Origin of the sequence: Streptomyces sp. NPDC093071 (assembly GCF_044754545.1) — a bacterium.
Classification (GTDB): domain Bacteria; phylum Actinomycetota; class Actinomycetes; order Streptomycetales; family Streptomycetaceae; genus Streptomyces.
Genome location: NZ_JBIVPH010000010.1, coordinates 1 through 111,956 on the forward strand (window position 1 = coordinate 1; position 111,956 = coordinate 111,956).

At 73.9% G+C, this 111,956-nt stretch carries 104 protein-coding genes and 1 pseudogene (1 of these 105 running past the window's edge); 37 read left to right on the forward strand and 68 right to left on the reverse strand.

All coding sequences use genetic code 11. From position 1 onward, the window contains the following. Positions 1-317: 317 nt before the first annotated feature. Entirely contained in the window at positions 318-1,322 is a 1,005-nt protein-coding gene (locus tag ACIQD7_RS28100; RefSeq protein ID WP_402445203.1) for a GlxA family transcriptional regulator, read from the reverse strand. A gap of 75 nt (positions 1,323-1,397) precedes the next feature. Between ACIQD7_RS28100 and ACIQD7_RS28105 the strand changes: the two genes are divergently transcribed. Then, a complete protein-coding gene (locus ACIQD7_RS28105; protein WP_402445205.1) occupies positions 1,398-1,994 on the forward strand; it encodes a cysteine hydrolase family protein in 597 nt (198 codons plus the stop codon). A gap of 19 nt (positions 1,995-2,013) precedes the next feature. Here the strand turns inward: ACIQD7_RS28105 and proC are convergent, their stop codons facing one another. From proC to ACIQD7_RS28130, 5 genes are all read right to left on the reverse strand, one after another. Then, positions 2,014-2,823 carry a pyrroline-5-carboxylate reductase gene (proC, locus tag ACIQD7_RS28110; protein WP_017240004.1) on the reverse strand — a complete coding sequence of 270 codons (810 nt, stop codon included), beginning with the start codon at positions 2,821-2,823 and terminating at the stop codon, positions 2,014-2,016. 88 nt (positions 2,824-2,911) lie between these two features. Next, on the reverse strand, positions 2,912-3,649 hold the full coding sequence (locus tag ACIQD7_RS28115) for an ABC transporter permease (RefSeq protein WP_402445208.1): 738 nt from the start codon (positions 3,647-3,649) through the stop codon (positions 2,912-2,914). Further along, positions 3,646-4,620, reverse strand: a complete 975-nt coding sequence (locus ACIQD7_RS28120) for an ABC transporter ATP-binding protein (protein ID WP_402445210.1) — start codon at positions 4,618-4,620, stop codon at positions 3,646-3,648. The genes ACIQD7_RS28115 and ACIQD7_RS28120 overlap by 4 nt, the downstream gene beginning before the upstream one ends. A gap of 73 nt (positions 4,621-4,693) precedes the next feature. Continuing rightward, positions 4,694-5,242 (reverse strand): hypothetical protein, encoded by a 549-nt coding sequence (locus ACIQD7_RS28125; RefSeq protein ID WP_402445212.1) that lies wholly within the window; start codon positions 5,240-5,242, stop codon positions 4,694-4,696. A 34-nt stretch (positions 5,243-5,276) separates the two neighbouring features. Beyond that, positions 5,277-5,594, reverse strand: a complete 318-nt coding sequence (locus ACIQD7_RS28130) for an SH3 domain-containing protein (protein ID WP_402445214.1) — start codon at positions 5,592-5,594, stop codon at positions 5,277-5,279. Positions 5,595-5,750: 156 nt separating this feature from the next. Between ACIQD7_RS28130 and ACIQD7_RS28135 the strand changes: the two genes are divergently transcribed. Next, positions 5,751-7,976 carry a protein kinase gene (locus ACIQD7_RS28135; RefSeq protein WP_402445216.1) on the forward strand — a complete coding sequence of 742 codons (2,226 nt, stop codon included), beginning with the start codon at positions 5,751-5,753 and terminating at the stop codon, positions 7,974-7,976. A gap of 74 nt (positions 7,977-8,050) precedes the next feature. Here ACIQD7_RS28135 and ilvD read toward each other — a convergent pair whose 3' ends face one another. The 4 genes from ilvD to ACIQD7_RS28155 all read right to left on the reverse strand — a co-directional run bounded on the left by ilvD (position 8,051) and on the right by ACIQD7_RS28155 (position 12,610). Next, entirely contained in the window at positions 8,051-9,904 is a 1,854-nt protein-coding gene (gene ilvD / locus ACIQD7_RS28140) for a dihydroxy-acid dehydratase (RefSeq protein WP_402445218.1), read from the reverse strand. 93 nt (positions 9,905-9,997) lie between these two features. Then, positions 9,998-10,729 carry a TetR family transcriptional regulator gene (locus tag ACIQD7_RS28145; RefSeq protein ID WP_402445220.1) on the reverse strand — a complete coding sequence of 244 codons (732 nt, stop codon included), beginning with the start codon at positions 10,727-10,729 and terminating at the stop codon, positions 9,998-10,000. Between the two features lie 16 nt (positions 10,730-10,745). After that, the gene (locus ACIQD7_RS28150) at positions 10,746-11,582 is read right to left on the reverse strand and encodes a sugar phosphate isomerase/epimerase (RefSeq protein WP_205613970.1); all 837 of its coding nucleotides are present in this window, start codon (positions 11,580-11,582) and stop codon (positions 10,746-10,748) included. Between the two features lie 95 nt (positions 11,583-11,677). After that, positions 11,678-12,610 carry a Ppx/GppA phosphatase family protein gene (locus ACIQD7_RS28155; RefSeq protein WP_062754453.1) on the reverse strand — a complete coding sequence of 311 codons (933 nt, stop codon included), beginning with the start codon at positions 12,608-12,610 and terminating at the stop codon, positions 11,678-11,680. A 40-nt stretch (positions 12,611-12,650) separates the two neighbouring features. Here ACIQD7_RS28155 and ACIQD7_RS28160 point away from each other — a divergent pair, with 40 nt between their 5' ends. Then, on the forward strand, positions 12,651-13,511 hold the full coding sequence (locus ACIQD7_RS28160; protein ID WP_402445223.1) for a hypothetical protein: 861 nt from the start codon (positions 12,651-12,653) through the stop codon (positions 13,509-13,511). A gap of 1 nt (position 13,512) precedes the next feature. Here the strand turns inward: ACIQD7_RS28160 and ACIQD7_RS28165 are convergent, their stop codons facing one another. Next, a complete protein-coding gene (locus tag ACIQD7_RS28165) occupies positions 13,513-15,303 on the reverse strand; it encodes a hypothetical protein (RefSeq protein WP_402445224.1) in 1,791 nt (596 codons plus the stop codon). A gap of 185 nt (positions 15,304-15,488) precedes the next feature. Between ACIQD7_RS28165 and radA the strand changes: the two genes are divergently transcribed. Continuing rightward, a complete protein-coding gene (gene radA / locus ACIQD7_RS28170) occupies positions 15,489-16,898 on the forward strand; it encodes a DNA repair protein RadA (RefSeq protein ID WP_402445226.1) in 1,410 nt (469 codons plus the stop codon). 472 nt (positions 16,899-17,370) lie between these two features. Then, on the forward strand, positions 17,371-18,495 hold the full coding sequence (disA, locus tag ACIQD7_RS28175; RefSeq protein WP_121832335.1) for a DNA integrity scanning diadenylate cyclase DisA: 1,125 nt from the start codon (positions 17,371-17,373) through the stop codon (positions 18,493-18,495). A 93-nt stretch (positions 18,496-18,588) separates the two neighbouring features. Here disA and ACIQD7_RS28180 read toward each other — a convergent pair whose 3' ends face one another. Then, positions 18,589-19,464 (reverse strand): hypothetical protein, encoded by an 876-nt coding sequence (locus tag ACIQD7_RS28180; protein ID WP_402445228.1) that lies wholly within the window; start codon positions 19,462-19,464, stop codon positions 18,589-18,591. Positions 19,465-19,687: 223 nt separating this feature from the next. On the opposite strand from ACIQD7_RS28180, the pseudogene ACIQD7_RS28185 reads away from it, so the two are divergent. The 6 genes and pseudogenes from ACIQD7_RS28185 to cseC all read left to right on the forward strand — a co-directional run. Beyond that, positions 19,688-20,320: pseudogene (locus ACIQD7_RS28185) on the forward strand (phosphatase PAP2 family protein); the annotation flags it as partial. 511 nt (positions 20,321-20,831) lie between these two features. Further along, positions 20,832-21,758, forward strand: a complete 927-nt coding sequence (locus ACIQD7_RS28190; RefSeq protein WP_402445230.1) for an A/G-specific adenine glycosylase — start codon at positions 20,832-20,834, stop codon at positions 21,756-21,758. A gap of 177 nt (positions 21,759-21,935) precedes the next feature. Then, entirely contained in the window at positions 21,936-22,508 is a 573-nt protein-coding gene (locus ACIQD7_RS28195) for a SigE family RNA polymerase sigma factor (protein ID WP_030219524.1), read from the forward strand. Further along, positions 22,496-23,332: a hypothetical protein gene (locus ACIQD7_RS28200; RefSeq protein ID WP_402445232.1), complete on the forward strand. Its 837-nt coding sequence runs from the start codon at positions 22,496-22,498 to the stop codon at positions 23,330-23,332. The genes ACIQD7_RS28195 and ACIQD7_RS28200 overlap by 13 nt, the downstream gene beginning before the upstream one ends. Positions 23,333-23,398: 66 nt before the next feature. Continuing rightward, positions 23,399-24,100, forward strand: coding sequence for a two-component system response regulator CseB (cseB, locus tag ACIQD7_RS28205; RefSeq protein ID WP_402445234.1), 702 nt, complete (start codon positions 23,399-23,401; stop codon positions 24,098-24,100). Beyond that, positions 24,097-25,416, forward strand: coding sequence for a two-component system sensor histidine kinase CseC (gene cseC, locus ACIQD7_RS28210; RefSeq protein WP_402445236.1), 1,320 nt, complete (start codon positions 24,097-24,099; stop codon positions 25,414-25,416). The genes cseB and cseC overlap by 4 nt, the downstream gene beginning before the upstream one ends. 71 nt (positions 25,417-25,487) lie before the next feature. Here cseC and ACIQD7_RS28215 read toward each other — a convergent pair whose 3' ends face one another. Then, positions 25,488-27,065: an MDR family MFS transporter gene (locus tag ACIQD7_RS28215; protein ID WP_402445239.1), complete on the reverse strand. Its 1,578-nt coding sequence runs from the start codon at positions 27,063-27,065 to the stop codon at positions 25,488-25,490. A 102-nt stretch (positions 27,066-27,167) separates the two neighbouring features. Between ACIQD7_RS28215 and ACIQD7_RS28220 the strand changes: the two genes are divergently transcribed. Further along, entirely contained in the window at positions 27,168-27,725 is a 558-nt protein-coding gene (locus ACIQD7_RS28220) for a TetR/AcrR family transcriptional regulator (RefSeq protein WP_161372831.1), read from the forward strand. A gap of 22 nt (positions 27,726-27,747) precedes the next feature. Here ACIQD7_RS28220 and ACIQD7_RS28225 read toward each other — a convergent pair whose 3' ends face one another. Next, complete coding sequence (locus ACIQD7_RS28225) at positions 27,748-28,452, reverse strand: M23 family metallopeptidase (protein WP_121832329.1); 705 nt, start codon at positions 28,450-28,452, stop codon at positions 27,748-27,750. 572 nt (positions 28,453-29,024) lie between these two features. Between ACIQD7_RS28225 and ACIQD7_RS28230 the strand changes: the two genes are divergently transcribed. Then, the gene (locus tag ACIQD7_RS28230; protein WP_402445241.1) at positions 29,025-31,739 is read left to right on the forward strand and encodes an NACHT domain-containing protein; all 2,715 of its coding nucleotides are present in this window, start codon (positions 29,025-29,027) and stop codon (positions 31,737-31,739) included. Between the two features lie 68 nt (positions 31,740-31,807). On the opposite strand, the gene ACIQD7_RS28235 is transcribed toward ACIQD7_RS28230, so the two are convergent. Further along, positions 31,808-34,330 (reverse strand): ATP-dependent Clp protease ATP-binding subunit, encoded by a 2,523-nt coding sequence (locus ACIQD7_RS28235; protein WP_121832327.1) that lies wholly within the window; start codon positions 34,328-34,330, stop codon positions 31,808-31,810. A 486-nt stretch (positions 34,331-34,816) separates the two neighbouring features. Here ACIQD7_RS28235 and ACIQD7_RS28240 point away from each other — a divergent pair, with 486 nt between their 5' ends. Further along, on the forward strand, positions 34,817-35,407 hold the full coding sequence (locus ACIQD7_RS28240) for an SCO3374 family protein (protein WP_402445244.1): 591 nt from the start codon (positions 34,817-34,819) through the stop codon (positions 35,405-35,407). Here ACIQD7_RS28240 and ACIQD7_RS28245 read toward each other — a convergent pair. The 10 genes from ACIQD7_RS28245 to ACIQD7_RS28290 form a co-directional block, all read right to left on the reverse strand. Continuing rightward, positions 35,386-35,721, reverse strand: coding sequence for an Lsr2 family protein (locus tag ACIQD7_RS28245; RefSeq protein ID WP_121832325.1), 336 nt, complete (start codon positions 35,719-35,721; stop codon positions 35,386-35,388). The genes ACIQD7_RS28240 and ACIQD7_RS28245 overlap by 22 nt on opposite strands. A 245-nt stretch (positions 35,722-35,966) precedes the next feature. Then, entirely contained in the window at positions 35,967-36,512 is a 546-nt protein-coding gene (locus tag ACIQD7_RS28250) for an amino-acid N-acetyltransferase (protein ID WP_121832324.1), read from the reverse strand. Between the two features lie 9 nt (positions 36,513-36,521). After that, a complete protein-coding gene (locus ACIQD7_RS28255; protein ID WP_402445246.1) occupies positions 36,522-37,001 on the reverse strand; it encodes a BlaI/MecI/CopY family transcriptional regulator in 480 nt (159 codons plus the stop codon). A 138-nt stretch (positions 37,002-37,139) separates the two neighbouring features. Then, a complete protein-coding gene (locus ACIQD7_RS28260) occupies positions 37,140-37,319 on the reverse strand; it encodes a hypothetical protein (RefSeq protein ID WP_121832322.1) in 180 nt (59 codons plus the stop codon). 14 nt (positions 37,320-37,333) lie between these two features. Further along, positions 37,334-37,906 carry a hypothetical protein gene (locus ACIQD7_RS28265; RefSeq protein ID WP_390755817.1) on the reverse strand — a complete coding sequence of 191 codons (573 nt, stop codon included), beginning with the start codon at positions 37,904-37,906 and terminating at the stop codon, positions 37,334-37,336. Between the two features lie 166 nt (positions 37,907-38,072). Further along, on the reverse strand, positions 38,073-38,879 hold the full coding sequence (locus tag ACIQD7_RS28270; RefSeq protein WP_121833915.1) for a type III pantothenate kinase: 807 nt from the start codon (positions 38,877-38,879) through the stop codon (positions 38,073-38,075). After that, positions 38,879-39,898: a carboxylating nicotinate-nucleotide diphosphorylase gene (gene nadC, locus ACIQD7_RS28275; protein WP_402445248.1), complete on the reverse strand. Its 1,020-nt coding sequence runs from the start codon at positions 39,896-39,898 to the stop codon at positions 38,879-38,881. Before nadC ends, ACIQD7_RS28270 begins: the two co-directional genes overlap by 1 nt. Positions 39,899-39,934: 36 nt before the next feature. Then, on the reverse strand, positions 39,935-41,617 hold the full coding sequence (locus ACIQD7_RS28280) for an L-aspartate oxidase (RefSeq protein ID WP_402445250.1): 1,683 nt from the start codon (positions 41,615-41,617) through the stop codon (positions 39,935-39,937). Further along, complete coding sequence (gene panC / locus ACIQD7_RS28285) at positions 41,614-42,918, reverse strand: pantoate--beta-alanine ligase (protein ID WP_402445251.1); 1,305 nt, start codon at positions 42,916-42,918, stop codon at positions 41,614-41,616. The genes ACIQD7_RS28280 and panC overlap by 4 nt, the downstream gene beginning before the upstream one ends. Next, a complete protein-coding gene (locus ACIQD7_RS28290) occupies positions 42,915-43,889 on the reverse strand; it encodes a Rossmann-like and DUF2520 domain-containing protein (RefSeq protein WP_121833498.1) in 975 nt (324 codons plus the stop codon). Before ACIQD7_RS28290 ends, panC begins: the two co-directional genes overlap by 4 nt. Before the next feature lie 124 nt (positions 43,890-44,013). Here ACIQD7_RS28290 and ACIQD7_RS28295 point away from each other — a divergent pair, with 124 nt between their 5' ends. Next, the gene (locus ACIQD7_RS28295; protein ID WP_402445252.1) at positions 44,014-45,279 is read left to right on the forward strand and encodes a threonine aldolase family protein; all 1,266 of its coding nucleotides are present in this window, start codon (positions 44,014-44,016) and stop codon (positions 45,277-45,279) included. A gap of 8 nt (positions 45,280-45,287) precedes the next feature. Here the strand turns inward: ACIQD7_RS28295 and ACIQD7_RS28300 are convergent, their stop codons facing one another. Next, positions 45,288-45,506, reverse strand: a complete 219-nt coding sequence (locus tag ACIQD7_RS28300; protein ID WP_402445254.1) for a hypothetical protein — start codon at positions 45,504-45,506, stop codon at positions 45,288-45,290. Positions 45,507-45,659: 153 nt separating this feature from the next. Between ACIQD7_RS28300 and ACIQD7_RS28305 the strand changes: the two genes are divergently transcribed. After that, positions 45,660-46,742, forward strand: coding sequence for a DUF5937 family protein (locus ACIQD7_RS28305; RefSeq protein WP_402445447.1), 1,083 nt, complete (start codon positions 45,660-45,662; stop codon positions 46,740-46,742). 81 nt (positions 46,743-46,823) lie between these two features. Here ACIQD7_RS28305 and ACIQD7_RS28310 read toward each other — a convergent pair whose 3' ends face one another. Together ACIQD7_RS28310 and ACIQD7_RS28315 are read right to left on the reverse strand one after the other, a co-directional pair. Beyond that, positions 46,824-47,501 (reverse strand): response regulator transcription factor, encoded by a 678-nt coding sequence (locus tag ACIQD7_RS28310; protein ID WP_121833502.1) that lies wholly within the window; start codon positions 47,499-47,501, stop codon positions 46,824-46,826. A gap of 22 nt (positions 47,502-47,523) precedes the next feature. Beyond that, on the reverse strand, positions 47,524-48,726 hold the full coding sequence (locus tag ACIQD7_RS28315; protein WP_402445256.1) for a sensor histidine kinase: 1,203 nt from the start codon (positions 48,724-48,726) through the stop codon (positions 47,524-47,526). Between the two features lie 96 nt (positions 48,727-48,822). Between ACIQD7_RS28315 and ACIQD7_RS28320 the strand changes: the two genes are divergently transcribed. Continuing rightward, positions 48,823-49,839 (forward strand): SAM-dependent methyltransferase, encoded by a 1,017-nt coding sequence (locus ACIQD7_RS28320; protein WP_402445258.1) that lies wholly within the window; start codon positions 48,823-48,825, stop codon positions 49,837-49,839. 31 nt (positions 49,840-49,870) lie between these two features. Continuing rightward, positions 49,871-51,013 carry an NADH-quinone oxidoreductase subunit D gene (locus tag ACIQD7_RS28325; protein WP_161373587.1) on the forward strand — a complete coding sequence of 381 codons (1,143 nt, stop codon included), beginning with the start codon at positions 49,871-49,873 and terminating at the stop codon, positions 51,011-51,013. A gap of 60 nt (positions 51,014-51,073) precedes the next feature. Here the strand turns inward: ACIQD7_RS28325 and ACIQD7_RS28330 are convergent, their stop codons facing one another. The 5 genes from ACIQD7_RS28330 to ACIQD7_RS28350 all read right to left on the reverse strand — a co-directional run bounded on the left by ACIQD7_RS28330 (position 51,074) and on the right by ACIQD7_RS28350 (position 55,131). Next, positions 51,074-51,565, reverse strand: coding sequence for a GNAT family N-acetyltransferase (locus ACIQD7_RS28330; protein WP_402445259.1), 492 nt, complete (start codon positions 51,563-51,565; stop codon positions 51,074-51,076). Further along, positions 51,562-52,611, reverse strand: coding sequence for a hypothetical protein (locus ACIQD7_RS28335; protein ID WP_402445261.1), 1,050 nt, complete (start codon positions 52,609-52,611; stop codon positions 51,562-51,564). The genes ACIQD7_RS28330 and ACIQD7_RS28335 overlap by 4 nt, the downstream gene beginning before the upstream one ends. Positions 52,612-52,741: 130 nt before the next feature. Continuing rightward, positions 52,742-53,740 (reverse strand): ABC transporter substrate-binding protein, encoded by a 999-nt coding sequence (locus ACIQD7_RS28340; RefSeq protein WP_202527562.1) that lies wholly within the window; start codon positions 53,738-53,740, stop codon positions 52,742-52,744. Between the two features lie 13 nt (positions 53,741-53,753). Then, the gene (locus tag ACIQD7_RS28345) at positions 53,754-54,443 is read right to left on the reverse strand and encodes an ABC transporter permease (protein WP_121832399.1); all 690 of its coding nucleotides are present in this window, start codon (positions 54,441-54,443) and stop codon (positions 53,754-53,756) included. A 1-nt stretch (position 54,444) separates the two neighbouring features. After that, a complete protein-coding gene (locus ACIQD7_RS28350; RefSeq protein WP_121832398.1) occupies positions 54,445-55,131 on the reverse strand; it encodes an ABC transporter permease in 687 nt (228 codons plus the stop codon). 143 nt (positions 55,132-55,274) lie between these two features. Between ACIQD7_RS28350 and ACIQD7_RS28355 the strand changes: the two genes are divergently transcribed. Further along, a complete protein-coding gene (locus ACIQD7_RS28355) occupies positions 55,275-56,240 on the forward strand; it encodes an ABC transporter ATP-binding protein (RefSeq protein ID WP_121832397.1) in 966 nt (321 codons plus the stop codon). A gap of 18 nt (positions 56,241-56,258) precedes the next feature. Here the strand turns inward: ACIQD7_RS28355 and ACIQD7_RS28360 are convergent, their stop codons facing one another. Further along, positions 56,259-57,371 (reverse strand): alpha/beta hydrolase, encoded by a 1,113-nt coding sequence (locus ACIQD7_RS28360; protein WP_402445264.1) that lies wholly within the window; start codon positions 57,369-57,371, stop codon positions 56,259-56,261. 165 nt (positions 57,372-57,536) lie between these two features. On the opposite strand from ACIQD7_RS28360, the gene ACIQD7_RS28365 reads away from it, so the two are divergent. The 6 genes from ACIQD7_RS28365 to ACIQD7_RS28390 all read left to right on the forward strand — a co-directional run bounded on the left by ACIQD7_RS28365 (position 57,537) and on the right by ACIQD7_RS28390 (position 62,428). Then, positions 57,537-59,381: a phosphatidylglycerol lysyltransferase domain-containing protein gene (locus ACIQD7_RS28365; protein WP_402445266.1), complete on the forward strand. Its 1,845-nt coding sequence runs from the start codon at positions 57,537-57,539 to the stop codon at positions 59,379-59,381. Between the two features lie 90 nt (positions 59,382-59,471). After that, complete coding sequence (gene folP, locus ACIQD7_RS28370) at positions 59,472-60,332, forward strand: dihydropteroate synthase (protein WP_402445268.1); 861 nt, start codon at positions 59,472-59,474, stop codon at positions 60,330-60,332. A 56-nt stretch (positions 60,333-60,388) separates the two neighbouring features. Continuing rightward, a complete protein-coding gene (locus tag ACIQD7_RS28375; RefSeq protein ID WP_237529018.1) occupies positions 60,389-60,808 on the forward strand; it encodes a nuclear transport factor 2 family protein in 420 nt (139 codons plus the stop codon). A gap of 134 nt (positions 60,809-60,942) precedes the next feature. Next, on the forward strand, positions 60,943-61,302 hold the full coding sequence (gene folB / locus ACIQD7_RS28380; RefSeq protein ID WP_030219416.1) for a dihydroneopterin aldolase: 360 nt from the start codon (positions 60,943-60,945) through the stop codon (positions 61,300-61,302). Then, positions 61,299-61,898 carry a 2-amino-4-hydroxy-6-hydroxymethyldihydropteridine diphosphokinase gene (folK, locus tag ACIQD7_RS28385; protein WP_121832392.1) on the forward strand — a complete coding sequence of 200 codons (600 nt, stop codon included), beginning with the start codon at positions 61,299-61,301 and terminating at the stop codon, positions 61,896-61,898. Before folB ends, folK begins: the two co-directional genes overlap by 4 nt. 47 nt (positions 61,899-61,945) lie before the next feature. Continuing rightward, a complete protein-coding gene (locus tag ACIQD7_RS28390) occupies positions 61,946-62,428 on the forward strand; it encodes a DUF3180 domain-containing protein (RefSeq protein ID WP_402445270.1) in 483 nt (160 codons plus the stop codon). Positions 62,429-62,449: 21 nt separating this feature from the next. On the opposite strand, the gene folE is transcribed toward ACIQD7_RS28390, so the two are convergent. The 6 genes from folE to dacB all read right to left on the reverse strand — a co-directional run bounded on the left by folE (position 62,450) and on the right by dacB (position 69,812). Next, entirely contained in the window at positions 62,450-63,055 is a 606-nt protein-coding gene (folE, locus tag ACIQD7_RS28395; protein ID WP_030219409.1) for a GTP cyclohydrolase I FolE, read from the reverse strand. 98 nt (positions 63,056-63,153) lie between these two features. After that, positions 63,154-65,175 carry an ATP-dependent zinc metalloprotease FtsH gene (ftsH, locus tag ACIQD7_RS28400; RefSeq protein WP_121832388.1) on the reverse strand — a complete coding sequence of 674 codons (2,022 nt, stop codon included), beginning with the start codon at positions 65,173-65,175 and terminating at the stop codon, positions 63,154-63,156. 183 nt (positions 65,176-65,358) lie between these two features. Then, the gene (gene hpt / locus ACIQD7_RS28405) at positions 65,359-65,898 is read right to left on the reverse strand and encodes a hypoxanthine phosphoribosyltransferase (protein ID WP_121832400.1); all 540 of its coding nucleotides are present in this window, start codon (positions 65,896-65,898) and stop codon (positions 65,359-65,361) included. Between the two features lie 41 nt (positions 65,899-65,939). Beyond that, positions 65,940-66,983, reverse strand: coding sequence for a tRNA lysidine(34) synthetase TilS (gene tilS / locus ACIQD7_RS28410; protein WP_121832387.1), 1,044 nt, complete (start codon positions 66,981-66,983; stop codon positions 65,940-65,942). Positions 66,984-67,190: 207 nt separating this feature from the next. Continuing rightward, positions 67,191-68,330 (reverse strand): zinc-dependent metalloprotease, encoded by a 1,140-nt coding sequence (locus tag ACIQD7_RS28415; RefSeq protein ID WP_121832386.1) that lies wholly within the window; start codon positions 68,328-68,330, stop codon positions 67,191-67,193. 54 nt (positions 68,331-68,384) lie between these two features. Beyond that, the gene (dacB, locus tag ACIQD7_RS28420; protein WP_402445272.1) at positions 68,385-69,812 is read right to left on the reverse strand and encodes a D-alanyl-D-alanine carboxypeptidase/D-alanyl-D-alanine-endopeptidase; all 1,428 of its coding nucleotides are present in this window, start codon (positions 69,810-69,812) and stop codon (positions 68,385-68,387) included. 102 nt (positions 69,813-69,914) lie between these two features. On the opposite strand from dacB, the gene ACIQD7_RS28425 reads away from it, so the two are divergent. Together ACIQD7_RS28425 and ACIQD7_RS28430 are read left to right on the forward strand one after the other, a co-directional pair. Further along, complete coding sequence (locus ACIQD7_RS28425) at positions 69,915-70,406, forward strand: inorganic diphosphatase (protein ID WP_024758444.1); 492 nt, start codon at positions 69,915-69,917, stop codon at positions 70,404-70,406. 169 nt (positions 70,407-70,575) lie between these two features. Further along, entirely contained in the window at positions 70,576-72,279 is a 1,704-nt protein-coding gene (locus ACIQD7_RS28430) for a threonine/serine exporter ThrE family protein (RefSeq protein ID WP_402445274.1), read from the forward strand. 26 nt (positions 72,280-72,305) lie between these two features. On the opposite strand, the gene ACIQD7_RS28435 is transcribed toward ACIQD7_RS28430, so the two are convergent. Then, the gene (locus ACIQD7_RS28435; protein WP_121832929.1) at positions 72,306-73,019 is read right to left on the reverse strand and encodes a DedA family protein; all 714 of its coding nucleotides are present in this window, start codon (positions 73,017-73,019) and stop codon (positions 72,306-72,308) included. 151 nt (positions 73,020-73,170) lie between these two features. Here ACIQD7_RS28435 and ACIQD7_RS28440 point away from each other — a divergent pair, with 151 nt between their 5' ends. Next, positions 73,171-73,539 (forward strand): YbjQ family protein, encoded by a 369-nt coding sequence (locus ACIQD7_RS28440; RefSeq protein WP_121832928.1) that lies wholly within the window; start codon positions 73,171-73,173, stop codon positions 73,537-73,539. Positions 73,540-74,048: 509 nt separating this feature from the next. Continuing rightward, positions 74,049-75,338: an ion channel protein gene (locus ACIQD7_RS28445; protein WP_402445277.1), complete on the forward strand. Its 1,290-nt coding sequence runs from the start codon at positions 74,049-74,051 to the stop codon at positions 75,336-75,338. An 11-nt stretch (positions 75,339-75,349) separates the two neighbouring features. Here the strand turns inward: ACIQD7_RS28445 and ACIQD7_RS28450 are convergent, their stop codons facing one another. The 6 genes from ACIQD7_RS28450 to ACIQD7_RS28475 form a co-directional block, all read right to left on the reverse strand. Next, a complete protein-coding gene (locus ACIQD7_RS28450) occupies positions 75,350-76,114 on the reverse strand; it encodes an ABC transporter permease (RefSeq protein WP_399756427.1) in 765 nt (254 codons plus the stop codon). Continuing rightward, a complete protein-coding gene (locus ACIQD7_RS28455) occupies positions 76,111-77,073 on the reverse strand; it encodes an ATP-binding cassette domain-containing protein (RefSeq protein ID WP_402445279.1) in 963 nt (320 codons plus the stop codon). The genes ACIQD7_RS28450 and ACIQD7_RS28455 overlap by 4 nt, the downstream gene beginning before the upstream one ends. A gap of 154 nt (positions 77,074-77,227) precedes the next feature. Further along, entirely contained in the window at positions 77,228-77,842 is a 615-nt protein-coding gene (locus tag ACIQD7_RS28460; protein WP_402445280.1) for a PadR family transcriptional regulator, read from the reverse strand. Between the two features lie 44 nt (positions 77,843-77,886). Further along, the gene (locus ACIQD7_RS28465) at positions 77,887-78,435 is read right to left on the reverse strand and encodes a DinB family protein (protein ID WP_402445282.1); all 549 of its coding nucleotides are present in this window, start codon (positions 78,433-78,435) and stop codon (positions 77,887-77,889) included. A gap of 121 nt (positions 78,436-78,556) precedes the next feature. Next, positions 78,557-80,014, reverse strand: a complete 1,458-nt coding sequence (locus tag ACIQD7_RS28470) for an aldehyde dehydrogenase family protein (protein ID WP_402445283.1) — start codon at positions 80,012-80,014, stop codon at positions 78,557-78,559. Between the two features lie 86 nt (positions 80,015-80,100). After that, on the reverse strand, positions 80,101-80,973 hold the full coding sequence (locus ACIQD7_RS28475; protein ID WP_121832923.1) for a helix-turn-helix transcriptional regulator: 873 nt from the start codon (positions 80,971-80,973) through the stop codon (positions 80,101-80,103). Between the two features lie 351 nt (positions 80,974-81,324). On the opposite strand from ACIQD7_RS28475, the gene ACIQD7_RS28480 reads away from it, so the two are divergent. Continuing rightward, the gene (locus tag ACIQD7_RS28480; RefSeq protein WP_121832922.1) at positions 81,325-81,822 is read left to right on the forward strand and encodes an ATP-binding protein; all 498 of its coding nucleotides are present in this window, start codon (positions 81,325-81,327) and stop codon (positions 81,820-81,822) included. 64 nt (positions 81,823-81,886) lie between these two features. Here ACIQD7_RS28480 and ACIQD7_RS28485 read toward each other — a convergent pair whose 3' ends face one another. The 4 genes from ACIQD7_RS28485 to ACIQD7_RS28500 form a co-directional block, all read right to left on the reverse strand. After that, complete coding sequence (locus ACIQD7_RS28485) at positions 81,887-82,099, reverse strand: DUF397 domain-containing protein (protein ID WP_383417423.1); 213 nt, start codon at positions 82,097-82,099, stop codon at positions 81,887-81,889. A gap of 486 nt (positions 82,100-82,585) precedes the next feature. Beyond that, positions 82,586-82,765, reverse strand: coding sequence for a hypothetical protein (locus tag ACIQD7_RS28490; protein ID WP_402445286.1), 180 nt, complete (start codon positions 82,763-82,765; stop codon positions 82,586-82,588). Positions 82,766-82,858: 93 nt separating this feature from the next. Then, positions 82,859-84,922: an FUSC family protein gene (locus ACIQD7_RS28495; RefSeq protein WP_402445288.1), complete on the reverse strand. Its 2,064-nt coding sequence runs from the start codon at positions 84,920-84,922 to the stop codon at positions 82,859-82,861. A gap of 359 nt (positions 84,923-85,281) precedes the next feature. After that, the gene (locus tag ACIQD7_RS28500) at positions 85,282-86,406 is read right to left on the reverse strand and encodes a DUF2786 domain-containing protein (protein WP_402445290.1); all 1,125 of its coding nucleotides are present in this window, start codon (positions 86,404-86,406) and stop codon (positions 85,282-85,284) included. Positions 86,407-86,557: 151 nt separating this feature from the next. Here ACIQD7_RS28500 and ACIQD7_RS28505 point away from each other — a divergent pair, with 151 nt between their 5' ends. Together ACIQD7_RS28505 and ACIQD7_RS28510 are read left to right on the forward strand one after the other, a co-directional pair. Beyond that, a complete protein-coding gene (locus ACIQD7_RS28505; protein WP_402445292.1) occupies positions 86,558-87,385 on the forward strand; it encodes an ABC transporter ATP-binding protein in 828 nt (275 codons plus the stop codon). Then, entirely contained in the window at positions 87,379-89,505 is a 2,127-nt protein-coding gene (locus ACIQD7_RS28510) for an ABC transporter permease (RefSeq protein ID WP_402445293.1), read from the forward strand. The genes ACIQD7_RS28505 and ACIQD7_RS28510 overlap by 7 nt, the downstream gene beginning before the upstream one ends. Positions 89,506-89,857: 352 nt before the next feature. Here the strand turns inward: ACIQD7_RS28510 and ACIQD7_RS28515 are convergent, their stop codons facing one another. Next, complete coding sequence (locus ACIQD7_RS28515; RefSeq protein ID WP_402445295.1) at positions 89,858-90,415, reverse strand: GNAT family N-acetyltransferase; 558 nt, start codon at positions 90,413-90,415, stop codon at positions 89,858-89,860. An 88-nt stretch (positions 90,416-90,503) separates the two neighbouring features. Between ACIQD7_RS28515 and ACIQD7_RS28520 the strand changes: the two genes are divergently transcribed. Continuing rightward, positions 90,504-92,198, forward strand: coding sequence for a bifunctional 3'-5' exonuclease/DNA polymerase (locus ACIQD7_RS28520; RefSeq protein ID WP_402445297.1), 1,695 nt, complete (start codon positions 90,504-90,506; stop codon positions 92,196-92,198). 46 nt (positions 92,199-92,244) lie between these two features. On the opposite strand, the gene ACIQD7_RS28525 is transcribed toward ACIQD7_RS28520, so the two are convergent. After that, positions 92,245-93,528 (reverse strand): hypothetical protein, encoded by a 1,284-nt coding sequence (locus ACIQD7_RS28525; protein WP_402445298.1) that lies wholly within the window; start codon positions 93,526-93,528, stop codon positions 92,245-92,247. A 66-nt stretch (positions 93,529-93,594) separates the two neighbouring features. Further along, positions 93,595-94,104 (reverse strand): SigE family RNA polymerase sigma factor, encoded by a 510-nt coding sequence (locus ACIQD7_RS28530; RefSeq protein WP_402445300.1) that lies wholly within the window; start codon positions 94,102-94,104, stop codon positions 93,595-93,597. Positions 94,105-94,256: 152 nt separating this feature from the next. On the opposite strand from ACIQD7_RS28530, the gene ACIQD7_RS28535 reads away from it, so the two are divergent. The 4 genes from ACIQD7_RS28535 to ACIQD7_RS28550 all read left to right on the forward strand — a co-directional run bounded on the left by ACIQD7_RS28535 (position 94,257) and on the right by ACIQD7_RS28550 (position 100,362). After that, positions 94,257-94,640 carry a DUF6479 family protein gene (locus tag ACIQD7_RS28535; protein ID WP_402445302.1) on the forward strand — a complete coding sequence of 128 codons (384 nt, stop codon included), beginning with the start codon at positions 94,257-94,259 and terminating at the stop codon, positions 94,638-94,640. A 500-nt stretch (positions 94,641-95,140) separates the two neighbouring features. Next, positions 95,141-96,055: a serine/threonine protein kinase gene (locus tag ACIQD7_RS28540; protein WP_402445304.1), complete on the forward strand. Its 915-nt coding sequence runs from the start codon at positions 95,141-95,143 to the stop codon at positions 96,053-96,055. A gap of 6 nt (positions 96,056-96,061) precedes the next feature. Continuing rightward, positions 96,062-98,263 (forward strand): PQQ-binding-like beta-propeller repeat protein, encoded by a 2,202-nt coding sequence (locus ACIQD7_RS28545; protein ID WP_402445306.1) that lies wholly within the window; start codon positions 96,062-96,064, stop codon positions 98,261-98,263. Continuing rightward, positions 98,260-100,362, forward strand: a complete 2,103-nt coding sequence (locus ACIQD7_RS28550) for a protein kinase (RefSeq protein ID WP_402445308.1) — start codon at positions 98,260-98,262, stop codon at positions 100,360-100,362. The genes ACIQD7_RS28545 and ACIQD7_RS28550 overlap by 4 nt, the downstream gene beginning before the upstream one ends. Here ACIQD7_RS28550 and ACIQD7_RS28555 read toward each other — a convergent pair. The 14 genes from ACIQD7_RS28555 to ACIQD7_RS28620 form a co-directional block, all read right to left on the reverse strand. After that, the gene (locus tag ACIQD7_RS28555; RefSeq protein WP_402445310.1) at positions 100,340-101,017 is read right to left on the reverse strand and encodes a 4'-phosphopantetheinyl transferase family protein; all 678 of its coding nucleotides are present in this window, start codon (positions 101,015-101,017) and stop codon (positions 100,340-100,342) included. The genes ACIQD7_RS28550 and ACIQD7_RS28555 overlap by 23 nt on opposite strands. Positions 101,018-101,033: 16 nt before the next feature. Continuing rightward, positions 101,034-102,341, reverse strand: a complete 1,308-nt coding sequence (locus ACIQD7_RS28560; protein ID WP_402445311.1) for an MFS transporter — start codon at positions 102,339-102,341, stop codon at positions 101,034-101,036. A gap of 48 nt (positions 102,342-102,389) precedes the next feature. Next, positions 102,390-103,439, reverse strand: a complete 1,050-nt coding sequence (locus ACIQD7_RS28565; RefSeq protein ID WP_401504957.1) for a polysaccharide deacetylase family protein — start codon at positions 103,437-103,439, stop codon at positions 102,390-102,392. 8 nt (positions 103,440-103,447) lie between these two features. Continuing rightward, positions 103,448-104,818, reverse strand: a complete 1,371-nt coding sequence (locus ACIQD7_RS28570) for a condensation domain-containing protein (protein ID WP_402445313.1) — start codon at positions 104,816-104,818, stop codon at positions 103,448-103,450. Between the two features lie 228 nt (positions 104,819-105,046). Further along, complete coding sequence (locus tag ACIQD7_RS28575) at positions 105,047-105,859, reverse strand: hypothetical protein (protein WP_402445315.1); 813 nt, start codon at positions 105,857-105,859, stop codon at positions 105,047-105,049. Continuing rightward, positions 105,856-106,122: an acyl carrier protein gene (locus ACIQD7_RS28580; RefSeq protein WP_121830528.1), complete on the reverse strand. Its 267-nt coding sequence runs from the start codon at positions 106,120-106,122 to the stop codon at positions 105,856-105,858. Before ACIQD7_RS28580 ends, ACIQD7_RS28575 begins: the two co-directional genes overlap by 4 nt. Then, positions 106,119-107,096, reverse strand: a complete 978-nt coding sequence (locus ACIQD7_RS28585; protein ID WP_121830529.1) for a 3-oxoacyl-[acyl-carrier-protein] synthase III C-terminal domain-containing protein — start codon at positions 107,094-107,096, stop codon at positions 106,119-106,121. Before ACIQD7_RS28585 ends, ACIQD7_RS28580 begins: the two co-directional genes overlap by 4 nt. Beyond that, a complete protein-coding gene (locus ACIQD7_RS28590; RefSeq protein ID WP_121830530.1) occupies positions 107,096-107,920 on the reverse strand; it encodes an SAM-dependent methyltransferase in 825 nt (274 codons plus the stop codon). The genes ACIQD7_RS28585 and ACIQD7_RS28590 overlap by 1 nt, the downstream gene beginning before the upstream one ends. Before the next feature lie 21 nt (positions 107,921-107,941). Beyond that, the gene (locus ACIQD7_RS28595) at positions 107,942-108,175 is read right to left on the reverse strand and encodes a phosphopantetheine-binding protein (protein WP_030219305.1); all 234 of its coding nucleotides are present in this window, start codon (positions 108,173-108,175) and stop codon (positions 107,942-107,944) included. A 16-nt stretch (positions 108,176-108,191) separates the two neighbouring features. Beyond that, positions 108,192-108,674, reverse strand: a complete 483-nt coding sequence (locus tag ACIQD7_RS28600; protein WP_402445318.1) for a holo-ACP synthase — start codon at positions 108,672-108,674, stop codon at positions 108,192-108,194. Continuing rightward, on the reverse strand, positions 108,671-109,576 hold the full coding sequence (locus ACIQD7_RS28605; RefSeq protein ID WP_402445320.1) for a hypothetical protein: 906 nt from the start codon (positions 109,574-109,576) through the stop codon (positions 108,671-108,673). Before ACIQD7_RS28605 ends, ACIQD7_RS28600 begins: the two co-directional genes overlap by 4 nt. Continuing rightward, positions 109,573-110,445: a diiron oxygenase gene (locus ACIQD7_RS28610; protein WP_121830532.1), complete on the reverse strand. Its 873-nt coding sequence runs from the start codon at positions 110,443-110,445 to the stop codon at positions 109,573-109,575. Before ACIQD7_RS28610 ends, ACIQD7_RS28605 begins: the two co-directional genes overlap by 4 nt. Positions 110,446-110,602: 157 nt before the next feature. Beyond that, positions 110,603-111,295, reverse strand: coding sequence for a pyridoxamine 5'-phosphate oxidase family protein (locus ACIQD7_RS28615; RefSeq protein WP_402445322.1), 693 nt, complete (start codon positions 111,293-111,295; stop codon positions 110,603-110,605). Further along, positions 111,292-111,956: the 3' portion of a LuxR C-terminal-related transcriptional regulator gene (locus ACIQD7_RS28620; RefSeq protein WP_402445324.1), read on the reverse strand. Its footprint extends 364 nt past the window's final position; the window shows 665 of its 1,029 coding nt (coding positions 365-1,029); its start codon lies beyond the right edge, outside the window — the gene reads right to left on this strand; the stop codon is at positions 111,292-111,294. Before ACIQD7_RS28620 ends, ACIQD7_RS28615 begins: the two co-directional genes overlap by 4 nt.

Sequence of the window (111,956 nt, forward strand, 5' to 3'; positions counted from 1 at the left end):
GGGCCCTTCCGGCGGTTCCGACTCTATCAGATCCTTTCGGCGTCTGATTCCCGGTCAGCGGGAGTTGTCTTTCCGGCTGTTGGGCCGTTCCGACGAGTGAGACTTTAGCGGATTCCCCGCCTCCGACGCTAATCGGGGGCCTGCGTTCAAACCTTCGAACGCGGATTCCTCATTTCGCAAAAACGCGCGGAAAGCACGACGGCACGGCAAAGCGCTGTCGGCTTCTGAGGTTCTTGCGGAATGGCTGTCCGGGGCCGACCGGGGTCGGTGCTCACGTCGGACAACTCGGAGAACACTACGGAGACGGTCATGCCGTGTCAACCCCGGCTCGGGGCCCGGTGGCGGAAGGCGTGCCGGTAGGCGCGGGGGCTGGTGGAGAGGTGGGAGGCGAAGTGCTGGCGCATGGTGACCTCGCTGCCGAAGCCGGCGCGGCGGGCCACCTCGGGGAGGGGGTGGTCGGTGAGCTCCAGGAGCTTCTGGGCGGCGGCCACGCGCTGGGTGATGAGCCAGTGCAGGGGGGTGGTGCCGGTGGTGGCCTGGAAGTGGCGGGCGAAGGAGCGGGGGGACATCCCGGCGACGGCGGCCAGGCTCGCGACCGTGTGCGGTGCGGAGAGGTGGGCCAGGGCGTGGGCGCGTACGGCGGCGAGGGCGTCGGCGTCGCGGTCGGCGCGGGGCGTCGGGTGCTCGATGAACTGGGCCTGGGTCCCCGTACGGAAGGGGGCCGTGACCATGGAGCGGGCCACGGTCGCGGCCGCTTCGGCGCCGTGGGCCGTACGGACCAGGTGGAGGCAGAGGTCGATGCCGGCGGCGGTGCCGGCCGAGGTCCAGATGCCGGAGTCCTCGACGAAGAGGGCGTCGGGTTCGACCCGTACCGCCGGGTGGCGGGTGGCGAGGGTCCGGGCCAGGTGCCAGTGGGTGACCGCTCGGCGGCCGTCGAGGAGTCCGGCGCGGGCCAGGACGAAGGCGCCCGCGCAGAGGGAGGCGACCGGGATGCCGGTGGCGTGGGCGCTGCGGAGGGCGTCGAGGACCGGGGGCGGGACGTCGGCGTCCGGGTCCTCGACGCCCGGGACGATGACGAGGTCCGTGGGGGTGAGGTCGTCGAGCCAGGTCAGCGGGCGGTCGGGAATCAAGGTGAGGCCGCCCCGGAGACGTATCGGGGTGTGCGGGTCCGCGGCCGCCCGATGGAGGGCGAAGGGAGGGACGCCCCTGAGGGTGCGGTCGCTGTCCCAGACCTCGGTGATGACGGAGACGTCGAAGGCGCGGACGCCCGGGAAGACGAGGAGCGCGATGTGCTGGGGACGGGGTTCCGGGGGCGGCGCCATGGGTGGCAGTAAACCATCGGTCGGTGGCATTCGGCCCTCTGGGACCGGAGGGCCACTGGCGGAAGGATCGTCGGTATGGAGATCGCGGAGAACGCAGCGCTGGTGGTCGTCGACGTGCAGAAGGGCTTCGAGGAGGAGGTGTGGGGGAAGCGGAACAATCCGGAGGCGGAGCGGAACATCGCCGTACTGATCGACCTGTGGCAGGAGACCGGGCGGCCGGTCGTCTTCGTGCGGCACGACTCGGTGGAGGGGGCGCGGTCGCCGCTGCGGACGGGGCACGTGGGGAACGACTTCAAGGACTTCGTGGAGGAGCGGCGGGGGAAGGGGTCCGGGCCCGAGCTGCTCGTGGTGAAGTCCGTGAACTCGGCGTTCTACGGGGAGCCGTCCCTGGACGCATGGCTGCGGGGTCGGGAGGTCGGGCAGATCGTGGTCGTCGGGATCCAGACGAACATGTGCAACGAGACGACGGCCCGGATGGGCGGGAACCTCGGGTACGACGTGGTGTTCCCGCTGGACGCGATGCACACCTTCGACCTGGAGGGGCCGTACGGCTGGACGGCGAGCGCGGACGAGCTGACGCGGGCGACGGCCGTCACTCTGCACGGGGGCGGGTTCGCGAAGGTGTCGGCCACGGAGGACGTGGTGCGCGGGGCCTCCGCCGGGGCTCGGTGACCCCGGCGGCGCGCGGCCGTCAGCCGTTGCCGGAGGCCAGTTCGCGGCTGCGGTCGCGGGCGGCTTCGAGGGCGGCGATGAGGGCGGCCCGTACGCCGTGGTTCTCCAGCTCGCGGATGGCGCTGATGGTGGTGCCGGCCGGGGAGGTGACGGCCTCGCGGAGCTTGACCGGGTGCTCGCCGCTGTCGCGGAGCATCACGGCGGCGCCGATGGCGGCCTGGACGATGAGGTCGTGGGCCTGGGCGCGGGGCAGTCCGAGGAGGATGCCGGCGTCGGTCATGGCCTCGACCAGGAAGTAGAAGTACGCGGGGCCGGAGCCGGAGAGGGCGGTGGCGGCGTCCTGCTGGGACTCGGGGACGCGGAGGGTCTTGCCGACACCGCCGAAGATCTCCTCGGTGTGGGCGAGGTGGCCGGGGGTGGCGTGGCTGCCGGCCGAGATGACGGACATGCCCTCGTCCACGAGGACGGGGGTGTTCGGCATGACGCGGACGACGGGGGTTCCGGCGGTGAGGCGTTCCTCGATGAAGGAGGTGGGGATGCCGGCCGCCGCGCTGATGACGAGGCGGTCGGCGGTGATGTGCGGGGCGAGCTCGTCCAGGAGGCGGCCCATGTCCTGGGGCTTGACGGCCAGGATGAGGGTGTCGGCGCGCTTGGCGGCCTCGGCGTTGGTGACGGTCTCGACGCCGTAGCGGGTGCGGAGCTCCTCGGCGCGTTCGGCGCGGCGGGCGGTGACCAGGAGGTTCGCGGGGCGCCAGCCCGCGCGGATCATGCCGCTGAGGAGCGCTTCACCGATCTTGCCGGTGCCGAGGACTGCGACGGTCTGGGTCATGGCTCTGTTCACCTCGCCGGAGGGGGTACGTCGTGCTCGTCATCCTCGCACCGGGGGCGGAGTGGCGCGGCGGGTGTCCGAGGGGCGGTCAGGCCGTGCGGCGGCGGAGGGTGGCGGCGCCGAGGGCGAGGACGAGGAGGGCGCAGCCCGCGACGACGAGGACGTCGCGGACGAAGGCGCCGGTGACGTCGGGGTGGCGGAGGACCTCGTTCATGCCGTCGACGGCGTACGACATGGGCAGGACGTTCGAGACGGCTTCGAGGGCGGGGGCCATGCGGTCGCGCGGGGTGAACAGGCCGCAGAGGAGGAGCTGGGGGAAGATCACGGCCGGCATGAACTGGACGGCCTGGAACTCGGACGCGGCGAAGGCGGAGACGAAGAGGCCGAGGGCGGTGCCGAGGAGGGCGTCGAGGAGGGCCACCAGGAGCAGGAGCCAGGGGGAGCCGACGACGTCGAGGCCGAGGAACCAGAGGGCGAGGCCGGTGGCGAGGGCGGACTGGACGACGGCGAGGAGTCCGAAGGAGAGGGCGTAGCCGGCGATGAGGTCGCCCTTGCCGAGGGGCAGGGCGAGCAGGCGTTCCAGGGTGCCGGAGGTGCGTTCGCGCAGGGTGGCGATGGAGGTCACCAGGAACATCGTGATGAGCGGGAAGACGCCGAGGAGCGAGGCACCGATGGCGTCGAAGGTGCCGGGGCTCCCGTCGAAGACGTACCGGAGCAGGAAGAGCATCACGCACGGCACGAGGAGCATGAGGGCGATCGAGCGCGGGTCGTGGCGCAGCTGGCGCAGGACGCGGGCGGCGGTGGCGAGGGTGCGGGCGCTGCTCATGGCCGGGGCTCCTGGTTCTGGGCCTGGTGCTGGTGCTGGGCCTGGTGCTGGGCCTGGCTCTGGCGCTGGGCTTGGGCCTGGTCTTGGTCCTGGCTACGGCTCCGGGCCTGGTCTTGGTGCTGGCTACGGCTCCGGCTCCGGGTCCGGGCTTGGTTCTCGTGGGTGGTTCCGGAGTCGTGCTTCTCGCGGGTCGCGGCCGCGTCGACCAGGTGGAGGAAGGCCTCTTCGACGGTGGGGGTGTCGTTGCGGCGGCGGAGGGCCTCGGGGGTGTCCTCGGCGAGGATCTCGCCCTCGCGCATGAGGAGGAGCCGGTGGCAGCGCTCGGCCTCGTCCATGACGTGGGAGGAGACGAGGAGCGTGGTGCCGCGCTCGGCGGCGAGGCGGTGGAAGAGGTCCCACAGGTCGCGGCGGAGGACGGGGTCGAGGCCGACGGTGGGTTCGTCGAGGACGAGGAGTTCGGGGGCGCCGAGGAGGGCGACGGCGAGGGAGACCCGGTTGCGCTGGCCGCCGGAGAGCCGTCCGGCGAGGGCGTCGGCGCGGGAGGTGAGGTCGACGTCGGCGACGGCCCGGTCGACGGCGGCGCGGCGCTCGTGGCGGTGGGCGCGGCCGGGGCGGAGGACGGCGGCGAAGTAGTCGAGGTTCTGGCGGACGGTGAGGTCGTCGTAGACGGACGGCGCCTGGGTGACGTAGCCGATGCGGGCGCGGAGGGCCGGGTCGCCGGCGGGGCGGCCGAGGACGGTGAGGGTGCCGCCGACCTTGGCCTGGGTGCCGACGATCGCGCGCATGAGGGTGGTCTTGCCGCAGCCGGAGGGGCCGAGGAGGCCGGTGACGCGGCCGGCCGGGACGGTGAGGTCGAGGCCGCGCAGGACGGTGCGGTCGCCGCGGACGGCGGTGAGGGCGCGGGCGGTGATCGCCGTGGGGGCGGTGGCGCCGCCTTGGTCCTCGTTCTCGCCCGCCGAGTAATTCATCATGTGATGAATAGTGCGCCTGGGGGTGCCGTCGGTCAAGCCTCCGGAAGGTGTCGGGTCGCTTGCCCCGGTGGGGCTACTTGCCGCGCTTGGGCTTCTTGCGGGCGGCCGGGTTGCCCGTGCGCGAGCCCCGGCGCTTCTCGTACCGGACGAGGGCCGCCTCGTACTCGGCGCGGCGCAGCTTCTCGCCCGGGGCCTCGGTCAGGCAGCGGGCGGCGTACGCGAGGAGCGAGCCGATGAAGCCGATCGCCTTGAGGCTGCGCAGGGAGTCCTCGCGGGCCGGGTCGTCCGGGCGGCGCTGGAAGCCCTCCCAGGTCTTGCGGCAGGCGATGGCGCTGCAGACCGCGAACATGACGATCACCAGGCCGTTGACGATGCCGCCGGTGTTCGCGATCCGGAGCCCCTGGAAGGCGAAGCGCAGGACGAAGCAGGCCGCGACGGCGGCGGCGAGCGCGCCGACGGCCAGGCCGGCGCGGCGCAGCGCGTAGTGGCCGGTGTGGTCGACCCAGGTCGTGCCGAAGAAACGGATCTCCTCGGGCCGGGGTCCACCGGTGGCGCCGGTCGCGGCGGCCTTTCCGTCTTCCGTGCCGCCCGCCGTGCGGGGGGTCTGCTCGTCGTCGCTCACGAGGTCGATTATCCCCGGGCGGCGGTGGAGGGGGTCAGGCGCAGCGCGGTGCGACGAAGCCGTCGCTGCCCGTGCGCACGTAGGAGTCGGAGACGTACTCCCCCGGCGCGATGCTGTCCCAGACGCGGGTGGTGCCGTACGGGCCGGTGACCCACTCGCCGTACTTCTGGCAGGAGATCGCCACCGTGGCGCCCAGGGGCAGCGAGCGGACGAGGGGGTACTGGGTGCCCGGTCCCGAGCGCACGTTGAGGCGGTAGCCGGGTGCGACCGGGTAGCGGGTGCCGCTCGCCGCCGTCACCGCCGTGGCCGCCGCCACGGCCGGTCCGTCCGCCGTCGTGCCGTTCGTGTCCATCGCGTCCTCCCCCTTGGCGCAAAAGCGCTCCGCCGAGTTTCACTCTCCGCGACGCGCAGGCTAGCAAGCCCCACCGACATCGGAGGGGCCATCCACTAGGCTCGTCGCGTCGCGCACGCGGGCGCGAGGTGACGGGGAATCACACGGGGGTGGGCGATGCCGCCGTTGCGCGGTACCGGTGCCGACCGGGAAGCGGAGGGGCCCGAGTACGCGGGCGACTACCGTCTCCAGGCATGTCTGGGCGCGGGCGGCATGGGCGTCGTGCACCTCGCCTCCTCGGCCTCCGGGCTGCGGCTCGCGGTCAAGGTCGTGCACGCGCGGTACGCGGAGGACCCCGAGTTCAGGGCGCGTTTCCGCCAGGAGGTCGCGGCCGCCCGCAAGGTCAGCGGGGCCTTCACCGCGCCGGTCGTCGACGCCGACCCCGACGCCGTGCGCCCCTGGATGGCGACCCTCTACGTCCCCGGCCCCACCCTCGCCGACCAGGTGAAGCGGAACGGTCCGCTGTCCCCCGCCGAGCTGCGCCGGCTCACCGCCGGGCTCGCGGAGGCGCTGCGGGACATCCACCGCGCCGGGGTCGTGCACCGGGACCTCAAGCCCAGCAACGTCCTCCTGACCGACACCGGCCCCAGGGTCATCGACTTCGGCATCTCCCGGCCCGTCGACAGCGACCTGCGCACCGAGACGGGCAAGCTGATCGGCTCGCCGCCGTTCATGGCGCCCGAGCAGTTCCAGCGGCCGCGCGAGGTCGGGCCCGCGGCGGACGTCTTCGCGCTCGGCTCGGTCCTGGTGCACGCGGCGACCGGGCACGGCCCGTTCGACTCCGACAGCCCGTACGTCGTGGCGTACCAGGTCGTGCACGACGAGCCCGACCTGACGGGCGTGCCCGGCGAGCTGGCGCCGCTCGTGGCGCGCTGCCTCGCCAAGGAGCCCGCGGAGCGGCCGACCCCGGCCCAGATCATGCGGGAGCTCCAGCCGCCCTCGTACGCGGCGGAGGCGTTCATACCGGCACAGCGGCGGCGGCCCGCGCTGCCGGGCGGTGGCGGGGAGGACGGCGGCGGTGAGCCCGGCCACGCGCCCGCGTGGGACGCGGACACGCCGGTACGGGCTCCCGCCCCGGCCCCGGCCCGCCGGGGGAGGCTCTTCGGCGGGCGGGTCCGGCCGCGCCCGACGCTCGCCGTCGCCGCCGCGCTCGCGCTCGCCGGGGCCGGTCTGTACGCGGCGCTGAGCCCGGCGCACGACGGCGGGCCCGCGCCCGCGCCGCCGCGCCCGGACAAGGTGGCCACCGCCTTCGCGGGCTGGCACACCGGGCTCCAGGAGCAGGGGCCGCCGGCGGCGCCCGCCTGTGCCGGCGGCGGGGACGCGCTGTACTGCGCGGCCCGGGGCGTCGGCCTCGCCCGGCTCGACCCGGTGACGGGGGAGGTCCTGTGGTCGCGGACCGCACCCGTCGAGGAGCAGGCGCCACGCGCGCCCGTGCTCCTCGCCGGAGCCGAGGGGGAGGGGACGGGGACGGACGCGCCGGTCGGTGCCGCCGCGCCGACCGGTCCGCTGCGGGCGTACGCGCGCGGGGACGGCTCCCCCCTCTGGACCGCCCGCTCGGGCCTGCCCGAGGTCTACCGGCCGGCCGGGTCCGCCGTCGTCCTGACGGACGGGACCGGCGGTGTCCGGGCGGTCGACGCGCGGAGCGGGAAGGAGCTGTGGCGGCACGGCCTGGCCGGCTTCGGAGCGCCGGTCACCGGACCGTACGACGCCCGCTCCGGGCTGCTCGCGGTGTCCGAGATCTCGGCCGACGGGACGCACACGCGCGTGGGCGCGGTCGAGCCCCGGACCGGCCGGGTGGTCCGGGGGCGGAACCTGGAGGGCGATCTCGAACCGCTCGGGCACACCGACGGCGGCGCGCTGGTCCTCGCCTCCCGGTACGAGGGCGCCCTGGCGGACTCGCTCGTCCTGCTCGGTCCCGGCGACGGGGCGGCCGGGCCCGTGCGCCGGCTGGCCCTGCCGCACCGGTTCGACCTGCGGGGCGCCGTCGTGCGCGGCGCCGTCGTGTACCTGCTCGACGCGGACGGGCACGTGACCGCCTTCGACACCGCCGCCGGGAAGGGGCGGGTGCTGTGGGACCTGGAGACGGCCGCCGGGAACGTCTCCGTGCCGGTCTCCGGCCCCGGCGACCGGCTCTACTTCTCCGTCCAGGACGGGCGGCTGCTCGCCGTGGACACCGCGCGCGGGGCGCTCGCGGGGCAGACCCGGCCGCGCCTGGCGAACGGGCGGCTCAGCGGGTACGTGTCCCTGGTGCCCGCGCCGGTCGTCGCCGGGGACCGGGTGTTCGGGACGGCGCCGGACGGCTCCGTGTTCGCGGTGGACGCGCGCGACCCGGCGTCCTGGTGAGCCGCCGGTGGGGACGTACGCGAAGGGGCCCGGAACTTGGGAAGTTCCGGGCCCCTCCTCGTACCGCTCCGGGCTCAGCCCAGCTTCGTCACGTCGCGGACCGCGCCCTTGTCGGCGCTCGTCGCCATCGCCGCGTACGCCCGCAGCGCGGCCGAGACCTTGCGCTCGCGGTTCTTCGGCGCGTACACCCCGCCGAGGGCCTCGCGGCGGGCGGCGAGGACGTCCTCGTCGACGAGGAGGTCGATCGAGCGGTTCGGGATGTCGATGCGGACGCGGTCGCCGTCCTCGACCAGGGCGATCGTGCCGCCCGAGGCCGCCTCCGGGGACGCGTGGCCGATGGAGAGGCCCGAGGTGCCGCCGGAGAAGCGCCCGTCGGTGACGAGGGCGCAGGTCTTGCCCAGGCCCCGGCCCTTGAGGAAGGAGGTCGGGTAGAGCATCTCCTGCATCCCGGGGCCGCCCTTGGGGCCCTCGTAGCGGATGACGACCACGTCGCCGTCCGTGACCTGCTTGTTGAGGATCTTCTCGACGGCCTCTTCCTGCGACTCGCAGACGACCGCCGGGCCCTCGAAGGTCCAGATCGACTCGTCCACGCCGGCCGTCTTCACGACGCAGCCGTCGACGGCGAGGTTGCCGCGCAGGACCGCGAGGCCGCCGTCCTTCGAGTACGCGTGCTCCGCGTCGCGGATGCAGCCGTTCGCCGCGTCCGTGTCGAGGGTCTCCCAGCGCTCGGACTGGGAGAAGGCGGTCGCGGAGCGGACGCAGCCGGGGGCCGCGTGCCACAGCTCGACGGCCTCCTCGGACGGGGAGCCGCCGCGCACGTCCCAGGCGTCCAGCCACTCCTTGACGGAGCGGGAGTGGACGGAGTGGACGTCCTCGTTGAGCAGGCCCGCGCGGTAGAGCTCGCCGAGGATGGCGGGGATGCCGCCGGCGCGGTGCACGTCCTCCATGTAGTACGTGCGGTCCTTGGCGACGTTCGGGGCGACCTTGGCCAGGCAGGGGACGCGGCGCGAGACCTCGTCCATGTCGGCCAGGCCGTAGTCGAGCTCGGCCTCCTGGGCGGCGGCGAGCAGGTGCAGGATCGTGTTGGTGGAGCCGCCCATGGCGATGTCGAGGGCCATGGCGTTCTCGAAGGCCGCGCGGGTCGCGATCGAGCGGGGCAGGACGGAGTCGTCGTCCTCGTCGTAGTACCGGCGGGTGATGTCCACGACCGTGCGGGCGGCGTTCTCGTACAGCGCGCGGCGGGCGGTGTGGGTGGCGAGCACCGAGCCGTTGCCGGGGAGGGAGAGGCCGATGGCCTCGGTCAGGCAGTTCATCGAGTTGGCGGTGAACATGCCGGAACACGAGCCGCAGGTCGGGCAGGCGTTCTCCTCGATGCGGAGGATGTCCTCGTCGGAGATCTTGGGGTTCACGGCGTCGGAGATCGCGTCGACCAGGTCGAGCGTGCGGACCGTGCCGTCGACGAGGGTGGCGCGGCCGGACTCCATGGGGCCGCCGGAGACGAAGACCGTCGGGATGTTCAGGCGCAGGGCGGCCATCAGCATCCCGGGGGTGATCTTGTCGCAGTTGGAGATGCAGATCAGGGCGTCGGCGCAGTGCGCCTCGACCATGTACTCCACGCTGTCCGCGATCAGGTCGCGGGAGGGCAGGCTGTAGAGCATCCCGCCGTGGCCCATCGCGATGCCGTCGTCCACGGCGATGGTGTTGAACTCGCGGGGGATGGCCCCGGCGGCCGTGATGGCCTCGGAGACGATCCGGCCGACCGGCTGGAGGTGGGTGTGGCCGGGGACGAACTCCGTGAAGGAGTTGGCGACCGCGATGATCGGCTTCCGGCCGATGTCCGCGCCGGGTACACCGGAGGCGCGCATAAGGGCGCGTGCGCCCGCCATGTTGCGGCCGTGGGTGACAGTGCGGGACCTCAGCTCGGGCATCGTCGCTCGCTCCTCGTGACGGGTGTGCTTGCCTCCGAGCGTACGCCGCCGGACCAAGATCTGGACAGCGTGTCCGCATGTCGGACAGGGTGTTCAGCTTTCGGTCAGGTAGCGCTGGAGGGTCGGGGCCACCCGGGCGACGATCTCCTCCGGGTCGGCGGATGCCAGCGGCTCGACCCGGATCACGTACCGCATGATCGCGATCCCGATCATGTGGGAGGCGGCCAGCTCCGCGCGGAACTTGGGGTCCGGTACGTCGAGCTCGGCGGCGATCCGCTCCAGGAGCCGCCGCAGCACGAAGGTCCGGAGCACCGCGGCCGCCGCCTCGTGGGTCAGCGCGGAGCGCACGATCGCGAGGAGCGGGGCGCGGCTGGCCGGGTTCTCCCAGACGCCGATGAAGAAGCGGGCGAGGCGCTCGCCGATGCCGTCGCGGGGGCCGGAGACGATCGCCGGGACGACGGTCGCGGGCTCGAAGGAGACCTCGACGGCGGCGGCGAAGACCTCGTCCTTCGACCCGAAGTAGTGGTGCACGAGGGCCGGGTCCACCCCGGCCGCACGGGCGATGCCGCGCACGGACGCCTTGTCGTAGCCGCGCTCGGCGAACTGGTCGCGGGCCGCCTCCAGGATGCGGGCGCGGGCGCCCGGCCCGCTCTCCTCGGCGGCACGGGAGGGGCGGCCTCGGCGGCGGGGGGCGGGGGCGTTCTCGGGGTCCTGGTCGGGCGCGGGGCCGGTCGTGGGGTCCGGTTCGGTCGGCGGTTTCTGGGCGGACGCGGGGCCCGGTTCGGTCGTGGTGCCCTGGTCGTCCGTCGGTTCCTGGGTGGTCACCGGAGTTCCGGTCCCGTCACGGGCGCGGGGAGCCGGAGGGGCGGCCGGCGGCGGAGGCGAGGTGGAGCCGGGTGAAGGCGAGGGCCTCCGCGAGGTCGGCCTCGCGCTCGGCGGCCGACATCGCGCGGCGGGTGTTGACCTCGATGACGACGTGCCCGTCGAAGCCGGTCACCGCGAGCCGCTCCAGGAGCTCGGCGCAGGGCTGGGTGCCGCGCCCCGGGACCAGGTGCTCATCCTTGGCGGACCCCCGGCCGTCGGCGAGGTGCACGTGGCCGAGCCGGTCGCCCATGCGGTCGATCATGGCGAGGGCGTCGGTGCGGGCGGTCGCGGTGTGCGAGAGGTCGACGGTGAAGTGCCGGTAGTCGTCCTTGGTGACGTCCCACTCGGGGGCGTACGCGAGCATCTCGCGGTCCTTGTACCGCCACGGGTACATGTTCTCGACGGCGAACCGGACGTCGGTCTCGTCCGCCATCCGCCAGATGCCGCTCACGAAGTCGCGGGCGTACTGGCGCTGCCAGCGGAACGGCGGGTGCACGACGACCGTGGACGCGCCGAGCTTCTCGGCCGCCGCCCGGGCCCGCCGGAGCTTGACCCACGGGTCGGTGGACCAGACGCGCTGGGTGATGAGGAGGCAGGGGGCGTGGACGGCCAGGATCGGCACCCGGTGGTAGTCGGAGAGCCGGCGCAGCGCCTCGACGTCCTGGCTGACGGGGTCGGTCCACACCATGACCTCGACGCCGTCGTAGCCGAGGCGCGCGGCGACCTCGAAGGCCGTCGCCGTCGACTCCGGATAGACCGAGGCCGTCGACAGGGCGACCTTCGCATCCGGGACGCGCACCACTGGTTCTGCCACGCAGACAGGGTACGGGGCGGGCCGGGGGGCCGGAGGGTGGTTCGGATCACGCCGGGCCGCCCCGGGGCCGCGAACGGCCCCCGTACGCCCTCCGCTCACTCCTCCGGCAGGTGGTCCAGGCGGCGCAGGATGACGCCCTCGCGCAGGGCCCAGGGGCAGATCTCCAGCTCCTCCACGCCGAGGAGGTCCATCGCGCCCTCCGCGACGAGGGCGCCCGCGAGGAGCTGGCCGGCGCGGCCCTCCGAGACGCCCGGCAGGGCCGCGCGCTCGACGACGGTCATCCCGGCGAGGCGCGGCACCCACTCCTCCAGGGACCTGCGGGTCAGGATCCGCTGGACGTGCAGGCCCTCGCCCGAGCCGGCCGCCCCCGCGATCCTGGCGAGCTGCTTGAAGGTCTTGGAGGTGGCGACGACGTGGTCGGGCCGGCCGAAGCGGCTGAACTCGCCGACCGTACGGGCGATCTGCGCGCGCACGTGGCGGCGCAGCGCCTTCACGTCGGCGCTGTCGGCCGGGTCGCCCGGCAGCCAGCCGGCGGTCAGCCGGCCCGCGCCGAGCGGCAGGGAGACGGCCGTGTCGGGGTCCTCGTCGATGCCGTACGCCACTTCGAGGGAACCGCCGCCGATGTCCAGGAGGAGCAGCTTGCCGGCGGACCAGCCGAACCAGCGGCGGGCGGCGAGGAAGGTGAGCCGGGCCTCCTCCTCGCCGGTGAGGACCTGGAGGTCGATGCCGGTCTCGTCCTTGACCCGGGCCAGGACGGCGTCGGCGTTGACGGCCTCGCGGACGGCGGAGGTCGCGAACGGCAGCACCTCCTCGCAGCCCTTGTCCTCGGCGGCGTGGAGCGCGTCCCGGACGGTCGCTACCAGCCGCTCGACGCCGTCGGGGGCGATCGCGCCCCGCGCGTCGAGGAGTTCGGCGAGGCGCAGCTCCGCCTTGTGGGAGTGGGCGGGCAGCGGGCGGGCGCCGGGGTGCGCGTCCACCACCAGGAGGTGCACCGTGTTCGAACCGACGTCGAGGACTCCGAGTCTCATGGGCGGAACGCTACTGCGCGCGCCGCATACGCTGGAGAGCGTGCCAAAGACGAAAAAGGCGAAGCAGGACAAAGACAGCGCCCCTGCCGCGGACGCGAGGAACGCCGGGGCGGTCAAGGGCGCCGGGAAGCGGGGCAAGGAGGTGGTGCCGGACGAGAAGGGCCTGGACTTCGCGCGCGCGTGGGTCGAGTTTCCCGATCCGGCCGACGAGGAGCAGGTCTTCCGCTGCGACCTGACCTGGCTGACCTCGCGCTGGACGTGCGTCTTCGGCAGCGGCTGCCAGGGCATCCAGGCGGGCCGGGCCGACGACGGCTGCTGCACGCTGGGCGCGCACTTCTCCGACGAGGACGACGAGAAGCGGGTCGCGGAGCACGTGGCCCGGCTCACGCCGGAGCTGTGGCAGTTCCACGACGTCGGTACGGAGACGGGCTGGACGCAGCTCGACGAGGACGGCGACCGGCAGACCCGCCGCTGGGAGGGCTCCTGCATCTTCCAGAACCGTCCCGGGTTCGCGGGCGGCATGGGCTGCTCGCTGCACATCCTGGCCCTGAAGGAGGGCCGGGAGCCGCTGGAGACCAAGCCGGACGTGTGCTGGCAGCTGCCGGTGCGCCGGACGTACGACTGGATCGACCGGCCCGACGACACCCGGGTGCTCCAGGTGTCGATCGGGGAGTACGACCGCCGGGGCTGGGGCCCGGGCGGCCACGACCTGCACTGGTGGTGCACCTCGGCCACCTCGGCGCACGGCGCGGGCGAGCCGGTCTACGTGACGTACCGGCCCGAGCTCACCGAGATGATGGGCGAGGAGGCGTACGGGGTGCTCGTCGGCCTGTGCGAGGCGCGGCTCGCCTCGCAACTGCCGCTGGTGGCCCCGCACCCGGCGGACCCGCCGGTCCGGTAGCTCAGGAGGACGGGGCGGGTTCCTCCGCCGACGGCGGCGGGGTCGTGCCCGGGTCCGTGGTCGGCGGGGGCTCCTCCGTGGTCGGCGGCGGGGTGGTCGGCTCCTCCGTCGTCGGCGGCGGGGTCGTGGGCGGTTCCTCCGTCGTCGGGGGCGGGGTGGTCGGCGGTTCGGTCGTCGGCGGCGGGGTCGTGGGCGGGGTGGTCGGCTCCGTCGTGACCGGCGGGGGCGGCGGCGTCGGCTTCGGCTCGCCCGGGACGTTCGGGGCCGGGTGGAAGACCTCCCCCGGGCCGGTCCGGCCGGTCCCGGTGATGCGCACCACCGCGCCCGAGGGGTTCACCCCGATCCGGGCGCTCCACGCGCCCGCGGGCTCGCGCGCGTGGTCGACGCGGACCGCGATCGTGACCTGCTCGCCGGGGCGGAGGGTGCCGGAGGCGCGGCTCACGTACAGCCAGGGCGCGTCCGTCCACAGCTCCCAGTCGACGGGCGCGTCCCCGGCGGCGGTGAGCGTCAGGAGGGTCAGGTCGCCGTGGCCGCGCGCGGTGACCGTGACCCAGCCGGGGGCGGTCCCGCCCGGCCCGGACGGCGTCCCGGAGCCGGTGGGGCCGCCGGGGCTGACCACCTCGACGGAGACGTCGGGGGAGCGGCTGCCCCGGGTGAAGCGGGGCTCGGGGGTGGCGCGGGCGTTGCCCGCGTTCTCGTACCGGTCGTACGGGCGGCCGTCCGGGCCCGTCTCGTCGTCCGTCTCGCGCGCGCTGACCCGTCCCCCGTCGTGCGCGGTCGTCTCGGTGGTGCCCCGGTAGGAGGTCCACAGGGCGAGGACGGGGGCGGCGACGACGGCCGCGACGACGGTGGTGGTCACCGCGCGGGCCCGCATCCGGTCGCGGCGGGCCGTGTGGTCCTTCGGGTCCACGGGGAAGCCGGTGGGCGCGAAGCGCGGGGCGCCGGCACGCGCGCGGGGCACGTGCAGCATCGCCATGTACGCGGCGGCCCGGGGCGCCTCGACCAGCGGCAGCCGGTCCGGGGGCAGGGAACCGGCGCCGGGCCAGGGGCCGCCCGCGCCCACCCGCTCGGCGGCCCGGCGGCAGCGGGGGCAGTCGTCCACGTGCCGGACGAGTTCGGCGCGCAGGGTCGCCGAGAGGAGCAGCTGCCGGTCGCCGGTGAGCCGGGCGACGGTGGGGCAGCTGCCGGTCTCGACGACGGCGAGGGCGGCGCGGGTGCGCTCGACCTCGCAGCCGGCGGTGGCCAGGAGCTCGCGGGCGGCGAGCGGGTCGAGGGAGAGGACGGCGGCGACCTGGCGGTGGCTGAGGCCGTGCCGGACGGCGAGCTCCAGGGCCTCGCGCTGCTCGGGCGTGGTGCCGGCCGCCTCGGGCCAGGCGAGGAGGGCGAGTTCGGCGCGGTGCCGCTCGGCGGTCTCGGCGGAGACCCGGGGCGGCTCGGGCGGGGTGACGGCGGGGCGGCCGGTGTGGGCGCCCTGGCGCTTGCGGCGCTGCTCGCCGAGGCTCCGCAGACAGGCCCAGCGGGCGAGGGCGTACAGCCAGGCGGTGCGGCCGTCCTCGTCGGAGGGGCAGCGCCCGTGGTGGCGCTCGGCCACGGCGAGGACGTCGCCGAGGACGGCGGTGGCCGTGTCGTGGTCGCAGAGCACGGAGAGGCAGTACGTGAAGAGGCCGTCGAGGGCGTCCTCGTAGCGGGCGGGGGGCCGGCGGCCGAGCGTGCGCGGTCCCTGGTCCGTGGCGCGGTGCGCCCGGTGTGCGCCGGTGGTGCGTGCGGGGGTTTCCAGCCTGCTGCTCGTCACTGGGCGACCGTAGGCAAGAGCGGAGGCACTCTTCGTACCGGTCGCGCACTTCTCATCCCTACGGGTGAAGCTATCCCTCGAAAGAGGACGGGAACCGGGCGTTCCGTGGACGGGCGTGCGGGGTCCGGGGCCGCCGGGGGCCGGGCCGGGGCCCGTTGTCGGTGGCGGCGGCTACGGTGGGGCGCATGGCTGCCCGTACGAAATCCGCCAAGGAGCGACCGTCCTACCGCTGCACCGAGTGCGGCTGGCAGACGGCCAAGTGGCTCGGCCGCTGTCCCGAGTGCCAGGCCTGGGGGACGGTGGAGGAGTACGGCGCGCCCGCCGTCCGGACGACCGCCGCGGGCCGGGTCTCCACCGCGGCCCTCCCCATCGGGCAGGTCGACGGCCGGCAGGCGACGGCCCGCTCGACCGGGGTCGACGAGCTGGACCGGGTCCTCGGCGGGGGGCTCGTGCCGGGCGCCGTGGTGCTGCTCGCGGGCGAGCCGGGCGTCGGCAAGTCGACGCTGCTGCTCGACGTGGCGGCGAAGGCGGCGAGCGACGAGCACCGGACGCTGTACGTCACGGGCGAGGAGTCCGCAAGCCAGGTCCGGCTGCGGGCCGACCGGATCCACGCGCTCAGCGACCACCTGTACCTGGCGGCCGAGACCGATCTGTCGGCGGTCCTCGGGCACCTCGACGCGGTGAAGCCGTCGCTGCTGATCCTGGACTCGGTGCAGACGATCGCCTCGCCCGAGATCGACGGCGCGCCCGGCGGCATGGCGCAGGTCCGGGAGGTCGCGGGCGCGCTGATCCGAGCCTCCAAGGAGCGCGGGATGTCCACGCTCCTGGTCGGCCACGTCACCAAGGACGGGGCCATCGCGGGGCCCCGGCTCCTGGAGCACCTGGTCGACGTCGTCCTGAGCTTCGAGGGCGACCGGCACGCGCGGCTGCGGCTGGTCCGGGGCGTGAAGAACCGGTACGGGGCGACCGACGAGGTCGGCTGCTTCGAGCTGCACGACGAGGGGATCACGGGTCTCGCCGACCCGTCCGGGCTCTTCCTGACCCGGCGCGACGTGGCCGTGCCGGGCACCTGTCTGACGGTCACCCTGGAGGGCCGCCGGCCGCTGGTCGCGGAGGTGCAGGCGCTGACCGTGGACTCCCAGATCCCGTCGCCGCGCCGGACGACCTCCGGTCTGGAGACCTCCCGGGTGTCGATGATGCTGGCGGTCCTGGAGCAGCGCGGCCGGATCAGCGCGCTGGGCAAGCGGGACATCTACAGCGCGACCGTGGGCGGCGTGAAGCTCTCCGAGCCGGCCGCCGACCTGGCGATCGCGCTCGCCCTCGCCTCGGCCGCGAGCGACACCCCGCTGCCGAAGAACCTGGTGGCGATCGGGGAGGTCGGGCTCGCGGGCGAGGTCCGCCGGGTCACGGGCGTGCAGCGGCGCCTCGCGGAGGCCCACCGGCTCGGCTTCACCCACGCCCTGGTTCCGACGGACCCGGGAAAGGTGCCGCCGGGCATGAAGGTGACGGAGGTCGCGGACATGGGCGACGCGCTGCGGGTCCTGCCCCGCAGCCGGCGCGCGAAGGCGGACGCGTCGGGGGACGCGAAGGGGTGAAGGGACCCGGCCCCGGGGGCGGGGCCACCCCCGACGCCCGGGGCCGGGGGCCTGCGCCTGGCGCCGGAGAACCGGGCCTCACGCCCCGGGGGGTGGGGGCTTCCGCAAGGTGCCGGGAAGGCGCCCGGCAAGGGCCCGCCACCGGCCGGGCAGGCGTCCGGCGAAAGGGTCGACGCGGGCCCGGCGAAAGGGTCGGGGCGGGCCCGGCGCGGGCCCGGCGAGTGGGTCGGGGCGGGGCCGGCGAGTGGGTCGGGGCGGGGCCGGACAAGAGGTCGGCAAGGGGTCGGTAAAGGTTCCGGCAAGGGTCGGGCATGGTGTCCGGGAAGGGTTCCAGCAGGGGAAAGGGTTGGTTTCGGCCCCGGGTGGGGACGCCTTTCGCACCGCCCGCGTGCGGTCGGGGGCGGAGGGCGGCGGGGCGGTGTCGCTAGACTTTGCCCTGGTCTCGCCCATCCGTACGAGCCGGAGGAGTGCAGTGGCAGCCAAGGACGGGGCAGCAGCTCCTGGGAAGTCCGGCGCGGGCTCCGGCAGTGAAGCGCTGATGCGCGCCGCCCTGAGCGCGGTCGCGCCGGGCACCGCCCTGCGCGACGGCCTGGAGCGGATCCTCCGGGGGAACACCGGCGGGCTCATCGTGCTCGGCCTGGACAAAGCGGTCGATTCGATGTGCACCGGCGGCTTCGTGCTGGACGTCGAGTTCACCGCCACCCGCCTGCGCGAGCTGTGCAAGCTCGACGGCGCGCTCGTCCTCGACAAGGACATCACCAAGATCCACCGGGCGGGCGTGCAGCTGGTCCCGGACGCCTCCATCCCCACCGAGGAGACCGGCACCCGCCACCGCACCGCGGACCGGGTCTCCAAGCAGTGCAACTTCCCGGTCGTCTCCGTCTCGCAGTCGATGCGCCTGATCGCGCTGTACGTGCACGGCGAGCGCCGGGTCCTGGAGGAGTCGGCCGCGATCCTGTCCCGCGCCAACCAGGCGCTCGCGACCCTGGAGCGGTACAAGCTCCGGCTCGACGAGGTGGCGGGCACGCTCTCCGCCCTGGAGATCGAGGACCTGGTCACGGTCCGGGACGTCACCGCCGTCGCGCAGCGCCTGGAGATGGTCCGCCGGATCGCCACCGAGATCGCCGAGTACGTGGTCGAGCTCGGCACCGACGGGCGGCTGCTCTCGCTCCAGCTCGACGAGTTGATCGCGGGCGTGGAGCCGGAGCGCGAGCTGGTCATCCGGGACTACGTGCCGGAGCCGACGGCGAAGCGCTCGCGGACGGTCGCGGAGGCGCTCACCGAGCTGGACGCGCTCACCCACACCGAGCTGCTCGAACTCCCGGTCGTGGCCCGGGCGCTCGGCTACAGCGGCTCGCCCGAGACCCTCGACTCGGCCGTCTCGCCGCGCGGCTACCGGCTCCTCGCGAAGGTGCCGCGGCTGCCCGGCGCGATCATCGAGCGGCTCGTGGAGCACTTCGGCGGGCTCCAGAAGCTCCTCGCGGCCAGCGTGGACGACCTCCAGGCCGTCGACGGCGTCGGCGAGGCCCGCGCCCGCAGCGTCCGCGAGGGCCTGTCCCGGCTCGCGGAGTCCTCGATCCTGGAGCGGTACGTCTGAGGACGCGCGAGGGCCGGTTCGGTCCTCGTCTGTTCGGTCCTTGGCGGTTCGGTCCTCGCCGGTTCGGTCCTCGCCGGTTCAGTCCTCGCCGGTTCAGTCCTTGGCGAGCGTGAACGAGGCCGGGAGGATCTTCGCGCCCGGCATCGCGGCCTCCACCAGGTAGGTGCCGGGGCCGGCCTTGCCCGCCGGAGGCGTGGCACACTGCGGGGCGCTGCGCCCGCGGTCCCACTCCACGGCGTGGGTGACGGTCGCCCCCGCGGGGAGGCGCAGCAGGAGCGGGGTGCCGGGGCGCGGGCAGTGCGCGGAGGACCAGACCTCGTCGTCCTTGGCGTCGCTGATCGTCAGGACCGCGTTGCGGGGGCCGAAGTCGGCCTTGCAGGTGGTGGCCGAGGTGTTCTTCGCAACGAGCTGGAAGCGGGGCTTCTCCCCCGTCTCGTACGTGACCTTGACGGACTTCAGCGTCAACTGGAGGGATCCGGCCGGACAGTTGGGGAGCGGCGAGTCGGCCGGGAGCTGCTGCCCCGCGCCGGTGCCCGCGCCGCCGTCGCCCCCGGCGCCGTCACCGTCGCCGTTCTTGTCGGGGTCACCGGCTCCGGCCGGACCCGCGGAGTCCGCGCCCCCGGAGCCCGTACCGGCGTCCACCCCCGCGTCCGTACCGCCGGAGCCCGAACCGCCCGAGCCCGGGCCGCCGTTGGCGCCGGGGGTCTCGTCCTCCTCGCCCGACTCGTCGCGTCCGCCGGGCTGTTGGCTGATCGCGGGGCCCGACCCGGAGGGTCCGGGGGTGATCGAGGGCGGGGTGGGCGACGAGCCGTTGGCCGAGTCGTTCGGCTTCTTCCCGCCCCCGCCGCCGGACGTCACGGCCCACACGGTGAGCAGGGCGAGGAGTGCCACCAGGCACAGCGCCACCGCCCTCCGTCGCCAGTAGATGGTGGAGGGAAGCGGCCCGACCGGATTGCGCAAAGATCCCACGAGCCGAACCTTACGAGAGATCCGGCCCAACTCCCGCCCCACCCGCCGCCCGAGACCTCAAGTTTTGCCGATGATCACATCCGTCTTTCCGGGAACTTTTTCCGGGTCCGCGAGTGAAAACGGGTCCAACCGGAGCGAATCGACTCACGCCGCTTTCGCCGGGGGCCGTTCCGGCCGACGGCCCGGGACGAGGCGCTCCCGATTCCGGTTAGCGTCGTTCCCCATGGACACCCTCCTCGACCTCTCCGACCGTCTGTATCTCGACGTCGCCGACCTCGCCCACGCCACGCCGCACTGGTTCCAGCTGCTCGCCGAGGTCTGGACCGAGGCCGGACTGCTGCTCTTCGGCGTGCTCTTCCTGGCCGGCTGGTGGCGCACCCGCGACGGTTCGAGCCGGGCGATGGCGCTCGCGCTGCTCGCCCCGCTCGCCACCGCCTTCGGCTACGTGGTGAGCGAGTCGCTGAAGTCGCTGATCGACGAGGAACGTCCGTGCCGCGCGGTCGCCGGAGCGCCCGCCTCGCTCGTCACCTGCCCGCCGTACGGGGACTGGTCCTTCCCCAGCAACCACTCGGCCATCGCGGGCGCCGCCGCGCTCGCGCTCGCCCTGTCCTGGCGCGGGATGGGTCGGTTCACGGTGCCGATGGCGGTGCTCATGGCCGCCTCCCGGGTCTTCGTCGGTGTCCACTACCCGCACGACGTGACCGCCGGCCTGCTCCTCGGCGGCCTGGTCGCCTTCCTGGTGATGCGGTTCGCGGAGCGGCCGGTGCGGTCCCTGGTGGAGACGGCCCGGTCCAGCCGGAACCCGCTGGTGCTGTGGTGCGCGGGCGAGGGGCCCGGCACGCCCACCCCCGCCGCCCCCGCTCCCTCCCTGTTCGACCCCGCCTCCCCGCAGGGCGGCTCCCCCTCCCACGGGAACCCGGATCCCTCGTACGGGGCCCCCGCCCCCGCGTACGGGTCGACCCCTTCGTACGGCCCCCCTTCGTACGACCCCGCCGCCCCGTACGGGTCCACGCCTCCGTACGACGCCCCCGCCCCGTACGACCCGTCCGGCCCGTACGGGACCGCCGCCGCGCACGACCCGGCCGCCGCCCCGTACGGGACCGCCGACCCCTACGGCTCCCCCGCCCCGTACGGGTCCTCTTCCCCCTACGGGTCGGCCCCCGTCTACGGGAACCCCGACTCCTCGTACGGGAACCCCGACCCCTCGTACGGGAACCCCGACCCCGCCTACGGGGCCCCCGACCCCTCGTACGGAAACCCCGCCCCCTCCTACGAGAACCCCGCCTCCCCGCCCCCCGGGCCGCGGGGGAGCTCTCCGTACGACGCGCACTGAAACGTCCCGGAGTCGTGTCAGGATCGGAGGTGCCATGACTTCCATCGACACGCCCTCCGCCGCCGGGATCCCCGGGGTCCCCGCCGTCCCCGCCGAGCTGCACCGGCCCGTCCTCGCCTGGTTCGACCAGCACGCCCGCGACCTGCCCTGGCGCCGCCCCGAAGCCGGTGCCTGGGGGGTCATGGTGAGCGAGTTCATGCTCCAGCAGACCCCGGTCGTCCGGGTCCTGCCGGTGTACGAGCAGTGGCTCGCGCGCTGGCCCCGCCCGGCCGACCTGGCCGCCGAGGCCCCCGGCGAGGCGGTCCGCGCCTGGGGCCGGCTCGGCTACCCGCGCCGGGCGCTGCGGCTGCACGCGGCGGCCACGGCCATAACGGAGCGGCACGGCGGGGAGGTGCCCAGCGACCACGGGCAGCTCCTCGCGCTGCCCGGCATCGGGGAGTACACGGCCGCCGCGGTGGCCTCCTTCGCCTACGGGCAGCGGCACGCCGTCCTGGACACCAACGTGCGCCGGGTCTTCGCGCGGGCGGCGACCGGCGTCCAGTACCCGCCGAACGCCACCACGGCCGCCGAGCGGCGGCTCGCCCGCGCCCTGCTGCCGCAGGACGAGGAGACCGCTTCTCGCTGGGCCGCCGCCTCCATGGAGCTGGGCGCGCTGGTGTGCACGGCGAGGAACGAGGACTGCGGGCGCTGCCCGATCTCCGGGCAGTGCGTCTGGCGGCTCGCGGGGAAGCCCGCGCACGACGGCCCGCCGCGGCGCGGCCAGACGTACGCCGGGACCGACCGGCAGGTCCGGGGGCGGCTCCTCGCCGTCCTGCGGGACTCGGCGGACCCGGTGGCGCGCGAGGCGCTGGACGCGGTCTGGGACGAGCCGGTGCAGCGGGCCCGGGCGCTCGACGGCCTGGTCGCGGACGGTCTCGTCGAATCGCTGGACGGCGACCTCTACCGCCTGCCGCTCTCCTGAGACCCGCCCCTCCTCCGCCGGGCCGGCTCCGAAACCCCTTCCTCCCCCGCTGTTACACAACCGATGGGTAGCCGTGCGTCCACCGACGGCTGCCCCGCACAGCCCCGTGACAACCGCTCCGTAGCGTCGTCCACGACACGAGGGAACAAGCAGGTCACGGGGATGGAGGCGGTTCGGATGAGGCACGGTGAGGTGCTCGACTTCGAGGAGTACGTACGCACGCGGCAGGACGCCCTGCTGCGCAGCGCGCGCCGTCTCGTGGCCGACCCCGTCGACGCCCAGGACCTCCTCCAGACGGCCCTGGCCCGTACGTACGGCCGCTGGGACGGCATCGCCGACAAGTCCCTCGCCGACGCCTATCTGCGCCGGGTCATGATCAACACCCGGACCGAGTGGTGGCGCTCCCGCAAGCTCGAGGAGGTGCCGACCGAGCAGCTGCCCGACGCGAGCGTGGCCGACGCGACCGAGCAGCACGCCGACCGGGCCCTCCTGATGGACGTCCTGAAGGTGCTCGCGCCGAAGCAGCGCAGCGTCGTCGTCCTGCGCCACTGGGAACAGATGAGCACGGAGGAGACGGCGGCGGCGCTCGGCATGTCGACCGGTACGGTGAAGTCCACGCTCCACCGCGCGCTCGCCCGGCTCCGGCAGGAGCTGGAGAGCCGCGACCTCGACGCCCGCGCCCTGGGGCGGACCGGGGAGCGGACGACCGTACGAGGCGACGAAGGGGGCCGGGAGCGGTGCGCGGCATAGACGACGGGCCCGACGGCGGAAGACACGACGGACCCTTCGACGGCGGCTCCGGCGACGGCCGGAGCGGCGGCCCGGACGGCACCCCTTTCGGCGGGTCCTTCGGGGACTCCTTCGACGGCTTCGGCGACCACCCCTCCGGCGGTGGCGACCGGCTCGCGGCCGGGCGTCGCCGCCCCCGGCGCACCGTCCGGGCGGCGGGCGCCACGGCGACGGCCGGGCTCGTCGCCGTCGGCCTCTCCCTGGCCGCCTGCTCCACCGGCGGCACGGGCTCGCGCGACGAGGGCGCGGCCCGTACCGACGGGATCGCCGCGGCCGCGCCCACCCCCTCCCCCTCGGCCGCCACCGGCCCCCAGTCGGCGGAGCGGGTGGACCCGATCGAGCTGCTCAAGGGCGATCCGAAGCTCGGCGAGCGGTTCAAGGCCGACCTGAAGCCGTGCGCCGCGGACTCGTACCCGGTGGACGCCTCCTACGGCAACCTCACCGACGCGGCCGCCCCCGACGTCGTCGTCAACGTGATGACCTGCGGCGACGGCATCGGCATCGGCACGTACGTGTACCGCGACCGGAGCGGCGGCTACGAGAACGTCTTCACGGCCGAGGACGCGGCGGTGTACGCCACGATCGACCGGGGCGACCTGATCGTCACCAAGCAGGTGTACGCGAAGGGCGACCCGGTCGCGTACCCCTCGGGCGAGGACGTGATCACCTACCGCTGGACGGGCAACCGGTTCACCCAGCACGACTGGGTCCACAACGACTACAGCCGGTCGGTCGGCGAGGGCGAGGGCCTGGAGCCCGCGCCGAGCGAGCCCCCGACGGGCTGAGCCGCCCCCGAAGAGGCTCCGCACCCGAAGAGACCCGGAAAGCGCACGACCCGGAGGAATCCCCCGATGGCCGAAACCCATGTCCTGTTCGTCGAGGACGACGACGTCATCCGTGAGGCCACCCAGCTCGCCCTGGAACGGGACGGCTTCCGGGTCACGGCCATGCCCGACGGCCTCTCCGGCCTGGACTCCTTCCGGGCGCGGCGGCCGGACATCGCCCTGCTCGACGTGATGCTGCCGGGCATGGACGGCGTCAGCCTCTGCCGCCGCATCCGCGACGAGTCGACGGTCCCGGTGATCATGCTGTCGGCGCGCGCCGACTCCATCGACGTCGTCCTCGGCCTGGAGGCCGGGGCGGACGACTACGTCACCAAGCCCTTCGACGGCTCGGTCCTGATGGCCCGCATCCGGGCCGTGCTGCGCCGCTTCGGGCACGCCGCCGGCGGCGAGGGCGGGGACGAGCCGGGGGACGGCGGGCTGCTCGTCTTCGGCGACCTGGAGGTCGACACCGAGGGCATGGAGGTCAGGAGGGGCGGGGCGCCGGTGGCGCTGACCCCGACCGAGATGCGGCTGCTCCTGGAGTTCTCGTCGGCGCCCGGCACCGTGCTGTCCCGGGACAAGCTCCTGGAGCGGGTCTGGGATTACGGCTGGGGCGGCGACACCCGGGTCGTGGACGTCCACGTGCAGCGGCTGCGGGCCAAGATCGGCCAGGACAGGATCGAGACCGTCCGCGGCTTCGGCTACAAGCTCAGGGGCCAGGGCGGGTGAGACCCTTTCCCCTGCGCACCGGGATCCGCTGGAAGATCGCCGTCGCCATCGCGGCGGTCGGCGCCCTCATCGCGGTCGTCCTGAGCGTGGTCGTGCACAACGCCGCCCGCATCTCGATGCTGGACAACGCGCGCGAGGTGCAGATGGAGCGGCTGCTCTTCGCGCAGCGGCTGTACGAGACGTCGAAGCCGAAGGAGCCCCGCTTCGGCACCAAGATCAACGATCCGGCACTGCCGCACCAGCTCGACCGGCTGATGCGGGACAACCGGCGCGGCACGTACGTGCAGGAGCACCGGAACGGCGGCCCGCCCGACGTGTGGGCGGCCGTGCCGCTCGCCAACGGCGACGTGCTCTCGCTGCACATCCCCTTCGCCGACCGCAGCGCGAAGATCATGGGCGATCTGGACCGGGCGCTCGTCATCGGCTCGGTCTCGGTGGTCTTCGGCGGGTGCGCGCTCGGCGTGTTCATCGGCGGCCGGCTCTCGCGGCGGCTGCGGAAGGCGGCCGTGGCGGCCGGCCGGGTCGCCCAGGGCAACACCGACGTGCGGGTGCGGGAGGCCGTCGGCGGGGTCGTACGGGACGAGACCGACGACCTGGCGTGGGCGGTGGACGCCCTGACCGACGCCCTGAACGAGCGGATCGAGGCCGAGCGGCGGGTCACCGCGGACATCGCGCACGAGCTGCGGACCCCCGTCACGGGGCTGCTCACGGCGGCCGAGCTGCTGCCGCCGGGGCGGCCGACGGAGCTGGTGCGGGACCGGGCGCAGGCGATGCGGACGCTGGTCGAGGACGTCCTGGAGGTGGCCCGGCTGGACAGCGCGTCGGAGCGGGCCGAGCTCCAGGAGGTCGCGCTCGGGGAGTTCGTGGAGCGGCGGGTGCGGGCCCTGGACCCCGAGGTGGTCGTCAGGGTCGTCCACGACTCCTGGGTGAACACCGATCCGCGCCGGCTCGAACGGGTCCTGGGCAATCTGCTCGCCAACGCGGCCAAGCACGGGAAGCCGCCGGTGGAGGTGACGGTCGAGGGCCGGGTGGTGCGCGTCCGCGACCACGGTCCGGGTTTCCCGGAGACCCTCCTCAGGGAGGGCCCGAGCCGGTTCCGTACGGGGTCGAGCGACCGCGCGGGCCAGGGCCACGGCCTGGGCCTGACGATCGCGTCCGGCCAGGCCCGGGTCCTGGGCGCCCGGCTGACCTTCCGGAACGTGGCGTCCGAGGGGGCGCCGAACGGGGTGGGCGGGGCCATCGCGGTCCTGTGGCTCCCGGACCACGCGCCGACGAACACGGGCAGCTTCCCGATCCTGCGGCTGCCGGAGCAGTAGGGGCATCCGGTACGGCGACGGGGCGGGACCCCTTTTTCCGGGACCCGCCCCCACCGCCGTATTCGGGTGTCTCAGACCTTCTCGGACACCTTCGCCGCGTCACCGTCGGCGGGCTCCTGCGCGGCGGTCGGACCCGCGCCCCGGAGCGTCACCTCCTTGACGAAGAAGGCGAGGACGAAGGCGAGGACGGCGACCCCGGCGGCGAGCAGGAAGGCGCCGTGGGTGCCGGAGGCGACCGCGTGCTGGTAGGCCTCGCGGAGCTGGGCCGGGAGCTTGGCGAGGCTCGCCGCGTCGAGCTGGGCGGTCCGCGCCGTCAGGTCCGACCCGCCCCGGGCGGCCATCTCGTCCTGGACGCGGGAGGTGAAGAGCGCGCCCATGATCGCGACGCCGAAGGAGGAGCCGAGCGTCCGGAAGAGGGTGGTGGAGGAGGAGGCGACGCCCATGTCCTTCATCTCCACGCTGTTCTGGGCGACCAGCATGGTGATCTGCATGAGGAAGCCCATGCCGGCGCCGAGGACGGCCATCCAGACCCCGGAGACCAGGCGGGAGGTGCCGGTGTCCATGGTGGAGAGCAGGAAGAGGCCGGCCGTCATGAGGGCGCCGCCCGCGATGGGGAAGACCTTGTACCTGCCGGTGTTGGTGGTGACCCGGCCCGCGACCAGCGAGACGATCATCATCGAGAGCAGCATCGGCAGGAGGAGCAGTCCGGAGTTGGTCGCGGAGGCGCCCTGGACGGACTGCTGGAAGAGCGGCAGGTAGAGGACCGCGCCGAACATCACGAAGCCGGCGATGAAGCCGATCAGGGACATCAGGGTGAAGTTGCGGCTGCGGAAGATGTGCAGCGGGACGATCGGGTCGCTCGCCCGGGTCTCCACCCACAGGAAGGCGAGGAGCGCGGCGACGCCGCCGACCGCGAGGCCGACGATGGTGGCCGAGCCCCAGGCGTACTCCGTGCCGCCCCAGGTGGTGACCAGGACGATGGCGGTGATGCCGACGGTCAGGAGCGCGGCTCCGGCGAAGTCGATCCGGGTGTCCTTGTTCCGCGGCTTCTTCGGCAGGTGCAGGACGGTGGTGACCATGGCGAGGGCGACGGCGCCGAGCGGCAGGTTGATGTAGAAGGACCAGCGCCAGCCCCAGTGGTCGGTGATGGTGCCGCCGACGAGAGGGCCGCCGATCATGGCGAGGGCCATCACGCCGGCCATCATGCCCTGGTACCGGCCGCGCTCGCGGGGCGGGATGAGGTCGCCGATGATCGCCATCACGCCGACCATGAGGCCGCCGGCGCCGAGGCCCTGGACCGCGCGGAAGCCGATGAGCTGGCCCATGTCCTGGGCCATGCCGCTGAGCGCCGAGCCGATCAGGAAGATCACGATCGAGGTGAGGAAGACGCCCTTGCGGCCGAACATGTCGCCGAGCTTGCCCCAGAGCGGGGTGGAGGCGGCGGTGGCCAGGGTGTAGGCGGTGACGACCCAGGAGAGGTGCTCCAGGCCGCCGAGCTCGCCGACGATGGTCGGCATCGCGGTGCCGATGATCATGTTGTCCAGCATCGCGAGGAGCATCGCGATCATGAGGGCGAGCAGGACGACGCGGACGCTGCGTGCCGGCGGGGCCTCTCCCTCTGGTGTTTGAACGGTCTGTTGCGTCGCCATGTCATTCCCTTACTTGCCGCCCGGCTAGTTACTACACTGGGAACGGTAGAACCGTAACTAGCCGGTCGTCAAGTAAGTTCTTTGGAAAGTGGAGGGCACCCCATGGCCCGAGGCAACACCCGTCAGCGCATCCAGGACGTGGCCCTCGAACTCTTCGCGGAGCAGGGCTACGAGAAGACCTCCCTGCGCGAGATCGCGGAACGCCTCGACGTCACCAAGGCGGCGCTCTACTACCACTTCAAGACCAAGGAAGACATCCTGATCGGGATCTTCCAGGACCTGACCAGGCCGATGGACGAGCTGATCGCCTGGGCCGGGGAGCAGCCCCGCACGATCGAGACCAAGAGGGAGATCGTGCGCCGCTACCAGGTGGCGCTGCTCGCGGCGGCGCCGCTCTTCCGCTTCATGCAGGAGAACCAGGCCGCCGTGCGCGAGCTGAGCGTCGGGCTCACCTTCAAGGAGCGCATGATCGAGCTGACCGGCCTGCTGTACGACGACGACTTCCCCGTCAAGGAGAAGGTCCGCTGCATCAGCGCGGTCTTCACGCTCCACGCGGGCACGTTCTTCATGCAGAACGTCGAGGGCGACCCCGAGGAGAAGCACGAAGCCGTCCTCGAGGTCGCCCTCGATCTCATCGACGAGGCCCACCGGGCCTCCTAGGGGTACTACGGGGTTCGGCCGATCAGATGCCGACGCCGTGGGCGCGCAGGAAGGCGGCCGGGTTGACGGCGGAGCCGTAGTTCGGGGTGGTGCGGATCTCGAAGTGCAGGTGGGGGCCGGAGGAGTTGCCGGTGTTGCCCGAGAGGGCGATCTTCTGGCCGGCGCCGACCTTCTGGCCGATCTTGACCTGGATCTTCGACAGGTGGGCGTACTGCGAGTACTTGCCGTTGGCGTGCTTGACCACGATGGCGTTGCCGTACGCGGGGCCGTCGCCGCCGCCGTACGGGCCGGCCTTCACGACGGTGCCGGCGCCGGCGGCCTTGACCGGGGTGCCGACCGGGACGGCGAAGTCCTGGCCGGAGTGCTTGTGGGCCCACATGGCGCCGCCCTGGTTGAAGCTGGCGCTGAGGGTGTAGGAGGCGACCGGCTTCACCCAGGCCGGAGCCTTCTTGGCGGCGACGGCCTTCTTGGTGGCGGTCGCCTTCACGGCGGTCGCCTTGACGGTGACGTTCTTCGCGGCGGCGGCCTTCACCTGGGCGGCGAGGTGCGCCTGGGTCTCGGCCTGGGCGGCGACGGCGGCGGACGCGGTCGCGGCGGTCGGGACGACGGCCTTGCCCTCGGCGGCGAAGGCGGACCCTGCTCCGGCCACCAGCGACGCTCCCAGGCCGGCAGTGGCGAGAGCGACGGCGGCGGCACGGGTGGCGGGGTTCATAACGCGCTTCGACATACGGGGGAAAACCTCCGGGGAGTACGGGACCCGGCGCGCTTTCGGTGCGGCGTCGGGCTTGCTCATCCTTGGTAACCCGGACCCCCATCCAGGCCAAAACACCCCATCTACGACATAGCGTCGTAGCGATCACCGAGGAAGTTCAGGCCTTGACCACCGGGAACGAGGGCTGCGAAATCGGACATAACCACCCAAGAAAACCGGTTTAACCGCACGTCTCGGCGCCCCGAACCGGCCAGGAGGCCGTTCCGGGCCCGGGCCGGGGCCCCCGGGGACCTTCGACCCGCCACTTCGTACCCGTACGTCCGAAATAAACGCCAATGTTCACCACTATTCCGGTTAGTACCCCTCGAAACCCCTGTGCGCCTTGTCACCAGGAGGGCGTTCCGGATGGGATCTGGGTCACGCGAAAAGCCCTTCCGGATGGGACCTGGGTCACGTGACGGGGGCCACGGAAAGGGGTCCCGGGCCTTTTGAAAAGGCCGGGAAAGCGGCCCGGGTCACACCGCCGCCCCTCCTCCGCCTCCTCCCCCACTACGCTGACCGCTTCGGGGAGACACAGGGGGTCACCAATGGAACCGGCACTCATCGGCACACGCCTCGCCTCGGCCGCGACCGGCCCGCTCCTGAAGAAGCTCCTGGCGGGCGAGGGCCCCGGGGCGGGCCTCGTCCGCAAGGACGCCGAGGTCCGGCTCTCCGGCCTCGTCTCCTTCCGGGGCGAGAAGCGCACCTTCACCGAGAAGGACGTCCGCAAGCTGGCCGCCACCCTGGTGGAACGCTCCTGGCAGGGGGCCGGGGAGCCGCCGTTCCCCGCCGACGAGACCGAGGCCGTCACCGACGCCCTCGCCGCGAACCTGCTGGCCCTGGGCGACCTCGACATGGACGACGTCCAGGCCGTGCGCCTCGGCCACCGCGACCTCGCCCGCCGGCTGCGGGCCGCCGCCCCGGCCCCCGACGGCCTCTCCACCGACTCGGTCCTCTACCTGGAGACCATGACCGAGTGGGCCTGCCTGCACATCCTGGAGTTCTTCACCAAGCGCTCCACCTTCATCGCCCGCAGCCTGGTCGAGCAGACCCGCGCCCAGGCCGAGCTCCTGGCCCGGGTCGACGCCGTCCTCACCCGCGTCCCGGCGCCCGAGAGCGAGGACGCGGCCTTCGAGCGCCGCTATCTGGCCCACCTCGCGAAGAAGCACGGCCGCCTGACGATCTACGGCGTCGACCTGCACCACTCACCGGACGAGTGGCCGCTGGACATGGCGTACCTGTCCCTGGAGGCGACGGGCGGGGAGGGCGCGCACGAGACCTCCGGCCGGCAGCGGGAACAGGCCTCCGTCCGCGCCGACCTCGCCCTCGCCCGCCACGAGAAGATCCTCCTGCGCGGCCTCGCGGGCTCCGGCAAGACCACGCTCGTCCAGTGGCTGACGGTCTCGGCGGCGGCGACCGAGGACCGGCCGGAGGGCATGGCCTACCTCCGGGGCCGCGTCCCCTTCGTCCTGCCCCTGCGGGCCCTCACCCGCCACGGCGAGCGGCTGCCCTCCCCCGACCGCTTCCTGTCCGCCGCCGGCTGCCCGCTCACCCCGCCCGACGGCTGGACCGACCGGGTCCTCGCGGCCGGGCGGGGCCTGGTCCTGGTCGACGGCATCGACGAGATCCCCGAGGCCGAGCGCGGCCGGGCCCGGGACTGGCTGCGGGACCTCCTCGGCGCGTACGAGGGCAACCGCTGGCTCGTCACCTCGCGCCCCACCGCCGTACGGGACGACTGGCTGGCCCCGGACGGCTTCGCCGAGCTGACCCTCGCGCCGATGGCCCGCGCGGAGGTCGCCACCTTCGTACGGCGCTGGCACCAGGCCGCCGGTCGGGACGCGGCGGTCTACGAGCAGCCGCTCCTGGACTCCCTGCGGACCGCCGAGCACGTGGCCCAGCTCGCCACCAACCCCCTGATGTGCGGTCTGATCTGCGCCCTCCACCGCGACCGGCGCGGCTTCCTGCCCCGGGGCCGCAAGGCCCTCTACGAGGCGGCGCTGTCCATGCTCCTGTCCCGGCGCGACCGGGAGCGGGACATGGGCGCCCCGACCGGCCTCGTCCTCGACGAGGCCCCGCAGATCCAGCTGATCCAGCGCCTGGCGTACTGGCTGACGCGCAACGGGCGCACGCAGATGGACCGCGACCGCGCCTCGTCGATCGTCGCCGAGGCCGTCCCGGCGGTCCCGGACGCCTCGGCGTACCCCCCGGACCGGGTCTTCACCCACCTCCTCCACCGCAGCGGCCTCCTGCGCGAGCCCACCGCCGACACCGTCGAGTTCGTCCACCGCACCTTCCAGGACTACCTCGCCGCGAAGGCCCTCGTGGACCACTGGGACATCGGCGTCCTCGTCCACCACGCCGCCGACGACCAGTGGGAGGACGTCATCCGCATGGCGGTGGGCCACGCCCGGCCGCGCGAGTGCGCGGAGATCCTGCGGGAGCTGCTGTCGGCGGCGGACGCGACGGAGGACCGGCGGGTGCGGTTGCGGCTCACCCTCCTGGCGGCGACGGCCCTGGACCACGCGACGGAGCTGTCCCCGGACCTCCGGGAGGAGGTGCTGCGGAGGACGGGGGAGGTGATTCCGCCGCGTACGCCCGAGGAGGCCCGGCAGCTGGCGCAGGTCGGTCCGCTGGTGCTCGAGCTGCTGGGCTCGCCGGAGAACCTGAGCAATGATGAGGCACGTACCTCGGTGATCACCGCGACCCGCGTCACGACCGACGCGGCGCTCCCCTACCTCGCCCGCTTCGCGCGTCACCCGTCGCTCGAGGTCCGCTCGCAGCTCATCTGGGCGTGGTCCCGCTTCGACACGGAGCGGTACGCCGAGGAGGTCGTCTCGCAGCTGGTCCCGGACCAGCTGTTCTACACCGTGACGGACGACAAGCAGGCCGGCGCCCTGGCCGCGCTCGGGCTCCGGCCCGAACGCCTGGACATCCGCTACAACGTCACGGAGCGCGGCGTGGGGCTGTTGCACCCGCTGCTCCCCCACGTCCGGTACCTCGACCTCTGCCAGATCGGGGCACCGGTGCTCGAACACCTCGCCGACCTCGGCCTGCCGGGCGTGATGGACGTGAGGGTACGCGTCGCGTCCGACGGACCGTCCTTCGAAACGCTCGCCCGTGCCTTCCCCCGGCTCGAGACGCTCCATATCTTCGGGGACGAGCTGCTCCCCTCGTACGGCCGCTCCGAGCTGGAGTGCTTCCGGGAGCTGCACAGCGTCAACGTCTACCGCACGCGGAGCAGCTGGGCCCTTCCGGGACGATGAACGCGAAAGGGGCGGCCCCGGAACCGTTCTGGTTCCGGGGCCGCCCCTTCGTGCTCAGGCGCTATGCCTTACGCGTCCTTCGAGAGGTTCGGGCCAGGGCCGCCCGCCGCCTCGACCGGCGGGGCGTCCGGCAGGGCCGACTTCTCCTCGCCGCGGAAGGTGAACTTGCGCTCCTCGCCCTCGCCCTCCGTGTCCACGACCACGATGTGACCGGGGCGCAGCTCGCCGAAGAGGATCTTCTCCGAGAGCGTGTCCTCGATCTCGCGCTGGATCGTCCGGCGCAGCGGCCGGGCGCCCATCACCGGGTCGTAACCCTTCTTGGCGAGCAGCTCCTTCGCGGACTGGGAGAGCTCGATGCCCATGTCCCGGTCCTTCAGGCGCTCGTCCACGCGGCTGATCATCAGGTCGACGATCTGGAGGATGTCGTCCTGGGTCAGCTGCGGGAAGACGATGATGTCGTCCACACGGTTGAGGAACTCCGGGCGGAAGTGCTGCTTCAGCTCGTCGCTGACCTTCGCCTTCATCCGCTCGTAGTTGGACTTCGTGTCGCCCTGCGCCGCGAAGCCCAGGTTGAAGCCCTTCGAGATGTCCCTGGTCCCGAGGTTGGTCGTCATGATGATGACCGTGTTCTTGAAGTCCACGACCCGGCCCTGGGAGTCGGTCAGGCGACCGTCCTCCAGGATCTGGAGAAGGGAATTGAAGATATCGGGGTGGGCCTTCTCGACCTCGTCGAAGAGGACGACGGAGAACGGCTTGCGGCGCACCTTCTCGGTGAGCTGGCCGCCCTCTTCGTAGCCGACGTATCCGGGCGGCGAACCGAAGAGACGGGAAACCGTGTGCTTCTCGCTGAACTCCGACATGTCGAGGGAGATCATCGCGTCCTCGTCGCCGAAGAGGAATTCGGCGAGGGCCTTCGACAGCTCGGTCTTACCGACACCGGACGGACCGGCGAAGATGAACGAGCCACCGGGGCGCTTCGGGTCCTTCAGACCGGCCCGCGTACGGCGGATCGCCCGCGAAAGACCGATGACGGCGTCCTTCTGGCCGATGACGCGCTTGTGGAGCTCGTCCTCCATGCGCAGCAGACGCGAGGACTCCTCCTCGGTCAGCTTGAAGACCGGAATGCCGGTGGCGGTCGCGAGGACCTCGGCGATCAGCTCGCCGTCGACCTCGGCGACGACGTCCATGTCGCCGGCCTTCCACTCCTTCTCGCGCTTGGCCTTCGCGGCGAGGAGCTGCTTCTCCTTGTCGCGCAGGGACGCGGCCTTCTCGAAGTCCTGCGAGTCGATCGCGGACTCCTTGTCGCGGCGGACGCCGGCGATCTTCTCGTCGAACTCGCGGAGGTCCGGCGGCGCGGTCATCCGGCGGATGCGCATCCGGGAACCGGCCTCGTCGATCAGGTCGATCGCCTTGTCCGGCAGGAAGCGGTCCGAGATGTACCGGTCGGCCAGGGTCGCGGCCTGGACGAGGGCCTCGTCGGTGATGGAGACCCGGTGGTGGGCCTCGTACCGGTCGCGCAGACCCTTGAGGATCTCGATGGTGTGCGGCAGCGACGGCTCGGCGACCTGGATGGGCTGGAAGCGGCGCTCCAGGGCCGCGTCCTTCTCCAGGTACTTCCGGTACTCGTCGAGCGTGGTGGCGCCGATGGTCTGGAGCTCACCGCGGGCCAGCATCGGCTTGAGGATGCTGGCGGCGTCGATCGCGCCCTCGGCGGCGCCCGCACCCACGAGGGTGTGGAGCTCGTCGATGAACAGGATGATGTCGCCGCGGGTGCGGATCTCCTTGAGGACCTTCTTCAGGCGCTCCTCGAAGTCACCGCGGTAGCGGGAGCCGGCGACCAGGGCGCCGAGGTCCAGGGTGTAGAGGTGCTTGTCCTTGAGGGTCTCGGGCACCTCGCCCTTGACGATGGCCTGGGCCAGGCCCTCGACGACGGCGGTCTTGCCGACGCCGGGCTCGCCGATGAGGACCGGGTTGTTCTTGGTGCGGCGGGACAGCACCTGCATGACCCGCTCGATCTCCTTCTCGCGCCCGATGACCGGGTCGAGCTTGGATTCGCGGGCCGCCTGGGTGAGGTTCCGGCCGAACTGGTCGAGGACCAGGGACGTCGAGGGGGTGCCCTCGGCAGGACCGCCGGCCGTGGCGGCTTCCTTGCCCTGGTAGCCGGAGAGCAGCTGGATCACCTGCTGCCGGACCCGGTTGAGATCGGCGCCCAGCTTCACGAGGACCTGGGCGGCGACGCCCTCGCCCTCGCGGATGAGGCCGAGCAGGATGTGCTCGGTGCCGATGTAGTTGTGGCCGAGCTGGAGGGCCTCCCGGAGCGACAGCTCCAGGACCTTCTTGGCACGAGGGGTGAAGGGGATGTGCCCGGACGGGGCCTGCTGGCCCTGGCCGATGATCTCCTCCACCTGCTGGCGGACCGCCTCGAGCGAAATCCCGAGGCTCTCCAGGGCCTTAGCGGCGACACCCTCACCCTCGTGGATAAGGCCCAGAAGGATGTGCTCGGTGCCGATGTAGTTGTGGTTGAGCATCCGGGCTTCTTCCTGAGCCAGGACGACAACCCGCCGCGCGCGGTCGGTGAACCTCTCGAACATCGTTAATCGCTCCTCAGAGCGGTCAGTCAGTTAGGGGTCGATCCCCTCCCTGTCCTTCCGCAGCTTAGTCCCGCAAGCGGGGACCGCTCATTCCAACTGCCGACATCCGTCCGGATCACCCCCTTGTCCGTGGGGAGACCTGCTGCCGAACAGCCGACAAATGCTCCAACCCGATGGTGCGAGACGATGTTCCCGCAGGCCAAGTAGTTAGCCGCGCCTTCAGTACGCCGATGGCGAACGTGAGACGCCGAAGCCCGCGAGGCACCCCTCTCCACTAGGAATGTCTTACCCGTAAGTACCGACACTCCATGCCGCGCACCCCGGTTCCCTCCGCTACCAGCGAACACCCTTGCGCGCTCGAATGCACTCGTACGCCCCATCCCGGACACCTTGCGCGTCCGGCGGGGGACGGTGCGTCACGGCGGGGCCCCTCCGGAACGGGTCCGGGGGCGTAACCAAGACGCCCCCGCGGGAGTTCCTCCGGGCATGGCCCTCACCGTTCCGTCCCCCCGCGCGCCGCTCGACGACGGTCCGGCGCGGTGGTACGAGGACGAGCTCGGCTGGGCGACGCTGGCGGGCCCGCCGGTGGCACTGGTCACGGGGCTGCGCTTCGACGTCCTGGAGCTGCCCGCCGCGGCCGGTCGCGGTGTCCTGCGCCGGGTCGGTGCGGCGACCGGGCCGGTGGCCCTGGCGGGGCACCGGATGCGGCTGCTCGTGGCCGCGGGGAGCGCGGAGGAGCTGCCGGGACTGCTCGACTGGCTGGAGTGGGGCGGGATCGCCCTGGACCTCGCGGCCCTCGGCGCCGACGGCCGGATGACCGCGCCCCTTCCCCCGGGGCGGGACCGCTCCGGCGCACCGGACGCCCCGGTGTGGCTGCGGGCCCCCGTGCCGGGGCGCGGGGTCGAGGCCTCGCTCCCGGCCCTGCGGGCCGCGCCGTGGGGCGGAGGGGGCGCCCCCTGCCTGGTGCGGCTCGTGGCCGCCGCAGCCGTCGAGTGCCATCGGGTGCGGCTGCTGAGTGCGCGGGCCCGTGGGCCGGCGGCTCAGCAGCTGCCGCCTCAGCGGTTCGCGTCCTCGTAGGCGGCCTTGACCTTCGCCGGGACGCGGCCGCGGTCGTTCACGTCGTGGCCGTTCTCCTTGGCCCACGCGCGGATCTTCGCGGTGTCGGCGCTGCCGCCCGTGGCGGCCCGGCCCTTGCCGCGGGGCGCGGCGGCACGGCCGCCGGTGCGCCGGCCGCTCTTGGTGTAGGGCTCGAGCAGACCGCGGAGCTTTTCCGCGTTCGCGGTGGTGAGGTCGATCTCGTAGGTCTTGCCGTCCAGCGCGAACGTCACGGTCTCGTCCGCCTCGACGCCGTCGAGGTCGTCGACAAGAAGGACCTGAACCTTCTGTGCCACCGGATTTCCTTTCATCGAAAATGCAGTACGCGGAAAGGAAACCGCTTTTCCCGGAAAAACACAAACCCCTGGGAGAGGTTCAGAACCCCGGCGGCGCGGGAAACGTGCGCGATTCGGACATAGGGTTCCGTGCGGGGTTCCCGGTCGGGTTACGTACGGGTTCCCCGCGGGTTCCACAGGGGTTCGGGGCGTCGTTCCGGGCCCGCTTCGGGATCGGTTCGGGATCGGTTCGGTCCGCTTCCGGGTCAGAGGTGCAGAAGCATCCGGCTGTTGCCCAAGGTGTTCGGCTTCACTCGTTCGAGACCGAGGAACTCCGCGACTCCCTCGTCATAGGAACGCAGGAGCTCGCTGTAGACATCTCCGTCGACCGGGGTCTCGCCGATCTCGGCGAAGCCGTGCTTGGTGAAGAAGTCGACTTCGAAGGTCAGGCAGAATACCCGCCGCACCCCGAGCCATCGGGCGGTGTGCAACAACTTGTCGAGCACCTGATGTCCGACGCCGGCTCCCCTGAACTCGGGATCGACGGCGAGAGTGCGCACTTCGGCGAGGTCTTCCCACATCACGTGGAGTGCGCCGCAGCCGACGACGACGGCGTCCTCGTCGCGTTCCGCCACCCAGAACTCCTGGATGGACTCGTAAAGCGTGACGGTCGCCTTGTCGAGGAGGATCCCGCGCCGGACGAAAGGATCGACGAGCCGGCGGATCGCGGCGACATCGCCGGTGCGGGCCCTGCGTACGGTGACGGCTTTGGCGGAGGCCGGGGAAGCGGCCGGGGAGACAGACGGCGACATGGGGGGACGCTATCGCTCCTCGGTCCCGGTTTCCCCTCCGGCCTCTTCGCGTCCGGCTTCTCCACGTCCCGCTTCTTCGCGTCCGGCTTCTTCGCGCGGGGCCGGCGGGGCGGGGGGCGGAAGCGGGGTGTCGCGCTGGACGATCCGGACGGCGTCGTCGAGGGCGTCGCGCTGGTCCGGGGACATCATGCCGAAGAAGGCGACGAGGGCGGCGGCGGGATTGTCGCTCCGGCTCCACGCCTCGTTCATCAGCGCGGCCGCGTAGGCGGCGCGGGTGGAGACCGCCGTATACCGATAGGCGCGGCCTTCGACCTCCCGGCGGACCCAGCCCTTCTGGTGGAGATTGTCCATGACGGTCATGACGGTGGTGTAGGCGATGGACCGTTCCTGCTGGAGGTCCTCCAGAACTTCCCGGACGGTCACCGGGCGGTTCCATTGCCATACGCGCGTCATGACGGCGTCTTCGAGCTCTCCCAAAGGACGGGGCACAGCGCCACCATAGTGCGCAAAACGCCGCGAAGCGTCGATTGACGGCAGGAAACCGGGCAGAACCGGGCGCGGGGGGAGCGAAAAGGACGCACGGCCCCGGAAGGCCGTACGTCCCCGGTGACGCGGACCCCGAAGGGGTCAGGAGGCGGCGGGACCGCCCGGCTGGCGGGTGGCCTCGGCGCGGGCGAGGGCGGCGTCGACGGCCGCGTCCTCCTTGGCCTTGTTCGGGCCGCCCTGGCTCTTGACGATCGTGACGACGAGGGCGATGAAGAACGCGGCCATCACGACGGGGGGCAGGAGCGCGGATACGTAGTCCATGGCGACCAGGGTAGCTATCCGGCGGCCCGCTCCTCGGGCGGGGGCGGCGGAACGGGCCTCCGGCGCGGCGGGAACACCTCGGAGGGCTTGGGCACCGGGCGCTCCGTCGGGACGGGCGGGTTCGGCTTGGGCTCGTCGGCCGCCGTGCGGCCGCCGGGCAGGGCGAGCAGCCGGGCCCTGGGGGCGCGGTCGGCCGCGGGGGCGGTGGCCTGGACGACCCGGGCCAGGCGCGCGCGTACGGAGCGTTCGGCGAGGCCCTGGCAGCGGGCGAGCAGCTCGGCGGCCGCGGGGTTGCGGCGCAGCGCGCGCAGGGCGGCGAGGTCGTCGGCCCCGGGGTCGTACCCGGCGGCCAGCGCGTCCCGGAGGAGCTCCAGGTAGCCGCTGAGGGAGCCCGGCAGGGCCTCGCGGTAGCGGGCCAGGTCGGCGAGGAGGAAGGCGCGCAGCCGGCCGGCCTCGCACACCGCCTCGTCCACGGATTCGGCCAGGCGCAGGCAGTCCTGGACGTCCTCGTCCTGGAGGGGGGCGGGGTGAAGGGCGATGGCAAGGGCGCGGCGGAGCACACGCAGCTCGTCCGCGCTGAACGCCATGCCGCCACGGGATCCGTATGGCGTGGGCATGGGCCGACGGTACGCGCTAATCGGACAATTTTCGCTTAGGGATCATTACGGCGCGCCGGTCGGCAGCCGTTCGGCGGCGCGGGGCCCTCCGTCCGTGTCGGCCGCCCCTTCTCCGGGAGGGGCGGCCGTACGGGTCCTACATGCGCGAGACGTTCCGCTCGTACACCAGGCGCAGGCCGATCAGGGTCAGCCAGGGCTCGTGCTCGTCGATCTCCGTCGACTCGCCGAGGACCATGGGGGCCAGGCCGCCCGTCGCGATCACGGTCACGTCGGAGGGGTCGCCCTGGGGGCCGACCAGCTCGCGCTTCATCCGGGCCACCACGCCGTCGACCTGGCCCGCGTAGCCGTAGATGATGCCCGACTGCATCGCCTCGACCGTGTTCTTGCCGATCACGTTCCGCGGGCGGGCCAGCTCGATCTTGCGGAGCATCGCCCCGCGCACGCCCAGCGCCTCCACCGAGATCTCGATGCCCGGCGCGATCGCCCCGCCCGCGTACTCGCCGCGCGCGGTGACCGCGTCGTACGTCGTCGCCGTGCCGAAGTCGACGACGATCGCCGGGCCGCCGTACAGCTCGACCGCCGCGGCCGCGTTGATGACGCGGTCCGCGCCGACCTCCTTCGGGTTGTCGGTGATGACCGGGACGCCCGTCTTGACGCCCGGCTCCACCAGGACCGCCGGCACGTCCCCGTAGTACCGGCGGGTGACCTCCCGCAGCTCGTGCAGGACCGAGGGGACCGTCGCGCAGATCGCGATCCCCTCGATGCCGTCGCTCAGCTCGACGCCGAGCAGCGGGTGCATCCCCATCAGGCCCTGGAGCAGGACCGCCATCTCGTCGGCGGTCCGGCGCGGATCCGTGGAGATCCGCCAGTGCTCGACGATCTCGTCCCCGTCGAAGAGGCCGAGGACCGTGTGCGTGTTGCCGACGTCGATGGTGAGCAGCATCAGGCCCGCACCTCGCGCAGGTCGAGGCCGATGTCGAGGATCGGGGAGGAGTGGGTGAGGCCGCCGACCGCCAGGTAGTCGACGCCGGTCGCCGCGTACGCCGCCGCGTTGTCCAGGGTGAGGCGGCCCGACGACTCCAGGACGGCGCGGCCCGCGACGAGCGCCACGGCCTCCTCGGTCTCGGCCGGGGTGAAGTTGTCCAGCAGGATCAGGTCGGCGCCCGCGTCCAGGACCTCGCGGACCTGGTGCATCGTGTCGACCTCGACCTCGATCGGCACCTCGGGGAACAGCTCGCGCACCGCCTTGAAGGCCTCGGCCACGCCGCCGGCCGCCACCACGTGGTTGTCCTTCACCAGGGCCGCGTCCGACAGCGACATGCGGTGGTTGACGCCGCCGCCGCAGCGGACCGCGTACTTCTCCAGGGCGCGCAGGCCCGGCGTCGTCTTGCGGGTGTCGCGGACCTTCGCCCTCGTGCCCTCCAGGGCGTCCGCCCACGCGCGCGTGGCGGTGGCGATGCCGGAGAGGCGACACAGGATGTTGAGCGCGCTGCGCTCGCCGGTGAGCAGGTCGCGGGTGCGGGCGGTGACGCTCAGGAGCGTCTGCCCGGCCTCGACGCGCTCGCCGTCCTCGACGTGCCGCTCGACCTCGAACTCGTCGGTGCAGACGATCGACAGGACCGCCTCCGCGACCCGCAGGCCGGCCACCACGCCGGCCTCGCGGGCGGTGAAGTCGGCGGTGGCGACGGCCTCCTCGGGGACGGTCGCCACGGTCGTCACGTCGACCCCGCCGTCGAGGTCCTCCGCGATCGCCAGGTGGGCGACGTCCTCCACCTGGACCGGGTCGAGGCCGGCGTCGGCGAGCAGCCCGGCGAGCGCCGGGTCGAGCCCGCACTCGAACTCCTCGCCGCAGCCGCAGCCGTCGCCGCAGCCGCCGGCCTCCTCGGCCGCCGCCCCGGGGGCGCTGATCTGGATGAGGGGGACGTCCACGGGCTCGGGACGGGATTCCTCGGGCGTGCTCACTTACGGCTCCCTGGGGGCATCGGCGGTGGGGAAGGGTCAGGCGGTGACGGTGGGGGGCAGGTCGTGCGTGGCGGTCGTCCGGACGTCCAGCGCCCGCTCCGGCGTCAGGCGTACGACGAGGTGCCGGCGCCAGTGCGCGTCGTCGCGCTCCGGGCGGTCCTCGCGCCAGTGGCAGCCGCGGGTCTCCTCGCGGCGGCGGGCGGCGGCGACCAGGACCCGGGCGACGCACAGCAGGTTGGTGGTCTCCCAGGAGTCCACGCCCGGCTCGGCGGCCTTGCTGTCGTCGGTGCCGCCCGCCACGGCCTCCTCGTGCAGCGCGTCGAGGGCGTCGGCGGCCTCCCGCAGGCTGGCCTCCGAGCGCAGCACTCCGGCGCCGTTCGTCATGATCCGCTGGATGCGGGTCCGGGCGTCCGTCCCGGGCAGCGGCAGGGTCACCGGGGCCGGGTGCGGCACCGGGGCGCCCGCCGCGCGCGGGGCCGCCGCCACGATGTCCTCCACGATCCGCTCGGCGAAGACCAGGCCCTCCAGGAGCGAGTTCGAGGCGAGCCGGTTGGCGCCGTGGACGCCCGTGCAGGCCACCTCCCCGCACGCGTACAGGCCGGGGACGGTGGTCCGGCCCCGCAGGTCGGTGCGGACGCCGCCGGAGGCGTAGTGGGCGGCCGGGGCCACCGGGATCGGCTCGGTGACCGGGTCGATGCCGTGGGCGCGGCAGGCGGCCAGGATCGTCGGGAAGCGCCGCTCCCACATCTCCGCCCCGAAGTGCCGGGCGTCGAGGTACATGTGCTCGGTGCCGTGCTCCTGCATCCGGCGCGTGATCGCCTTGGCGACGACGTCCCGGGGCGCCAGCTCGGCCAGCTCGTGCTGCCCGAGCATGAAGCGGACCCCGTCCGCGTCGACCAGGTGCGCGCCCTCGCCCCGTACCGCCTCGGAGACCAGCGGCTGCTGGCCCTCGGCGCCCGCGCCGAGGAAGAGCACGGTCGGGTGGAACTGGACGAACTCCAGGTCGGAGACCTCGGCCCCGGCGCGCAGCGCGAGCGCCACGCCGTCGCCGGTGGAGACCGCCGGGTTGGTGGTGGCCGAGAAGACCTGGCCCATGCCGCCGGTGGCGAGGACCACCGCGGGCGCGTGGACCGCGCCGACGCCGTCGTGCCGGCCCTCGCCCATGACGTGCAGGGTCACGCCCGCCGTACGTCCCTCGGCGTCCGTGAGGAGGTCCAGGACGAGGGCGTGCTCGATCGTCCGCACGCCCCGGTCGCGTATCGCCTCGACCAGGGCGCGGGAGATCTCGGCGCCGGTCGCGTCGCCGCCCGCGTGGGCGATCCGGCGCCGGTGGTGGCCGCCCTCGCGGGTCAGCGCGATCTCGCCCTCGGAGGTCTTGTCGAAGTCGGCGCCGGTCTCGATGAGCCGGCGGACGGCGTCGGGGCCCTCGGTGACGAGGGTCCGCACGGCCCGCTCGTCGCAGAGCCCGGCGCCCGCGACGAGGGTGTCGTCGAGGTGCTGCTCGGGGGTGTCGCCCTCGCCGAGCGCGGCGGCGATGCCGCCCTGGGCCCAGCGGGTGGAGCCGTCGTCGAGCCGGGCCTTGGTGACCACGACCGTACGGAGCCCGGCGGCGGTGCAGCGCAGGGCGGCGGTGAGGCCGGCGACACCGGAGCCGACCACCACGACGTCGGCGTCGATGGCCCAGCCCGGTGCGGGGGCGTGCAGCCGTATTCCGGTCACTTGGTGGCTCCGAGGGTCGGGGTTTCGGGGCTCGGGGGCCCGAAGCTCAGGGGGATGTTGTCGATGAGGCGCGTGGTCCCCACGCGCGCGGCGACGGCGAGGACCGCGTCGCCGTCGTGGTCGTCGGCGACCTCGGTGAAGTCGGCCGGGTCCACCAGGGCCAGGTAGTCCAGGGTGAGCGGCGGCTCCGCCCCGGCCGCCTCCTCCAGGATCGCGCGGGCGGCGGCGCGCACGGCTCCGGGGCCGCCGCACTCGGCGGCCTGCGCGACCGCGTGGGCGTCGGCGGCGGCCCGGGCCTCGCCGAGTCGGGAGAGCGCCTCGGCCCGGTTCTCGGCCCGGTCCCGTCCGTTCGGCAGGGCGTCGGCACGCGCGCGCAGCGCCTCCTGGGCGGCGAGCCGCTCCCGGCCGGCGAACAGCGCGCGGGACAGGGCCAGGGCGGTGCGACGCTCCCCGGCCGACAGGTAGCGGTTGCGGCTGGAGAGGGCCAGGCCGTCGTCCTCGCGGACGGTCTCCACGCCGACGACCTCGACCGGGAAGTTCAGGTCCCGGACCATGCGCCGGATCAGGGCCAGCTGCTGGGCGTCCTTCTGGCCGAAGAGGGCCAGGTCGGGGGCGGTGAGGTGGAGCAGCTTGGCGACGACGGTCAACATGCCGTCGAAGTGGCCGGGCCGGGAGGCGCCTTCGAGCCGCTCGCCCATGGGACCCGCGGTGATCCGGACCTGCGGCTCGCCGCCCGGATAGACCTCGTCCGCGGAGGGCGCGAAGACGACGCTCGCGCCCGCGTCGAAGGCCAGCTCCAGGTCGGCGTCCAGGGTGCGCGGGTAGCGGTCGAGGTCCTCGCCCGCGCCGAACTGGAGCGGGTTGACGAAGACGGTGACGACGACGAAGCCGTCCGCCCCCACGCGGGCGCGTGCGGCGCGGATCAGGGTGGCGTGGCCCTCGTGGAGCGCGCCCATGGTCATGACGACGGCGTTGCGCCCGGGCGCGCCGTGCCGCGCGACGGCGTCCCGGAGGTCCCGGGCGGTGGGGACCAGCGCGGCGGGCTCGTGACGGACGGGCCGGCCGGAGCCGACGCGGGCGGGGTCGCGGCCGGAGACCTGACCGGGGTGCCGGTCGGGGGCCTGGGCGGGGTCTTGGCCGGGAGCCGGGGCGCGGGTCCGGCCGGGGTCCTGGCCAAGGGCCTGGCCGAGGGCCTGACCGGAGTCCTGGCCAAAGGCCTGACCGGGGTCCTGGTCGGGGCTCCGGTCGGTGGCCGAGGGACGTTCCCGGGTGGAGGCGGGCTCGCGGGCGGGCAGGCTCATCGGTCGTCTCCTTGCGGCCCGTCGGCGGATCCGGTGGTGCCGGTCGTGCCGGGCGCGGCCGACGGGGTCTCGGCGAGCACCCCCAGCAGGTCCTCGGCCAGCTCGGGCTTGAGCAGGCCGTGCGCGAGCGCCCGGTCGGCGGTCGTCCGGGCCATCGCCAGGTAACCGGTGACGGTACCGGGCGCGTGCTTGCGCAGCTCGGCCACGTGGGCGGCGACCGTTCCGGCGTCCCCGCGCGCGACCGGGCCGGTCAGGGCCGCGTCCCCGGACCGCAGGGCGTTGTCGAGGGCGGCGCCCAGGAGGGGGCCGAGCATCCGGTCGGGGGCGGCGACCCCGGCCTTGTGGAGCAGCTCCATCGACTGGGCCACCAGGGTGACCAGGTGATTCGCGCCGAGGGCGAGGGCCGCGTGGTAGAGCGGGCGGGCCTCCTCGGCGATCCACTCGGGCTCGCCGCCCATCTCGATCACCAGAGCCTCGGCGGCGAGCCGCAGCTCCTCGGGCGCGGTCACCCCGAAGGAGCATCCGGCGAGCCGCTGCACGTCGACGGCGGTGCCGGTGAAGGTCATGGCGGGGTGCAGGGCGAGCGGCAGGGCACCGGCCCGGCGGGCGGGGTCGAGGACCCGCGCCCCGTACCGCCCGGAGGTGTGCGCGATCAGCTGCCCCGGCCGTACGGCCCCGGTGTCCGCGAGGCCCTCGACCAGGCCGGGCAGGGCGTCGTCCGGGACGGTGAGCAGGACCAGGTCCGCGAGGGCGAGGACGCGCGCGGGCTCCACGACCGGCACGTCCGGCAGGAGCGCGGCGGCGCGGCGGCGCGAGGCGTCGGAGACCGCCGAGACGGCGACGGGGCGGTGTCCGGCGAGCCGGAGGGAGGCGGCGAGGGCGGGGCCCACCCGGCCGGCGCCGACGACTCCGACGGTGAGCCGGGCGGGTCGGTCCTCGGCGCGGGGCTCTGGCGCTGCTGGTGCGTTCACGGTGGGGACGGCCTTCCGTTCCAGTCCTCGGCGGGTACCGGACGATTTCTGGTCATGCTACGCCAGGGGCGGGGCCCGTCCGCGGCTGTCCACAGGGTGGGGGCGACGGTGTGATGATCGATCCATGGAACCTGTGGAAACCGGTGACGCGACCCGTGCCCCGGCCCGTGACGCGACTCGTGACGCGGCCCGTGGCACGACCCTTCCCGCCGGCTTCGCCGACGAGGAGGCGGCCCGGCTCCGCCGGGCGGAGGTCTGGGGCGGTGCCCGGCGGAAGCTGTGGCGCTCCGCCGCGGACGGCACGGTCGGGGAGCGGCTGCGCGAGTTGGCCGGGTGGGCGGAGGCCGCCGGTCACGGCGGGGCGGTGCCCGACGCGTACGGCGACGGCCCGGTGGAGACCCTGGAGCGGCGGGTCGCCGGGGAGCTGGGCCTGCCCGCCGCCGTCTTCTTCCCGACCGGCACCATGGCCCAGCAGGTGGCGCTGCGCTGCTGGGCCGGGCGCACCGGCAGCCCCGTCGTCGCCCTCCACCCGCTCGCCCACCCGGAGGTCCACGAGGGCGGGGCGCTCGGGGCCGTCTCCGGACTCCGGACCACGCACCCCACCGACGCGCCCCGGCTGCCGACCGCCGAGGAGGTGCGGGACCACCCGGAGCCGTTCGGGACGCTGATGCTGGAGCTGCCGCTGCGGGACGCCGGTTTCGTGCTGCCCTCCTGGGAGGAGCTGGTGGAGGTGGTGGAGGCGGCCCGGGAGCGGGACGCCGTCGTCCACTTCGACGGGGCGCGCCTGTGGGAGTGCGCGACGCACCTCGGCCGGGGGCTCGCGGAGATCGCGGGGCTCGCCGACAGCGTCTACGTGTCGTTCTACAAGTCCCTCGGCGGTCAGTCGGGGGCCGCGCTCGCCGGGCCCGAGGACGTCGTGGAGGAGGCCCGGATCTGGCGGCACCGGTACGGAGGCCGGGTCTTCCAGCAGTACCCGGCGGCGCTCTCCGCGCTCCGGGGCCTGGACGTCGAGCTGCCCCGGCTGCCCGCGTACACGGCCCACGCGCGCGTGGTGGCCGGCGCGCTCCGGGAGGCGTTCGCGGAGGCGGGCACGGGCTGGTTCCGGGTCCACCCCGAGGTCCCGCACACCCACCAGTTCCAGGTCTGGCTGCCGTACGACCCCGAGGTCCTGACGGCCGCGGCCCTCGCCCAGACGGAGGCCACCGGCACCGTCCTCTTCCGCCGCTGGTCCGCCCCGGGCCGGGGCGGTCCGCCGGGCGTCGCCCTGACCGAGCTGACGGTGGCGGGGCCGGGCCTGGAGTGGACGGCGGAGGACGTACGGGAGGCGGCACGGGACTTCCTGTCGCGGCTGCCGGGCGCCTCGTCGCGGCCGCCCGGGACCGGGGTCTGACGGGCGCCTCAGCACGCCGGGCGGCGACTCCCGGAGCGCCCCAGGCGGCGCAGGGCCCCGCGGAGGGCGCCCCCGGCCGGGCGCCCCGCGAGGACCCGTTCGAAGCGGCGCCGGTCGCGGACCGCCCGCAGGACGGCGACGTCGTGGGTGCCGGGCGCCGGGGGCGGCGGCTCGCCGATCGCGGCGGATCGGTAGGTGTCGAAGAGGTACTGGTGCAGCGCGTTCATGCCCCCACCGTGCGCCGCTCCCCGGCGCCCCGGCCCGCCGTTTGACGGGGCTCGTCAAACGGCGGCCCGGCCCGTCCGCGGGCGTCGGTTGACGGCTCCCGTCAATCGGCGCGACACCGCCCCCGCCCCACCCCGCACCATGGTCGGGTGAGCGTGACCATCGACATCACCGGACTGCCGCACGAGCGGATCTCCTTCTGCCCCTCGCCCCTGGCCGAGCTGGGCGCCGCCCTGCACGCCCTGGCCGAGCCCGCGCACCACGCCCGGCTGCACGCCTGGACCACCACCACGGCCGCCGCGCTGAAGCCGGAGCTCGCGGACCGGCTCCACGAGGCCGACTTCATGTGGCGCTCCACCCGGTCCGACGTCCTGCTGCCCGCCCGCCCCCGCGAGACCCTGGCCGAGGAGCTGGACGACCTCGACCGGATGGACGACGAGAAGTACGTGGGCGCGGCCCTGGAGATCTCCTGCGCCAGCCACTACACGCACGGCGCCCCGTCCCCGCTCGTGGACGATCGGATGCGCCGCCGCGCCCTCGACCTGGCCGCCGCGCGCGGCCCGCGCCAGGCCGCCTTCGTGGAGCGGATGCTCGCGGACCCGCCCGGCACGCGCGCGTGGGTCCGGCGGCTCCTGGAGGACTGCGACGAGGCGTTCTTCGCCGACACCTGGCGCCGCGTCCGGGTCCAGCTCGCCGCCGACGCCCGCCACAAGACCGAGCTGATGCGTCACCGGGGCCTGGCCGAGGCCGTCGCCGACGCCTCCTCCGCGATGGCCCTGGAGGAGGACGAACACGGCTCCCGGATCGTCGTCGACAAGCTGGTCCAGGGCCGCACCGACGCCGCGGGCACCGGCGTGACGTTCCTGCCGACCGCCTTCGGCTGGCCGCACCTCTTCGCGCTGCACGCGCCCGGCTGGCAGCCGGTGGTCCAGTACCCCGTGCCGACCCGCGACCTCGGCGGCGGCGCCCCCGTGGAGGCGGTCAAGCTGCGCCTGGAGGCGGTCGCCCACCCGATGCGGATGCGGCTCTGCCGCAGCCTGGCCCGGGGCGCGTACACGACGAGCGAGCTGGCCGACGCGTACGGCATCACCCCGCCCGAGGTCTCCCGCCACCTCGCGGTCATGAAGAAGGCCGGCCTGGTCACCACCCAGCGGCGCGGCCGGTACGTCCTGCACCAGCTCGACGTGGCCGTCACCGCCCGCCTCGGCAGCGACTTCCTGGAGTCGGTGCTGCGATAGCGAGCGGCGCTGTCCAAAAGGACGCCGGGACAGCGAGCGGCGCTATCCGAAAAACGGCACCCCAGCCCGGGAGGGGCCCTGTTACGCCGCCCCGCCGCCCCCGGCCCGCACCAGCCCCGACTCGTACGCGAGGACCACGACCTGGACCCGGTCGCGCAGGCCCAGCTTGGTCAGGATGCGGCCCACGTGCGTCTTCACCGTGGCCTCGGAGAGGACGAGCCGGGCGGCGATCTCGCCGTTCGACAGGCCCTGCGCGACCAGCATCATGACCTCCCGCTCCCGGTCCGTCAGGCGCCCCAGTTCCTTGCGCTCGGGCTCCTTGCCGGTGGACGGCAGCAGCGGCGAGAAGCGGTCGAGGAGGCGGCGGGTGGTGGAGGGCGCCACCACGGCGTCCCCGCTGTGCACCGAGCGGATCGCGCCGAGGAGCTCTCCCGGCGGCACGTCCTTCAGCATGAAGCCGCTCGCCCCCGCCTTCAGGCCGGAGAACGCGTACTCGTCGAGGTCGAAGGTGGTCAGGATCAGGACCTTCGGCGGGTCCGGCTGCGCGCAGATCCGCCGGGTCGCCTCCACCCCGTCGAGGCGCGGCATCCGCACGTCCATCAGGACGACGTCGACCTCCGTGGACCGCAGCACCTCCAGGGCCTCGGCGCCGTCGCCCGCCTCGGCCACGACCTCCATGTCCGGCTGGGCGGCCAGCACCATGCGGAAACCGGTGCGCAGCAGCACCTGGTCGTCGACGAGCATCACGCGGATGGACATGAGGGGGATTCCTTACGGGTCGTCAGTGGGCGGGTTTGAGGGGGAGCAGGGCGCTGATCCGGAAGCCTCCGCCCGGACGCGGGCCCGCGTCCAGGGTGCCGCCGACCATGCCGACCCGCTCCCTCATGCCGATCAGGCCGTGACCCCGCCCGTCGGCTCCCCCGTCCTCGTACATCTCCTGCGGCGCCCCCCGGCCGTCGTCCTCGACGAGCAGCCCGAGGCCGTCGTCGAAGTAGACCAGGCGGACGCTGGCGCCCGCGTCCGGCCCGCCGTGCTTGCGGGTGTTGGTGAGGGCCTCCTGCACGATCCGGTACGCGGTGAGCTCGACGCCGCTGGGCAGCGGGCGGGGGCTCCCCTCGATCGCGAAGTCGACGGTGAGTCCGGCGCCCCTGACCTGCTCGACGAGGTCCTCGATCTGGCCCACGTCGGGCTGCGGCACGTACTCCCCGGCCTCCTGGTGCTCCCCGGTGCGCAGGATGCCGAGGAGCCTGCGCATCTCGGCGAGCGCCTGCCGGCCGGTGCCGGAGATGGTCTCCAGGGCCTGCTTCGCGGTCTCCGGGGAGGAGTCCATGACGTAGGCGGCGCCGTCGGCCTGGACCACCATCACGGACACGTTGTGCGCGACGACGTCGTGCAGCTCGCGGGCGATCCGGGCCCGCTCGGCGGCGACCGCGACCTTGGCCTGGGCCTCGCGCTCCTGCTCCAGGCGGGAGGCCCGCTCCTCCAGCTGCGCGAAGTAGGCGCGGCGGGTGCGCAGGGAGTCGCCGAGGACCCAGGCGAGGGCGAACGGCACGGTCATGATGATCGTGAAGAAGACCCGGGCGGTGCCGGAGGAGGGCTCCTCCACCGGCCATCTGAGCTGGGAGAGCGTGGCGGCGCTCAGTCCGCCGGCGAGGGCGAGCCGGGACGCCCAGCGCGGTCCGTCGTGCACCGCGACCGTGTAGACGATCACGAACATGGCGAAGTCGGCCAGGAACGGCATCAGGTCGAGCGCCAGCTGGGCGACGCCGAGGGCGACCGAGAGCAGCAGCATCTTCTCGGGGGCCCGCCGGCGCAGGGCCACGACCAGCGAGAAGAGCGCGGCGACGATCACGTACGCGACGGGATGGCCGGACGTCGTCACGGAACTCGCCACCCACAGCAGGGAGAACCCGAAGAGGACGACGGCCCAGAAGGTGTCGACGCCCGTCGGGTGTCTGCGGAGGAAGTCGTAGAGGCGCTGCACGTCACCCAGCGTAGGGAAGGGGAAAGGTTCAGGGATCAACCGCGGGGGCGATCCTTGCGTCGGAGACCGTACTCCCCGAGGTGGAGACTGGGGCACGTGACGGACGAGACGCGGCGGTGGCAGGGGTGGCGGGAGGCCACGGAACGGGCGCTGTACGGCCCGGGGGGCTTCTTCCTGCGGCCCGAGGGACCCGCCGGGCACTTCCGCACCTCGGTGCACGCCTCCCCGCTCTTCGCGGGGGCCGTGGCGCGGCTCCTCGGCGAGGTCGCGGAGGAGCTGGGGACGGACCGGGTCGACTTCGTGGACGTGGGCGCGGGGCGCGGGGAGCTGCTCGCGGGGGTGCTCGCGGCGACCGCCGGGAGCGGGCTCTCGGTACGGGCGTACGGGGTCGAGCGCGCCGCCCGCCCGGACGGGCTCGACCCCCGGGTGGTGTGGACGGACCGGCCGCCGCGCGGGGCGCGGGGGCTGCTCTTCGCGAACGAGTGGCTGGACGACGTGCCGGTGGACGTGGCCGAGGCGGACGCGGCGGGCACGGTCCGGTACGTGGAGGTGTCCCGGGACGGCGCGGAACGGCTCGGCGGGCCCGTCTCCGGCGCGGACGCGGAGTGGCTGGAGCGCTGGTGGCCGCTGCGGGAGCCCGGGACGCGGGCCGAGATCGGGCGGCCCCGCGACGAGGCCTGGGCGTCGGCGGTGGCGTCCCTGGCGGCGGGCCGCGCGGTGGCCGTGGACTACGCGCACGTACGGGGCTCCCGGCCGCCCTTCGGCTCCCTGACCGGCTTCCGCGCGGGCCGCGAGGTCCCGCCGGTCCCGGACGGCTCCCGCGACCTGACGTCCCACGTGGCGCTCGACGCGTGCGCGGCGGCCGTCGGAGGGGTGCCCTCCGGAGGCGCGTCCCCCGGAGCGGCGGGCGTGGAGCTGGTCACGCAGCGGGAGGCGCTGCGGCGGCTCGGGGTGACCGGGGAGCGGCCGCCGCTCGCGCTCGCCTCGACCGATCCCGCCGGATACGTCCGGGCCCTCTCCTCGGCCGGCGAGGCCGCCGAGCTGACCGCCCGGGGCGGCCTCGGGGACTTCCTGTGGCTGACCCGGCGGGTTCCCCAGGAGGAGGGGCCCTAGGGGCGGGCCCCGTACGGGAGATACTGGCCGCATGACGGAGACGACGGTCGGAATCGGCGGCGCGGCGGAGAGCACCGACATGGTGCTGAACATCGGGCCGCAGCACCCCTCGACCCACGGCGTGCTCCGGCTCCGGCTCGTCCTGGACGGCGAGGTGATCCGGTCGGCCGAGCCGGTGGTCGGCTACATGCACCGGGGGGCCGAGAAGCTCTTCGAGGCGCGGGACTACCGGCAGATCGTCATGCTGGCCAACCGCCACGACTGGCTGTCCGCCTTCTCCAGCGAGCTGGGCGTGGTGATGGCCGTCGAGCGGATGCTGGGCATGGAGGTCCCGGAGCGCGCGGTGTGGACCCGTACGCTCCTCGCCGAGCTGAACCGGGTCCTCAACCACCTCATGTTCCTCGGCTCGTACCCCCTCGAACTGGGCGGGATCACCCCGGTCTTCCACGCCTTCCGGGAGCGCGAGGAGCTCCAGGCGGTGATGGAGGAGGCGTCCGGCGGCCGGATGCACTACATGTTCAACCGGGTCGGCGGCCTCAAGGAGGACCTGCCGGCCGGGTGGACGGGCCGGGCGCGGCAGGCCGTCGCGGACGTGCGGTCGCGGATGGACGTGTACGACCGGCTCGTCCTCGGCAACGAGATCTTCCGGGGCCGCACGCGCGGGATCGGGGTCCTGTCGCGGGAGGCGGTCCACGCGTACGGGGTGTCGGGGCCGATCGCCCGCGCCTCGGGCGTCGACTTCGACCTGCGCCGCGACGAGCCGTACCTCGCGTACGGGGAGCTGGCGGACGTCCTGCGGGTGGCGGTGCGGGAGGAGGGCGACTGCCTGGCCCGGTTCGAGTGCCTCCTGGAGCAGACGCACAACTCCCTGGACCTGGCGGACGCCTGCCTGGACCGGATGGAGGAGCTGCCGCCGGGGCCGGTCAACCAGCGGCTGCCCAAGGTGCTCAAGGCGCCGGAGGGCCACACGTACGCGTGGACCGAGAATCCGCTCGGCGTCAACGGCTACTACCTGGTGTCGAAGGGCGAGAAGACCCCGTACCGGCTGAAGCTGCGCTCGGCCTCCTTCAACAACATCCAGGCGCTCGCCGAGCTGCTGCCGGGGACGCTGGTGGCCGACATGGTGGCGATCCTGGGCTCGCTCTTCTTCGTCGTCGGCGACATCGACAAGTAGGAGACAAGGAGGGGATAAGCAGGACCCGCCGCTATCCGTGTCGACGGGTAGGGCCCGCCGCTATCCGTCCTCGCGGCGCATCACCGCGTACACGCGTCCCGACGTGCCGGGCGTGCGCCGGTCGGCGACGGTCCAGCCCCAGTGCTCGTACCGCTTCGTCAGTTCCGGTACGTCGAGGGTCATCAGGAGCCGCGGGCCCGGGGCGGCGGCCGCGAGGATCGCGTCGTGGAGGGCGCGGCCGGTGCCGAGGCCCTGGTGGGCGGGGGCGACGACGAGTTCGGCGAGTTCGAAGGCGGGCTCCCGGCCGGTCAGGACGGTGTCGGTCCAGCCGGCCGTGAAGCCAAGCAGCTCGCCGTCCGGGCCGAACGCGGCGACGGCCCGGAAGTCGGGCCGCCCGGCCGCCGAGCCGAGCAGCCGCTCCACGGTCCGTACGGCGCCGAGCGGCGGTTCGTGCCAGGGGGCGCCGCAGAAGGCCTGGGCGCACAGGGCGAGCAGTTCGTCCCGGCGGCGGGCGACCTCACCGGCGGGGAAGTCGGCGAGGCGGCGCGTCACGAGTTCACGGCCCCGCGCAGCTCCGCCAGGTCGAGCTGTTCCGTCTCGTCGTGCGCGGTCAGGTCGATGACCTGGCCGATCGTCCGCGGCGGCACGGGGGTGCCGACGGCGGGGCCGGTGACCGGGGTGAGGGCGGGGGCGCCGGTCCGCTCGGTCTCGGCGGCCAGGACCTCCTCGCCCACGACGTCGGCGAGGTCGGTGTTCTGCACGGCCTCGATGGCGTCGGCCGTCTTCTGCGTGCCGAAGAAGTCGAAGCCGCCCTCGGGGCGCGGGACGGGCCTGCGGGAGGCGTACGGGACGATGGCGGCCGCGATCGCCACGGGGGCGGGGGCCGCCGGGAGCGCGAGGGCGGGGGCGGCCGGCCGGGTGTGCTGCTCGGTCCCGGCGACCGCCGCGTGCTTCCCCTGCGGTTCCTCCGTCTCCCGGGCGCGCTCGGCCAGGTCGCGGGCGCGGGCGGCCTCGGCGGTGCGGCGGGCCTGCTGGGCGGCGGCGTTGCGCGGGAGGTCGCGCAGGGCCTGGGCGGCGCGGCGGAAGGCCTCGGGGGTGGGCGTGGAGCCGGCGGCCGGGAGGGCCTTGGCGTCGCCGTGGCCCGCGCTCTCCAGGGCGAGGACGCGGCGGCCCTCCAGGGCGCTGGCCCGCTCGGTCTCGGCGGTGGCGTAGCGGCGGAGCAGGTCGGCGTGCTCGCCGCGCAGCCCGGCGAGCTCCACGCGCTTGGCGCGGAGCTTGGCGTCGAGCCGGGCGCGCAGCGCGCGGGACTCGTCGAGGTCGGACTCCAGTTCGGCGAGGCGTTCCTCGGCCTTCCACTGGTCGGCGGCGCGCGCCCGCTCGGTCTCGGCGACGCGCAGGCCGGCGCTCCGGTCCCAACTGCGCATGAGGACGGCGCCGGTGACGGCCGCGGCCGCCGCGGCGGCGGTCAGCAGCCGTACGACCACCAGGTCTCCGGGCAGCCAGGCGGCCGCGGCGCACACGACCGCGGCGCCGGCGACCGCGGAGGGCGGCAGCAGCTTGTGCAGAGGCGGGGAATGGCGGTGGCGTCCACGTGGCATGGCCTGAAATTTACCGTGCGTAGGCGCCATGTGGGGGGTCGGCCCGGCAATCTCTTGGCCACTTCTCGCCACCGGAAGTGGATATCGACCGTTCCGGTTCCGTTTCGGGCCGACTCCCCCCGCCCCGCGCCTACTTCTTGAGCAGCCCCTTCGCCGTCAGATAGTCCTTGGCGACGTCCTCCGGCTTCGCCCGCTCGGCGTCCACCTTGCGGTTGAGTTCGGCGAGATCCGCTGTGGTGAGCACCTTGGTGATCTTGTCCAGGGCGGCGGCGATCTCGGGAGAACCCGCGTCCTTGGCGTTGACCACGGGCAGAACGTTGTCGGCGTTCTGGAGCTTCTTGTCGTCGGCGAGGAAGACGAGCCCGTAGTTCTCGATCGTGGCGTCCGTGGTGGTCGTCAGGACCAGCTGGTCCACCCCGTCCTTGACGGCCTGCTTGGCCTGCGGGGTGCCGACGCCCTTGGGGTCGATCCCGGCCACGTCAATCCCGTACGTCTTCTTCAGACCGGGGGCGCAGAAGGGGCGCACCGCGCATTCGTCACCGGCGGCGATCTTCACCTTGATCTTGGAGGCGCCGAGATCGGAAAGCGTCTTCAGCTTGTTCTTCTCGGCGAATTCCTTCGACACCGCGAAGGCGTTCTGGTCGACCGCCTCTCCGACCGCGAGGACCTTCAGACCGCGCGGCTCGGCGAGCTTCCGCAGCGCCTCGACGGTGGCCGCCGCGTCGCCCGAGGCGACCGGCTTCTCCTCGGGCGCCTTCGGCCCGTTCGCCTTCGCGTTGAGGAATTCCGCGATCGTCGCCGCGTATTCCGGGACGACGTCGATCTCGCCCTTCTCCAGGGAGGGCTCGTACAGCTCGCGATTCTTCACCGTGGTGATCGAGACCGCGTATCCGGCGTCCCGCAGCGACTGGGCGTACAGCTCGGCGAGGACCTTGGCCTCGGTGAAGGCGGCCGCGCCGACCACCAGCGAGCCCTTCGACCCACCGCCCGAACCGCCGGAGCTCCCGGAGCCGCTCTTCCTGCCGTCCTCCAGGCTGTCACCGCCGCACGCCGCGAGGGCGGCGGTCAGCGCCGCCGTACCCAGCAGCGCGCCCGCTATACGCGAGACCCTGTTCACGAGATCACCCATCCACTCGGCTTCGTCAGATCGTTCTGTTCTTCGGCACGCGCGCGTGCCCCGGCCCCGACAGGAGCCGGTCGGCACCGGCGAGCACGCCCTCCACCAGGAGGGCGAGCAGGGCCACGAGCACCGCGCCCGCCACCACCTGCCCCGTGTCGTACGTGGCGAACCCGGCCGTGATGATCCGGCCGAGACCGCCCTGGCCGACCATCGCCGCGACCGTGGCCGTGGCGACCACCTGCACCGCGGCCGAGCGGACGCCGGTCATCACCACCGGCCGGGCCAGCGGCAGTTCCACCCGCAGGAAGACCTGCCCGCCCGTCATCCCCATGCCCCGCGCGGCCCGCACCGCGGCCCGGTCCACCTCCCGCACCCCCACGTACGCGTTGGTGAGGAGCGGGGGCATCGCGAAGAGCACCAGGGCCACCACGGTCGGCACGTATCCGGCGTTCCGCAGGGGCGACACCATGAAGAGGGCGAGGACCGCGAAGACGGGGACCGCCCGCCCCACGTTCGACACGTTCACCGCGAGCGTCCCGCCCCGGCCCAGGTGACCCAGCCACAGGCCCAGCGGCAGCGCGAGCGCCGCGGCGATCAGGAGCGCGAGCCCGCTCACGTACACGTGCTCGGCGAGCCGCTGCCCTATCCCCCCGTCCCCCGCCCAGTGCGCGCCGGTGGTGAGCCAGCCCCAGGCGTCCGTCACGACCCCCACCTCACCCACCCCCCGGCGCGGTCCGTATGCGGGCCCAGGGCGTCAGGAGCCGCTGGAGGCCCAGGAGCAGCAGGTCGGCGACGACGGCGAGCAGCACGCACAGCACCGAGGCGGCGAGCACCTGCGCCTTGAAGAAGGTCGGCAGGGCGTCCTCGATGAGGTTCCCCAGGCCGCCGCGCCCGACGACCGAACCGATCGTCGTCAGCGCGATCGTGGACACCGTCGCCATCCGCACGCCCGCCATCAGGACCGGCAGCGCCAGGGGCAGTTCGACCGCCCACAGCAGCCGCAGCGAGCCGTACCCCATGCCCCGGGCCGCCTCCCGCGTCTCGGCCGGGACCGCGGCGAGCCCCGCCAGCGCGTTCCGCACGAGGATCGTCAGGGCGTACAGCACCAGACCGGTCACCACGAGCGCCGCCGAGAGCCCGAAGAACGGCAGCAGCAGCGAGAACATCGCCAGCGACGGGACCGTGTAGAGCAGCGTGGTCAGCCCGAGGACCGGCCCGGCGAACCGGGGCCTGGCCCGGACGAGCAGCGCCAGCGGCACCGCGACGACGAGCGCGATCAGCACCGAGGCGACCGTGATTCCCACATGCTGGAGCAGCGCCTCCGTCAACTCCTCGCGGCGGGTGCGGAGGTACTCCCCGCAGATCCAGTCGTTCGTGACCAGACAGTTCGGCGCGCTCATCGTCCCTCCCCCCGGGCCTCCACCTACCCGAACGCATGTGTGGACGACCCTAACCCCCGCCACCGACAATCCCCGAGATCCGCCACAATGCGGCAACACGCCCTTCACACACCCCCGCCGCCCAGGGGCCAGAATGGGGAACCATGATCCGGTTCGAGCACGTGACCAAGCGGTACGACGACGGCACCACCGCCGTGGACGACCTCTCCTTCGAGGTCGCCGAGGGCGAACTCGTCACCCTGGTCGGCCCGTCCGGCTGCGGCAAGACGACCACGATGATGATGGTGAACCGGCTCGTCGAACCGACCTCCGGCCGCGTCCTCGTCGACGGCGAGGACATCGCCGGCGTCGACCCGGTCGCCCTGCGCCGCAAGATCGGCTACGTCATCCAGCAGGTCGGCCTCTTCCCCCACCGCACCGTCCTCGACAACACCGCGACCGTCCCCTCCCTCCTGGGCTGGAAGAAAGCGGCGGCACGCGCGCGGGCCGCCGAACTCCTCGACCTCGTCGGCCTCGACCCGGCCACGTACGGCTCCCGCTACCCCGCCCAGCTCTCCGGCGGCCAGCGCCAGCGCGTCGGCGTCGCCCGCGCCCTCGCCGCCGACCCGCCCGTCCTCCTCATGGACGAGCCCTTCGGCGCCGTCGACCCCGTCGTCCGCGAACGCCTCCAGAACGAGTTCCTCGCCCTCCAGGCCACCGTCCGCAAGACCGTCCTCCTCGTCACCCACGACATCGAGGAGGCCGTCCGCATGGGCGACCGCATGGCCGTCTACGGACAGGGCCGCATCGAGCAGTTCGACACCCCCGCCACCGTCCTCGGCTCCCCCGCCACCCCGTACGTCGCGGACTTCGTCGGCAGCGACCGCGGCCTCAAGCGGCTCGCCGTCACCCCCGTCACCGAGGCCGACCTCGACCCCGTGCCGGCCGGAGCGCCCGGAAACGGCGACCCCGCCCCCGTACCCCTCGGCACCTCCCTCAAGGAGGCGCTCGCCGTGCTCCTCCAGCACGACACCGGACGCCTCACCGTCACCGGCGCCGACGGCAGCCCCCTCGGCGTCCTCACCCCGGCCGGCGTCCACCGCGCCCTGCGCCGGGCCTCGGCCGCGTGACCGCCGGCGCCCCCGGGATCAGTCCGCGCTGAGCTTCCCGCCCATCCACACGAGCCCCGGCGGGATCTCCCGGTTCCACGTGTTGAAGTTGTGGCCGCCGCTCTCCAGGACGATCGACGAGACGTCCGCCGGGCTCTTCACCTTCCGGACGAACTCCCGCGTCCCCTTCAGGTTGTCCTCGCCCTTCAGCGACGACGTCACCAGGAACGACGACTTCCCCTGCGGCAGGTGGTCCAGGCTCCACAGCAGGTCGGCCCGCTTGCGCAGCCGGTCGTCCCCCCGGAACAGGTCACCGGTCGTCACGTCCTCCGCCGCCCGGTAGTACGCCGAGAAGCCCGCCCCCGCCGCGAACCGGTCCGGATGGTGCAGCGCGATCTTCAGCGCGCAGTACGCCCCCGTCGAGTTCCCCATGAAGCCCCAGTTCCGCGGCTCCGTCCCCACCCGGTACGTCTCCGAGACCGCCTTCGGCAGGTCCCGCGCGAAGAAGGTCTCCGTCTGCGGGCCCCCCGGCACGTCCACGCACTCGGTGTCCCTGGGCGGCGCCACCGTCGGACGCAGCATCACCAGGATCATCGGCTGCATCCGGCCCCGCTCCGCCTGCTCGTACGCCGTCCTCGGGTACTTCAGGCCCTTGATCAGGTTCTCCGCCGTCCCCGGATACCCCGTGAGCACCACCGACGCCGGGAACGTCCGCTTCGCGTACCGCTCCTGGAAGTACTCCGGCGGCAGGTACACGTAGGCCGGCGAGACGATCCCCGACCGCTCCCCCGCCACCACGACCTTCTGGATCTGCCCGCCGACCTCCGGACGCCCGCCGCCCGGCACGTCCATCGCCCGCGTCCCCACCACCCGCACGTCCTTCGAACCGGCCGTGTGGTCGACCACCACGCCCATGTCCTGCTCCTGGCCGAACAGATCGGCCCACGAGCCGTAGAAGAGGAACGACCGGTTCGCCGCCAGGCCCACCGCCGCGAAGAGCGTCACCTGGGTCACGAGCAGCAGACCCACCCGGCCCGTGACCGACCGCCACCCGCCGCGCGCGAGCCGCGGCCACAGCAGGACCGTGGCCAGGAACAGCACCACGGCCACCATGACCGCCAGCACGAGGACCTTGGTACTGGTGAGACCCATGAGTCGACCGAGCCTTCTTTCCGAGAATTTCCTGTGAACCGATGAACCCGGCCCCGTACGGCGCCGTCCTAGAAGGCGCACCAGCCGGAACGGCCCGCCGAACGCGCCGCAGGGCCCGACCGGAGTCAAAGACCCTGCGCAGGACCACGGGAAGTACGGGAAGCCATGTCTGTCACGGTAGATGGGGACAAAAGAGGATTGGTTCCGGTTCGGGTACGACGGATCCTCCGCGGCCCCCGACCCGAGAAGGTCCCCTCGCTCGTCGGCACGGCCTGCACCCTCATCGGCCTCCTCGACATCGCCGCCGGGGTCTTCCCCCGCTTCCGCGCCAGCCGCGTCCACGCCGTCGCCGAAGTCCTCCCCGGCACCCTCGGCCCCCTCTCCGCCGCCCTCTCCCTGAGCGCCGGAGTCCTCCTCCTGCTCCTCGCCCACGGCCTCAAGCGCCACAAGCGCCGCGCCTGGCGGGCCGCCGTCGTCCTCCTCCCCCTCGGCGCCACCGCCCAGTTCGTCTGGCGCCACTCGATCCTCGGCGCCCTCCTCTCCCTCGCCCTCCTCACCCTCCTGATCCGCCACCGCGGCGAATTCGCCGCCCTCCCCGACCCCCGCAGCCGCTGGCGCGCCCTCGCCAACTTCGTCGTCATGGGCGCCGGCTCCATCGCCCTCGGCCTCGTCATCGTCAGCGCCCACCCGCGCCGCGTCATCGGCAGCCCCAGCCTCACCGACCGCCTCGAACACGTCCTGTACGGACTCCTCGGCGTCGAAGGCCCCGTCGGCTACACCCACGGCGTCGACTGGACCGTCGGCTACTCCCTCGGCGCCCTCGGCATGATCACCGCCCTCACCACCATCTACCTGGCCTTCCGCCCCGAGCACCCCGCCGCCCGACTCACCGACGACGACGAGACCCGGCTGCGCGCCCTCCTCGACCAGCACGGCGGCCGCGACTCCCTCGGCCACTTCGCCCTCCGCCGCGACAAGGGCGTCATCTTCTCCCCCAGCGGCAAGGCCGCCGTCTGCTACCGCGTCGTCTCCGGCGTCATGCTCGCCAGCGGCGACCCCATCGGCGACGTCGAGGCCTGGCCCGGCGCCATCGAACGCTTCATGGACGAGGCCAAGATCCACTCCTGGACCCCCGCCGTCATGGGCTGCTCCGAGACCGGCGGCCAGGTCTGGACCCGCGAGACCGGCCTCGACGCCCTCGAACTCGGCGACGAGGCGGTCGTCGACGTCGCGGATTTCTCCCTCTCCGGCCGGGCCATGCGCAACGTCCGCCAGATGGTCAAGCGCATCGAGCGCAACGGCTACACCACCCGCGTCCGCCGCGTCCGTGACCTCGACGACGCCGAACTCGCACGCGTCCGCCGCGCCGCCGCCGACTGGCGCGGCACCGACACCGAACGCGGCTTCTCCATGGCCCTCGGCCGCATCGGCGCCCCCGGCGACGGCGACGCGGTGATAGCGACCGCCCACAAAGAGGACGAGGACGGTACGGAGACCCCCTACGGCGACCTCAAGGCGATCATCCACTTCGTCCCCTGGGGCCCCGACGGCATGTCCCTCGAACTCATGCGCCGCGACCGCTCCGCCGACCCCGGCATGAACGAGCTCCTCATCGTCGCCGCCCTCCAGGCCTCCCCCGCCCTCGGCATCACCCGCGTCTCCCTCAACTTCGCCATGTTCCGCGCGGCCCTCGCCCGCGGCGAGAAGATCGGCGCCGGACCCGTCCTCCGCCTCTGGCGCGGACTCCTCGTCTTCCTCTCCCGCTGGTTCCAGATCGAGTCCCTCTACAAGTTCAACGCCAAGTTCCGGCCCCGCTGGGAACCCCGCTTCGTCGTCTACCGCACCAGCCGCGACCTCCCCCGCATCGGCTTCGCCGCCATGCAGGCCGAGGGCTTCGTGAACCTCTCCCTCCCCCGCCCCTTCACCCGCCGCCGCCCCGCCCCGGCCCCCCGCCCCTGCGCCCACATCACCCCGGCCCGCCCGGCCGAACACGAGGCCCGCGCGGCCTGACCCGGCGGGGCCCGGGGCCGCCCGCCTCCAGGCCCACCTGGCGGGCCGCGGCCCGGCCCCGAACCCCCGGCCAGGCCCTAGGCTGGTCCCATGAGTACGACGATCGGCCGGGGCACGGCCCGGGGCCTGCCGGAGTGGGACCGCTGCGCGGTCATGGGCGTGGTCAACGTGACCCCCGACTCCTTCTCCGACGGCGGCCGCTGGTTCGACACCACGGCCGCCGTCAAACACGGCCTCCACCTGGCCGCCGAAGGCGCCGACCTGATCGACGTCGGCGGCGAGTCCACCCGCCCCGGCGCCTCCCGCGTCGACGAGGAGGAGGAACTCCGCCGCGTCGTCCCCGTCGTCCGCGGCCTCGCCGCCGAAGGCGTCACCGTCTCCGTCGACACCATGCGCGCCACCGTCGCCGCCCGCGCCGTCGACGCCGGCGCCCTCCTCGTCAACGACGTCAGCGGCGGCCTCGCCGACCCCGGCATGGTCCCCGCCGTCGCCGCCGCCGAAGTCCCCTTCGTCGTCATGCACTGGCGCGGCTTCAGCGACCACATGAACGCCCTCGCCGTGTACGACGATGTCGTCGCCGAAGTCGTCACCGAACTCCGCACCCGCCTGGAGGCCGTCGTCGACGGCGGCATCGACCCCGACCGCGTCGTCGTCGACCCCGGCCTCGGCTTCGCCAAGCTCGCCCCGCACGACCTGGCCCTCGTCGCCCACCTCCCCGAGCTGCGCGCCCTCGGCCGCCCCCTCCTCGTCGCCGCCTCCCGCAAACGCTTCCTCGGCCACGTCCTCGCCCACGAGGGCGCCGCCCCGCCCCCCGCGCGCGAACGCGACGCCGCCACCGCCGCCGTCTCCGCCCTCGCCGCCCACGCGGGCGCGTGGGCCGTCCGCGTCCACGAGGTCCGCGCCACCGCCGACGCCGTCCGGGTCGCCCGCGCGGTCGAAGGAGCCAGGTGACCCCCGCCACCGACGAAGCGGCCGTCGAAGCCGCCAACACCGCCTTCTACGAGGCCATGGAGACCGGCGACTTCGACACCGTCTCCGGCCTCTGGCTCGACGACGACACCGTCCCCGTGACCTGCGTCCACCCCGGCTGGCCCGTCCTCACCGGCCGCGGCGAGGTCCTCCGCTCGTACGCCCTGATCATGGCGAACACCGAGTACATCCAGTTCTTCCTCACCGACCTCAAGATCTCCCTCGCCGGCGACACCGCCCTCGTCACCTGCACCGAGAACATCCTCAGCGGCGGCCCCGCCGAGGACGGCGCCGAACTCGGACCCCTCGTCGGACAGCTCGTCGTCGCCACCAACGTCTTCCGCCGCACCCCCGACGGCTGGCGCGTCTGGTCCCACCACGCCTCCCCCGTCCTCGCCGACACCGACGGCCCGGACGACGCGGAAACCGCCCCCGACGACCTCGAACCACCCGTCTGACCTGCGGCGGCTCCCGCCCCCGGCCCCCCGCGGGCACGCCCTGTCGGTCCTCGCGGGTAGATTCGACGACGGACACCCGGCCGTCCGCACCCGGCTGCGTGGCCACCCGAACTACGACAGCAGGAGTGATTCGCGTGGATCGTGTCGCGCTGCGCGGCCTCAAGGCCCGGGGCCATCACGGCGTCTTCCCCAAGGAGCGCGAGGAGGGACAGACCTTCATCGTGGACCTGACCCTCGGCCTGGACACCCGCCCCGCCGCCGCCGGGGACGACCTCTCCAAGACCGTCCACTACGGGATCGTCGCCGAGGAGGTCGTCGACGTCGTCCAGGGCGAGCCCGTCGACCTGATCGAAACCCTCGCCGAACGCATCGCCCAGCAGTGCCTGAGCCACGCCGGGGTACAGGAGGTGGAGGTCGTCGTCCACAAGCCGGACGCGCCCATCACCGTGCCCTTCGACGACGTCACCGTCACGATCACCCGGAGCCGACGATGAAAGCGACGCACAGCGACCCCACCGTCCAGCCCGTCCCCGCCTCCGTCGTCGAGACCGTCGACGCCGCCGACACCACCCTCTCCAACCCCCGCTGGGCCGTCCTCGCCCTCGGCGCCAACCTCGGCAACCGCCTGGAGACCCTCCAGGGCGCCGTCGACGCCCTCGCCGACACCCCCGGCCTCCGGGTCAAGGCCGTCTCCCCGGTGTACGAGACCGAGCCCTGGGGCGTCGACCCCGGCAGCCAGCCCTCGTACTTCAACGCCGTCGCCCTCGTGAAGACGACCCTGCCGCCCTCCTCCCTCCTGGAGCGCGCCCACGCCGTCGAGGAGGCCTTCCACCGTGTCCGCGAGGAGCGCTGGGGCCCCCGCACCATCGACGTCGACATCGTCGCGTACGCGGACGTGGTCTCCGACGACCCCGTCCTCACCCTGCCCCACCCCCGCGCCCACCAGCGCGCCTTCGTCCTCGCCCCCTGGCACGACGTGGACCCCGAAGCCCAGCTCCCCGGCCACGGCCCGGTCGCCGGACTCCTCTCCTCCGTCGGCGACGAGGGCGTCACCCTCCGTGCCGACCTGGAACTCCGTCTGCCCGAGTAGTCGTTAGGCTCGTGGCAGACCGCCCGCGACCACGTGAAGGACACCCGGTGAAACAACTGCGGCTGAAGGTGCTCGCCGGACTGTTCCTGGCGGCCGGCGTCCTCTCCTGGGGCGGCGCCCGGCTCTGGGACTCGGTCGGCACCCTCCCGAGCGTGCCGGTCGCCGCGCCGATCGTCCTCGCCGTCATCGCCGCCGTCCTCACCGCGACCGCCCTCTCCCTCCGCGCCCGCCTCCGGGCCCAGCGGGAGCGCCGCCCCGGCGCCAAGGGCGTCGAGCCCCTGATGGCGGCCCGCGCGGTGGTCTTCGGCCAGTCCAGCGCCCTGGTCGCCGCCCTCGTCGCCGGCATGTACGGCGGCACGGGCGTCTTCCTCCTCGGCTCCCTCGACGTCCCGGCCCGCCGCGACCAGGCCCTCCACGCCGCCCTCGCGGTCCTGGCGGGCCTGGCCGTCATCGCGTCGGCCTTCTTCCTGGAGCGCGTGTGCAAGCTGCCGGAGGACGACGACGAAGGCCCGGGCAGCGCCCGGGCCTGAGGTCCTTCTCCGCGGTGGCGCTCAGCGCGCCATGATGAGGCTCATCGCCTCCGCACGGGTCGCGGGGTCGCGCAGCTGGCCCCGGACGGCCGAGGTGATGGTCTTCGCTCCGGGCTTGCGGATGCCGCGCATCGACATGCACATGTGCTCGCACTCGAAGACCACGATGACCCCGCGCGGCTCCAGGATCTCCATCAGCGAGTCCGCCACCTGCGTGGTGAGTCGCTCCTGCACCTGCGGACGGCGGGCGTAGACGTCGACCAGGCGGGCCAGCTTCGACAGGCCGGTGATCTTCCCCGACGTGGACGGGATGTATCCGACGTGGGCCACCCCGCGGAACGGGACGAGGTGGTGCTCACAGGTCGAAAACACCTCGATGTCCTTGACCAGCACCATCTCGTCGTGGCCCAGGTCGAAGGTGGTCGTCAGGACGTCCTGGGGCTCCTGCCGCAGGCCCGCGAATATCTCCTTGTACGCCCGCGCCACCCGCGCCGGCGTCTCCCTCAGGCCCTCGCGGTCCGGGTCCTCGCCGACCGCGATGAGGAGCTCTCGTACGGCGTTCTCGGCGCGCTTCTCGTCGAAGTCGCCGATCCTGCCCTCGCCGTCCAGGGTCACCGGGTCGGTCATCTTTGCCTCGTTCCGTATGCCTGTGTGCGCGAATGGCCGCGCCCCCACAGGCTAAAACCTGTGGGGGCGCGGGATCCATTCCGGGTCCGCCGGGGCGGTCAGTCCTCCGGGGACGGGGGGTCCACCGGGGCGATGTCGAGGCCCTTGGTGGTGTCCACCGTGGCGGACGAGCCGTTCGCGCTGTTCGTCAGGGCCAGCTCCTTGGGGGAGAGGACCGGCGGGCGCGTGGAGGGGGTGCGGCGGGAGGAACCGGTCCACGCCGGGCGGGCCGGGCGCTTCACGATCGGGGCGAAGATCTCCGCGATCTCCTCCTTGCCGAGGGTCTCCTTCTCCAGGAGGGCGAGGACCAGGTTGTCGAGGACGTCGCGGTTCTCGACAAGGATCTCCCAGGCCTCGTTGTGCGCGGTCTCGATGAGCTTCTTGACCTCTTCGTCGACCAGCGCCGCGACCTCTTCCGAGTAGTCGCGCTGGTGCGCCATCTCGCGCCCGAGGAAGGGCTCGGTGTTGTCGCCGCCGAACTTGATCGCGCCGAGACGCTCGGTCATGCCGTACTGGGTGACCATCGCGCGGGCCGTGGCGGTGGCCTTCTCGATGTCGTTCGCGGCGCCGGTGGTCGGGTCGTGGAAGACCAGTTCCTCGGCGGCGCGGCCGCCCAGCATGTACGCCAGTTGGTCGAGCATCTCGTTGCGGGTGGTGGAGTACTTGTCCTCTTCCGGCAGGACCATCGTGTAGCCCAGGGCGCGGCCCCGGGACAGGATGGTGATCTTGTGGACCGGGTCGGAGTTCGGCAGGGCCGCCGCGACCAGGGCGTGGCCGCCCTCGTGGTACGCGGTGATCTTCTTCTCCTTGTCCGACATGATCCGGGTCCGCTTCTGCGGGCCCGCGACCACGCGGTCGATCGCCTCGTCCAGCGCCTTGTTGTCGATCAGCTTCTGGTCGCTGCGGGCGGTGAGGAGCGCCGCCTCGTTGAGGACGTTGGAGAGGTCCGCGCCGGTGAAGCCGGGGGTGCGTCGGGCGACGGCGCCGAGGTCGACGTCCGGGGCGACCGGCTTGCCCTTCTGGTGGACCTTGAGGATCTCCAGGCGGCCCAGCATGTCCGGGCGGTCGACGGCGATCTGCCGGTCGAAGCGGCCGGGGCGGAGGAGCGCCGGGTCGAGGATGTCGGGGCGGTTCGTGGCGGCGATCAGGATGACGCCGCCCTTCACGTCGAAGCCGTCCATCTCGACGAGGAGCTGGTTGAGGGTCTGCTCGCGCTCGTCGTGGCCGCCGCCGAGGCCGGCGCCGCGGTGGCGTCCGACGGCGTCGATCTCGTCGACGAAGACGATGGCCGGTGCGTTGGCCTTGGCCTGCTCGAAGAGGTCGCGGACCCGGGAGGCGCCGACGCCGACGAACATCTCGACGAAGTCGGAGCCGGAGATCGAGTAGAAGGGGACCCCTGCCTCGCCGGCGACCGCGCGCGCGAGGAGCGTCTTGCCGGTTCCGGGCGGGCCGTAGAGCAGGACGCCCTTGGGGATCTTGGCGCCGACGGCCTGGAACTTGGCGGGCTCCTGGAGGAATTCCTTGATCTCGTGGAGTTCCTCGACGGCCTCGTCCGAGCCCGCGACGTCGGCGAAGGTGGTCTTCGGGGTGTCCTTGGTGATGAGCTTCGCCTTGGACTTGCCGAACTGCATGACGCGGGAGCCGCCGCCCTGCATCTGGTTCATCAGGAAGAGGAAGACGACCACGATGAGGACGAAGGGCAGGAGGGAGAGCAGGATCGAGACGAAGGGCGACTGCTTCGTCGGGGAGACGGTGTAGCCCTTCTCGATCTGTCCGGCCTCGAACTTCTCCTGGAGCTTGTCGGCGAGGGCGACGCCCTGGCTGCCGATGTAGCTGGCCTGGATCTTGTCGCTCTTGTCGATCTTCTGGCCGTCGACGAGCTCGATCTTGATGAGCTGCTCGTCACCGGTGGTGATCTTTGCCTGCTTGACCTGGTTCTTGTCGATCGCCTGGACGACCTTGCCGGTGTCCACCGTCTTGTAGCCCTCGGACGAGCCGACGACCTGCATCAGCACGACCACGGCGAGGACGGCCAGCACGATCCACATGACCGGCCCACGGAAGTATCGCTTCACGTCCATCCATACGGAGCGATAGCGCTCCGTCCCTCCTGCCCGTAGGAAAATGCTGCTGTGAGAGCTGCTGTGAGTACTGCGGTGTGAAAAAGCTGTTCTTCGGACGGTACCTCAGCATCGTCGCCCGCGACCGCCTTCCCGTGGTTCAACGGAGGGAAGGCGGTGCGGGTTCCCCGTACGGCCGTGGGATCAGCCGCCGTAGACGTGCGGGGCGAGCGTGCCGACGAAGGGGAGGTTCCGGTACTTCTCGGCGTAGTCGAGGCCGTAGCCGACGACGAACTCGTTGGGGATGTCGAAGCCGATCCACTTGACGTCAATGGCGACCTTGGCGGCCTCGGGCTTGCGCAGGAGGGTGCACACCTCCAGGGAGGCGGGTTCGCGCGAGCCGAGGTTCGACAGGAGCCAGGAGAGGGTCAGGCCGGAGTCGATGATGTCCTCGACGATCAGGACGTGCTTGCCCTTGATGTCGGTGTCGAGGTCCTTGAGGATGCGGACGACGCCGGAGGACTGGGTGCCGGCGCCGTAGGAGGAGACGGCCATCCAGTCCATGGTGACGGGGGTGGACAGGGCGCGAGCCAGATCCGCCATCACCATCACGGCGCCCTTGAGGACGCCGACGATGAGCAGGTCCTTGCCCGCGTATTCCGTGTCGATCTTCGCGGCCAGCTCTGCCAGCTTGGCGTCGATCTCTTCCTTGGTGATGAGCACCGACTGGAGGTCGGTGCCCATGTCCTTCTCGTTCACCCGGGTCACTTTCGTTGCAGCGTGCGTCAGCCTTGCCGGATGACCAGTCTGCCACCCTGGCGGCGGGCTTCGACGCGGCCGGGCAGGTTGATGGTCCCCTGGCCGCGCCAGCCGGTGACGAGGCGGTCGACTTCCTCGATGTGGCGGGCGAAGAGGGATCCGGCGGGGGCGCCCTCGGCGATGACGGCGCGGCGCAGGACGCGGCGGCGCACGGCGGGGGGCAGTCCGAAGAGTTTGGCGCACTCCAGAGCGCCGGCCTCGTCGCGTACGGCGGTCTCGGCGTCGGCGGCCCAGGTGTCGAGGGCGTCGGCGTCGTCGCGGGAGAGCTGGGCCGTTCGGGCGAGGGCTTCGACGACGCCTTTGCCGAGGGCCTTCTCCAGGGCGGGGAGGCCTTCGTGGCGGAGTCGGGAGCGGGTGTAGGCGGGGTCGGTGTTGTGGGGGTCGTCCCAGACGGCGAGTTCCTGCGCGACGCAGGCCTTGCGGACGGTCTGGCGGTCGAGCTGGAGGAAGGGGCGCCGGTAGCGGCGGGTGGCGCCGGAGACGGCGGCCATGCCGGAGAGGGAGCGGATTCCGGAGCCGCGGGCGAGGCCGAGGAGGACGGTTTCGGCCTGGTCGTCGCGGGTGTGGCCGAGGAGGACCGCGGCGGCGCCGTGGCGTTCGGCGGCGGCGTCGAGGGCGGCGTAGCGCGCGTCGCGGGCGGCGGCTTCGGGTCCTCCTTCGCGGCCGACGGTGACGGCGACGGCCTCGGAGGGGGTGAGGCCGAGCGCGGTCATGCGTTCGGCGACCTCGGCGGCCCGGGTGTCGGAGCCGTCCTGGAGGCCGTGGTCGACGGTGATGCCGCCGGCGCGCACGGGGAGTTTGCGGGCCTCGAAGGCGAGGGCGGAGGCGAGCGCCATGGAGTCGGCGCCTCCGGAGCAGGCCACGAGGACGAGGGGGGCGAGGGGGGTGTGCGCGTCGGGTGCGGTGGGGGGAGCGGCCGTCGGGTGTGCGGCGCGGTGTTCGTCGAGGAGGTCGTGGAGTACGCGGCGGACCGCCAGGCGTATCGCCGCGACCGCAGGATGGGGACCCATGTCCGGTGCCCTTCGTGATGGGGTGGGGTGCCTCGGTCGGAGTCTTAACGGTCGGAATGGGGGGTTCGGTCACTCAGAGTGCGTCGATGGTGACAGAAACCCGGCCGTTACCCGAGCATTGCACGCCTCACCCCGTGGTCAGGGTCCCTCGGACGGGTGATTGGCGGAGTGTCCGCCGGTGTTCCCGTGCCGTCCGCCCCATGCGTCTCACGAGTCTGCCTTACGGTGCACCCTCGCGATCCAGTCGGCGGGGGCGGCGATCTCGCTCTTGGTGGGGAGCGTGTTGGGGGAGGTCCAGACGCGGTTGAAGCCGTCCATGCCGACCTGGTCGACGACGGCGCGGACGAAGCGTTCGCCGTCGCGGTACTGGCGGAGCTTGGCGTCGAGGCCGAGGAGCTTGCGGAGGGCGAGGTCGAGGCGGGAGGCGCCGCGGGCGCGGCGGGCCTGGAACTTCTCGCGGATCTCGGCGACGGAGGGGACGACCTGGGGGCCGACGCCGTCCATGACGTAGTCGGCGTGTCCTTCGAGGAGGGACATGACGGCGGTGAGGCGGCCGAGGATCTCGCGCTGTTCGGGGGACTGGACGAGTTCGACGAGGGAGGGGGCGGGTTCGCCCTCCTCGCCTTCGGGGCGGCCGCCGGCGAGGGTCTGGGCGGCTTCGCGGAGGCGTTCGACGAAGGTGCCGGGGTCGACGTCGGTGGCGGCGAGGAACGACTGGATTTCGCCCTGGAGGTGGTCGCGGAGCCAGGGGACGGCGGTGAACTGGGTGCGGTGGGTCTCCTCGTGGAGGCAGACCCAGAGGCGGAAGTCGTGCGGGGAGACCTCGAGTTCGCGTTCGACGTGGACGATGTTGGGCGCGACGAGGAGGAGGCGTCCGCCGCCGTTGGCCCCGGCGGGGAGGTCGCGGGTGGCGGGGGCGAAGGTCTCGTACTGGCCGAGGATGCGGGAGGCGAGGAACGAGAGCAACATGCCGAGTTCGACGCCGGTGACCTTGCCGCCGACGGCGCCGAGGACGGCGCTGCCGGGGACGGCGGAGCGGCGTTCCCGCATCTTGCCGAGGAGGGGGGTGAGGAGTTCGCGGAAGCCGGCGACGTTGGCCCGGATCCAGCCGGCGCGGTCGACGACGAGGACGGGGGTGTCGGGGGGTTCGTGGCCTTCGGGGATCATCCGGGTGTAGGCGCGGACGTGTTCTTCCGAGGCCTTGGCGTGCCTGCGGAGTTCGGCGACGACCGCGCGGGCCTCGTCGCGGCCGACTTCGGGTCCGGGCCGCACGAGGCGGGTCGCGGTCGCGACCGCGAGGTTCCAGTCGACCATCCCGGATGTGCCTGCGCCACCGATGCTCGTCATGTGTCAACCGTACGGTCTCGGGGCCCGTTCGGTGTGTGTTCGGTACGGACCGGGTTACGGCAGGTCCTGGCCGGCGAGGGCGGCGGAGAGGCGGTCGAGGGCGGGCTGGGCCTGGTACGGGGAGGGGGTGCGGCCGGCGAGGAAGGCGAAGGCGAGGAGGCGTCCGTCGGGGGTGGCGACGGTGCCGGCGAGGGTGTTGACGCCGGTGAGGGTGCCGGTCTTGGCGCGGACGAGTCCGGCTCCGGCGGGGGCGGTGTCGAAGCGGTCGGCGAGGGTGCCGGTGAAGCCGCCGACGGGGAGGCCGGTGAGGAGGGGGCGCAGGGCGGGGCGGGCGGGGTCGGCCGCCCGGGTGAGGAGGGCGGTGAGGAGGGCGGCGGAGACGCGGTCGTTGCGGTCGAGGCCGCTGCCGTCGGCGAAGCGGGTTCCGGCGACGGGGAGGCCGAGTCGGGCGAGTTCGGCGCGGACGGCCTTTCCGGCGCCGTCGAAGCTCGCGGGGAGCTTGTGGGCGAGGGCGGTCTGCCGGGCGAGGGCTTCGGCGAGGTCGTTGTCGCTGTGGGTGAGGGTGCGCTCGACGAGGTCGGCGAGGGGGGCGGAGTGCGTACGGGCGAGGGGGGCGGCCTTCGGGGCGGGGCCGGGGGCGGGGTCGCCGGTGACGGGGACGCCGGCGCGGGTGAGGAGGGCGGCGAAGGCGGTGGCGGTGGCGCGGGCGGGGTCGGCGTCGCGGGGCGCGGGGCCGCTGGGGCTGTCGTCGAGGCGTCCGGCGCGGGTCATGAGGGCGGTGACGGGGGCGATGTTCTCGTTGGGGCCGATGGGGTGGACGACGGGGCCGGTGTAGAGGCTCGTGTCGTAGGCGAGGCGTACGGGGGTGTGGCCGCGGGTCTTGAGGGCGCGGGCGGTGGCGGTGGCGAGGGCCTTCAGGCGGTTGGCGTCGAGGGTGGGGTCGCCGCCGCCGGTGAGGGTGACGGTCTTCCCGTCGGGGGCGGCGGTGACGGTGGTGGCGATGCGGTGGTCGGGGCCGAGGGCGGAGAGGGCGGCCGCGGCGGTGGCGATCTTGACGGTGGAGGCGGGGGTCATGGGGGTGGTGGCGCCCTCGCCGTAGAGCTGCTTCCCGGTGGCGGTGTCGACGACGGAGGCGGTGCGGAGGGGGCCGAGGCCGGGGTCGGCGAGGAGGGGGACGAGGACGGCGGCGAGGTCGGCGGGGCGTCCGGCGGCGGATCCGACGGAGGGGGCGGCGGGGTCGGCGGGGCGCAGGGCGGTGAGGACGCCGGGGGCGCTGGGGGCGGGCGCGGGGCGGCGGGGCGGGGCGGGGGCCGGGGGCGGGGCGTGACGCGTGCCACCCGCCGCGGGGGCGGCGGCGCGGGTCCGCTCGGCCGTACGCTGACCCGAGTCCCACGGGCCGGCCAGGGTCACCGCCACGGCGGCCAGGGCCAGACCGAGGGCGGCGGAGCCCGCCGTGAGCTGCCAGATCCTCGGCTCGGGCATTGCTGACCAGCCCCTTTCGCGATCACACACGTGCGTGAGGGACACTTAACCACCGCGCTTCGTCGCGAGCATTCACTTGTGTTGATTCAGGAGGAGCCACCCGTGGAGTTCGACGTTCTCATCGAGATCCCCAAGGGATCGCGGAACAAGTACGAGGTCGACCACGAGACCGGTCGCATCCGTCTGGACCGTCGCCTCTTCACGTCGACGGCCTACCCGACCGACTACGGCTACGTGGAGAACACCCTCGGCGAGGACGGCGACCCGCTGGACGCGCTCGTCATCCTGGACGAGCCCACCTTCCCGGGCTGCCTGATCAAGTGCCGCGCCATCGGCATGTTCCGGATGACGGACGAGGCGGGCGGCGACGACAAGCTGCTGTGCGTCCCGGCCACCGACCCGCGCATGGAGCACCTGCGGGACATCCACCACGTGGCGGAGTTCGACCGCCTGGAGATCCAGCACTTCTTCGAGGTCTACAAGGACCTGGAGCCGGGCAAGTCGGTCGAGGGCGCGGACTGGGTCGGTCGCGCCGAGGCCGAGGAGGAGATCGAGAAGTCGTACGCGCGGGCCAAGGAGCAGGGCGGCCACTGAGCCGGTTCCGGCCCCGCCGGTCCCGGTCGCGTGACAGGGCGGCGCACCCCTCGGGGGTGCGCCGCCCTTCGCGCGTCCGTCGCGATCCCTTCACGGGCCCGTCGCACGCGCGGAGGGCGCGCGCCCATACTGGAAGCCACGATTCCTCCAGGGAGAGCGGGGCGGCAGAGTGGTGGCGGAGCCGGGCGGCTCGATGGACGTGCGGTACGAAGGGGCCGAGGAGGCTCCGGAGGACCGGAAACCGCAGTCGGACGAGGCGCGGAGCGCGTTCGTGCCGCCGGCCGGGGTGGAGCCGCCCGCGCCACCGGAGGAGGAGCATCCGACCTCCGAGTTCGCCCTGCCGTCGGGGCTGCGGGCGGAGCCGGAGGCCGGTCCCGAGCCGGAGGGTTCGGCGTTCGCTCCCCCGGCCACGTACTCGGCGAAGAACTCGCCGCCCGCCTTCACCCCGGCGTACGGGGTGCCGCTGGTGCGCCTGTCGCGGGACGCGCCGTGGCAGGACCGGATGCGGACCATGCTGCGGCTGCCGGTGGGCGAGCGGCCGGTGCCGGAGGCGCCGCGCAAGGAGGACGAGTCGGGGCATTCGGTGCCGCGCGTCCTGGACCTGACGCTGCGCATCGGCGAGCTGCTGCTCGCGGGCGGGGAGGGCGCGGAGGACGTCGAGGCGGCGATGTTCGCGATCTGCCGCTCGTACGGGCTCGACCGGTGCGAGCCGACGGTGACGTTCACGCTGTTGTCGGTCACGTACCAGCCGTCGCTGGTGGACGATCCGGTGACGGCGAACCGGACGGTGCGCCGCCGGGGCACGGACTACACGCGGCTCGCGGCGGTGTACCAGCTGATCGCGGACATCAGCGCGCCGGTGGGCGACGAGCAGGCGCACGAGGTGACGCCGGAGGAGGCGTACCGGCGGCTGGCGGAGATCCGGCGGAACCGGCATCCGTATCCGGGGTGGGCGCTGACGGCGGCGGCGGGGGTGCTCGCGGGGGCGGCGTCGGTGCTGCTCGGCGGTGGTCTGACGGTGTTCCTGGTGGCGGCGCTCGGCGCGGTGCTCGGGGACCGGCTGGCGTGGCTGTGCGCGGGGCGGGGGCTGCCGGAGTTCTACCAGTTCCTGGTGGCGGCGATGCCGCCGGCGGCGATGGGGGTGCTCCTGACGCTGCTGCACGCGGATCTGCGGCCGTCGGCGGTGATCACGGGTGGGCTGTTCGCGCTGATCCCGGGGCGGGCGCTCGTGGCGGCCGTGCAGGACGGGCTCACGGGTTTCTACATCACGGCCTCGGCGCGGCTGCTGGAGGTCATGTACTTCTTCGTGGCGATCGTGGTGGGCGTGCTGTCGGTGCTGTACCTGGCGGTGCAGTTCGACGCGCAGCTGAATCCGGAGGGGGCGCTGCGGGCGGTGGAGCGGCCGGTGACGCAGACGCTGGCGTCGATGGCGCTGTCCGCGACCTTCGCGATCCTGTTGCAGCAGTCGCGGGCGACGGTGCTGTTCGTGACGCTGAACGGCGGGGTGGCGTGGGTGGTGTACGCGTCGATCGCGGTGACGGCGGAGGGGTCGGCGGTGATGGCGACGGCGGTGGCGGCGGGTCTGGTGGGTCTCTTCGGGCAGTTGATCGCCCGGTACCACCACACGTCGTCGCTGCCGTACGTGACGGCGGCGATCGGGCCGCTGCTGCCCGGTTCGGCGACGTACTTCGGGGTGCTCGCGATCGCCCAGCACAATCTGGACCAGGGGTTCGCGTCGCTCGCGAAGGCGGCGGCGCTGGCGCTGGCGATCGCGATCGGGGTGAACCTGGGCGGCGAGCTGGCCCGCCTCTTCATGCGGGCCCCCGGTGCGGCGGCGGCCCGGCGGGCCGCGAAGCGCACCAGGGGCTTCTAGCGTGGGTCTTCCGGGTCGCGTACGGGCTACCGCTTGGCGTGGCGGCCGCGGGGGGACTGCTGCTGGGGGTGGGGGGTGCCGGGGGCGTCGTGGTCGTCGCCTCCGGCGGCGCGGGCCTTCTTGGACTGGGAGCGGGCCCTGAGGTACTCGATCACGATCGGGACCACGGAGATCAGGACGATCGCGACGAGGATCATCTCGATGTGCTTGTGCACGAAGTCGATCTTGCCGAGGGAGGCGCCGAGGAGGGTGACGCCGGCGCCCCACAGGACGCCGCCGATGATGTTGAACGTGATGAACGAGCGGTAGTTCATCCGGCTGACGCCCGCGATGATCGGCGTGAAGGTGCGGACGATGGGGACGAAGCGGGCCAGGATGAGGGACTTCGGGCCGTGCTTCTCGAAGAACTCGTGCGCCTTCTCGACGTTCTCCTGCTTGAACAGCTTGGAGTCGGGGCGCTTGAAGAGGGCGGGTCCGACCTTGCGGCCGAAGAGGTAGCCGACCTGGTCGCCGATGATCGCGGCGGCCACGATCAGGGTGCAGACCAGCCAGAGCGGCTGGTCGAGCTTCCCGGTGGTGACGAGCAGACCGGTGGTGAAGAGGAGCGAGTCACCGGGCAGGAAGAACCCGATGAGGAGGCCGGACTCGGCGAAGACGATCACCAGGACGCCGATCAGACCGAAGGTCTGGATCAGATAGTCCGGGTCAAGCCAGCTCGGTCCGAGGGCAAGCGTGTTCACGGGTTCCGGGCTCCTGCGGTCGGTGGGGGCTTGGGGACGGGCTGCCCCAAGCTATCAACGTGGACCGGGCGCCCCCGGTTCCACCCGGCTCCCCACGGGATGCGGAAGGGTCTCGCGGGGCAGAAGGTGGGGAATCAGGAGGTGTATGCCGATGGGCATCGAGGAGTACGGGGGCGGCCAGGGTCCGCATCCCGAAGTGCTGGTCGTGACGACGAACGACGTTCCGGGCCATGAGGTCCGGCAGGTGATCGGGGAGGTCTTCGGCCTCACCGTGCGCTCGCGGCATCTGGGCAGCCAGATCGGCGCGGGCCTGAAGTCGATGATCGGCGGGGAGCTGAAGGGCCTGACGAAGACCCTGGTGGAGACCCGCAACCAGGCGATGGAACGCCTGGTGGAACAGGCGCGCGCCCGCGGCGCGAACGCGGTCCTCGCGTTCCGCTTCGACGTCACGGAGGCGGCGGACGTCGGCACGGAGGTCTGCGCGTACGGCACGGCGGTGGTGATCGCGCCTCGGGGGTGAGGCGGGGGCCGTGGGCCCGGGTGCCGGGTTCCAGGTTCTGGTGGACCTGGGTGCCAGGCGGGCCCGGGCCCGCCCGAGTTCTGGTGAACCGGGTGGGTCCGGGCGAGGTCTAGCCGGCTCGGGGCCCACGGGGCTCAGGTGCCGGGTGCCGGGCGCCGGGTGGGTCCGGGATCCGGCGCCGGCCTCTGGCCGGCGGCGGTTCCACGCGGACTTCCGGTCGGCGGTTCGTTGCCGGTGTACGGGACCGGACGTGAGCGGGCCGGGCTCGGACCCGGGGTCCGGTAGAGACCGGATCCGGCAGGCTCCGGGGACCGACAGGGCCCGGGGGCCGACAGGGCACGGGGACCGGCAGGGCTCAGGACCGGTCAGAGCCGGAGCCCGCCCCGGCACCGGCACCCGGATAACAGGGCGGCGCCCGGTTTGCAGGCCCGTCGTTCGGGGCGGAGGCTCCGCGTAGGGTTCGGCCCGTCCTGGGGGTTTCGGGGGTTTTGCTCACCTATGGTGGGGCCGTGTCCACCGATCGTGAGCCGGCCGTGCCCTCCCCGTCCGCCGACGAGGCGCCGTTGCGGGTGCTGTTGCCGCAGATCCTGCCCGCGCTCGTGGTGGGGGCGGGGGCGAGTCTGCTGTTCCTGGGGGTCAGTGCCCTTTCGGAGGGGTTCAAGCACGTGCTCTGGGAGGAGCTGCCCGACGCCCTCGGGATCGGCGGCTACTCCTCGCTCTGGATGATCGTCATGCTCACGGCGACCGGCGTCGCGGTGGGCCTGGTCGTGTGGAAGGTGCCGGGGCACGCCGGGCCCGACCCGGCGACCACGGGGCTCGGCGGGGCGCCGCTCGCCCCGGGGGTGGTGCCGGGGCTGCTGCTCGCCGGGACCCTCGCGCTGGCCGGCGGGGTCAGCCTCGGTCCCGAGAACCCGATCATCGCCTCCAACATCGCGCTCGCGTACTGGCTGGGCCGCAAGGCCGCGCCCGCCGTCCCGGGCATCGCCTGGGTGACGCTCGCCTCGGCCGCCACGATCGGCGCCCTCTTCGGCACCCCGGTCGCAGCCGCCCTCGTCATCTCCGAGGCCCTGGCCGGGCACCCGGGCCCCGGCTCCCTCTGGGACCGCCTCTTCGCCCCGCTCCTCGCCGCCGGCACCGGCGCCATGACGACCCAGCTGCTCGCCGAGCCCACCTTCGCGCTGGGGCTCCCGCCGCTGAGCGACCCCGGCTGGGGGGACCTCCTCGCGGCCCTGGTGATCGCCTCCGCCGCCGCCCTCTTCGGCCTCGCCGCCTGCTACCTCTTCCCCCACGTCCACGCCGCCGCCCGCCGCCTGCGGCACCCCATGCTGATGCTGCCCCTCGGCGGGCTCGTCCTCGGCCTCCTGGGCGCCCTCGGCGGGCACCTGACCCTCTTCAAGGGCCTGGAGGAGGTCAAGGAGCTGACGGCGAACATCGGCGGCTGGACCTCCGGCGAGCTGGCGAAGCTGGCCGTCGTCAAGCTCCTGGCCCTCCTCGTCGCCGCCTCCTGCGGCTTCCGGGGCGGCCGGATCTTCCCCGCCGTCTTCATCGGCGCCGCCTTCGGCCTCCTCGCCCAGGCCCTCGTCCCCGAGGTCCACCCGGCCGTCGCCGTCTCCTCCGCCGTCCTCGGCGTCCTGCTCGCCACCACCCGGCAGGGCTGGATCAGCCTCTTCACCGGCGCCGTCCTCGCCTCCTCCCCCGCCGTGCTCGCCCTGCTCTGCCTGGCCTCGCTGCCCGCCTGGCTGATCGTCACCGGCCGCCCGCAGCTCGAACTCGACGAGAGCGGGCGGTCGTTGACGTAGGACCGGCCGCGCTACCCGCCGAGCCGGCCGAACTTCCGTACCGCCAGCGGGAAGAAGACCGCGAGGAGCACCAGCGGCCACACCACGGCCGCCGTCACGTGCCCCGGCTCGCCGCCCGGGTTGCCGAACAGCTCGCGCACCGCCGTCGCGGTCGCCGACATCGGGTTCCACTCCACGACCGTGCCGAGCCAGCCCGGCATCGAGTCGGGCGAGGCGAAGGCGTTGGAGAGGAAGCCGAAGGGCCAGACCAGGATCTGGACCGCCTGCACCAGCTCGGCCCGCCCCGCGACGAGCGCCAGGAAGATCCCGATCCACAGCATCGCGAAGCGCAGCAGGAGGAGCAGCCCCAGCGCGCCCAGGAAGGCCCCGAGGCCCCCCTCCGCCCGCCAGCCGATCGCGTACCCCACGCCGGTCATCAGGAGCAGACCCACCGCCGACTGGAGCATGTCCGCCGACGCCCGCCCGACCAGGACCGCGCCGTCGGCCATCGGCATCGCCCGGAAGCGGTCGATCACGCCCTTGTTCAGGTCCTGCGTGACCGCCGTCATGGTGGCTTCGAGGCCGAAGACCATGGTCAGGGTGAGCATCCCGGGCACCAGGTAGTCGACGTAGGCGCCGTCGACGGTCCGCCCGCCGCCGACCAGATAGCCGAACATCAGCAGCATCATCACCGGGAAGACGAGCCCGACCAGGACCTGCACCGGCTGCCGGGCCCAGTGGGCCAGCTCGCGGCGCGTCATCGTCCAGCAGTCGCCCACCACGTACGCGGCGCTCATGCCGCCACCTCCTTCTCACGGGCCGTGCCGTCCGCCGTCAGGTGCAGGAAGACCTCGTCGAGGGTGGGGCGCCGCAGGGCGATGTCCTCCGCCTCGATCCCGGCCGCCCCGAGCGCCCGCACGGTTTCGGCGAGCGAGGCCATCCGGTCGGTCACGGGGGCGCTGAGCAGCCGCCGGTCGGCGTCCACGGCCACCTCGGCGCGCGCCGCCGGGAGGAGGGCCGCCGCCTCGTCGAGCCGGCGGGCGTCCCGTACGACCACGTCGACGCGGTCCGCGCCGACGCGGGCCTTCAGCTCGTCGGGGGTGCCGTCGGCGACGACCCGCCCCCGGTCCACGACCGAGATCCGGTCGGCGAGCTGGTCGGCCTCCTCCAGGTACTGCGTGGTGAGCAGGACCGTCGTGCCGCCGCCGACCAGGGAGCGCACCGACTCCCAGACCTCGGTGCGTCCGCGCGGGTCGAGTCCGGTGGTCGGCTCGTCGAGGAACAGCACCTCGGGCTCGGTGATCAGGGACGCCGCCAGGTCGAGCCGCCGCCTCATGCCGCCGCTGTACTGCCGGACGGGCTTGCGCCCGGTGTCGGTGAGGCCGAAGCGCTCCAGGAGCTCGTCGGCGCGCGTCCCGGCGCGCCGGGCGCCCAGGTGGTGGAGCCTGCCGAACATCTCCAGGTTCTGCCGGCCGCCCAGCTCCTCGTCGAGGGCCGCGTGCTGGCCCAGGAGCCCGATCCGGCGCCGCACCTCGCGGGCCTCGGTCCGCACGTCGTGTCCGGCGACGCGGACCAGGCCCGCGTCGTGCCGGAGCAGGGTCGCCAGGATCCGGACCGTCGTGGTCTTGCCCGCGCCGTTGGGCCCGAGGAGCCCGTGGACGGTGCCGCGCCCGACGCTGAGGTCGAGCCCGTCCAGGGCGTCCTTGTCCCCGTACCGCTTCCGCGCGCCCTCCACGCGGATCGCTTCCGTCGTCATCGTTCTTCCCGCCGCTCTTCCGCCCGTCATCCTCTTCCTCCCGAAAACCGCTTAGTCAAATTTGACCAGCAGTCGCAGACGGAGGACGGTATGCCCTCGCGCGCTTCTAGTCAAACTTGATGAGCCGATGTGCCGAAGGGGCCCCTCGCGTCCCTCAGGTCGCGTACGGGTTCTCCTCGCCCTCCGCGAGCACCCCCACGAACGGGTCGCCCTCGCCCGCGAACACGTACGCCCCGCCCTCGATCCGGTCGATCAGGCCGAGGGTCCACTCCTTGCCCGCGTCGGCCGAGCCGATCCACATGTGCATGATCTCGCCGATGTGCCCGAGCTGCCCCGGGCCGCCCTCCGGCGTGTAGTAGTCGGTGACCGCCGCCCGCCACTCGTCGAGCGCCCCCACCCGCCGGCGCAGCAGCTCCACGGCCTCCGCGCGGGGCAGGTCCACCATGAAGCCGATGCCCGCCGACAGGACGTCCACCTTCTGGTCGTAGGTGGTCAGCGCCTCGCGGAGCAGCGTGAAGTACTCCTCCGTGCCCGCCTCCGTCAGCTCGTACTCGACCCGGGGCGGGCCGCCGACCGTGCTCGGCGCGACCTCGTGCGCGCGCAGCAGTCCCTGCTTCGCCATCTGCTTCAGCGCGTGGTAGATCGAGCCGGGCTTGGCGTGCGACCACTCGTGCGCGCCCCAGTACTCCAGGTCGTTGCGCACCTGGTAGCCGTGGGCGCGGCCGTGCTGCCGCACCGCGCCCAGGACGAGAAGACGGATGGCCGACATCCCACGTACCTCCTGGTCGATCCCGACCAGGGTACGCGCGGCGATCACCCCGCCACCGCCTCCGCCTCGGCGGCGATCAGCTCGTAGGAGCCCTTGCCGTCGACGCTCTCGCGCAGGATGTCGGCGTGGCCCGCGTGCCGTCCCGCCTCCTGGACGAGGTGGAGCAGCATCCAGCGGACCGTGACCCGCGCGCCCTTCGGGAACCAGGGGGCCTCCGGCAGTGGGAAGGTGTCATCCAGGCTCGGCACCGAGCGGACGAACTCCTCCGTCTGCTGCGCGACGTCCGCCCAGAACGCCAGCACCTCCGGGACCGTCTCGCCGCCCACGAGCCGGAAGCCCTCGCTCCAGGTCTCCTCGGTGCGCTCCTTCTCGTTGGGCCGCTGCTGGGCGAGCCGGAGCCAGCCGAGCTCGACCTCGGCGACGTGCTTGAGCAGCCCGGACAGGCTCAGCTCGCTGGCGGTGGGGCGGCTCGCCGCCTGCTCCTCGGTGAGGCCGAGCACGGCGCGGCGGAGCGCGGCGCGCTGGGCCTCGACGAAGTCGAGGAGCGTGCCGCGCTCGTCGCCGGGGGTCCCTGCGGGAACAAAAGCAACCATGACGTCCGCCTTCCGGATGTGGCCCGTGCCGAGTTCTTCCGACACCGACCACGCTACGGAGGCTTGCGGACAGCTACGGTCCTCAATGGATTTCGGGCGGCGGCGGAACCTCGGAAGGGGATCAGAAGGGGAAGCGGCTGCGGCCGTGCTGGATCGAGATCCACTTCTGGGTGGTGAAGGAGTCCACCATCGAGTCGCCGTTGAGCCGTCCGACGCCCGAGTGCTTCTCGCCGCCGAAGGGGACGATCGGCTCGTCGTGCACGGTGCCGTCGTTGATGTGGATCATGCCGGTGTGGATGCGCTTGGCGACCCGTACGCCCCGCTCGACGTCCCCGGTGTGGACGGCGCCGCTGAGCCCGTACGGGGTGTCGTTGGCGATCCGCACGGCCTCCTCCTCGCCGTCGAAGGGCACGATCAGGGCGACCGGGCCGAAGATCTCCTGGCCCAGGACCGGGGAGTCGGCGGCGAGGCCGGTGAGGACGGACGGGGAGACGAGGTTGCCGTCGACCGTGCCGTGCAGCAGGGCGGTGGCGCCGGCGGCGACCGTCTGGTCGACCAGGGACGAGACGGACTCGGCCTGCTGGGAGTTGATGAGCGGGCCGATGTGGGTCGCGGGGTCGGCCGGGTCGCCGACGCGCAGGGTCTTCACCTTGGCCACGAACTTCTCGGTGAACTCCGCCTCCAGGGTGCGGTCCACCAGGATGCGGTTGGCGGCCATGCAGACCTGGCCCTGGTGCACGAAGCGGCTGAAGACGGCCGCGTCGACCGCGTAGTCCACATCGGCGTCGTCCAGGACGATCAGGGCGCTGTTGCCGCCGAGTTCGAGGACGGCGTGCTTGAAGTGCTGGGCGCAGACAGTGGCGACGTGCCGGCCGACCTTGTCGGAGCCGGTGAAGGAGATGACCTTCGGGACCGGGTGGGTCAGGAGGGCGTCGCCGATCTCGGCGATGTCGGTGACGACGACGTTCAGCAGCCCGGCCGGGAGGCCGGCCTCCTCCAGGACCTTGGCGACGAGGGTGCCGCCGCAGATCGGGGTGTTCTGGTGCGGCTTGAGGACGACCGCGTTGCCGAGCGCGAGGGCGGGCGCGACCGACTTGAGCGAGAGGAGGAAGGGGAAGTTGAAGGGGGAGATGACGCCGACGACGCCGACCGGGACGCGGTAGACCCGGTTCTCCTTGCCGTCGACCGGGGAGGGCAGGATGCGGCCCTCGGGGCGCAGCGCCAGCTGGATCGCCTCGCGCAGGAACTCCTTGGCGAGGTGCAGCTCGAAGGCCGCCTTGAGGCGGGTGCCGCCCAGCTCGGCGACGATCGTCTCCGCTATCTCCTCCTCGCGGTCCTCGACGATCCGCAGCGCGCGCTCGAAGACGAGCCGGCGGGTGTACGGGTTGGTCTCGGCCCACGCGGTCTGGGCGCGCTCGGCCGCCCGGTAGGCGCGGTCGACCTCGTCGACGGTGGCGACGGTGATCGAGGCGAGCTTCTCCCCGGTGTACGGGTTGAAGTCGATGATGTCCCACGAGCCACTGCCCGGCTTCCACTCGCCGTCGATGTACTGGTGGGCCAGGTCGGTGAAGTGCGACATGGTGGAGACCCCTCTACCCGCTACCCGCGCGATGCGACTGATGTACGAATCCCGTACGCCTGATGTGGCGTCATCGTACTGATGCGTCAGGAGAGTTGGAGGAGGCCCCGGAGGATGTCCCGGCTTTCGGCCGGATCCGGCCCGTCCTGCTGGAGCTTCTCCATGACCCGCCGGTACTGGGCGACCTCCTCGCGCTTGTCGAGGTAGAGGGCGCTGGTGAGCTGCTCCAGGTAGACGACGTCGGAGAGGTCGGACTCGGGGAAGCTCAGCATGGTGAAGGCGCCGCTCTCGCCCGCGTGGCCGCCGTAGCTGAAGGGCATGACCTGGAGCGTGACGCCGGGGTGCTCGGAGACCTCGATGAGGTGCTTCAACTGGCCGCGCATGACGGCCCGGTCGCCGTACGGGCGGCGCAGCGCGGCCTCGTCGAGGACGGCGTGGAGCTTCGGGGCGCGCTCGGAGACGAGGACCTTCTGGCGTTCGAGCCGGAGGGCGACCCGGCGGTCGATCTCGGCGCGCGGGGCGTCGGGCATCCCCCGGACGACGACGGCCTGGGCGTACTCCTCGGTCTGCAACAGGCCGTGGACGAACTGCACTTCGTAGACCCGGATGTGGGAGGCGGCGCCTTCGAGCCCGATGTACGTCTGGAACCAGCCCGGCAGGACGTCGCCGAAGCTGTGCCACCAGCCCGCGACGTTGGCCTCGCGGGCGAGTCCGAGGAGGGCGCCGCGCTCGGCCTCGTCGCCGACGCCGTAGAGCGTGAGCAGGTCCTCGACGTCCCTGGCCTTGAAGCTCACCCGTCCCAACTCCATGCGGCTGATCTTGGATTCGGACGCGCGGATCGAGTAGCCGGCCGCTTCGCGGGTGATCCCGCGCGACTCGCGCAGCCGCCTCAACTGGGAGCCCAGCAGGATGCGCCGCACCACGCTCCCGCTCGCTCCGACCGATTCGCCTGCGGTCACGGCCCCAGCCTCCCCTTTACGGTGTCGACCCCCCGTCGAATCCCCCGTCGAGCCCCGGATTCTGCCACCAAACGCTTCAGCGCGTACACATTCGATTACGGAAAGGCGACGGGTTCCGGGCATCCGCGGACACGGCGTGTGCGGATCGTGGGAAGTTCCCTTCCGGTAAGCGACCCCGGACGGACGACTTATGCACAGATTAGGCACAGGAAAGGACAGGTCCGGCGCGTGCACGTGCATCTGCCCTTGCATCCGGGGGGCGCATTCGGAACCATGGGGCCCGCGCAGCCGCGTACTCGTTCGTGTTGTCGTGTTGTCGCACCACAGTCGCGATTCCCGGGAGTGCCTCGCATGGGGACGAATGGATCGACCGTGCTCGAGCCGTTACGGCAGGGCCTTCCGCCGATCGATCCCGGCGCCGTCTCCACCTCCGCGTCCTGCGCCCTTCCCGCGCGGTACGAAGCCGTGCGCGGGGCCCGGAAGTTCACCAGCACGACGCTCGACCGCTGGGACCTCTCGGAGCGCTTCGACGACGTCGCCCTGGTCGTCTCGGAACTCGTCACCAACGCGCTGCGCCACGCGGTGCCCTCGGACGCGTGTCCGGAGGACGGCCAGAACCCGCCGGTCCGCCTGCACCTGATGCGCTGGGCCTCGCGCCTGGTGTGCGCCGTGCGCGACCCCAGCACGGAGAGCCCGGAGGCGCGCGGCGGCGAGGAGGACTTCGCCGCCGAGTCGGGGCGCGGCCTGTTCCTGGTGGACTCGTTCAGCGACAGCTGGGGCTGGCACCCGCTGGCGGGGACGCTCCAGGGCAAGGTCGTCTGGGCGCTGTTCCGGATCGGCCCGGAGTAGACGGGCGCATACGTGAGGGCCCCCGGCGGTCACCGCCGGGGGCCCTCGTCCGTACCGCGCGCGCTCACACCAGGTGGTCGAACTCCCCGTCCTTCACGCCGAGCAGGAGCGCCTCTATTTCGGCGGGCGTGTAGACGAGCGCGGGCCCGTCGGGATGACGGGAATTGCGGACGGCAACGTTTCCCCCGGGAAGTTTTGCGAACTCCACGCACGAACCCTGGGAGTTGCTGTGCCTGCTCTTCTGCCACACGACACCCAGCAGCTCCGTGGCCGCCATGCCGTTGTACGCGTGATGCGCAGGATGCACTGGTAGCTCCCGAGTTGCTTGGTGCAGGTGTCAACTTCCTCGGATCATAGCTGTGTTCATATGCCGCTGCATGAGCAGATGCACGTGCACGGGGGGTGGCGTAGTGGCTACGCCACAGAGCGTGCCACCTGCCGGTATGCCGCTCGGAAGCCCTCGGACCGGCCCTCGAACCGGCCCTCGGGCCGGGCCGTCGCCGAGCCGGTCCCCCGCCCGGTCGTACAGCTCCGCGGAGACCTCCCCGGCGCCCGCTCCGGTGTGCGCGTACCAGACGCCCCAGCCGGGCCGGCCGGGCAGTTCGAGGAGGGTCGAGAGGATCGTACGGCCCCGGGCGCCGGTCGGCTCGACCCGCCCCACCGTACGGGTCCCGCAGGAGAGCCCCGAGGGGAAGACGCCGGCGGCGCTGCGGAAGTCCTCCAGGCCGTCCGGGTCCGACCCGTGCTTGCCCTGCTCCGTCAGTCAGACGGTGTGCCCCCGCCCGGCGTCGACGCGCTCGCCGGGGCGGACCGTGCGGATCGGGGTGGGGGCGGGGGCCTTGGCGGGGGCGGCCTCCGTCGGCGCGGCGGCCGCGACCGGAGCCGCGGTGGCGGGCCCGGCGGACGCGCCCACGGCCGACGCGGCAGACAGGTACTTCTTCATCCGAGTGCTCCCGGGTCCCGGGGACACGGTCGTCCGCGCCCCCCACCCCTCTCGACTCCGCCCGCCCCGGCGACGAATGACACGCCGTCGGGATCAGCGGCCCGGCGCGGTCTCCGAGAGGGCGGTCGCGAGCTCGTCCAAGCTCTCCAGGAGCAGGACGGCGCCCTTGTGGAGCAGGAAGTGGTCCGGCGGGTCGTCGGACCAGGCGTCGACGGTCTCCCGCAGGTCGTCCCAGCGCGGTTCCGCGCGCTCCCGCAGCTCCTTCGCGCCCCGCTCGGTCGACCGGCGCAGGGATCCGGCGAGGACGGCGGCGTACGGGAGGGGCGCGGCGTCGTGGTCGGGCAGGTGCGCCTCCATGAGCATCGCGACCCGGCCGAACTCGTCGAGCGCGTGCTCGGCCTGCTCCACCGCCGCGTGCGAGAGCCCCCGGTGGCGCACCGGCTCGTGGGCCGCGCGGTCCAGCGCCTCCTGCCAGGCGATCCGGGCGGCGCGGGTCCGCAGGAGCGCCTCGCGGACGACGGGGTCGGCCGGGCCGGCCGGTTCGGCGTATCCGGCGGCGACGACGGCCGCGTACCGCCCGTACGCCTCCAGCCGGTCCGCGAGCAGGCCGCGCAGCCGGGGCGTCTCCCAGGCGGGGTAGACGGCGTACGCCAGCATCGCGAGGAGCCCGCCGAGGAGGGTGAGCAGCACCCTCTCCCGTACGGTCTGGTCGACGCCCTCGCCGACCGTGCCGAGCAGGAAGACGACGTACGCGGAGACGCAGACCTGGCTCGCCGCGTACCCCGTCCGCATCAGCAGGTACATCCCGAAGGCGCACAGCACCGCGAGTCCGGCGGAGAGGTACGCGTCCGGGTGGGCCGAGCGCACGACCGCCGTCGCGAGGCCCACGCCGACCAGGGTGCCGCCGAAGCGCGCCACGGAGCGGGCGTACGTCTGCGAGAAGTCCGGGCGCATCACCATGACCGAGGCCATCGGGGCCCAGTAGCCGTGGCCGAAGGGGAGGACCGTGCCGAGGAGGTAGCCGGCGGCGGTGACCACCGAGACGCGGATCGCGTGGCGCATCACCGGGGACTCGTGGCGCAGCTCGGCGCGGACCTGGGCGAGGACGAGGGGGGCGAGGCGGACGAGGGTCGGCCGGGAGCGGGCCACGCCCGTGCGGACCGGGGTCTCCGCGTGCGGGTCGGCGGTCTCCAGGACGTCGCCGAGGAGGGCGGCGAGGCGGACGGCGGCGCGGCGGGGCGGGCCGGTGAGGACGGAGCCGGTGTCGGGGGTGCGGAGGGCGGCGAGGGCCGGGGCGGGCAGGACGACCGGGTCGCCGTGGCGGATGGCGAGGGCGGCGGCGTCGAGGACGGCGGCGGCCGCGTCGAGCAGCTCCCGGACCCGGTCGCGCTGCGGCCCCTCCCCCGGGACGCCGACGGCCGGGTCGGCGAGGGAGGCCAGGACGGGGCGGATGCGTTCGGCGAGGCCCCGGGAGCCGTGCAGCTCGGCCGGGCGGCGGCGGGCCTGGCGGGGCGTGACGGCGGCGGCGTTGCGGGCGGTCATGAGCGGGACGGGGTCGAAGGGGGCGACCGGGTCGTGGCACAGGCGGCGGGCGTAGTCCGCCTCGGCGGTGAGCGCGTCCGCGAGGGCGTCGCGCTGGGCGCCCCAGCGGCGGACCGGGAGGAGGGCGACGAGGGCGGCCTGGACGACGCCGCCCGCGAAGATCACGGCGGCGTGGCCGGCGGCGGTGGCGACGGAGGTGGGGAGGGTGACCGTGACCAGCATCATCGCCACGTTGGAGGAGGCGATGAGGCCGGCGGTGGGGCCCGCGGCCCAGGCGAGGCCGGAGAGGAACGTCCAGAGGAGCAGGAGGGCGAGGAAGAGCCCGTCGTGGGCGCCGGTGAGGTAGCCGATGAAGGTCGACACGGCGAGGCTGGCGCCGGAGGCGAGGGCGAGGGTGGGGCGGGGGCGCCAGGAGCGCTGGAAGGTGGCGATGGCCGCCTGGAAGGCGCCGAAGGCGGAGGAGACGGCGACGGCGGGGCCGAAGAGCGCGAGCGAGAACCCGACGACGAGCGCGAGCCCCAGCGCGCCCCGCGCCGCCCCCCACGGCTCCAGCCGCCGCCGCTCGACGGCGAGGCCGGAGCGGGCGGTCCCTTTCAACGCCCGGAGCCAGCTCATGCGGGAAGCGTATCCACGATCCGGCACGAAACGGCTTTTATCCCCCACCCCGCCCCTTCCCGAAACCTTGCCGGGGGCGGGCGGGGCTGCGGCCCGGAGGCCGGGCGGAGGGGCCGCACGGGCCCCGCCGGGGCGGCCCCGGCCGGAGTCGGGGGCCGGAGGCCGGGGGCCGGGGCGTGTCCGGTGGATCGAGTCGGGTAGGACGCGGCGTCCGGTGGACAAGGGCCGGGGGCCCGGGGCCCGGGGAAAGCGGCGCAAGGCGCGGAGTGGGGCGGTGGCGGAGATGTCGGGGGGTTCGGCGACGTGGCGAGGTGGCGTGCCGGGTGTCGCGGCATCGGTCGTGATTCGCCGGGCGCGCCCTAGCCGCCGTTCTCCACCCCCCGGCGGTTCGGGTGGAGGGTCGCTCGGTCGGCGGCGGTCGCGCCGTGGGTCCAGCCCGCCTCGTCCCAGGCGGCACGGACGCGGGTGGTGCGGGTCTCGGGGAAGAGTTCGTCCGTGCGGGTGGTGACGGCGGCCTCGCGGGAGGCGAGGGCCGGGAGGAGGGTCGGGGCCTCGGCGGCCACCCGGCGGGACGTGGCCGAGAGCCGGGCGCCCAGCCGGTTCGCGTACGCGAGGAGGAAGGACTGCCGGAAGGCCTTGGTGCGCTTGCGGCCGCCCGCCCGCTGCTCCGCCTCCGCCCGCGTCATCGCCGCCGTCCCCTGCACGAGCAGCGAGGTGTAGAGCAGCTCCACCGGGTCCAGGTCCGTCTCGAAGCCGACCACCGTCGAGAAGCCGTACGCCTCGTTCCACACCGCCCGGCAGTGGTTCGCCGTCGCCACCGCGTCGAGGAGGATCGCCTTCGCCTGCTCGTACGGCGGGTCCACCCCGATCCGCAGCGCGCCGGGCGTCTCCGGGGACGGCGCCCCCGCCGCGAGGGTCGCCTCGTCCAGGCTGTGCCGGGCCATCAGCTCCTGCGCCTTGGCCGTCAGGGCCTCCGCCTCCTCCGGATAGCCGGTCGCCTCCGCCTTCGCGAGCAGCGCCCTGATCCGGCCCAGCATCCGGGGCTCCCCGGCGGCCGGCGGCGGCAGCGCCTCCCCCGGCGCCGGGCCGACCGCGTCCAGGCGCGGCAGCCGGACGAGGAGCCGGTACAGCTCCAGGACGGCCGTCGCGTACGAGAAGCGGTCCGCCGGGCGGCCGGGACCGTCGGGGAGCCCGTCGAGCTGCGCCTCCCAGCGGCGCGGCAGCCGCCCGTACCCCGCCGTCTCCGTCCTGATCAGCCCCGCGAGGAGCCGTACGTGCGCGTCCGCGAGGTCCCGGCGGGCCGCCCGGACGAGGTCGGCGGGCTGCCAGCCGCGTCCCCACAGCGTCCGTACGAACTCCTCGCCGCGCCGGGTCAGTTCCGCGTCCGCGCCCCGGTCGGCGGCGAGCAGCGAGGCCGCCGTGTCGAGCGACCCGTCGTCGCTCGCGTACAGCGCCTCGAAGGCCTTGTCGATGGTGGTGCCCACGCCGTCCTCGCGTCCCGTTCCTCGTCCGTACGCCCGTCCCCGTCTCCCTCCGATGGTCTCAGCCCCGCCGCCCGGGGGTGGGCCTGGCCCTACCCCCGGGACGCCCGCCAGTGGTCGTGATCGGGGGCGGCGGAAACGGTTCGCTGGGTCCATGACCGCAACCGACACCCCCGCCCCCGCCGCCGTGGCCGTACGGCTCCGGGGGCTCACCCGCCACCACCGGGACGTCCGCGCCCTCGACGGCGTCGACCTCGACTTCCGGGCCGGGACCTTCACCGCCGTCATGGGCCCCTCGGGCTCCGGCAAGTCCACGCTCCTCCGGTGCGCCGCCGGTCTCGACCGGCCGACCTCCGGGACCGTGGAGGTCGGCGGGACCGCCCTGGAAGGGCTGAGCGAGCGGCGCCTGACGCTGCTGCGGCGGGACCGGATCGGCTTCGTCTTCCAGTCCTTCAACCTGCTGCCCTCCCTGACCGCCGCACAGAACACGGCCCTGCCGCTCCGGCTCGCCGGCCGCCGCCCGTCCCGCGCGGAGGTCCGGGAGGCCCTGGCGCGGGTCGGCCTCGCCGGACGCGAACGGCACCGGCCGGGCGAGCTGTCCGGCGGACAGCGGCAGCGGGTCGCGCTCGCCCGGGCCCTGATCACCCGTCCGGCCGTCCTGTTCTGCGACGAGCCGACCGGCGCACTCGACTCGGCGACCGGCCGCGAGGTCCTCGACCTGCTGCGGGACCTGGTCGACCGGGACGGCCGGACGCTCGTCATGGTCACCCACGACCCGGTGGCGGCGGCCCGCGCGGACCGCGTGGTCTTCCTGGTCGACGGCCGCGTGGCGGCCGAACTGCACGACCCGGCGGTGGAGACGGTCGCGGCGAGGACGGCGACCCTGGAGGGGTGGGGGGCCGGGCAGACCCGGGGGGCCTCGGAGACGCGGACCCCGCGGGGCCGGAACGCCGTCGCCCCCGCCGGAGGCGCCCCGTGCTGACCCTTCTGCTCTCCGGGCTCCGGGCCCGCTGGACCTCCCTCCTCGGGGGATTCGTCGCGCTCGTGCTCGGGGTCGGGCTGCTCGCCGGCAGCGGGCTCGGGCTGGCCGCCACTTTTCACGCGCCCGAGCGTTCTCCTCAGCGGTTCGCCTCCTCGCCCGTCGTCGTCATGGGGCACGACCGGCTGGTGCTCGACGTGCGGCGCGGACCCGGCACCGTACCGGTGGAGCGGCGGCTCGACCGTCCACAGCCTGTGGACGCGGGGCTGCTGCGCGAGCTGCGCGCCCGGTGGACCGTCACCGCGGCGGGCGGTTCCGACGCCGTCGGCGTCGACGCCCCCGCAGGCCCGGTCCGGGCCCTCGTCGGCGCCCGGGCCCAGGTCCTCACCGGGGCCGAGCGGGTGCGCGCCGACCCCGACCCCGAGCGGGACGCCCGCGCGCTGACCTCCCTGAACGCCCTCCTCGGCACCTCCGGCGGCGTCACCGCCTTCGTCTCCGTCTTCGTCGTCGCGTCGACGTTCGCGTTCGCCGTCGCGCTGCGGCGCCGCGAGTTCGGGCTCCTCAGGACCGCCGGGGCCACCCCCGGGCAGGTCCGGCGCCTCCTCCTCGCCGAGGCCGCCGTGCTCGGCACGCTCGCCTCCGCCGCCGGATGCGCCCTCGGCGCCCTGTCCGCGCCCCTGCTCGCCCGGACCCTGGTCGACGGGGGCCTCGCGCCCGCGTGGTTCACGATCGGCGCGGCCTCCTGGCCGTACCACGCCGCCTTCTGGACCGGCCTGGCCGTCGCCCTCGCCGGCGCCCTCGCCGCTTCCCGCCGGGCCGGGCGAATCGGTCCGACGGCCGCCCTGCGCGACGCGGACGTCGACGCCGACGTCCTGCCACCGGGCCGGGCCCTGACCGGCGCGGCCCTGCTCCTGACCGGTCTGGGGCTGCTCGTCTGGACCTGCGCGACCGAGCCGTCCGAGCTGCTCAAGCGGAAGACGTACACGACTCTCCCCCTGCTCCTGATCGGCGGCACCGCCCTCCTCGCGCCGCTCCTCGTCCGGCCCGTGGCCCGGCTGTCGGCGCTCCGGGGGGCCGTGGGGACGCTCGTACGGGAGAACGCCGCGGCCTCCGTCCGCCGCACCTCCGCCGTCGCCGCGCCCGTCCTGGTGACCGTGGCGCTCGCCGGGTCCCTCTTCGGCGCGACGGCGGGCGTCACGCGCGCGAAGGGCGCGGAGACGCGGGAGCACACGGCCGCCGCGCACGTGGCGAGCGGGACGGACCTGCGGCCGGTGACGGCCCCGGCCGGGGCCGTCGTCTCCGCCACCGGGGCGACCTCCGTCTTCGTACGGGACGGGGCGGAGGCCGTCGTGAAGTACGGGGCGCGGGCGGTCGCCGACCCGGCCGCCTTCGCGGAGCTCGCCCGGCTCCCGGTGGTCGCGGGGGACCTGCGGGACCTGGACGACCGGTCGATCGTCGTCCACGAGGAGTTCGAGCGGCGCCGGGTCGGCGGGACGGTCGAGGTGTGGCGGGCGGACGGGAGCGGTCCGGTACGGCTCCGGGTCGCGGCCGTCCTCGCGCGCGGGACCGGCGACAACGGGCCGTACGTCACCCGGGCGAACGCGCCGGGCGCCGCCCTCGACCGGATCGAGGCGCGCGGCGGCGGGGCGGCGACGGTCCGGGCCCTGGGGGCGAGCGGCGGGACCGTCGCGACCGCCGACGCGTGGGCGGCGGCCGAGCGCCCGTCGAGCAGCCCGCAGACCCGGCTCGGCCTGGTCCTCGTCCTGGGCATCGCCCTCGTCTACACGGTGATCGGCCTCGCGAACACCCTGCTCATGGCCACCTCGGTGCGCGGCCCGGAACTCGCCTCGCTGCGGCTCGCCGGGGCCACCCGGACCCAGGTCCTGCGGGTGGTGACGGGCGAGGCGGCGCTCGCCGTCGCGATCGGCGCGGTCCTGGGCCTCGCGGTGACGGCGGCCGTCCTCGGCGCCCTGGGCGCGGGCCTGGCGGCCCTCTCGGCCCCGGTCGCCCTGGTCCTGCCCTGGACGGCGGTCGGCACGGCGACGGGCGTGTGCGCGACGGTCGCGGTCGCCGCCTCGGCCCTCCCGGCGTGGCGCCTGACGCGGGGCTCGCCGCGGACCTGAAAGGGCCCCGGCCTGGCCTGAAAAGGACCCCGGCATGGCCCCCGCCGGGCCTGAAAGGGCCTCCGCGTGGCCCCCGCCGGACCGGGAAGGGCCCCGCGTGGCCTCGCCGGGCCTGAGCAAGCTCCCCGCACCGCCCCCCCTCCGGACCTGAAAGGGCCCCCGCCGGACCTGAAAGGGCTCCCCGCGTGGCGCCCGGTCCGCCGACCGGCCATGGTGGGACGACGGGGCGGTGACCGGGGTCGGAGCCGGGTCACCGCCCCGGTCCGGGCCCCATCCTCGCCCCGGGCTCCGTACCCGCCCCGGCCCTGGCTGCGCCCGCCCCCGCCCCGGGGCTCCGCGCCCGCCCCGCCGGCTACGCCGTCTTCGCCGCCCGCCACTCCCCCGCCAGGACCGACCAGACCTCCTCGTCGTGGCGGCGGCCCCGGTGGGAGTGGCTCTCGCGGAGGACCGCGTCCCTGGTCATGCCGAGGCGGCGGGCCACGGCGATGCTCGGGGCGTTGTCGGAGGAGACGACCCACTCCACCCGGTGGATCCCGCGCGCCTCGATCGCCCAGTCGACCAGCGCCCGCGCCGCCCGGGTCACCAGGCCCCGGCCCGTCGCGGCCGGCTCCAGCCAGCAGCCCGCCTCGGCCGTGCCGTTCGCGGTGTCGAGCGTCCGCAGGATGACGGCGCCGACCAGGGTCCCGTCGAGCCGGATGCCGTGGATGCGGCCCGTGTCGGCCGCCGTCCTCTCCGCGTACAGGCGCAGGAAGGCCCGGCTGGACTCCAGGTCGGTGACGACGTCGGGGAGCGCGTTGCGCGCGCCGATGAACTCCCGCCCCCGGTCCATGTGTGCCAGGAACTCGTCCGCCTGCCACGGTTCGAGCGGGCACAGCTCCGCCCCGTCGTCCCCCAGGGACCTCGTGTACATCGTCCTCCCCCTCCGCGTACCGATCCGGTGACCGCGCCACAGCGTAGGGGGCCCGCGTTTGTCAGTGGCGGCTGCCAGACTCGGCCGCATGAGCGAGAGGTGGGCGCTGGCCGCCGAGGAGGAGGGGGACGGAGCGCTGCTCGCGCCCCTCGGCCCGGACGGGGCGCCCGCCGGGCCGGTGCGGCGCGAGCCGGACCTGGTGGCGGCCGTGCGGGACCGGCCGGAGGTGGCCCGGTGGGTGTGGCGGTCGACGGCCGAGGTGTATCCGCGGCTGCTCGCCGCCGGGGTGCGGGTCGAGCGGTGCTACGACGTGGAGGACGCCGAGCAGCTGCTCCTCGGGGCCGAGGGGCGGCTCGGCGAGCCCCGTTCGGCGGCCGCCGCCTGGGCGCGCCTGCGGAACGGGCCCGTGCCGCCCGATCCGCCGCCCCGCACCGCCGAACCGGGCTCGCAGGACTCGCTGTTCGAGCCGCGCCGGGTGGCCCCGGTGCCCTTCGAGGGGCTCCTCGCGGTCTACGCGGAGCAGCTCCGCCGCCACGACCGGGTCGAGCACCCGGGCAGGATGCGGCTGCTGACGGCCGCCGAGTCGGCGGGGATGCTGGTGGCCGCCGAGATGCACCGGGCGGGGCTGCCGTGGCGGGCCGACGTGCACCGGGAGCTGCTGAACGAACTGCTCGGCGAGCGGTACGCGGGCGGGGGCGAGCCGCGCCGCCTGGCCGAGCTCGCGGGCGAGGTCTCCGCGGCCCTCGGCCGGCGCGTCCGGCCCGACCTGCCCGCCGACGTGGTCAAGGCCTTCGGTCAGGCGGGCGTCAAACTGGGCTCCACGCGCCGCTGGGAGCTGGCGCGGGTCGACCACCCGGCGGTGGAGCCGCTGATCGCGTACAAGAAGCTGTACCGGATCTGGACGGCGCACGGCTGGTCCTGGCTGGCCGACTGGGTGCGGGAGGGCCGCTTCCGGCCGGAGTACCTGCCCGGGGGCACGGTCAGCGGGCGCTGGACGACCAACGGCGGCGGGGCGCTCCAGATCCCGAAGGTGATCCGGCGGGCCGTGGTCGCCGACGAGGGCTGGCGGCTCGTCGTGGCCGACGCGGACCAGATGGAGCCGCGCGTCCTCGCGGCGATCTCCCGCGACCCGGGCCTGATGGAGGTCGCGGGCCACCCCGACGACCTGTACACCCGGCTGTCGGCCCGCGCCTTCTCCGGCGACCGCGAGCACGCCAAGCTCGCGCTCCTCAGCGCGATCTACGGGCAGACCAGCGGCGACGGCCTGAAGAACCTGGCGGCCCTGCGCCGCCGCTTCCCGCTGGCCGTGGCGTACGTCGACGACGCGGCGAAGGCGGGCGAGGAGGGCCGGCTCGTCCGGACCTGGCTCGGCAGGACCAGCCCGCCCGCGGTCGGCTCGGGCGACGCCGACGAGGCGGGCCTGCCCCAGGAGGGCGGTGCCGAACCGGTCGTGGACGAGGGCGAGTTCACACCGGGCTACGCCTCCGGCAACACCCGGGCGCGCGGCCGCTTCACCCGCAACTTCGTCGTCCAGGGCAGCGCCGCCGACTGGGCGCTCCTGATGCTGGCGGCCCTGCGGCGCTCCCTCGCCGGGATGCGGGCGGAGCTGGTCTTCTTCCAGCACGACGAGGTGATCGTGCACTGCCCCGCCGAGGAGGCGGAGGCCGTCACGGAGGCGGTCCGCGCGGCCGGCGGCGAGGCGGGCCGGATCGCCTTCGGGGACACGCCGGTGCGGTTCCCGTTCACGACGGCGACGGTGGAGCGGTACTCGGACGCGAAGTAGGGCGTACGGGGGCGGAGTTCATCCCCGTACGCCTCTCGCCACGGTCCTACTTGATCAGCGTCTCCCACTTCGGGCTCAGCGCGATCGCCTTCAACTGCTCGACGGTCAGGGCGGGTTCCGCGCGCGTGGCGGGGGCCCGGTACCCGTCGGAGTTGAGGGCGGTGATCACGACCCGGAAGTCCTCGCGCGTGAGGGTGTCGACGGTCCACGCGACGACGCCGTCGCCGCCCTTCTCCGCGGCCTCCTGGGTGACCCCGACCAGACGGCCGTCGGGCAGGGTGGTGGCCCCGATGGAGTGGAGGTGGCCGGCGACGTCGTCCATGCCGGTCTGGACGTTGATCTCGACGAAGCCGATTCCCTTGCCGTCGTCGACGAGCAGGTGGAAGTAGCCGTAGTCGTCCTGGCTGCCCTCGTCCTTCACCTCCAGGCCCTTGGGGAGGAGGGAGCGCAGGGTGGCGCGGACGGCCTCGCCGGAGGGCGCGTCGGGCACGCTCGGCGGGGTGCTCGGCCGCACCGGATCGGGCAGCTTGGCGAGCAGCGGCTTCCAGGCGTCGGCCGTGACGAGGGCCTTGAGCTGGGCGAGGGTGAAGGGCGGGTTCTCCCGGCTGATCGGGGCGCCCTTCTCGGCGGCGGCGTTGTACTCGTTCACGTCGACGATGAAGCCGTCCTCGGTGAGCAGGGTCGCCCGCCAGTTCTTGGTCTCCTCGCGCCGGTCGGGGTACTCGTACCCCTGGAGGCGCATGAGCCGGCCGACGCCGGGGATCGTCTCGGTGGTGCACTCGACGTCGGGGGCGTGGGCCTCGTCGGGGCAGGCGACCATGCCTTCGCCCGCCTCGCCGGGGCCGAAGGAGCGGGAGAGGGAGACGGTGACGGCGGCCTTGCCGTTCCCGTCGTCGTACACGCCGAGGACGCCCTGGCCCAGCCCGTTCTCGTCGTCGAACGTCCACTGTCCGGCCGGGGTGTGGGCCTTGAGGACGGCTGCGGCCTCCTTGACCGGGATCCGCGCCATGTCCGGCAGCGGGCCGGTGGGTTCGGCGGCGGAGGTCGGCTCCCCCGCCACGGACGCGGTGTCCACCGCTCCGCCGGGAACGAAGAGCAGGCCGCCGTACACCCCGCCGACGCCCATGGCGACGAGCGCGAGGGCGCTGCCGGTGACCGCGAGCCTCCGGCGCATCAGGCGGCGCCGGCCGCGCCGGAGGCCGCCCTCGGCGAGCCCGCGCCGGTCGTCGGCGGCGAAGCCGTCGCCGGTGCGGCGCAGGACCGCGCCGAGCTCCTCCTCGAAGCCGTCGTGCGGGGGGTTCTCGTGCCGGGGGCCTTCGGTTCGGGACATGCGGGATCACCGTCTCGGGTTCGGGGCGGGAAGGGACGTGGGAGAGGGGGTGCGGGGTGGTGCGGGTCAGTGGACGGCGAACTCGGCGAGGCTGCCGCCGAGCCGTTCCCGCAGCTTGGCGAGGGCCCGTACGGACCGGGTGCGGACCGCCGCGGAGCTGACGTGCAGGGCCGCGGCGGTCTCCTCGATGCTGCGGTCCTCCCAGTAGCGCAGCACCACGACCGCCCGGTCCTTGGGCGCGAGCCCGGCGAGGGCGTCGAGGAGCGCGATCCGGAGCGCCGGGTCCGCGCCGGGGTCGGAGACGCGGTCCGGCAGCTCGCCGAGCGGGCGCTCGGTGGCCGAGCGGCGCCGCCGGTGGCTGAGGAAGGTGCGGACGAGCACGGTCTGGGCGTACGCGGCGGGGTTGCCGATCCGTGCCACGCGGCCCCACAGGGCGTACATCCGGCCCAGCGTCTCCTGGGTGAGGTCCTCGGCGAGGTGGGTGTCCCCGCCGGTCAGCAGGCACGCCGAACGGTAGAGGGGTCCCGAGCGGGCGGAGGCGAACTCCAGGAACTCGTTCGCGCGGGACTTTCTCATGCCCCTCCTCGTCTCGGTAGCGCCGTCTCGGTCACGTCGTGTGGTCGCCGTACACCCTCTTGACGCCGTGGGGGCGCGCCTATGTTTCAGATAAATCCGAAGAGATCTCCGCCCGGCGCATCCAAAGAAGCGGAATCGGGTAATCCGTAGATATGAACACTCTCAGCGCAGCAGAGAACCTGGCGGCTGGAGTCTGGCAGTCCGGTCTGGCACAGGTTCTCGGCGGACTCGTCGTCGTCGCCGTCCTCATCGGCGCGTTCATGTTCGGCATCCGCGTGCGGAACCGCGAGTCGGCACCGCCGAAGACCGAGGAGCATCCGCACCGCCCGGACGACGGTGCCCTGCCGGGCGAGGCGACCGAGTACCGGCAGGGGGCCGAGATGCCGCGGACGGACGCCGAGCACCGGCTCATGCCGTACCAGCTCAACCACTCCGGCACGGAGACCTCGCCCCAGCCGCCGGACGAGGAGAAGCGCAAGTGGGGCGGCATCTCCAGCGGCGGCTTCGGCAGCGGAGGCACCGGCCACGGCGACTGAACCGGCGACCTGACGGACGCGGGACCGCGATCCGGCGGCGGGGCACGCCCCCGCCGCCGGATCCGTCCGCCCGCGTACGGGCCGTATGCGGGGCCCGTACGCGGGTGGGCTCTGCGCGTGCGATGCGTGTACGGGCCGTGCGTGTACGGGTCTGCGTGCAGGGCCGCTCGTGTACGGGCCGTACGCCCAAGGCCGTCCGTGTGCGGGGCCTCCGCCCCATGGCCCCCTCGCCTACGGCCCGCCCGCGTACGGCGGTCCAGCCCGTACAGCGCGCGGCCGTTGCGGGCCGGGGAACCGTACGCATCAGACCCCTTAGGGGTCGGGCCCACCGTACGGGCCGGCCTCCCGGCGGGTCGGGCCCGCCCTGGGGGGCAGGCCCGTCGTGCAGGCCGAGTCCCCGTACGCGCCGGGCCCTCCAAGCCCCCCGCACCCACCCCCGGCCCCCCGGAAAGGCCTGAGTAGGATCGTTTCCGCTCATCACAGACCGGGGGGTTACGCGCATGGAACCGCTGCGCCACGACGACCCCCCGTGGATCGGGCCCCATGCCGTTCTCGTGCGGCTCGACGCCGACTTCGAGCGGGGGGTTTCCGCGCGCCGGTACGTCGCGCGGAGTGCCGACGGCGGCCGTACGTCGATCGTGCTGCTCCCGCTCCCCGGCGCCGACCCGGGCCGTTGGGCGGTCGAGGCGGAGGGGGCCCGGCGGGTCTCCGTGCCCGGGTTCCTGCCGGTCGTGGAGGTCGGTGGCACGGCCGAACTCCCCTGGTGCGCGGCGCCGTACGTCCCCGCGCTCCCGCTCCCCGCCGCCCTGCGCGCGCACGGCGGGCCCCTGCCCGAGGCGGCCGTACGGGCCCTGGGCGCCGCCCTCGCCCGGACGCTGGCCACCGCCCACGCCCACGGCGTGACGCACGCGGGCCTGTCCCCCTCCGCCGTCCTGCTCACCACCGACGGACCCCGCCTGAGCGGCTTCGGGGCGGTCCGGGCCGCCGGTCCCGACGGGGAGCGGCGCGACGGCCTGCCGGGCCTCGAACCCGGCTGCCTCGCCCCGGAACAGGCGTCCGGCGGACGCCCGCGCCCGCTGGGCGACGTGTACGCCCTGGGCGCGGTCCTCGCCCACGCGGCCACCGGCCACACCGTCCCCGAACGCGACGAACTCCCCGCGCCGCTCCGGGCCCTGATCACGTCCTGCCTCGCCCGCGACCCCGCCGCGCGCCCGCAGGCCCACCAGGTCCTCGCCCTGCTGGAACCGCCCGTCCACCGGGCCGCGCACCCCGCCACCGTCCTGGACGGCGCCCCCGCCCCCGGCCCCCTGCCCGCCCTCCTGGTCGCCGCGCTCGCGCGCCAGGGCGCAGGGGTCCTCGCGGCCGAGACGCCCTCCCCCGCAGCCGGATCCCCCCGCCCCACCGCCCTGGACTGACGGCCGATGCCCTCCCCCCTGACCCACGACGACCCGCACCTGCTCGGCACCCACCGCCTCCTCGCGCGCCTGGGCAGCGGCGGCATGGGCACGGTCTACCTCGCCCGCTCGGCCACCGGCCGCACGGTCGCCCTGAAGACCATGCACGCGCGCATCGCCACCGACCCCGGCTTCCGCACCCGCTTCCGCCTGGAGGTGGACGCGGCCCGCGTCATCGGCCCGGTCCACGGCGCCCGGGTCTTCGACGCCGACCCGGGCGCGGAAACCCCCTGGCTGGCCACCGAGTACGTCCTCGGTCCGCCCCTCGACGACGCCGTCGCGCTCGCGGGGCCGCTCCCCGAGCCCGCCGTGCGCGCCCTCGGGGCCCTGCTGTGCGCGGCCCTGGGCCAGCTGCATGCCTCGGACGTCGTCCACCGCGACCTCAAGCCCTCCAACATCATGGTCACGGCGGACGGCCCCAAGGTCATCGACTTCGGCATCGCCCGCGCGATCGGCGACGACCGCCTCACCCGCGCCGGAACCGCCGCCGGAACGCCCGCGTTCATGTCCCCGGAGCAGGCGACCGGACAGGAGCACACCCCGGCGGGCGACGTCTTCGCGCTCGCCGGAGTCCTGGTGTACGCCGCCACCGGCCGCGGCCCCTTCGGCACCGGGCAGCACGCCGACCTCCTCTACCGCGTCCGGTACGCCGACCCCGACCTCGCCGCGGTGCCCCCGGCCCTGCTCCCGGTCCTCGCCCGCTGCCTCGCCAAGGACCCCGCCGCACGGCCCTCCACCGCCGGGCTCGCCGCCCTCCTGGCCCCCGGGCCCGGCGCCTTCGCGAACCGCCTCCCCGAGCCGCTGCTCGCGGAGATCGCCCGCCGCACCGGCGCCGTCTGGCACGCCCCGCCCCCGCGCCTCCCGGCACCGCCGGAGCACGCCCTCGCGGAGACCCGCCCCGGCGGCGCCCCGGCCGGCCCCTCCCGCCGCGGCTTCCTGCTCCTCGGCGGGGGCTCCGTCCTCGGCGCGGCGGCGATCGGCGGCGGCGCCTGGGCCTGGACCCGGCCGGACGGTGCCCCGGCACCACGGCCGCCCGGCCCGAAGCAGCCCGAGTGGGACCTGTTCTGGCAGGTGCCGACCGCCTCCGTCACCCCCCTCCTCCCTCCGGCCCCGCTCGCCCTGGACGGCCTCGTCGTCGTGGGCGAGTACGGAGTGAAGGGGCTCGACCCCGTGACGGGGAAGCCCAAGTGGTCCGACCCCGACGTCTACTTCAGGTCCCGGCTCGCCCTGGGCGGCGGGAAGATCTACTCCGCCGGCAAGCCCCTCGCGAAGACCGATCCGCTCGCCGTCGCCACGGTCGACCCCGCCACCGGGACGACCGGTGCCCCCTTCGCGGAGATCGAGGACCTGAAGGCGGTCCTCGACGGGACCCAGCTGCTCTGCGCGACCGGCGACGCCGTGTACCTGGTCGGCGGCCGGGGCCCCCACACGCCCGGGAAGAGCGGCTTCCGGACGGGCCAGCAGTGGTTCCTCCTCGCCGTCGGCACCCGCTCGGGCCGGAAGCTCTGGCAGGTGCCGCTGCCCGCCCGGCCGGACGGGTCCGACCGCCCGCACTTCCTGTCCGCCCGCGTCTCCGGCGAGTACCTGGTCCTCGTCCAGCAGGCCGGGGACGGCGGGCTGCGCCTCGCCGTGCACGACGCCCGCACGGGCGGGGCCCTGTGGAACCGGCCGCTCGACGGCGACCGGCCCGCGTTCGACCGGGCCCACCTGGCCGTGGACGACCGGCACGTGTACCCGTCGGCGGGCGGGTTCGTCGCGCTCCGGCTCGCCGACGGGAAGCCGGCCTGGCGCCACGAGGGCAGTGCCCCGGGCGCGCGGTTCGGCCCGCCGGCCGTCGGGGAGGGCACGGTGTACGCCGTGGAGGAGGGCCGCGGCGCGGTCGCCCTCGACGCCGCCACCGGCAAGGTCCGGTGGGCCGAGAAGGGCCGCGCGGTCACGGGCGCGGACCTCGACGTGCCGCCCGTGGTCGGCCCCGCCCACCTGTACAGCAGGACCGCGACCGGACTCGTCGCCTCGGACCTGCGCACCGGCGCCGTGTCCCGGCCGTTCAAGGCCGCGCGGGCCCGGTACTTCGCCCACGTCCCCGCCGGGCGGCTCATCGCCGTCGGGGACGAGTACACCGCCGCGTACCCCCTCGTCCGAGCTCACGGAAAGCCACACCCGTCATGAAGCCCCTGGAATCCGGAGACCCGATCCGTCTGGGTCCGTACCGCGTCCTCGCCGTCCTCGGCGAAGGGGGCATGGGCAAGGTCTACGCCGGACAGGACGGCGAGGGGCGCGCGGCCGCCGTGAAGGTGCTGCACCCCCAGCTGACCCACGACGCCGACCTCGTACGGCGGTTCGTCCGCGAGGCGCAGATGGCCAGGGCCGTCACCAGTGGGGCGGTCGCCCGCGTCCTGGACGCGCGGACCGAGGGCGGACGCCCGTGGATCGCCACCGAGTTCCTGACCGGGCCGACGCTCGCGGACGCCGTCCGTTCCCACGGCCCCCTCGACGAGCCGACGGTACGGGCCCTGGCGGCGGCGCTCGCCGACGCGCTCCGGGACGTCCACGCCGCCGGACTCGTCCACCGCGACCTGAAGCCCGCGAACATCGTGCTCACCGGGACCGGCCCCCGGGTCATCGACTTCGGCATCGCCCGCCCCGAGCACGGCCTCACCCTCACCACCACCGGCCAGGTCCCCGTCACCCCCGGCTACGGCGCGCCCGAGCAGGTCCTCGGACAGCGCGTCGGCCCGCCGGCCGACGTCTTCTCGCTCGGCGCGGTCCTGGTGTTCGCGGCGACCGGACGGCACGCGTACGAGGGCGCGCACGTGGCCGCCGTGCAGTACGAGGTCGTCCACGGCGAGCCGCGCCTGGAGGACGTGCCGCCCGCCCTGCGGCCGCTGATCGCCCCCTGCCTCGCCAAGGACCCGGCGGCCCGGCCGCTGCCGGAGGGGATCGCCGCGCTCGCCGCCCCGCCCCGGGGCGCCGGGCGCGTCTGGCGGCAGGGGCCGATCGCGCGGGACATCACGGCCCGCGAGGACGGCCTGCACCGGCTGACCACCCTGCCGGGCGGGGTCGCGCCGCGCCCGGTCTCGCGCCGCCGCCTCCTCACCGGTCTCGCGGTCGGCGGGACCGTCCTCGTGGCCGGCGGCGGCACCGCCGCCTGGTGGGGCCTGCGGGGCGACCCGGACGGCCCCTTCGACGTCCCCCCGGCCGTACCGGCGCCGAAGGCCGGCCTCCTGGACCCGAAGAAGGGCGACTACGTCCTCGGCGAGCTCCCCGACCCGCTGTGGAGCGTCCCCGGCGCCGTCCCGGAGGGGACGCCCGCGCCGCTCCCCGTCGGGGACGTCGTCGTCACCGGGGCGCCGAAGGGCGGCATCGCGGCGCGCGGCGTCGTCGACGGCGCGCTCCGCTGGTCGGCTCCGGACACGGTGGCCCCCGGCCGCTACCTGTCGCTCTCCGACCGGCTCGTGGCCGCCGTCGGCCGGGACGGCTCCCTGGTCACCTTCGTCGCCTCGACCGGCGCGCCCAAGTGGACGGCGCCCGCGGCGGAGGCCGCCTCGCTGCTCGCCGCGGACGACGAGGCCGTCTACCTGATCACCACGGGCGGTCGGATACGGGCCGTCGGCCGGTCCGACGCCGAGGTCCGCTGGACCGCCGGGGTCGACGCGGACCTCGGCACGAAGGCCGCCACGCGCGGCCTCGCGGCGCAGGGCCGGCTGGTCCTCACGACGCCGGACGGGGCCGTCCTGGCCCTCGACGCGAAGACCGGCCGCACGGTCTGGGAGCTCCGCGGGCAGGCCGAGGGCACCCGGGCCAGAGTAGCCGTGTCGGGCCGTCTCCTGTGCGTCACCGGGACGTACCTCTCGGTCGTGGACGTCGTGGACGGCACGCGGGTGTGGCGGGCCGAGAACCCGAAGCCGCCGAAGGGCCAGGTGTTCTTCTGGGGCCCGCCGACCATCCACGGCGAGCACCTGTACGTGTCCGCCCTGCAGTTCCCCTTCCGCTACGACCTGCGGACCGGCAAGCCCTCCGACTGGGTCTACGCCGGGCTCGTCGAGTGCGACCCGCACAGTCCCCTCGTCGTCCAGGGCAACGGCTTCTGGTCGGTCGCCGTCGACAGGACCGAGGGCGGCGTCAACGTCCTCAGCCTCTCCCCGGAGAACGAGACGACCTGGGTGTTCCGGATCGTCAAGAACCCCACCGCGTACTGGATCACGGCCGACGCCGACCGCGTGTTCCTCCTGGACGGCACCACCCTCACGGCCCTCCCCGTCTTCTGACCCGCTCCGGCACCGGTGCCGCCGGTGCGGTCCAGGCGCAGGCGATCGGCACCGCGTCGCCGTCGTGGTCGTCGTGGTCGTCGTGGGGAGCGGACCAGTGGACGCCGTTCCAGGTGCCGGTCCGCGCGCCGAGGGGGACGGGGACGGTCCAGGGGCGGCCGGAGAGGCCCTTCCCCACGGCCTTCACACAGGCCTCCTGGACGGCGAAGACCCGGGCGAAGCCGGACCTGCGCGCCGCCTCGGGCAGGGCGGCCAGCACGTCGGCGTCCCCGGGCGCGCAGCAGAGCCGCAGCAGCCGGTCGCCGACGGCGGCCGGGACCTGCACGTCGACGCCGACGTCCCGGCCCAGGCCGACGGCCGCCGCGACCCAGCCCGAGGAGTGCGAGAGGCTCACCCCCGGGCCGGGCCGGCCGGGCAGGTACGGGCGGCCGCCCGGCAGCGCGCCGACCGGCCCGTCCCCGGCGTCCGCGCCGGTCTCCCGCAGCAGGAACCGCAGCAGCGTCCGCGAGGCCAGGTGCTCCGCCGCGCGCCACGGCGGCAGCCCCGCGGCGGTCGCCCGGTCCGCGGCGGCGACGGGCAGCGCGCCGAGCACCTCCGCGTTCCGGGCGGCCAGGTGGTGCACGCCGTCGACGGGCGTGCGGATCCGGCCGGACAAGGGCGTACGGGACCGGTCAGACGCGGTCCGGGACACGGCGCAGGGTGCGGATCGGGCGGGCGGCGAGCAGCGCGGTGGCGGTGAGGAAGGAGACCACGACGCCCACCACGAGGACCTCGTCGGTGCCGAACGCGTCGACGGCGGGCCCGGCGAGCGCGCTGCCGATCGGGTACATGCCGACGGAGCCCGCGACCTCGTAGGCGTGGACCCGGTTGAGGACCTCGCCCGGCACCTGGGTCTGCACGCTGGTGGCCCACATGACGCCCCAGACGCCGATCCCGGCGCCGACCAGGACCTGGGCGGCGATGAGCAGCCAGACCGGCCAGCCGAGCACGATGCCGAGCGGGTAGAGCGGGTACGCCATCATCGCCACGGCACCGGCGGCGAGCGGCCGCCGGGGCTTGTAGCGGATCGCGAGGAGCCCGCCGGCCACGGTTCCGGCGCCGAGGGCGGCGTTGATCAGGCCGAAGGCCCGCGCGCCGTGCTCGGGCACGATGACGCCGGCGGCCACCGACAGCTGCGGCCCCCAGGAGAGCACCGCGTAGAACATCCAGATCAGGATCACGCCCCACAGCCAGCTGCGGGAGCGGAACTCGTGCCAGCCGACGGCCAGGTTGCGCCACAGGCCCTCGCCGGCCGGCGGGGCGGGCACCACGCCGAGCCGGAGGGCGAACAGGCAGATCGCGCTGGTGCCGTAGGCGACGGCGGAGATCACCATGACCCAGCCGGTGGACCCGAAGCCGACCAGGGTGCCGGCCAGGGCCGGGCCGCCGAGGCCGGTGATCGCCTCGGAGGTGCGCAGCACGCCGTTGGCGCCCTGGACGTCCCGGGAGACCAGCGGGACGGTCGAGGAGGCGCCCGGCTGGAACAGGGCGTTGGCGGTGCCGGCGACCACGAGCAGCGCGTACAGCTGCCACAGGTGGTCGATGCCGTGGATGAAGAGGAGGGCGAGCAGGACGTGGGCGGTGAGGTTGGCCAGGTCCGCGATGATCATCATCCGGCGGGCGGTGAACCGGTCGGCGAGCACCCCGCCGAAGAGCACCAGACCGGCGAACGGCGCGACCAGGAAGGCCATCGAGTATCCGGCGGTGTCCAGGCCGTAGCCGCCGCTGAGCAGTCCGGCCGCGACCGCGACCGGCAGCATGGCCCAGCTGAGCAGGCCGGCGCTGCGGGCGACGAAGTAGTACCGGAAGTTGCGGGACCAGATCGCCGGCTCGTCCGGGGACGGTCCCGTCGCCCGCGCTCCCGGCGGCGGCCCTTCGCCGGACCCGTCCTTCACCGGCGGGGGCGCCGCCTCCACGGGTTCTGCCAAGCGTTCTTCCATGACCCTTCAGTCCTCCGGTTCGTCGGTCGCGGTGCGCGGTGCAGGGGTTCAGTGGCCTTCGGGGCCGGGCGGGGCGGCGAGCTCCGCCAGCGGGACGGGCTCCAGGCCGCGTTCGAGCAGGCCCTCGACGATCGCCGGGAGGGCCTCCACGGTCTGGCTCCGGTCCCCGGCGCCCTCGTGCATCAGCACCACCGAGCCGGGGCCGACGCCCTCCAGGACGGTCTTGGCGATCTGCTCGGGGCCCGGCCTCGACCAGTCGCGGGCGTCGACGTCCCACATCGTCAGGGTGGCCGGGTGCTCCTCCAGGGCGGCGAGGACCCCGGGGCTCAGCGCCCCGTACGGCGGCCGGAACCAGGCGGGGGCCTCGCCGGCCACCCGGTCCAGCTCCTCCGTCGTGCGGTCGATCTGCTCGCGCAGCTGCTCCGGCGTCAGGTCGAACAGGAAGGGGTGCGACCAGGAGTGGTTGCCGAGGCCGTGGCCGCCCGCGACGATCCGGCGGACCTCGTCGGGCAGCGCGGCGACGTGGTGGCCGACGCAGAAGAAGGTCGCCCGGGCCCCGTAGCGGTCCAGGATCTCCAGGACCTGCCGGGTGAAGACCGGGTCGGGGCCGTCGTCGAAGGTGAGCGCCACCTTCGGGACGTCCCGGCGGCCGTGCTCGAAGCAGCGCCCGGCCGCCGTCAGGGCCTTCTGGGCGGGTTCCCCGAGCCGTACGCCCTCGAAGTACTCCTCGGCGCGGCCGGTCAGGGTGCCGCCCTCGGCGGTCACCCGGGCGAGTTCGCCGGGGGCGGCCAGGGCGCGTTCCGCGAGTTGCCGGGCCGTGACGGACCCGAAGCGCGGCCGGGGCGGGAGGAGCCAGGGGTCCGCGCGGTAGACCTCCAGGCCGGCGGCCGTCATCGGGCCGTCGAGCAGGCCGTTGGTGCTGTCCAGGACCACGGCCGGGGCCGGGCCGCCGCCGAAGTCCCGCAGCCAGGCGATGAGTTCGGCGACCCGGGCGGCGCCCCAGTCGCGCGGCTCCGTGACGGCGCGTCCGGCGCCGTCCAGGACCTCGACCCGGTAGCCCGCGTCGGTCCAGGCGATCCCCGCGTACCTCTTCGTCACCGGTGTCATCAGTCCCCCAGCGCGATCGCCTCGGCGACGATCAGCCGCTCGACCCCGCGCAGGAACGTCTCCATGCCCGCGCGGTCGAGCACCGCCGGGTCGGCGGTCATGGCCAGGTCCAGGGCGCCCGGGGCGGTCAGCACGTCCACCGCCGCCGAGACGTTCCTGCGGGCCGGGAAATCCGTGGGCCAGCGCAGTTCGGTGCGGCCGATCAGCTCGCTCAGCGCGGCCTTCGGCCGCTCGACCCCGTCGAAGGGCCCGACGCCGGGGTCGCGGGTGTCGTTCCACCAGTACGAGTGGTCGGCCGCCTCGCCCTTCTCGACGAGGAGCGCCACCTCGCGGTCGAGCGCCCACTTGTCGTACGCGGCGTGGCGGAAGGCGCCGAAGGCGACGGACCGGGTCCGGCGGACCGCGTCCTCGAAGTCCCGGTCCGCGTCCGTGAGGCGGAACAGGGCCTCCTGCGCCACGGTGCTGACCGAGGCGGCGGCGGCCGGCTGGAAGCGGTTGCCCACCACGACCTGGAAGAGGACGTCGGCGCTCCCGGACATCCGGGCGAGCTGGTGGGAGGCCGCCCCGAGGAGCACGGCGGCGTCGCTGACCTCCAGCTCCGCCGCGACCCGCCCGACGGCGACCGCGAGGGCGGGCGAGCGCAGCAGCGCGTTGGGGAACCGGCGGTCCGGGTCGTCCGCGAGCTCCGGCGCCGCCGGCTCCCGGAAGATCCGCCGGGGGCCCGCTGTGAGCTGCTCGATCCAGTAGCGGCGGGCGGCCTCGTCGCGGCGGCGGCCGAGCGGCGAGGCCTGGACGTCGGCGGCCTCCAGGGGCTGGAGGGCGGGGCGCGACGCGCGCAGCGACACGGCGGTCTCCCCGGCCTGGACGGACTCCAGGTCGCGCAGGAGCCGGCCGAGGCCCCAGTAGTCCATGCCGGTGTGGGCCCCGGTCAGGACGAGCCGGTGGACCAGGCCGCCGGACTCGATCAGGCCGACCCTGAGGGGCCATTCCCGGGTGTGGTCGAAGGGGCGCCCGGCCAGCTCCCCCAGGAAGGCGGCGCCGTCCTCGGCGGAGCGTTCCGCCGGGCCCGTGCGGACCTCCACCGGGAGTGCGCCGCTGCCGTCCACGACCTGTTCGAGTCCGTCCTCGCCGTCCGGCAGGAAGCGGGTGTGCAGGCTGTCGTGGAGCAGCAGCAGCTCCGTCAGGTCCGCGAGCACGCGGTCCACCGGGCGGGGCGGGGAGACGGGGAGGTGGACCGGCAGGTTGTACCGGGGGGCGTCGTCGCCGAGCCGGGTGACGACGCCCCAGATGGCCCGCTGGCCCCAGGTCGCCGGGCCTCTCCCGGCCCGTGCGGAGTCCAGCCTGATGGTCCGCTCCTCAGCCGTGGTCATGGTGTTCCAGCCTTCCCTTCGGGTGCCTCGTCGGGTGTGTGTCGGAGCCGCTGCCGGAGCCGCTGTCGCTGTCGCTGTCGCTGTCGAAACCGTCTGCCGGAGCCGGAGTTGCCGTGGGAACCGTCCGCCGGAGCCGGAGCCGGTCGTCGGGGCCGTCCCCCGGAGCCCGGGCGGGCCGTCGTGCCCCCGGGTGGGGAGGGAGCGCGACGGCCCGCCGGGCGGCCGGGGTCACCCCTCGCCGACGGCGAAGAGCGCCACGTGGGTGCGGCCGGAGCGCGGGTCCGTGTCGCACAGCACGATCCGCCGGTGGTCCCGCGCCCACTCCCGCCAGTGGTCGGCGAGGTCCAGCCAGACGCTGGTGCAGTAGCCGCCCGGGGCCACCCGGTGCACCGGCCCGCCGTGCCCGGGAGCGTCCCCGTCGACCCAGGGGCCGAGGACGAGGAGCGTGTCGTCCCCGCCGGCCTCCCGGCCCAGCGCGTCCGCCGCCGAGCCGGCCGAGTGCGCCCGGACGAACCGGAGACCGTCCCCGCCGTCCTCCCCGGTCCCGAGGACCAGGGCGGCGGCCGAGTCGGTCAGCGGGGTGTCCCGTACCAGCGGGAAGGGCGTCGGCAGGGTGGTCTGTTCGAGCACCGCGAGCACCACCTCCGTCGCCCGTCCCGCCTTCTCGTACGCCGAGGCGATCCGCAGCGCGGTGAAGGGCGCGGCCAGGCCCTGCTGGGCGATGGCGAAGTTGGCCGCCCGGCCGCCGAGGCGGTCGGTCAGATAGGGCGCGACGGCGGTGAACGGCACCACGTCCGGGAGGGCGTGGGTGACGATCAGGAGGTCGGGCCTGCTGCCGCCGACGCCCTCGTCGGCGACGAGCAGGTCCGCCAGGTCCCGGTGCCGGACGTGCGGGCCGCCGTCGAACAGCTCCTCGTCCGGCTTCTCCCCGAAGGGGGCGAGCAGGTCGCGGAAGTAGCCGAGCGCGGCCGCCCGGTCGTCCGGTTCCCGGGCCCCGGGCGCGCGGACCGAGGCTCCGGCCCGGACGGCGAGTCCGCTCATGACGTCCCCTCCTCTTCGCGGAGGGCGGCCTCGACGTAGTCGGCGAAGGAGCCCACGGTCCGCAGGTGGTCGATGTCGAGGGCCTCCGGGTCGACGGAGATCCCGGTCGCCTCCTCGACGGTCATGAGGAGCCCCAGGACCGCGAGGGAGGTGAGCTGGAGCTCGTCGAAGAGCGCGGTCTCCTCCGTGAGGCCGGTGACCGGCCGCTCCAGGACCTCGCCGAGCGCCTTCTCGATGGTGAGGATCAGTTCCTGACGGCTCATCGGGGACCTCCTGCCGCCCGGTGGGTGATCACCATGGCGCCGAAGGTGGCGCCCAGGCCGACGGAGACGAGGAGGTAGGGGGCGCCGTCCACCAGGCGGCCCTCGTCGCGCAGGGTGGTGTAGTTGACGAAGACGTCGGAGGCGAAGGTGTGGCTGTAGCGGGGGACGTTCTCCAGGAAGACCTTCTCCGGCTCCACCCCCAGCTCCTTGATGGTCTGCCGCCAGGCCAGCTTGTTGACGTTGTGCGGGATCACCAGCTCGATGTCGTCGAGCGTCAGCCCGGCCTCCTCCACGGCCTGGTGGATGACCTCGGCGATCCGGCTGCCGTACTGCTCCCCGAACTCGGTGTTCTGCTCGGGGGTCAGCTCCAGCCACTGGGCGTACTCGCCCAGGGTCCGGGTGGCGAAGGACCGGACCACGTCCCCCTCGCCGTCCAGGGTGATCAGGCAGGAGGCGGCGGCGTCGGCCATGATCGAGGTGTTGGGCACGTGCTGGACGATCGGCGAGTACGCCTGCTCGCCGGTGACCATGAGGGCGTACGCGCCCTCGCCGCCCTCCGCGCGGAGGAGCTGTCCGAGCACCTCGATGGCGCCGAGGCTGCTGACGCAGGCCTGGTGGCTGAGGCCGAAGGCCTCGGTGTCGGCGAGCCCGAGGTCGTCGCCGACCAGCCGCGCCACGTCCACGTCGGCGGGGGCGACCGCCTGGGTGACGTGGGCGTAGGCCAGGTAGTCCACCCGGCCGCCCTCGGGGAGGGCGGCCAGGGCGCCGCGCGCGGCGGGCCGCAGCAGGTCGAGCAGCGGCAGCTCGGGGTCGTAACGGAGCCGGTCCAGGCCGTAGAACTTGCGGAACACGCCGAGCTGCGCCCGGTGCAGTCCGAGCCGCTCGCCCAGCTCCTCGATCCGCACGCTGCGCTCGGGCAGGTGCGACTCGATCCGCTCCAGGGTGATCCGGCGCTCGGTGGTCGACCGGCCCATCAGGACTTCACGACCTCGGCGCGGATCAGCCACAGCCGGTTGGCGCCCCGGCGGTCCCTCGGCTGGACGTCGTACGGCCAGCGTCCCTCGCCGGCGCCGGGCTGGCCCGGCTCGCGCAGGTCGGTGGTCTTCCAGCCGTTCGCGGTCAGGAACTCCTCGGGCTCGTCGGAGCCGAAGATCCACGGCGTGCCGTCGGCGGCGAGGGTGTCCAGGAAGCGCTTGGAGAACGGGCTGCGCAGCAGGGCGCGGCCGAGGATGTCGAAGGCCAGGTGGCTGCCGGGGGCCGAGGCGGAGGCGAGCAGCCGGAGCAGTCCGGCGGCCTGCTCCTCGGTGAGGAAGAAGGTCAGCGCCTCGGCGACCCACAGGGTGGGCCGGTCGCGGTCGAAGCCGGCGGCCTCCAGGGCGGGCAGCCACTCCTGGGTGAGGTCGGCGGAGACCTCGCGCCGGTCGACGCGCGGCTCGGCCCCGAGGGCCTGGAGCCGGCGGCGCTTCTCGGCGATCAGGAGGGCGTGGTCGACCTCGTAGAGCTCGGTGCCGTCCGGCCAGTCGAGCCGGAACGCGCGGGTGTCCATGCCGGCCGCGATCAGCACGACCTGCTGGATCCCGCTCTCGGCGAGGACGTCCTTGATGGCGTCGTCCAGGAAGCGGGTGCGGATGGAGATGAAGGGCAGCAGACCGCCGCCGGCATAGCGCTCGATCAGCTCGAAGCCCCGGGGCGCGGCCAGTTCGCGGGCGAACGGGTCGACGAACAGCGCGTCCTCGCGCTCGGACTCCTCGGCGCGGGCCGCGGCCATCCACTGTGCGGTGTACGAGACAGCGTCCATGGTGAAGACCCCTCCTGGGGATCAGGCGAAGAACGCCTTCTCGATGGTGGCGAGGGTCTGGAAGTCCTCGATGTCGATGTTGTCGAAGTCGATCTCGACGCCCGCGGCGTCCTCGATGGTGTAGACGAGCTCGACGAAGGCGAGCGAGTCGACGAGGCGGCTCTCGATGAGGTCGACGTCGGAGGCGAGCTCGGTGCGCTCGGGGTGACGGCCGAGGATCCAGTCCCGGACCTTGTCGATACCTGCGGAACTCATGGCATTCCCTTCAGAGTCACTGATCCAGCGGAACGGGTCGGTCTTGTACGGAGGTGGTGGTGGCCGCGACGGCGATCGCGAAGCCGGCGTCGTGGCTGATGCTCACGTCGATCGGGCCGACCCCGGCGGTACGGGCCAGCTCGGCCGCCCGGCCGGAGAGCCGGACCCCGGGCCGGCCGCCGGGGCCGCGCAGGACCTCGATGCCCTGCCAGGGGACGGGCTTCCCGACCGAGCCGAGCAGCTTGAAGACGGCCTCCTTGGCGGCGAGCCGCCCGGCGATCCCCGACGGGTCGGGCGCGCCGTCGGGCGTCCGGGAGACGGCCAGCTCCTCGACGGAGAGGAAGCGCCGGAGGAGCGGCGCGGCGCCGGGTTCCGTGCCGGAGCCGGTGCCGGAGTCGGGTTCCGTGCCGGAGCCGTAGTCGGTGCCCGGCACGGGGCCGAGGAGGTCGCGTACACGGGAGAGGGGGACGAGGTCGACGCCGATCAAGGTCCGGGTCACGGCACTCGGGCGGCGGTACCCGCGGAGGCGCCCGCGGCGGCGGTGCTCGTGGTGGCCGCGCTCGTGGAAACCTCGGCGGCAGCCGCCCGCACCGCGTCGAGCGCCGCGTCCAGGTCCTCCTCGAAGTGTTCGGTCAGGACGGCGAGCCAGCGCTCCAGGCCGAAGGCCACGCAGGAGGTGTAGGCGTGCTCGCCGGACTCCAGACGGATCCCGCAGCGCTCGCCGAAGAAGTTGCGGTGGGTGTTGACCGAGGCGATCGCCAGGTCGCCGTACTGGAACTCGTACTTGACCGGGCTGAGCTTCTGCATCAGCGCGCGGCCGTTGTCGTTGCGGAAGAACGGGTCGCCGGCCGCCTCCCTGCCCAGCTCGATCCCGAGCGCGGCGGCGAAGGCCTGGATCCGCCCGGTGAAGCGGGCCAGTACGTGCTGGGTGTGCTCGAAGCCGCCGAGCGCGACGACCTCGCGCATCTGGAAGCTGGCGAGGCGGCGCAGCCCGCCGTAGTGGTCCTCGTTGCGGAAGCAGCGGTTGACCAGGGTCACCAGGGTGTCGTCGGCGACCTGCCCGCCCTCGTGGAAGAGGTACGCGCCGTAGCAGGTGGCGTGCGGGAGGCCGTACCGCGCCTCGGTGACCGCGCCGGGCCCGAACTTCCCCTCCACCGGCTTGAACCGGTCGTCGGTCAGGTCGAGCGAGCCGGCCACCCAGGCGAGGTGGGGGAAGTTGGTGTAGACGTCGAACTTCTCCAGGTCGGTCACCGGGAAGAGCGGCGGGGCGCTGATCTCCTCGGCGCCGTCCGCGAGCCCCCAGCCGGTGAAGACCCCGTCGAGTTCCCTGACGAGCCGGGTGGCCCCGGGCCCGAGGATGGCGAGGGCGGGCACGCCGTCGCTCCCGGTCAGCCGGTTCATCGGACGATCCCCGTCTTCTCCAGGTACTTGGCGGTCTTGCGGAAGGTGCGCAGCTCGGCCTCGGCGCGGGCCGGGGACTCCAGGAGGGAGCGGCGCAGCTCGTGCGGGCGCTCCAGGCCGGCGTCGCGGTAGACCTGGGGGTGGTAGAGCGATTCGAAGCTGTGCTTCATGTAGCGGCGCAGATAGGTGGAGACCTCGTCGAGCTCCTGCTCGGTGGCGGTCTGCTTGAGGTCGAGGTAGAGCAGGTTGACCAGTTCGCGGCCGAAGGCGATGTGCCGGGACTCGTCCTGGTGGTGGATCCGGTTGATGCCGCGGATCGTCTCGTGCAGCCGCTCGTCCTCGGCCATCGCCGAGTTGAAGTGGTCGACCAGCTCCTCGAAGATCAGGATGCGGGCGAAGACCAGCAGGCTCTGGATCTTGTCCGAGGGGACGGCCGCCTCCGCGCCGCCGGCCGGCTGCCGGTAGATCTTCCCGCCGTAGCGGAGGCAGAATTCGGCGAAGAACCACATGTGCTCGTTCTCCTCACCGATGAAGTGGTGGAAGAACTCCGACGGCGTTTCGAAACCGGCGGTGTGGATCCGGTTGACCACCTCGATGAGGAGTTCCCGGATGCCGTGCACATTGAGGCTGTAGAAATTGATGCTCTCGTGCTTGGAAAGCGCGTGGAGCTGCTGCGGAGTGAGCTTCTCGGCCCATTCCGTGCCGTATGTGGTGGTGAGTTCGGGGCTCATCCACCACATGTCCTCGGGGAGCCGGTCCGGCCACTCGAACAGCCGGTACGGGTTGTAGTAGTCGTCGATCGACTTGGTGGCGAGCCGGTCCAGAATTCCCCGGAACCGGTCGTTCCGGTCGATCACGTCGCTGACCATCGCGCGATGTCTCCGTTCGCTTCGAGGGCTCTTCGCCGATTCCAGACTGGGCCCCGGGGAGGGGGTCCATCAATGCCCGGAACCGGCTGCCGAATTCGGTCAGTGGGAGTTCGGCGGACGAAGCCCCGGAAACGCGGTCAACGGGCGGGGAGAGCCCTCAGGAGGCGGGGGAGGCGCCTCCGGAGGGCGGGAAGGCGCCGTCAGGAGGCGGGGAAGCGCCGTCCCCCCGCCGCGCGTCGAGTTCCGCGCGCAGGGCGGCGTTCTCCTCCTCCAGGCGCGCCATGCGGGCGCGGACCGGCGCCAGGGCGTCGGAGAGCTCCTCCTGGCTGAAGCGGGGGGTGATGTGGTTGGGGCAGTTCCAGGCGTAGCCCTCGACCCGGATCGTGACGAGCTGCTCGACCGTCCCCTCGGTACGGGTCGAGTCCAGGCGCTCGGCGAGCGCGGGGTCCTTCTCCACCGGTACGACGGTGGCCCGGCCGAACAGCTTGAGGCGGGTCCGGCGGGCGTGGTCGATGAAGAAGAGCGCGACCCGGTCGTCGCCCCGCACGTTGCCGGTGGTGATGTACTGCCGGTTGCCCCGGACGTCCAGGTAGCCGAGGGTGTACGGGTCCAGGACGTGGACGAACCCCGGCGGGCCGCCCCGAAACTGGATGTACGGCCAGCCGCTCTCGCTCACGCTGGAGAACAGGAAGCCGTCCAGGCCCCGGATGAAGTCGGCGGCGTCCCCGGTGAGCGGGTCGGGCCCGCCGTCCGGCTCCCGCAGGCGCCGGCCGGCCGCCGTGGCGCTGCCCATCTCCTCCTGGGCCCTGCGCACGGACGGGGTGTACGCGATGTGGTCGTAGCGGCTCACGCGGCGCTCCCCAGGGCCAGGTCGACCAGGCCGGCCCGAGCGGCGAGGACGCCGGCCTGGAAGCGGCTGCCGGCCGACAGCTCCTGCATGATCGCGGCCACGTGGCGGCGCAGGGTCCGCTCGGACATGCCCACCCGGCGCGCGATGGCCTCGTCCTTGGCGCCGGAGGCGAGCAGGTCGAGGAGGGTCGCCTTCAGGTCCCCCATCGTCCCGGCGTAACCGGCCGCCCCGGAGTCGAAGTCGAACGCGGACTCCCAGACGCGGGCGTGCTGTCCGGCCAGGAAGGCCGCGACCGCGCCGTCGTAGACGACGGCGATGGCGTCGCCCTCGCCGGCCGGGATGAAGGCCGTCTTCCGGTCGAAGACCAGGAAGCGGTCGCGGACCTCCTTGGTGGTGCGCACCTGCCCTCCGGCGGGCAGGACCTCGCCGAGGTGGGCGCGGGTGTCGGAGTCGCCGCGGGCGGTGTGGGGGTAGAGGATCCGGCCCTGCGCGCCGCGCCGCAGCACGTCGAGGACCAGGGGGCGGGCGAGGCGCAGTTCGGGGGTCTCGCGGGCGACGCAGGGCTGCATCACCAGGACCTCGGTGGTGCAGGCCTGGGCGGCTTCGAGGAGGCGGAGCTCGATCTCCTCCCGGTCGTCGGTGATCACCACGGCCTCGGCGC

Bases quoted from the DNA above. Each gene is read 5' to 3' on its own strand.
- ACIQD7_RS28100 (WP_402445203.1), bottom strand. From the start codon at position 1,322: ATGGCGCCGCCCCCGGAACCCCGTCCCCAGCACATCGCGCTCCTCGTC.
- ACIQD7_RS28105 (WP_402445205.1), top strand. From the start codon at position 1,398: ATGGAGATCGCGGAGAACGCAGCGCTGGTGGTCGTCGACGTGCAGAAG.
- proC (WP_017240004.1), bottom strand. From the start codon at position 2,823: ATGACCCAGACCGTCGCAGTCCTCGGCACCGGCAAGATCGGTGAAGCG.
- ACIQD7_RS28115 (WP_402445208.1), bottom strand. From the start codon at position 3,649: ATGAGCAGCGCCCGCACCCTCGCCACCGCCGCCCGCGTCCTGCGCCAG.
- ACIQD7_RS28120 (WP_402445210.1), bottom strand. From the start codon at position 4,620: ATGATGAATTACTCGGCGGGCGAGAACGAGGACCAAGGCGGCGCCACC.
- ACIQD7_RS28130 (WP_402445214.1), bottom strand. From the start codon at position 5,594: ATGGACACGAACGGCACGACGGCGGACGGACCGGCCGTGGCGGCGGCC.
- ACIQD7_RS28135 (WP_402445216.1), top strand. From the start codon at position 5,751: ATGCCGCCGTTGCGCGGTACCGGTGCCGACCGGGAAGCGGAGGGGCCC.
- ilvD (WP_402445218.1), bottom strand. From the start codon at position 9,904: ATGCCCGAGCTGAGGTCCCGCACTGTCACCCACGGCCGCAACATGGCG.
- ACIQD7_RS28155 (WP_062754453.1), bottom strand. From the start codon at position 12,610: ATGAGACTCGGAGTCCTCGACGTCGGTTCGAACACGGTGCACCTCCTG.
- radA (WP_402445226.1), top strand. From the start codon at position 15,489: ATGGCTGCCCGTACGAAATCCGCCAAGGAGCGACCGTCCTACCGCTGC.
- ACIQD7_RS28190 (WP_402445230.1), top strand. From the start codon at position 20,832: ATGACTTCCATCGACACGCCCTCCGCCGCCGGGATCCCCGGGGTCCCC.
- ACIQD7_RS28195 (WP_030219524.1), top strand. From the start codon at position 21,936: ATGAGGCACGGTGAGGTGCTCGACTTCGAGGAGTACGTACGCACGCGG.
- cseB (WP_402445234.1), top strand. From the start codon at position 23,399: ATGGCCGAAACCCATGTCCTGTTCGTCGAGGACGACGACGTCATCCGT.
- ACIQD7_RS28215 (WP_402445239.1), bottom strand. From the start codon at position 27,065: ATGGCGACGCAACAGACCGTTCAAACACCAGAGGGAGAGGCCCCGCCG.
- ACIQD7_RS28220 (WP_161372831.1), top strand. From the start codon at position 27,168: ATGGCCCGAGGCAACACCCGTCAGCGCATCCAGGACGTGGCCCTCGAA.
- ACIQD7_RS28225 (WP_121832329.1), bottom strand. From the start codon at position 28,452: ATGTCGAAGCGCGTTATGAACCCCGCCACCCGTGCCGCCGCCGTCGCT.
- ACIQD7_RS28230 (WP_402445241.1), top strand. From the start codon at position 29,025: ATGGAACCGGCACTCATCGGCACACGCCTCGCCTCGGCCGCGACCGGC.
- ACIQD7_RS28235 (WP_121832327.1), bottom strand. From the start codon at position 34,330: ATGTTCGAGAGGTTCACCGACCGCGCGCGGCGGGTTGTCGTCCTGGCT.
- ACIQD7_RS28240 (WP_402445244.1), top strand. From the start codon at position 34,817: ATGGCCCTCACCGTTCCGTCCCCCCGCGCGCCGCTCGACGACGGTCCG.
- ACIQD7_RS28250 (WP_121832324.1), bottom strand. From the start codon at position 36,512: ATGTCGCCGTCTGTCTCCCCGGCCGCTTCCCCGGCCTCCGCCAAAGCC.
- ACIQD7_RS28260 (WP_121832322.1), bottom strand. From the start codon at position 37,319: ATGGACTACGTATCCGCGCTCCTGCCCCCCGTCGTGATGGCCGCGTTC.
- ACIQD7_RS28265 (WP_390755817.1), bottom strand. From the start codon at position 37,906: ATGGCGTTCAGCGCGGACGAGCTGCGTGTGCTCCGCCGCGCCCTTGCC.
- ACIQD7_RS28270 (WP_121833915.1), bottom strand. From the start codon at position 38,879: ATGCTGCTCACCATCGACGTCGGCAACACGCACACGGTCCTCGGCCTC.
- panC (WP_402445251.1), bottom strand. From the start codon at position 42,918: ATGAGCCTGCCCGCCCGCGAGCCCGCCTCCACCCGGGAACGTCCCTCG.
- ACIQD7_RS28295 (WP_402445252.1), top strand. From the start codon at position 44,014: ATGGAACCTGTGGAAACCGGTGACGCGACCCGTGCCCCGGCCCGTGAC.
- ACIQD7_RS28300 (WP_402445254.1), bottom strand. From the start codon at position 45,506: ATGAACGCGCTGCACCAGTACCTCTTCGACACCTACCGATCCGCCGCG.
- ACIQD7_RS28310 (WP_121833502.1), bottom strand. From the start codon at position 47,501: ATGTCCATCCGCGTGATGCTCGTCGACGACCAGGTGCTGCTGCGCACC.
- ACIQD7_RS28325 (WP_161373587.1), top strand. From the start codon at position 49,871: ATGACGGAGACGACGGTCGGAATCGGCGGCGCGGCGGAGAGCACCGAC.
- ACIQD7_RS28335 (WP_402445261.1), bottom strand. From the start codon at position 52,611: ATGCCACGTGGACGCCACCGCCATTCCCCGCCTCTGCACAAGCTGCTG.
- ACIQD7_RS28340 (WP_202527562.1), bottom strand. From the start codon at position 53,740: ATGGGTGATCTCGTGAACAGGGTCTCGCGTATAGCGGGCGCGCTGCTG.
- ACIQD7_RS28350 (WP_121832398.1), bottom strand. From the start codon at position 55,131: ATGAGCGCGCCGAACTGTCTGGTCACGAACGACTGGATCTGCGGGGAG.
- ACIQD7_RS28355 (WP_121832397.1), top strand. From the start codon at position 55,275: ATGATCCGGTTCGAGCACGTGACCAAGCGGTACGACGACGGCACCACC.
- ACIQD7_RS28360 (WP_402445264.1), bottom strand. From the start codon at position 57,371: ATGGGTCTCACCAGTACCAAGGTCCTCGTGCTGGCGGTCATGGTGGCC.
- ACIQD7_RS28365 (WP_402445266.1), top strand. From the start codon at position 57,537: ATGTCTGTCACGGTAGATGGGGACAAAAGAGGATTGGTTCCGGTTCGG.
- folP (WP_402445268.1), top strand. From the start codon at position 59,472: ATGAGTACGACGATCGGCCGGGGCACGGCCCGGGGCCTGCCGGAGTGG.
- ACIQD7_RS28375 (WP_237529018.1), top strand. From the start codon at position 60,389: ATGGAGACCGGCGACTTCGACACCGTCTCCGGCCTCTGGCTCGACGAC.
- folK (WP_121832392.1), top strand. From the start codon at position 61,299: ATGAAAGCGACGCACAGCGACCCCACCGTCCAGCCCGTCCCCGCCTCC.
- folE (WP_030219409.1), bottom strand. From the start codon at position 63,055: ATGACCGACCCGGTGACCCTGGACGGCGAGGGCAGGATCGGCGACTTC.
- ftsH (WP_121832388.1), bottom strand. From the start codon at position 65,175: ATGGACGTGAAGCGATACTTCCGTGGGCCGGTCATGTGGATCGTGCTG.
- hpt (WP_121832400.1), bottom strand. From the start codon at position 65,898: ATGGGCACCGACCTCCAGTCGGTGCTCATCACCAAGGAAGAGATCGAC.
- tilS (WP_121832387.1), bottom strand. From the start codon at position 66,983: ATGGGTCCCCATCCTGCGGTCGCGGCGATACGCCTGGCGGTCCGCCGC.
- ACIQD7_RS28415 (WP_121832386.1), bottom strand. From the start codon at position 68,330: ATGACGAGCATCGGTGGCGCAGGCACATCCGGGATGGTCGACTGGAAC.
- dacB (WP_402445272.1), bottom strand. From the start codon at position 69,812: ATGCCCGAGCCGAGGATCTGGCAGCTCACGGCGGGCTCCGCCGCCCTC.
- ACIQD7_RS28440 (WP_121832928.1), top strand. From the start codon at position 73,171: ATGGGCATCGAGGAGTACGGGGGCGGCCAGGGTCCGCATCCCGAAGTG.
- ACIQD7_RS28450 (WP_399756427.1), bottom strand. From the start codon at position 76,114: ATGAGCGCCGCGTACGTGGTGGGCGACTGCTGGACGATGACGCGCCGC.
- ACIQD7_RS28455 (WP_402445279.1), bottom strand. From the start codon at position 77,073: ATGACGACGGAAGCGATCCGCGTGGAGGGCGCGCGGAAGCGGTACGGG.
- ACIQD7_RS28460 (WP_402445280.1), bottom strand. From the start codon at position 77,842: ATGTCGGCCATCCGTCTTCTCGTCCTGGGCGCGGTGCGGCAGCACGGC.
- ACIQD7_RS28465 (WP_402445282.1), bottom strand. From the start codon at position 78,435: ATGGTTGCTTTTGTTCCCGCAGGGACCCCCGGCGACGAGCGCGGCACG.
- ACIQD7_RS28470 (WP_402445283.1), bottom strand. From the start codon at position 80,014: ATGTCGCACTTCACCGACCTGGCCCACCAGTACATCGACGGCGAGTGG.
- ACIQD7_RS28480 (WP_121832922.1), top strand. From the start codon at position 81,325: ATGGGGACGAATGGATCGACCGTGCTCGAGCCGTTACGGCAGGGCCTT.
- ACIQD7_RS28485 (WP_383417423.1), bottom strand. From the start codon at position 82,099: ATGGCGGCCACGGAGCTGCTGGGTGTCGTGTGGCAGAAGAGCAGGCAC.
- ACIQD7_RS28490 (WP_402445286.1), bottom strand. From the start codon at position 82,765: ATGAAGAAGTACCTGTCTGCCGCGTCGGCCGTGGGCGCGTCCGCCGGG.
- ACIQD7_RS28495 (WP_402445288.1), bottom strand. From the start codon at position 84,922: ATGAGCTGGCTCCGGGCGTTGAAAGGGACCGCCCGCTCCGGCCTCGCC.
- ACIQD7_RS28505 (WP_402445292.1), top strand. From the start codon at position 86,558: ATGACCGCAACCGACACCCCCGCCCCCGCCGCCGTGGCCGTACGGCTC.
- ACIQD7_RS28515 (WP_402445295.1), bottom strand. From the start codon at position 90,415: ATGTACACGAGGTCCCTGGGGGACGACGGGGCGGAGCTGTGCCCGCTC.
- ACIQD7_RS28520 (WP_402445297.1), top strand. From the start codon at position 90,504: ATGAGCGAGAGGTGGGCGCTGGCCGCCGAGGAGGAGGGGGACGGAGCG.
- ACIQD7_RS28525 (WP_402445298.1), bottom strand. From the start codon at position 93,528: ATGTCCCGAACCGAAGGCCCCCGGCACGAGAACCCCCCGCACGACGGC.
- ACIQD7_RS28530 (WP_402445300.1), bottom strand. From the start codon at position 94,104: ATGAGAAAGTCCCGCGCGAACGAGTTCCTGGAGTTCGCCTCCGCCCGC.
- ACIQD7_RS28535 (WP_402445302.1), top strand. From the start codon at position 94,257: ATGAACACTCTCAGCGCAGCAGAGAACCTGGCGGCTGGAGTCTGGCAG.
- ACIQD7_RS28540 (WP_402445304.1), top strand. From the start codon at position 95,141: ATGGAACCGCTGCGCCACGACGACCCCCCGTGGATCGGGCCCCATGCC.
- ACIQD7_RS28545 (WP_402445306.1), top strand. From the start codon at position 96,062: ATGCCCTCCCCCCTGACCCACGACGACCCGCACCTGCTCGGCACCCAC.
- ACIQD7_RS28550 (WP_402445308.1), top strand. From the start codon at position 98,260: ATGAAGCCCCTGGAATCCGGAGACCCGATCCGTCTGGGTCCGTACCGC.
- ACIQD7_RS28560 (WP_402445311.1), bottom strand. From the start codon at position 102,341: ATGGAAGAACGCTTGGCAGAACCCGTGGAGGCGGCGCCCCCGCCGGTG.
- ACIQD7_RS28570 (WP_402445313.1), bottom strand. From the start codon at position 104,818: ATGACCACGGCTGAGGAGCGGACCATCAGGCTGGACTCCGCACGGGCC.
- ACIQD7_RS28575 (WP_402445315.1), bottom strand. From the start codon at position 105,859: ATGAGCGGACTCGCCGTCCGGGCCGGAGCCTCGGTCCGCGCGCCCGGG.
- ACIQD7_RS28580 (WP_121830528.1), bottom strand. From the start codon at position 106,122: ATGAGCCGTCAGGAACTGATCCTCACCATCGAGAAGGCGCTCGGCGAG.
- ACIQD7_RS28585 (WP_121830529.1), bottom strand. From the start codon at position 107,096: ATGGGCCGGTCGACCACCGAGCGCCGGATCACCCTGGAGCGGATCGAG.
- ACIQD7_RS28590 (WP_121830530.1), bottom strand. From the start codon at position 107,920: ATGGACGCTGTCTCGTACACCGCACAGTGGATGGCCGCGGCCCGCGCC.
- ACIQD7_RS28595 (WP_030219305.1), bottom strand. From the start codon at position 108,175: ATGAGTTCCGCAGGTATCGACAAGGTCCGGGACTGGATCCTCGGCCGT.
- ACIQD7_RS28605 (WP_402445320.1), bottom strand. From the start codon at position 109,576: ATGAACCGGCTGACCGGGAGCGACGGCGTGCCCGCCCTCGCCATCCTC.
- ACIQD7_RS28610 (WP_121830532.1), bottom strand. From the start codon at position 110,445: ATGGTCAGCGACGTGATCGACCGGAACGACCGGTTCCGGGGAATTCTG.